The organism is Stieleria bergensis, from assembly GCA_007745635.1.
Taxonomy (GTDB): domain Bacteria; phylum Planctomycetota; class Planctomycetia; order Pirellulales; family Pirellulaceae; genus Stieleria; species Stieleria bergensis.
This window is the reverse complement of sequence record CP036272.1, coordinates 6,971,594-7,086,936: the sequence shown is the minus strand read 5'-3', so window position 1 is coordinate 7,086,936 and position 115,343 is coordinate 6,971,594. Positions and strand designations below refer to the sequence as shown.

Below are 115,343 nucleotides of genomic sequence, written 5' to 3'. Positions count from 1 at the left end.
GGTCTGGGTGACTGTAGGAAAGTCCAGATCAAGCCCCGCCAGGCGATTGTGGCGATCAGGTTTGGCATCATGCACACTCCGATATAAACCCTTGTACTGCGGCGACGTGCCACAGAGAGTCAAGAAGGCCTGTCCCTGGCGAGCATTAATCCAGCCTGTGCGAATGCACGCGACCGAGGCTGCAGCCGGGGCGCGATGCCGCCCATGATGGCAGTGCACATAAAAGGGGCCTGACAATTGAACCAATGCAGCGGCGAGTTCCGTGGAGCGAGACTCGTCAATCCCATCGTAGCCAATGGGAAGATGAACGTACCGAAGCCCAGCTCGTTTGGCTTGTTCGATTTCCGGTGCCGCTCCATCGACACTGATGATCACGCGGATCCCTTGTTTGGCTAGTTGATCAAAGGCCAGTTGGTTCTTCGGTTGATCACCCACCCAGACTTGGTCACAGAGGCGTTTAGCGTTGGGCAGTCCCGGCATGGTGACTTGCAAACGCTCGGAGGATTCTGACGATGAAACACCGCTGGACTGCACGACGGACACTGAGTCGTCCGCGAGAGAGTGGATTGCATGACAAAACAACGCAAACACGATGGCCCAAACCATGCGGTGTTGGGCAAACAGAGCGATCAATCGACGCGGCGGACGGAGGTGGTGCAACGCTGAGTTACCCGAGCAATGGATGAGACTGAACCGATCAGTGCATCGTAACTGAAGCGAGCCAGGGCCTCAATCATTGCCCAGGGTCACCATTGCGAATTCCAGTCTTTTGGCCAAGCCGCCTTTGCGTGTCAAATTGAGGAACTGACAGCGGTCGCATCGTCCGGGGGCAATTCCTGCAGCAATCGAAGACAACTGTCGCGCAATTGCGTCACGGTCTGAAATCGCTTTTCAGGTGTTTTGTCGAGTGCGGTTTTGACAATCCGCTGCAGTTCAACCGACTGGTGTTTCAGTGGGCTGAGATCAGGTTGTTCGAACAGCTGATCGGAAAGTGTTTGGCTGATCGAGGCACTGTAGAACAGCGGCTTTGAAGTCAAGCAGTGGTACATCACGCAACCGAACGCATAGATGTCACTGCGACCGTCAAGTGTCTCACCACGGATTTGCTCCGGCGACATGTAGGACGGCGTGCCACCGACATTGTTCTTTGGATCACTGGAGCTTTTGGTGTCAGTGACTAAACCGAAATCCAGCAACTTGACGACATCGGATTGTCCGCCGATCTCGGCCAGAAAAATGTTCGCCGGTTTGACATCGCGATGGACCAGGCCTTGAGAATGAGCTTCTTGCAAGCCGTTGCAAAGCTGGATGACAATTTCCAGCAACTTATGGGTTCCGATGCGGCGATCTGGTTGTGCTGAGAGTCGTTGATTAAGTGTTTCGCCATGGAGGTACTCCATCACGTAATACAGATCGCCTTCTTCGGTGATCCCATAGTCGTAAATCTGGACGGTATTCCAGTGCGACAAGGCGGCTGATGCTTGAACTTCTTTTTCAAAGTGTTTGATCGCGTTCCGGCTGCCAGCGACGTCTCCTAAAATCAGCTTGATCGCTGCGGGGCGCTTTAGAAACTGATGCTTCGCCAGGTAAACAATGCCCATTGCTCCGCGACCAATTTCGCGAATCAAACGATACTGACCGTAGTATTTCGCGGTTTCCACATCGCGACGCACGTTGTGAACGATGCGCGAAAAGACAGTGGTCATGCCAATCACAATCAAACTGCACGTCAATGCACTGTAGAAGATAAAGCCATCGCCATGGTCGTAGCCATGAATCCTGCGATGCACGCCTAGAACCGTCATGGGGACAAACAGCACTACAGCGCTGTTGATCGCGGTTTGTATCCACGTCGATGGAATGAATCCGTTGTAAATCACAACCAGCATCGACGCGACCAATACCGTTAGGACTCGCAGCGCTTCGATCTCGGGCAGTGAATCCGTTTTGATGTATTGGTTCAGCATGAACCATTCCGTGTAGCAAACACTGATCACTGGAGTCAGCAAGACCAAGGCGTCAATGCATCGCAGTAAGGACAATCTAGGTTCGCGCGTGCGATGCAGCAGGTAGGCCAAGCTTCCTAGCAGCACCATGCTGATACCACGAAGCAGTAGTTCAGTGGAATGAAAGTTGCCTGTCAGTACGCCGACCATTGTCCCCAGTGGACTGAGGATGGCGAACAAAGTGGCGACCACGATTAAACGCCGTCGTAGCAGCAAATTGGTACAGCGTTCAAAGTGAGCTTCGACATTTTCATCGCTGCTTGGCAACGACAATCGATCCCGTGGCGTTAGATCGGGATCGTGAACAAGGCTCTCTTGAGGCAGCTCGTTCAGATTGGCAATCGTCTGATTCGGCAGCAGTGTGTCGGTGACACTGGAGTCGTTCCGATCCAGTGTTGGCTGATTGACCTCTGGCAACAAGGTTTGCTGATCGTGATACTGCAGCAGTGACAGGACTTCGCGGCGCACGACCTCGCTTAGAGCAGCTTGTTCTAGAAAGGATTGTCGCTGATCATGCGGTAGCTCGACAGCTTGTAGGAGAATTTGATGAGCGAGTTCATGCTCTTGCGGAGTCATGTTGCGGCGGTCCCCGAGAGCTCGCGTCGTAGCCAGGCGCGAACCGTTGTCCAATCCGCTTCGACGGTGCGTTTGGACACTGCCAACACCTCAGCAACTTCCGCAACAGACAAGCCGCCGAAGAAACGCAGTTCGACCATTTTGGCTTGCCGAGCATTGACCTTCATCAGTTTATCAATGGCTTCATCGATCGCCAGCACGTCCTCATCGCTGCGATTGGACACGGACATGTCGTCATGCAGTTGAATCCTGTCTCGGTTGCCGCCACGCTTTTCGCGTTTCTTTCCGCGAGCATGGTCCACCAAAATTCGCCGCATCATGCGAGCACCAATCGCGAAGAAATGCGTCTTCCCCTGCCAATCGATCCGCGTCTGATCAAGCAGTCGAATGTATGCCTCATTGACAAGCGCTGTTGGTTGCAGCGTGTGTCCAGGCGATTCCCGCCGTAGCAATGAACTCGCCAGCGCATACAATTCGTCGTAAACCTCCTGGACAAGTAGATCAGCCGCTTGGTGCTTGCCGGAAACGTAATCGACCAGCAATTGTGTGGTGTCCGTTGTGCCCACTGCGCAAAACCCTAAACGAGGCGTCTTCGAAGGTATCTATTGATTCTATCTTAAGAGGATAGACTGTACAAATCATGAACGTCGTTAGATTCGCCAGCATTGTGTGATGCCTTGGCAATTAGAAGGTCGCCACACCGGCGAGGCTGCCCAAGGCGACATGGCGTGGAGCGTCATTTGTTGGATCGGCGGTGCCATCGCCGGGTGCTGATTCCTGCGCCTCTGTGAACAGTTCTCTGTCTCCGTGGCCGGTGATTTTGATTGTTCGCAGTCGATCAAGAAGATAGAATGCCCCTCACCCTGACGGCCAAAGTGATGAAGATCTGCAATGGCTCTGAATGATGTCCCTTGTAGGGCTGGCAAGTTGATTCTATCGCTTGGCCCGTAAGATACGATACAGATGATCATTTGCAGATGCTCACGCGGCGAAACCGATTGAGTGACTGAAATGCCCACACAGTCAGGGTGCAGCGACAGAACAACAGGTTGACCCGATATTATTGACCGGAGACAAGAGTGATAAATCCAATCTCAAGGCTGATCCTAGCCGTCCTGTGTGCAGGCGTCATGCTGGGAACCGCCGATGCCAGGCTGTGGTCCGACAAAACAGGAAAGCTCGTTTTCGAAGCCGAGCTGTTCGCGTTCAATGACGAGCAAGTCGTTTTGCGGCGAAAAGATGGTCAGCTTGGGATGTATGAAATCAAAGATCTGTCCGAGGTCGATCAGCGGTTTCTCAAGAGCCAAGAGGCATTGAAGCAGTCGCAACAAACCCTACAAGGCAAACAAGTCTGGAAAACAAAATCCGGGTTTGAGGTTGTCGGTCGAGCGGTCGATTACGACCAACGCGATATTCAGCTGAGTGTCCGACGCGGAAAACTGTTCGTCAATGATCGGCTGTACGACAACATGCCTGATGCTTACAAAGTGATCTTGCAGCGGACCATGGCTGCTCAGGGGCAACTGGACCAGCCAACAGACATGGATCTGCAGGGCTGGATTGAACGACAAGGAGCCAAGCCGTTGGTGATGCGAGTTCAAGGTGTCTTGTTGGAGCAATCCGACGGCGAGGAATATCTGGTGCCGTTTTCGTTGTTCGCCGATCAAGATGCCAAGCTATTGAAAGCTGGCTGGGAGGAATGGGTTGGCGCACCCCAAGATGATTCGCTCCGCAGCGACGAAGCGTTTCGCTTGCAGTCCACCGCCGCGGCGCTGCAAAGCCAGCAGCAGATGGCCAACGAGATCGCACGCGCAAACATGGCCTTCAATGCCGTCAACGCCGGGCTATTTAGCTACTGGGAAGTCACCATGTATCCGCAAGCGGGCAATCCCTCGGCTCCCGGCTGGGTCATCATGCCAGGGCGAAACAGCGAAGATGCAAAACGCAGCGCGATGAGGCAGTACCCCGGATTCGTCCCCGGTGCGGTTCGCAAAGTCAGCCGTTAAAGCAGATCGTCCCTCGATCTTGTTCCGCAAATCGCTCCGTCAATTCACCATTGAACACGACCGATCGCTATCGTTCAGCATAGAATCAGTCATCAAAAGGAGAACGCAATGGAAACGCTGCAAACCATGACAACGGCGCTGGGCTGGTGCTGCATGATCAATATCGCCTTTCTGTTGTACGCGACGGTGATGTTGATCAACTTTCGGCTCTGGGTGCAGAAGATTCATCGCCGCTGGTTCAACCTTGATGAAACGGACTTGGATCGAGAATACTTTCGTTACCTAGCGATGTTCAAGCTTCTGACCCTGGTGTTCAATATCGCACCCTACATCGCATTACGGCTCGCTTTACCTTAACCTCTTCGGAAGCGGTTGTTCGCCAGGCAAGCTGTTTGCCTGGAAGAATGATCGCTTGGTCGCAACCTTCGCCGGCATCCGTTCAGTCTGGCAACCTAATCGACTCGCAATTTAGCCTCTCGGAAATAGAGAAAGAATGGACATCCATCAGAGATCGCGATTCACTCGCAATCGGCAATCAACGAAGACCGAAGCAGCTCAGCAGTCGTTTTGGCGATCCAAGACGAGTCTGGTTAGCCTATTGTGTGGCCTACTGCTGGTTGCTGCTGGTTGCGACAAGCGAGAGGACAATGCCTATGTTGCCCCGCCGCCGCCGAAGGTCAAAGTTGGTCTTCCTGTCACCCAAGACGTCACATTATTCATCGAGGAAACCGGTAGTACCGAACCGACGGAAGACGCAGAGGTCAGGGCTCGCGTGCAGGGCTTTGTGCAGCAGATCCTCTTTCAGCCCGGCCAGCAAATCTCGATGGATGGTGGCGAGGACGGAAAAGGTGACATTCTGTACAACATCGAGCCCGACTTTTATCTCGCCACCGAAGCAGCGGCCGAGGCCACCCTGGCTGCCGCGCGAGCTTCATTGGAAGTCGCCCGAGCTGCACTCGATACGGCCAAAGCAGATCAGACCAACGCGGATCGAACGTTTGGTCGAGAAAAGCGATTGCTGGAATCGGGAGCGGGATCACAGTCTGTTTATGACGAAGCCGTCGCAGCTTTGGAGTCAGCCAACGCAAAGGTTGGCGCCGAGAAAGCAGGCATCGAACAGGCGAGCGCGCAAATTCAACAAGCCGAAGCGGATCTTGAACGAGCCAAGCTTGATGTTCGCTACACCAAAGTTCGTGCACCGATCAGTGGCGTTGTAACCAAAACAACGGTCAAGCTTGGCAACCTCGTCAAGGAAGGTGATTCGCTGGCCACCGTGGTCAACTCCAGCAAGATGTTCGTAAATTTCAGCATTAGCGACAGCATGTTGTTACGCCTGATGCGGGCACGGTCACCCGGTGAAGTCAAAAAGATGACCCCGGAGATGTTGGCAAACATCCCGGTTTATATTCGTCGAGACAAAGAGGAGAATTGGATCATGGGTCGGCTGGAATACGCCGCACCGACCGGCGTCGAGATCGACACCGGTACGTTGCCACTGCGAGCGCTGTTCGATAACGAAGGCGCCGACCTGGTTAGCGGTATGTTCGTGCTGATTCGAGTTCCCTTGACTCGTCAGCGCGATGTGATTCTGATTCCCGAACGGGCGATCTTGAGAAGCCAGCTGGGCACGGCAGTGCTGGCCCTAAACAAAGAAGACGTGGTGCAGCGGAAACAGGTTGAAATCAGCCATCTGATTGACGGCTGGGCAATCGTCAGCGAAGGGTTGAGCAAAGACGAACGGATTGTCACCGATGGTCTGCAAAAGGCTCGCCCCGGTCAGCCAGTGACCCCCGAAACAATTGTGCTGTCGACAGACTCCGCGCCCATGCTGAATGTCGATTTAAGAGTGCGATATGACGAGGACCAGAAGGAAAACGGTGACGCGGACAAGGGCCAGCAAGCTGATGCAGTGATCAGCCCCCCAACACCATCGACCCCTGACCGAACCGACGAGCAATCCGATGCTAAACCCGCAGAGGCAGAGAAGTCATAGAGATTCGTTGATTGTCGTTTCTTTCACTGCCATTTCTATAAATCTCCATCCTTTCGCGGTCCAGTCAGACAATGTCTGTATTTTTCATTAAACGACCCATTTTTGCGACCGTGATCTCCATTGTGATCATCGTTGCAGGACTCGTCTCTTTCGGCGCTTTGCCCGTCGAAAAGTTCCCACCCATCACTCCGCCAACGGTACAGGTCTCAGCGATCTATCCCGGTGCTGCTGCCTCGACGGTTGCGGAAACCGTGGCGACACCCATCGAGCAAGCCGTTAACGGCGTCGAAGGCATGCTGTACATGTCGTCGACCAGCGGCAATGACGGGTCATACACATTAACGATCACGTTTGACTTGGCGATGGACATTGATATCGCCACGGTGATGGTGCAGAACCTGGTTGCAAAGGCAGAACCAAGGCTGCCGCAGGAAGTTCGCGCCCAAGGCGTGACAACGGCCAAGCGATCGACGCAGACCTTGCAGTTCATCACGCTCAATTCGCCCGATGGTCAGTTCAATAGCCTGTTCTTAAGCAACTATGGTTTGGAGCTGAAGGACGAAATAGCGCGTTTGGCCGGTGTTGGTGACGTAACTGTTTTTGGTGCCGGTGACTACAGCATGCGGATTTGGCTCGATCCGCGCAAGTTGGACCAACGCGGAGTGACCACCGACGATGTGGTCAATGCAATCGCAGTCCAGAACATCCAGCTGGCCGGGGGAACCTTGGGCGGTGAACCGGCTCCCAAAGGAACCGCTTTCGAACTGACCATTAACGCTCAAGGCCGTTTCCGCGAGGCATCGCAGTTCGAAGACATCATCATTCGCAGTGATGGTCCCGGCCAAGAACTGACCCTTGGCGATATCGCCAGGATTGAACTTGGGGCACAGGTTTACACCAACAACAGTACCTATAAAGGCGGTGAAGCGGCGGTCATCGCGATTTATCAGCTGCCGGGTGCCAACGCGTTGGAGACCGCCGATTTGGTCTCCAACAAGCTCAGTGAGCTCCAAGCTCAAGCAACTTGGCCAAAGGGCGTCGAGTACCGCGTCCAGTATGACGCCACCAAGTTCGTCACCGCATCGATCAACGAAGTCTATGTCACTCTGATTACCGCCATTGTTCTGGTCGTCGCGGTGATTTATTTGTTCTTGCAAGATTGGCGTGCGGCATTGATTCCCGTGATTGCCATTCCTGTCTCGCTGATCGGTACCCTTGCCATCATGCAGGGCATTGGGTTCTCGCTGAACATGCTGTCATTGTTTGGAATTGTTCTCGCGATTGGCATCGTGGTCGATGACGCGATCGTTGTGGTGGAGAACTGTTCGCGGCACTTGGCAGACGGACTTGCGCCCAAAGAAGCGGCGATCAAGGCGATGGGTGAAATTACCGGACCGGTCATTGCGACCACGTTGGTCTTGTTGGCGGTTTTTGTCCCTTGTGCCTTTATGGGCGGCATCACCGGGGAACTGTTTCGGCAGTTTGCATTGACCATTTCTGGGTCGGTACTCATCAGTACCATCAACGCTTTGACACTCAGTCCCGCACTGTGCGGTGTCTTGCTGCGTCCACCGAAGGAAGTCACGTTCGGACCATTTGTTTGGTTCAACACGCTGCTGGACAAGTTCACCAACCTTTACGGATCGATAGTCGCCCGATTGGTACGCCTGTTGACCGTAGTCGTTGTCGTGACTGTGGGTCTGATGACCGTGACCGCTTGGATGTACTCCGGTCTGCCCACAGGTTTTGTGCCTGACGAGGATCAGGGGGTTGTCTTTGTAAACGTTCAGTTGCCCAATGCAGCGAGCTCACAGCGGACACGAGAAGTCTTTGCCAAGCTAGATCCGATCTTTGAAGAGATTCCAGATATCGATAGTTGGTTGTCCGTTGCTGGCTATTCATTGCTGGGTGGTAACAACGGTTCCAATGTGGGTTTCTCCGTGTTGGTCCTTAAGCCCTGGGAAGAGCGCAAAGATCCCAGTCAGAGTGTTGCTGCGATCCGGCAACGTTTGGAACAAGCGTTTGCCGACGTTCCGGATGCAATTTTGTTCTCGTTCACTCCGCCTCCAATCGATGGTTTGGGCAACGCGGGTGGTTTCCAAATGGAACTTCAAGAACGTGGGACTGGCAGCTTAGAAGAATTGCAGTTTGCGGCCGAAGACTTGGTTGCGTCGGCTTCAGATCAATCGCGGTTGTCGACCGTTACAAGCGCATTCCGAGCCAACGTGCCTCAGTTGTACGTTGACGTGGATCGAACGAAGGCATTGGCGTTGGGCGTGCCGCTATCGGCAATCTTTTCGACGCTGCAAGCTTCGATGGGATCCGCTTATGTTAACGACTTTACTTATAACAACCGCTCGTATCAGGTTCGGATACAAGCTGAAGCAGAGTTCCGAACTTCAAGAGAAGACATCCTTTCGCTCTATGTTCGTGATCAACAGGGAGAGATGGTTCCGCTGGGAGCAATGGTTTCCGTGCGTGAAGACTTCGGGCCGGACGTTGTCCGCCGTTACAATATGTATCGAAGTGCCTCGATCAACGGCTCCGCGGCGCCCGGTGTTAGCTCAGGTGATGCGTTGTCGCTGATGGAGCAACTTGCAGCCAGCCGATTACCTGACACCTATTCCTTTGAATGGACAGGGATGTCTTATCAGGAAAAACTCGCCAGCGGTGGTCAACTGCTGATCTTTGGTTTGGCGTTTCTGTTTGTGTTCCTGGTGCTCTCTGCTCAATACGAAAGTTGGACCAGTCCCGCGGCGGTGATGTCTGTTGTGCCGCTGGCAACGTTTGGCGTGGTTGTCGCGGTGATCATCGGTGGTGGCGATAACAACACTTACACGCAGATTGGGATCGTGCTCTTGATTGCCTTGGCAAGTAAGAATGCTATTCTGATTGTTGAATTCGCCAGCAGCTTGGCTGAACAGGGTTTGAGCAAACAGGAAGCGGCTGAGAAGGCGGGACGGTTGCGTTTCCGAGCGATCATGATGACGGCCCTGTCCTCGATTCTCGGTTTCTTGCCGCTGCTGGTCGCCTCCGGTGCTGGTGCGGCAAGCCGAGTTGCAGTGGGGATGGCCGTTGTTGGAGGGATGTCTGCAGCGACGGTCTTCGCGCTGTTGCTGGTTCCCTCCTACTTCGTGATTTTCCGTTCGCTGTCGGAACTGGGACAGCGATTGGGAGGCAAAAAGTCCGATCGCTAAGCCAGATCAGCCTTCCTTTGAACCCAATTTCAAGGTTGGCAGCCTGGCCAATAGAAGGGCGTTTTGCGGACGCCTGACACGCTGTTGAGCGCAAACGCAGGTTTCAAGCGGTTTTTCGAGGCTGATTTGTTGCGTTGTCAGGGCTTCTGGGTATAACCGTGTGTCAGCGACGAGTTCGCTGGCTTCTGATGGATCGCGGAGCTGAACCAGAATTGTCGCGAAAGCATTGCGTAAGGCAATCTTCCACATCTGGAAACCCGGTGCAAATCACCCTTTGGGGGTCACTCTGGTTCCGTGCGAGTGAGAGGTGTGAAACACCCTTGCAGACGTGAAATGGGGGTGGATGATTGCTAAATCGGATCAGTGGCGCTGACTGTACGACGCGTCGCGCTGCCGTTTGGCCGGAATTTGGCCGGAATTTGCTTGTCTGATTCGACGTGCACCTTAACACCGTATAGACTTAGCAACAGCTGATATTTATCGTCCCTCACGTCAGCTAGTTTTCAGAGAGCCTCATTGCCGTGCTACTATCAAGTTTCACTCGACGTCAATCCAAGTCTAGACCTCAGTTCGATCCCAATCGGATTGTGGACATGGGTTCTGGCGAGAACTGCGTCTTATTCCTCCATGGTTTGTTTGGCACGCCCGAGCACTGGCGTTGCGTCATGGAACGTCTGTCCGACGATTACCGTGTGGTTGCACCGCAGTTGCCAATCGATCCCATGCCGGGTCGTCGAGAAAGCGGGATCAACGAGATCCGTGATCTAAGCGAATATGTTGCCGAGCTCATCGAGCATCTCGGTTTGGGCCCCCTTGTTCTTTGCGGCAATTCTCTTGGCGGTTTGATCTCTATCGATCTGTGTGCGCAGCATCCTAGTCTCGCCAAAGGTTTGATTTTGGCTGGTAGCGCGGGTCTGTTCGAACGCAGCCCCATCGGTGGTTCTCGGCCTCGTCCGTCGCGTAAATTCATTCGCGATACCGTCAGCGGAATCGTTCACCGCCAGGAACTTGTCACCGACGAACTCGTTGACGATTGGTACACCTCAGTGATGGACCGTGACTACGTTCGCTTCATCTTGCGAATGTCACGAGCGACTCGAGATCGTACCGTTGAAAAAGAGCTGGAACATCTCGACTTGCCCACCATGATCGTCTGGGGAAGCGAAGACCAAATCACTCCAGTCTCCACCGCTTACGATTTCCGTGAACGGATTCGTGGCTCTCGCTTAGAGTTCATCGACGAATGTGGACATGCTCCCAACTGGGAATGCCCCGAACAGTTTGCTGAGCTGACCGCTGGCTTTCTGCCAGAGTGTTTTGCTGATTCAAAAAAGTAGCCTCGCCATCGCCTGGTTGAATGTCTTTCAGCGTGGAATCAACACGCTGCTCTGTTGGTCAATCGCATTGCCTGCATTTGGCCTCAACTATCATCGGCCGTCGTGTTAGTTTGCTAGGTCAGGTTCTGCCTTTGAAGGCTTAGCGACGAAGGTAACTTGATTGGTCGTTCCATCGGGTTGTTCTGTTTCGTCAGTGCAGCAAATGTGCTGGGCAGTAATGTGATGGGCAGTAATGTTTTCAGCGTGATTCTCAGTGGATGCCTTGGCCAGATCATGGGCATCAAGACAGCGACTGGAATTCTCCGTCTAGACGCAGTTCCTGAGTTGTGAAAGCCAGCATCGTGGGCAATCAAAGATTCATTGTGCTTTTGGATAAGGTAGTCATTTTGCGACATCGTTTTTTCGTAGGGCCCCTGATGTCATGAATCCAGCCGATTCAGAACATCGTGGTGTCACACGCCGCTCTCAAATCATCATTCTGATCGCGTTATTGCTTGCGCCGGTCTTCTTGTATGGTGCGCGTGGAGCCGTGAAGACGACCTCCAATGATCCCCGGCAATGGCTGCCCAAAAACTTTGCCGCGACGGATACCTATGATTGGTTCCAGGAGCAGTTTGGTACTGACGAAATCGCTGTGATTAGCTGGCCGAACTGTACGATCAAAGATCCCAAAACGCGACAACTGGGACAGTTGGCTGTGGAAAGTGGGTACTTCGATCGGTCACGCACCGGCGTTGACGTCATGCGTCAACTGATCACGAAATCAGATGTTTCGGTCAATGGTGCCATCAACCGACTCGAAAGGGTGTTGATTGGTCCCGATCGGCGCACCACCTGTGTCGTCTTGACGACGTCAGCGAAAGGGATGGCCGACCGCAGTGCCGCGGTCGCCGAACTGACGCGAATCGCTGAACAGGAGTTTCAGCTCGATCCCGCTGAATTAAAGCTTGCCGGTCCCACGGTGGACGCTGCCATGATCGACTCAGAAAGTCGTCGCTTGCTGTTTCAGCTAGCGGGACTCTCGGCACTGTTGACGTTGCTGGTTGCCGGCTTGCGACTACGCAGCTTGCGACTTGCGCTGTCTGTGTTGTTTGCTGCCGGCTACTGCACCATCGTTGGCCTGTCGGTGTTGTACTTCAGCGGCGGCCGAATGAATTTGTTGATGACGATGTTGCCGCCGTTGATCTATATCCTGTCGATTTCGTCGGCGGTGCACTTAGTCAACTACTTTCGTGATGCTCAAGCGGAACCCCGTTCCCCGTTACCAGCTTCGATGCGAGCCGTCAAAATGGGATTGTTTCCCTGTGTGATCGCGGCGCTGACCACTGCGATTGGATTGGCTTCTTTGGTGCAAAGCAAGATCGATCCCATCCAAGAGTTTGGTTTGTACTCGGCACTGGGCGTCGCGTGCGGTGTGGTTGTGTTGTTCTTGCTCTTGCCAGCCTTGATGCAAGTGTTTCCACCCAAGCCTATTGTTAGCCAGTCGAGTGTTAGCAAGGATCAAAGTGACAGCTCTCAGTGGCTCTCACGTCGCATCGTTGATGCCATCATCCGTCATCATTGGTTGTGCTCGGTGGCTTGTTTGGGGCTGATGTTCACCTGTGCGGCACAGTTGCCCTCGATCACGTCCACCGTCAAGCTGCAGGATCGCTTCCTGCCTTCAAGTGATGCGATTGCCGACTATCGCTGGTTGGAAAAGAACATTGGCCCGATGGTGCCGCTGGAAATCGTCTTAAAGATCGATAATCAAGTGATTCCAGATCGGGTCGATCAAATCGGTGTTGTCACGGCTGTCCAAGCCAAGATTGAATCGCTTGATGATTCGCTGGCGATCTTTTCTGCTGCCAATCTGGCTCCTGAGTTACCCAAAAGCCACAGCATCGCAGACATTGCCAAGCGGACCTTTATTAACGGCCATCGGATCGCAGCGCAATTCCGAGAGGCCAAGATGATGGTCGATGATGGCGATCACACCCTGTGGCGCGTGTCAGTGCGCGCCGAAGCGATTGGCGATTTGGATTATGGGGTGTTTTCCAATCAAATCCAGAAAGCCCTGGATCCACTGCTGGCCGATGTTGGCGCCGAAGGAATCTACACCGGAGTGATTCCCTTGATCTACAAAGCGCAACGAGAGCTGTTGAATGATTTGTATCGCAGTTTCTTGGTAGCCTTTGCTGTCATCGCACTCGTGTTGCTGTTCGTCTTGCGAAGTGTGACCGCAACCGCGATGACCATGATTCCGAACCTGTTCCCTGCAATTCTGGTCTTTGGCGGAATCGCCTGGATGGGTATCCCCGCACAGATCGGGTCCGTGATGACCGCCAGTGCCGCGCTTGGCATCGCCGTGGATGACACGGTGCACGTGCTCACGTGGTTCCGGCGAGGGATCGCTCGCGGATTGACTCGCTATGATGCGATTCGAGAAGCGTTTGCGCATTGCGCTGGTGCGATGGTTCACACCTCTTTGATTTGCGCCTGTGGGTTGATGGTCTTCGCCCTCAGTACCTTTGTCCCAATTTTGCACTTCGCTTGGTTGATGTTCTTTCTGTTGATGGCAGCACTGCTTGGTGACTTGGTCCTGTTACCGGCGATCCTCGCTGGACCGCTGGGGGTCTTTTTCGTTCAACGCAAAAAGAAGTCGCCCGAAGTCGCTGATGGCAACGAACCCGAGCCAGTCTAAAGCCTCCGGCCAGGCGGCCGAGATTGCTTAACTGCTCGCAACAGGCGGCCCAAGAATTCCGCCGCCTCACCAAGATCATTGATTGACAGGATCGAACACGATCGATCGCTTCCCTAGGCTGCCACAATCTGTGATGTGGACCCCTCAAGGGCATCAATGCACTTTTTGCAAGCCTGCCGGACGGCGCGCTCGCGGGGATCATCAAAGATGCGAAAGCTCATCTTGCCCGTTAGATAGGCAAAGCTAAATTGTCGTGTTGGATCCGCCATCCCAAAGGAACCGCCGGCGCCAGGGCAACCAAAGGCTTGGTGATCGCTGCCAAAGGGAAAGCCGTTGCTCGGCCGTGAGAAGCCAAATCCGTAATGAGTGGCAATCTTGAGAACCTGATCATGGTTGCCACCCACGGGGCGCTCAGGGTCCGCCAGTAACTCTCGTCGCGTCGCTGCATGAATCTTCAGTGGTGAGCGTGGATCGATCAGGGCCGCATAGACCTTGGCCACTGCCCTTGCCTGCCCTATCCCATTCGCAGAAGGGATCTCGACGCGACGCATTTCTGCGTTGCCCAGCGTGGCTGGGTTGCTGACACTCAGAAAGTTGATACTTTTGGCCACCGGTGACCATGGGAGGATTCCAGACATCACCATCTTCCACGGCAGCTGGTCAAGATTGCCAAGCACCTTGAAGCGGTTGAAGCCACGTACATTGGTCAGACGTTCGGGTGCGATGTCGTCAGGTAGTCCAATATAGAACTCAATACCCAATGGTTGGGCGATCTCGTCTTGGAAGAACTGCCCTAGACTGCGTCCCTGTGGATCGACGCGCCGGATCAGTTCGTTCTGGTACCAGCCCAACGTCAGCGTGTGGTATCCATGCTGCTTGCCCGGTTGCCAAACCGGTTTCTGCTTCGCAAGAATCGTTGCCAATTGATCATGGTCGGCCAGAATCTCCGCGTTCAAACGCTGGTTAATTCCGACCAATCCAGCTTGGTGTGTTAGTAACTGGCGAACGGTGATCGCTTCTTTGCCGCCGTGAGCAAACTCTGGCCAGTAGTCGCAAACCGGCGCGTCAAGCTCGAAAAGGCCTTCGTTGTATGCCACCACGGTCGCCGCCGCAGCCATGCCCTTGGTGACGGAAAACGACAGCGAGAGTGTGTCTTGGTTCCACGCCATCTGGTTGTCCTGGCAGCGATGCCCGCCCCATACATCAACAACCTTCTGCCCCTGATAATAAACGGTGCATGCCGCGCCACGTTCACCGCGCTCAGTGAAGTTGTCTTTCATCGCCTGGGCGACAGCTTCAAATCCATCGGCAACCGTCCCTTCGATGAGAGATGGTTTGGGAAAAGGAAGGATGACGGCGGTGCTGTCAGACATATTTGGTTTCCTTACCGGTGGTGGTTGCTGGCCCACTTGCCATTAACTCTGGTGTCGCCGTGCATCCGATGGCAGGCCCGCTAGAGATCAATTCAGTTGATCCAAAGCCTCGAATCCGCTGTTCGCCAGCTGCTTGATTCAACGTGAACAGATGATTCATGATTCATAGGCCAGCGAAACTAGAGAACTTATGAGTCCGCGGCAACGTCAATCTTGATTTGCTAGCAAATCGAATCCTTAAAAAGATCTCTAGAAATCTGCGAGGGATTTCGCTACAGGTCGATACAAGTAGGGACAGGATGGGTCAGATGTGCTGATTTGTCACGCGTGAGTTTGAAAGCGGACGCCCACCGCCATGCATTCGATTCCGGAAGCAACGCTTTGATTGAAGTAGGACATTCCCGGAGTCAGCAGCATGGTTCACCCTATCGATTCTCTTTTCTTTTCTCCTTATCTGGTGTGACGACCATGCGACGACAACTACTTCACCACACGACATCAGGTCTGCGTCAAGCCTTTGGCATGCTTGCCATGACGGTTTCCATGTTTGCCACGATGGACTGTCAAGCCGAGGACACGCTGGTGACAGCGGCAGCGCCAGAGGCGTTGATCGCGGCCAACAACGTGTCTTTAGGCAGACCACTGACGGCAGAGCACCCGATTGACTCGGCCTTGCAGATCGCGGTCAATAGTTTGAATCATGTGCGTTCGAACGTGAACGATTACACCGCAGTGTTTGTTAAACGCTGCCGAGTGGACGGTGAGCTGCCTCCATTGCAGTTTGCCAAACTGAAAATCAAGAATCGTCGTACCGAGGGCCAAGACATTGTTCAGCCATTAAGCGTGTACTTGGACTTCATCCAGCCCAAGGCGGTGAAAGGACGTGAAGTGATTTGGGTCGAGAACAAGAACGACGGCAAGTTGTTGGTGCACCAGGGTGGCTTGGCCAGCTTTTTGACTGTCAAAGTTGATCCCGATGGTCCATTAGCCATGCGTGGACAACGCTACTCGGTTCGCCAGATTGGCATCGAAAACTTATTGCGACAAATCATTCAAACCGGCCTGAACGATCGCAAGTATGGTGATTGCCAAGTCGCCATTCGCAAGAACGTCAAGTTCGGCGATTCGATGTGCACGGTGATCGAGATCGAGCATGCAGAGAAAGCAGACCACTTCCGCTTTCATCGTGCTCAGGTTTTCTTTGATGATCAGTTGCAGATGCCAGTGCGATACAAAGCCTGGACTTGGCCGACGTCAGCCGATGGTGAGCCAGTGCTTGACGAAGAGTACAACTACATGCGTTTGCAAGTGAACGTCGGCTTGGAAGAAGAAGACTTCGACCAAAGCAATCCAAGCTATCGCTTCCACTAAGCGGAATGGCAATCACCTCGCCTTTATAGGGTGCCGTGCTTGCACGCACCAACCTGCTCGTCCGCGGACCTAACTCTTGTCCGCTTCCGGTTTAGCTGCTTCATCTTTCGCAGCTGGCTCAGGTTTCGGCTCAGCCTTTTCCTGTTCTTTCGGCTGATCCCATTCGTGCATCGCGGCAGCAGCACGTTGTTTGCCGGTGGCGAAGACGGGGAATTTGTGATGGAGCACTCCACGATCAATCACCCAGATGTTGCGAAAGCGAACCGGGTCACCGTGATCCTGCAACAGGGTTGGTAGCAGGTTTGGTTCTTCTTGTTTCCCGGCACCGGTTTTGTTTTTCAAGGCGACGTTATCTTGCACTTTTACTCCATTGATCCAGCTGGTGATGTGCATGTCACGAATCTTGGTGCCGTCGGACTTCCAGCGTGGAGCTGTGAAGTGAATGTCGTAGGTTTGCCAACGCAGCGGTGGAAAGGCCATGTTGATGTCGGCTTTCTTGGTTCGATACAGGGCACCGAGTCCATCGATTTTGGTTTCAGTGCCAAAGGAGTCCAGAACTTGGCACTCGTAGCGGCTTTGCAGATACAGACCACTGTTACCACGTTGCTGCCCTTCGGCTTGTGGCATGTAGGGAATTCGGAATTCCAAGTGCAGGCAGAAGTCTTGGAACATGGGGCTGATTGTTGAGCCTTCTTGCAGCAAACCTGTTTCGGTCATTTTGCCATTGATCAGGTTGTCCAGCGAAGTGCCGTCAAAGACCACAGCGGCACCTTCAGGTGGCTGAGCGCCCAAAGTCGGGCTGACGCGCAGCATCCGCTTGAGACGACCAACGCGATTCCCTTTGGCATCCAAGAGTGAACAACCATTGGGATCCACAAAGATCGCCCAGGGAGCACCGGAGAGAACCAGTGATTCACCGGATCGCAATCCGATCAGCGACATCGCTTCGCTTTGGTGGCTGGCTTCGCCGGGTAAGCCACCATGAAATGCTCGGGCTTCAAATCGGTCACCAGCGACGGCTCGGATTTGCAGTGCAAAGCGTTGGTTCTCTTTCTTGCCTTCTGCGTCACGGACTTCAATGCTGCCAGCGAACTCGCCCATCAGTGCGTAGTTTGGATCATTTTCCGGCGGGCTCACGTAAGCCGGTCCTTTGCCTGATTTGTTGCTGTATTGAGCAAACGCAAGGTTACCGAAGATCGCAGGCGCGATCGTGAATGCGGCCAAGGCCATGCAGTAGCGCCGGAGCGAGGCGAAGCGATGAACAGACATTTCGTTGAGCGAATCCAGGTGAGGTGAATGAGGTGGGAAGTCAACTGTTGCGGCCGGACGCCGCCCAGAAGTCAGGGCAAGAGACACAATCCATTTCTATTTTAAGTCTTGCCGACAAGTTTAGTTGCCACCCGGCAGACGTGGCTGTGATTGATCCCGAAATCCACGGCAGTCCGCTAAAATCCGAAAAAATGGCCTCAGCCTCCAGTCTGGGTCGCTTGAGAGCCATCGTTTGCCAGAGAAAACGGCCGTGATTTGTGCTTCGTCGCGGCAACGATTAGGCTTTTAACAGCCGGATTGGCGTTCAGTGACTCGGTCAGTCGCGGCGCCACTAGGTCTCTCCTTTTCCCCACAGCCCCACGACATCACCCACAATGACTCGTTTTCCATTCGCGTCTCGACTGACTTTACTAGCATTTTCGGTGGCACTTGCCTCCCTTTGCTTGCCGAAATCGATGCTCCGATCGGCGGCAGCTGATCAGGGTCAGCAACCCAATATCGTCTTCATCTTTACCGATGATCATTGCACGCAAGCCTTGAGTGCTTACGATCCGACTCGGATCACCACGCCCAATATGGATCGCATCGCCCGCGAGGGAATGCGATTCGACCGCTGTTATGTCACCAATGGCATTTGTGGTCCAAGTCGAGCGGTGATTCAAACCGGAAAGTACAGCCACTTGAATGGCTTCATTCGCAATGGCAATCGCTTCAACGGAGATCAGCAGACTTTTCCCAAGTTGCTTCAGAAAGCAGGCTACCAGACGGCGGTCATTGGAAAGTGGCACCTTGCCACCACACCTCAGGGATACGATTACTTTGATGTCTTAAAGGGACAGGGTCCGTACTACAATCCACCGATGATCACGGCGGGTGCGGATGGCAAGCCTGTCACTCGACCTCACACCGGGTACACCACCCGGATCATCACCGAGAAAACACTTGATTGGTTGAAGAACGATCGTGATCCAAAGCGTCCGTTCATGGTGATGTACCAGCACAAAGCGCCTCACCGTAACTGGCGTCCCGAGCCCAAGTACCTGAACTGGCTTGATGACGTGAATATCCCCGAGCCGGAAACCTTGTGGGACGATTATCAGGGACGCACACAAGCTGCCGCGGCCCAGCAAATGACCGTCCGCGATCACTTGAACGCCAATGACCTCAAGCTGACGGGCTATGGCAACATGAATGCCGAGCAAAAGAAGGTCTGGGATGCCGCTTACGGCCCCAAGAATGAAGCTTACCTCGCCGCCAAGGATTCAATGACCGAAGAGGAAGTCATCAAATGGAAGTACCAGCGCTACGTGAAAGATTATTTGCGATGCGTGAAAAGCGTTGACGATGGGATTGGTGAAGTCCTGGATTATTTGGATGAAAGTGGGTTGGCCGAAAATACCATCGTGATCTATTCCTCAGATCAAGGTTGGTACTTGGGTGAACATGGCTGGTACGACAAGCGATGGATGTACGAAGAGTCGTTGCGAACGCCATTGCTGGTTCGCTGGCCTGGCGTTGTTGCCCCAGGTTCGATCAACAAAGACATCGTTTCTAATCTGGACTTTGCCGAGACATTCTTGGACCTCGCCAGCGTCGAAGTGCCGGCCGATATGCAGGGGCGATCTTTGGTTTCCTTGTTTAAAGGCAAAACACCCGCTGATTGGCGCAGCGTGTTCTATTACCACTACTACGAAAACCCAGGGGCTCATAACGTCGCGCGTCACTATGGCGTGACAGATGGCAAGCACAAGCTCATTCGCTACTATGCCTTGCAAGGAAAGAAGCTCGACGACTGGGAACTGTTCGACCTGGATAAAGATCCCAACGAACTGCAAAGCGTCTATGGCAGCTCGGACTACAAGCAGGTGCAGGCCAAGTTGGCCAAACAATTGGTTGACGCCCAGAAGCAGTTTGGCGTGCCCGAGGATACGGACATCGCTCCCAAACCTCGCAACCGCAAGCGACCAGCTGCTAAACCCGCTGCTAAACCCGCTGCTAAATCCGCAGCCAAGTAAAGACTGATCTCAATGTCTGGCCAGTCTCTGGTCAGCGCCCTGCAAGCGGCCTGAGTGCCGCTGATGATTCTGCTAAGCCGCGATGCTCTCGCGGCTTTGCTTTTTCATGCCTACCATCTCAAGCAGTCTAGAGGCGGTGGTCAGAATCATGTTCGCCTTTTGACGCGTTTGTTCGGAGGACTCCGAGGTGGTTTCGGCGGCGTTGGTGACGCTGGAGACACTGGCGAAGATGTCGTCTGCGCCGCAGGAGACCTCACGGATGTCCCGTGAAATGCCCTCTGTCATGCGGGTCTGTTCTTCAATCGCAGCCGCAATCGCATCCTGGCTTTCATTAATCTCGCTGATCACCTCTTGGACGACGGCGATGTCGTTGACCGCATCGTCAGTATCGCAGCGAATGCGTTCAATCTGTTCGACAATGTCTTCGGTCGCTTTCGTCGTTTGCTTCGCCAGTTCTTTCACTTCGTTGGCCACAACGGCAAATCCCTTGCCTGCTTCACCGGCCCGTGCGGCTTCAATGGTCGCATTGAGTGCCAGCAGGTTGGTTTGTTCGGCAACGCTGTTAATTGCTTTGACAACCTCAGAGATTGACGTGCTGTTATCGCTTAAGCGACGAATCGTTGCATCGGTAGTTTGAGTCTTCACGTTGGCTTCGCGGGCAATGTTGACCGCTTTAGAAACGTTCTCGGAGATCTCTCGGATACTGATTTCAAACTGGGACAATGCTTCTGTCAAGCTTGCCACGTTGCCACGAACTTGGCCAGCCGCGGTCGCCGCGGCAGCCGCTTGGCTGTTGGTTGATGAAGCGGATTCGCGAAGTTGTTCGCTGACCATGTTCAATTCAACAGCGGCCAAGTGTTCCAGGCCAAGCGCGACGCGTCCCACTCGCTTGGTAAGCGATCGACTGGCGAGGATCGCCCACAGCCCACCGATCAGTCCAATGCAGATCGCCAACCCAACCGCAATCTGTAGGCCTTTCTGAGTGTCTTGTTTAGAGAGGTCCGCCAGCGTGTTCACGACGTGGTGCGCCGCTTGATGAGTTTCGGCTACCTTGGGTCGCATTTTGGCAAGAATTGCCTGTGCAGCTTCTGGGTCAGCTTTGCTCGCCGCCAAGTAGCTGTCGCTCAGCCCAATGATCTCATCGAGTTTCTGATCAAAGTCCTGCAGTGCCTGTGTATACATTGGCCGTGATTCATGCACGATGTAACCAAAGGGATGGTCGCCGCCCTCATGAAGCGCAACAGACGAATCCAGCAACAGTTGCCGGGTTTTTTGGATGTCAGCCTTGGCCCCCGATGCGCTCAGAATCGTTTCCTTCATGTGTCGCTGGTTCAGCATCCGCTGGCGGCCGGCCAGATTGATTGCCGCGGCAGTGCGCTGCTGAGTCGATGATAACCAGTACATCACGCCAACAAGGGTCAGGCAACCGAGCAGAAAGAGCACCGGGACCGTCGCCAGTCGATGACTGTCAGTGACGTTGGTAAACCACTCGCGTTTAAACGGATTCATAGATGCGTCTTCAGGTTAGATTCCAGCGGACTTCGACGCACAATTTTAGGTTCTAAGTTGCGACAAGTTCTGGCCGCTCGCAGACATGAGGGGAAGTACTCAGTGTTGCGGTGTGAGAGGCTGGTAAACACTCCGTTTGGATCAAGCTGACTTGGTTCTATCATGCGGTCCTGGGGCCTGTTATGATGGGGGCTTCGTTGACAACTCGCTTTTTTATCTAGCGGCTTCCCTTCGATTCCCCCTGCCCTCCCCAAAATCCTGCCATGCTTCATCGCCGCCAATTCTTGGCTTCCACCGCCGCCGTTGCGCCGTTATCGCTCTGCCATCATCCACTCTGGGCGGCCCAAACGCAGTCCGCCAAGCCTCGCGCCAAAGTCGAGCGATTGGGGGTTGGTTCGATCGGCATGCGTTATCAGGGTTCCGTGATCACAGAAAAAGCGAGGCAATACGGGGACATTGTTGCCATCGCCGATGTCGATCGACATGTGCGCGAACAGGCTCGCGCCAGTTTTGGCAGCACGCCAAAGATTTTCGAGGACTACCAAGATCTACTGCAACGCCCCGATGTGGACGTCATTCTGATTGGTAGCCCAGACCACTGGCACGCCAAAATGTTGATCGACGCCATTCGTGCTGGCAAAGATGTTTATGTCGAGAAACCACTGACATTGACCGTTGACGAAGGCAAGCTTATTCGCAAAATTGCCGCTCAACATGATCGAGTGGTACAGGTTGGGACTTGGCAGCGTAACGACCAGCGGTTCCGATTAGCCGTTGAATTGGTCCGCGCTGGACGGATTGGCAAGCTGAAACGAGTCACCTGTGCAACCGATAAAAATCCTACGGGCGGACCCTTTGTTTCAACGCCTGTCCCCGAACACCTGAATTGGGATCTTTGGCAGGGTCAGGCGGTCGACCAGCCCTATCTCGCACAGCGCTGTCATTACACCTTTCGTTGGTGGTGGGACTATGCGGGCGGCAAAATGACCGATTGGGGAGCCCATCACATTGATATCGCTCAATGGGCCATCGATAGTTTGCCAGTTCACATTGCCGGAAAGGGGAAACTGCCCAACGTCAAAGACGGCTATTCTGTGGCCACCGATTTTGCAGCCGATATCGCCTATGAAAACGGAGTTCAGTTGCTGGTTCGTGATACTGGCCGGCGAGGGATTCTGTTCGAAGGCGACAAGGGGCGCTTCTTTGTCAACCGTGGCGTGATTGATGGAACGCCTGTCAAGCAGTTGCAACAAAACCCGTTACCAAGAGAACAGTTTTCCGCCTATGGCTTTGATAACCTGGACCGTCCAGGCCGCGCTGGCAAGCTTGATGCAATCATCAATCACATGGGCAATTTCTTTGACTGCATTCATACTCGAAAGACACCGATCTCTGACATCGAAAGCCAGCATCGCAGTGCTACGACCTGTCATCTGGCAAACATTTCGATCCGTCTAGGACGGGAGCTCAAATGGGATCCCAAAACGGAGACGGTGATTGATGATCGCGAAGCCAACGAAATGCTAAGCCGTGATCAGCGCGCAGGCTTTGAAGTGGTTTGATGCCTGGTCGACTAAGTCTGCTAACTCTGTTTCTTGATTTCTTCTTTACGCTGAAAGTGATATGGCTGAACGTCCCAAAGTCTTGATTGTTGTTGGGGATGCAACTGAAACCCTGGATACGATGTATCCCTATTATCGTTTGATTGAAGCTGGTTTTCAGCCAGTCGTTGCAGCGCCCGAAAAACGCAAGTATCAAATGGTCATGCATGAAGTCAAACCAGGCTGGACCATCACCAAAGAGTGGGAAGGTTACACCATCGATGCGGACGTCAGTTTCGCCGAAATTGACCCTGATCATTACATTGGCATCATGTACTCGGGCGGTCGAGCTCCGGAGTATATCCGCTATGACGAGGACCTTGTCCGTGTGACAAAGGCATTCTTTGCCGCGGGTAAACCGATCGCCAGTGTCTGTCACGGAGTCGAGATTCCAGCCTACGCCGACTGCGTCAAAGGTCGCCGTATGGCCACCGTCGAGAAATGCCGGTTCGACCTAGAAGTTTGTGGCGGCATCTTCGTCAATGAGCCCTGTGTGATTGATGGCAATCTGGTCAGTGGCCGAACGTTTCATGACAACGGCCACTATGTCGGTCCTTGGATTGAACTGCTTGAGCAATCGATTGCCTAAGCCCGTCCCCTGGCCGGCTTCAGCTTCGTACTTCCGTCGGCGCGGCTGATCGAACGGGTCTCGGTTGATTGACTTCCTTGTTGGGTTTGTATCATGAGTAGGGTTTCTTGTGCGACGTCTCTGTGTGCATGGGTGGCGCTGGTCCTGCTAGCGAGCCCAGTGTTTGCCCAGTCCATTGCCCAGCGCCCCAATGTGATTTTGATCATGACCGATGATCAAGGGTATTGGGACACAGGAGCAACGGGGAATCCGCACATCAAGACTCCCCACATGGATGCGATTGCCAAGCAAGGTGCGACGCTCAGTCGGTATTACGCTGCGCCGGTTTGTGCACCAACTCGTGCTGGCACCATGACCGGCCGCTATTATTTGCGGACTGGACTGTACAACACTCGGTTCGGTGGAGATACCTTGGGCAAGGATGAAGTCACCGTCGCCGAATTGCTGCGGCGTGCCGGGTATCGAACGAGTTTGTTTGGCAAGTGGCACTTGGGCAAGTACCCCGGCTATCAACCCCAGCAGCGTGGCTTTGATCAGTTCATGGGACATTACCATGGGCACATTGAAAGGTATCAGTTCGCTGATCAGTTGTATCATAATGGTCAACCGGTGCGGTCACGCGGCTATGTGAGCGATCTGTTTACCGATGCAGCGATCGACTTCATTCGGCAGTCAGACACGGCCTCGGATCAGCCGTTCTTTTGTGCGCTGATGTACAACGCCCCTCATTCGCCCTTTCTATTGGACACATCACACTACGATCAGCCTCAAGGCGATGCGTTCATTAAGCGCTACCTGGATGCGGGACTGCCGATTCGCGAGGCTAGAATCTATGCGATGATCGAACGCATCGATCAAAACATTGGCCGCCTAAAACAAACACTCAAGGAGTTAGGTCAATGGCAAAACACAGTGCTGATTTTTACCAGCGACAATGGCGGCGTTAGCACTTATTACAACGGAGGCATGCATGGCCGCAAAGCGAGTGTTTACGAAGGCGGAGTCCGGGCGCCTTGTTTTGTTCAATGGCCAGGCAGGATTCCTGCTGGAATGATCATCAATGCCCAAACGTCACATATTGATTGGTTGCCAACCTTCTGTGAACTTGCCGGCGCGAAGTTGCCCGAAGATCGCCAACTTGATGGCAGGTCGTTAGCGAGTCTGCTGTGTAACGATTCTGATGCACCGCACCATCGCTATGTGTACCACACTTGGGATCGATACACGCCCAATCCTCATCAACGCTGGGCGATTAGCGGCGATCGTTGGAAGTTAATGTGTCAGGTGGCAGCAACGGTGACGGATTCATCTCAGCAGCGCAAGCAGTGGCGGCTTTATGACTTGCAAGCGGATCCCGATGAGACCAAAAACTTAATTGGCCAGCATCCTGAAATCGCTAACCAATTGCGCAAGGAGTTTTTGGCCTGGTTCGAAGATGTCACCGAGGGGCAAACGTATCAGCCTGTCGCGATTCCAGTGGGGCATCCGGATGAGGCCGTCGTTGAACTGTCGCCAAGCTGGGCCAAACTGAAAGGTGATCATGTTCAGTACGTTTTCGAGGGCTACGACTGGGACACCATCGAAGGTTGGCGAAACGCAGGCGAATCTGCAACTTGGCAATTGGACGTGCAGGCTGCGGGCGATTACCTTGTCAAGGCGTCCTATGGTTCGGCAGCGGTCGATTCCGGGGGCTGTTTGCAGCTGAAATTTCTGTCAGAGTCAAAGCCCCAGCAAATTGAACACACCGTTCAAGCCACCGCGACCGCGAATCAGTTTAAGACGGTTGTGGTAGGAACGGTTCGTTTGCCCAAGGGCAAGCAATCGATGACCGCTTGTGTTGCAGATCAATGCGATGCGGAACTGATGCGGCTGAACTCTTTGCAATTGATTCGTCAGTGAATGGGTTGTCGATAACTTTCTTTTCTCCAGACAAACGACTTGTTACTGATGATCTCACGCCTTGGATTGTTGTTTGCCCTGCTCGCTTCGTTCTTCGCAAGTCCAGGAGCGGCACAGTCGTTTCCTGAAGCCGCTCCAGACCGGCATCAACCTGGAACGCGAAAGAACGTCCTGTTTATTATTTCCGACGACCTGCATGCCAAACTCGGTTGTTATGGAGACCCACTGGTCAAGACTCCGAACATTGATCGCTTGGCAGCCAGAGGTGCGCGATTTTCAAACGCCTACTGTCAGTTCCCATTGTGTGGTCCCAGTCGCAACTCGTTGCTGACAGGCATGTATCCCAACAGCACCGGAATTGTGCGCAATGCACAGATCTTTCGACACAGCGTGCCAGAAGCCATCAGCCTGCCACAGGCTTTTCGGCTCGATGGTTACTTCGCTGCCAAAGTCGGCAAGCTGTATCACTATAACGTGCCCAAAAGCGTTGGCACCGCCGGTCACGGTGATCCCACTTCATGGGAACTGCAAAGCAATCCAGCCGGCGTCGATCGCGTTGTTGAAGAAGATGAAACCACCTCGCTGGTACCCGGGTCCTTTGGTGGAACGCTCTCTTGGTTCGCCTCGCCGCGAGCTGATGAGCTGCATACCGATGGCATGATTGCGGAAGATGCCAATTGGATTCTCAAACGTTGCGCGGAGCGAAACGATCGCCCCTTCTTTCTGGCTGTTGGTTTTTATCGTCCCCATACGCCGTACACCTCACCCCAGGAATACTTCAAACCTTATCCGTTGGGCAAAATGCCTGTGGTGCAAGGCTGGCAGGAAGACCAACAAGATGTGCCGCCGATGGCACTCACCATGAAACGGAAAATTCAAGATGACATGACCGAGCAGCAACGCAAGGAAGTGCGGCAAGCTTACTATGCCAGCATTAGCTTCATGGATGCCCAGCTGGGTAAGGTGTTGAAGAAGTTGGACGAAACCGGTTTGGCCGATTCAACCTACATCGTGTTTACTTCTGATCACGGGTACGCGATGGGTGAACATGGGATGTGGCAGAAGTTGACTCTGTTCGAAGACAGCGCTCAGGTGCCGTTGATCATCGCAGGGCCGGGAATCAATCCCGGTACCGTCGTGGGTGAACCCGTTGGCTTGATTGATGTTTTTCCAACCCTGATGGATCTGACCGATGTTCCGTCCCCGAAAACTTTGCAGGGGCAATCACTGCGCAAGTTAATGGATGATCCGACCAGCCAAGGTCGCGGTTATGCGCTGACTCAGTTGTATCGTCCCGGTAACGCCAAGAAGCTGGTCGATGGCTATTCCATTCGCACGCCCCAGTACCGCTATAACTTGTGGAACGATGGTGAGGCGGGTCATGAGCTGTATGATCATCAGGCGGATCCGGGCGAGATCACCAATCTGGCCGATCGCGGGGAGATGAAAGAAGTCGTCGCCGAACTGCGCAGTCAGTTGCGTGCCGCCGTCAAGGCCACGTATCCCGCCAACGGGCAGCGTCCGGCGGTTGAGGCAATGAATTATTCGCCTAACATGACCGAGAAAGCCAAGCAGCAGTACCCGAGCCGATAGCCGGTTGGGCACAGCCGCCACGCCGACAAGTGAGTGAAGACCGACTTGCCGGCGGAAAGAACGTCGGACAGTGACGGCCTTTGCCACCCAGGCATGCTCTGGCCAGGGTTTTCCGCGTGTCTTTGACGGCGGGCCTCGGGGAAGCGTGGGCGAATGCCCCTCGGCTGGTTGGTGGGCCCCACGTCGGCACTTCCCGGCTCTGCCCTCGTGCGTCATACTGCCTGATTCATCATCGGCTCGGCCTTTCACGAATCGGAATCAGCATGTTTGAAGACAAAATCAGCTACACAGGGGTGACCTTTGACGACGTTCTGCTGGAGCCAAGCTACAGCGAGGTCGTCCCCAGCGAAGTCGACGTCAGCAGCCGGCTGACTCAACGGATCCGGGTTCAGATTCCACTGCTGTCTTCTCCCATGGACACCGTCACCGAGGCCGAAATGGCGATCGGCCTGGCCAAAGAAGGCGGATTGGGGATCATCCACAAAAACCTGACCGTCGAAGCTCAGACCGAGGAAGTCTTGAAGGTCAAGCGGTCGGCAAACGGCATCATCGTCGACCCGGTCACCTTGCCCCCGACCGAGCAGGTGGGTCGGGCTGCGGAATTAATGGACCAAGCCAATGTGTCCGGTATTCCCATCGTCCAAGCTGATGGAACCCTGGCTGGGATCCTGACACGCCGCGATTTGCGCTTCCTAGAAGACCCAGACATCCCAGTTTCTGAGGTCATGACCCGTGAGAACCTAGTGACGGGGACGGGGAATGTAACGCTTGAGGAAGCTGAGCGAATTTTAACGGCAAAAAGAGTCGAGAAACTTCTTCTGATTGACGAAGATAGAAAACTAACGGGTCTTATTACGATTCGTGACATCGACATGATGAAGCGATTCCCTCGCGCTTGCAAAGACAGCCAGGGCAGATTGCGAGTCGGTGCAGCGATCGGAGTGGGAGACCTGGAGCGGGCGCAGAGCCTGATCAATAAGGGTGTGGATCTGTTGGTAGTGGATTCAGCACACGGCCATAGTCGCAATGTGTTGGAGACGGTCCGAGAGATCAAAGCCCAATCGGCATGGGATATCGATGTTGTCGCCGGAAACGTGGCCACGGCAGAAGGTGCCCAAGCACTGATTGATGCGGGTGCCGATGCGATCAAGATTGGCATCGGACCTGGTTCGATTTGCACCACTCGAGTGATCAGTGGTGTGGGTGTGCCTCAGGTTTCTGCGATCCTACGAGCGGCTTCGGTCGCCAACAAATACGATATACCTGTCATTGCGGACGGCGGCATTCGCTTCAGCGGTGACATTACCAAAGCAATCGTTGCTGGGGCCAGCACGGTGATGATCGGCAGCCTGTTTGCCGGCTTGAGTGAAAGTCCCGGCAAGATGATCCTGTACCAAGGGCGGACGTTTAAAACGTATCGCGGCATGGGATCGATGGGAGCGATGGTCAAAGGCAGTAGCGACCGATACCGGCAAAAAGGTGTCCAGGAAGGAAAACTGGTCCCCGAAGGCGTCGAAGGTCGTGTGCCATATAAAGGCCCGCTTAGCGATTACGTTTACCAATTGGTCGGCGGGTTGCGAGCTGGCATGGGATACCTGGGAACAAAAACGATCGAAGATTTGAAACGCGATGGAAAATTCATTCGCGTTTCCGCCGCGACGGTTAGGGAGAACCATCCGCATGACATTGCGATCACGCAAGAAGCGCCAAATTACAGCCCAGACGTTCAGTCTAGCGACGCAACCTAAAGCCTCGCCAGGAAAACGTGACGGAGCATTCGCGCGACGACTGAACCAAGTCAAACGTCGCGCCATGGCGATCCTGATTTCTTCAGCGCTCCTTGGTCCCTCGCTGGTTGGCTGGGACGCGCCCGTGCACGCTCAGCAGCCTGCACTCTCTAATGTTTCAACCACCAGCAACCCCGGTTGGAACCTGCGCTGGCGACGCAGCCCGAACGTGCAAGCACCGCCAGCAGGCGCTTCACAGCCCGCGATCGCAGCGCCGGCCCAGCCCGCGATCGCTTCATCGCGGCGGCTAGCAAGCACTGCAGTCCCCACCGCAACAGTTCCCGTCACGACGAATGCAGCAACCTCCAACACGTTGCAGTTTCGCCGGCCAGCCTTCGCCGCTCCTCAGGCAACAGGCCAAATCGCGCTGGCGTCTGATCAAAGACCGGTTCATGCCAACGCAGTGGCCCAGCAAGGCCAGTGGGTTGGCGATAGCTCCATGGTTGCAACGGCCGAGTTCGTGCAGCCAACTCACTTGGAAGCTCCAGTGAACCCGATTCGACAGGTTCAGGACCAGCAAGTTGCGACTGGGAACTACCGACTGCCAGCCAATCAAGGTGGACCAGTGGCAGCGGATCAGCAAGCCAAGTCAGCTGACCTGTTTAACAACCCCTTCGTGCGTGATCAGGGCAAGAGCCCCACGATCGCCGTGCCCGTGCGTTCGGCGCAGGCCGAGTCCGTTCTACAGGGCAGCGCACCGGCAGCAATGGTCGGCCAATTGCCGCAAGAAAACATTGCACTCCCGTCCCAGTTGCCGCCAGCCAGCGAGACGTTGCCAACGCCTCCGCAAAGCAATCAACTGCGGCAGCCAGCGAACCCGCCCTCAATCCCGAACTCATTGCAATTACCTGGTGATGCAGCACCTAGTGATGCAGCATCTGGATTCGCGGCACCACAACCACCGGCTATGCCAGCGCCAACTATTCCAGCGCCAGCCACTGACAAGCCAGCGGCCACTCCACCCGCAGGCGGTGGACTGAGAGAGCAGCTCACACCGAATCCATTCAATCAGCTTGATCCAGCCAAGCGACCGATGCCGCAAGAGGAGACAGCGCCGGAAAATGCCGCACCGCGAGTCGAGTTCGGTCAACCTCGTTTGGAAACTCAACCAAGACCTTTGACGCCCAAGCGAGATCAGTTCTCTTGCGAAGATTTTCGCAAGCGAATCGCCGAGCAGACCCTCGATAAGATCTCGCTGGATCCCAGCCCGCCATTCCGCCCTGAAGCGACCGATGAGCGCCGCTTTCGGAAAGCCGTGGAGCGGTTCAGTGCGGGTCAGCAAGTTCGCGACTGGACGGGAATCGATGGTGAAGTTCTGGGCACCGGTCGCTTCATTGATCTCAGTTACGAACAAGTCGTCATTGAAACTTCAGACGGCAATCAGCAGCGGATAGCGTTGTCCAGCTTGAACGAAGGTGATTTGGGCTATGTGACTGAGAATTGGGGTCTGCCCAAAGAGTGCTTGTTAGAGCAAGTCGCCTACAATCAACGTCAATGGACTCCAATGACGATGACTTGGAATGCGTCCAACATCTGCAGCAACACACGTTACTTCGAACAAGTGAACCTCGAGCGCTACGGTCACAGTGCCGGCCCGATTTTGCAACCGATTGCTTCTTCGGCTCACTTCTTTGGTAACGTGTTCGCCCTGCCTTATAAGATGGGGATTCACCCGCCAAACGAATGTCACTATCCATTGGGCTACTATCGTCCGGGCAACTGTGCACCATGGATTTGCCAACCGATTCCACTTAGCTGGCGTGGTGCGGCAACCGCGGGTGCTTTCTGGGGTGGTGCGATCGCATTGGTGCCGTAACGTCAATGTTTTTATCCTCGGGTGCGTGCCAGGACCACTGCTTTGAACCTGTTCTCATTCTGGTTGATGTTGCGTTTCCCCGGGGTTTCTCTGGGCAATCGCGATTTCATCGAACCGGGGCTCGGTTGGTAGGGTGCCGTGCTTGCACGCACCAATAAAATGGCAGCGCACCGTTGGGCCGCAATCACGTGGATTTTTCGCATCCGCACCACCGGAATCGAAGATCTTCAAAGCAGTGACGACAGGGACATTGGTGCGTGCAAGCACGGCACCCCACTTCGCTAATCCGAAGATCTTCAAAACTTATGAACGAACTGACGATTGATGCCGTTGATCTGCCTCGGTTGACGGGCTTGGCCGAAGCGTTGGTTCAGACCATGCCACGTCAATTGGTGATCGGGATGGTTGGCACTTTGGGTGCTGGTAAGACCACGATGACCCAACAGATCGCCGCGGCATTGGGGCTTGATCCAGCCGAAGTGACCAGTCCAACTTTCAATCTGCTTTCCAGTTATCGCGGTGCACAGCGTGGGCAGTCCATCGAATTGCATCACTTAGATGCCTATCGGCTGGCTGACGAAGATGAATTCCTGGAGCTTGGCGTCGAAGAATTATTCGAGGCTGAAAACAGCTGGGTGATCATTGAGTGGGCTGATCGCGTGGCTGCTGTGATGCCACCGGCAACTCTGTGGATTGAGCTTGATCTGCACAGCGGTGCGATGGGTGACGGATCGACAGAGCCAGACGCGCCAGCTCGTCTGGTCACGATGCGAACCGATGATTTTGATCTTGGTCAAGCGCTGGATGAACTTCAGGCTTAGCACAATGACCCGTTGTCACCTTTGCCCGTCCAGCGGTTGCTAAACAGCAAGCATCCTCGCCAGCAGAAAGGTGTTGCCGTGATGATTCCGAGCGCCATCGAGCAAGCTTTTGGCCGGCCTTATGAGCTAAGCGACTATCGCTTGCTGGCTGGTGGGCTGAGCGGTGCGCGTGTTTATCACGCTTGTGGTCCAGGGTCGTCGACGCAGGGGTCCAGGGTACAGCAGACAGACGGTTACGTGCTGCGCTGTTGGCCAAGTCAAGTCACACAGCGCCGCGTAGATCACATTCATCAAGTGATCGGATCAGCGGCGGAGCACTGTGCGTTCTTGCTCAAGCCGTTGCCAGTCGGCGCCGCTTGCAGTGACCATCGGTCGGTTTTCGGACACCAGCTGACGTCGATGAGAGACGACAACGGGCGAATTTGGGAGCTCAATCGCTGTTTGCCCGGTCGGCCGCTGGCGTTGGATGCGGATGTTGAACAGATTTGTCAGGGTGTGAGCGCGTTGGCCGATGTCCATCAGTCGCTCCGCCGTCAGGGGAATTCTCAGGCGTTTGCTGAGTCGATCACCGAGAGGACACGGCGGATCGCACAGCTCACCACGCAATTGCCCTCGATTTGGGGGCTACCGCTGCAGGGTAGGATTAGTCCGAGGGTTGTCGATCAACTGGTCCGGGTACAGACGCTTTTGCGGGCAAAATGGGGCGGATTTGCGGGCGAAATGTCGATACAATTGGGCAAGCTTGCTGCCCGGCGGTTGCCTGTGCATTTTGTGTTGCGGGACACACGGCGCCAGCATGCGTTGTTCGATCAAGGTAAAGTTTCAGGGATCATCGATTACGATGCCTTGCGAGTGGACTTCCCGGCGGTCGACCTGGCCCGGTGGGTTTCCGGATTTGCGCTTTACCAGTCCCAACGGCAAGAAATCCTGAAAGCCGTTGTGGCGGAATATAATGAAAAAACGACATTCCCGAGTGTCTATCCTGTAGAGGAATTGACGCGAGCCATCGAGCTCATTGCGGAGTCATCCCAGATGATTTCGTTGGCCAACTGGCTCGTCTGGTTGGCCGCTGAGCGACGACAATTCGAGGATTGGTCAGCGGTCTCCGCGCGACTGAATGAATTGCTGAGCCTTGTTGATTAACACAGCGCCTGTTCGCAGGCGATCGCCGAATCACTCTCCCGAGAGTTCGTCGGGCCTTGGGCCCGATCCAAAACGAGAAACAAATGATGTCACACTTCAATAAGACTGACCGAGCCCTTGCGGTATCGTTGCGCACGATGCTCGTCGGTTTTGCTTTATTGGCCGGGCTGTTCACTTCGGGGACAGCTTCCGCCCAAGTGGACTTTGAATTCGGTGATCCTTTGGCACTGCCTGGATTGGATCCTGTCGGGCAGGCGGAGCCTTATGCTCTTAGCGCAACGTACACCAATAACGGTGGCAATGGCACGTTGTCAGTCACCGCGACCTTGGGCGGTCAGTGGCACATTTATTCGATCACCCAAGGCAAGGGGGGGCCATTGCCGACGAAGATCAATGTGACCGCGCCGAAAGGGGTTGAAGTGGCAGGCGCATTCAAGCCAGATCGTCCGCCACAGAAAAGCTTTAAAGATGAGTTCCCTGGCGTTGAGATCGAGGACTATTCCAAGTCAGTAACATGGACGGCGCCGATTCGCGTGCCCACCGGATTTGGTGGTGAGTTAGAAGTGAGCGTCACTGGCTTGGTTTGCCAAGCCCAGCAATGCCAGCCGGTTCGCGAAACGATCATGGCCGTTGCGGTTGACTCGGGTAGTCCATCGCCTGTCGTCAACTCACCATCGCCTGCGATGGATGCCTTGTTGAGTGTCAAGCAGCAGCCATCGATGAAAACCGGTGATCCGTTTGCCGGCGCGACACCGTTTCAAGACAAAGACTATCCCGTCAAGTGGCATGCGGGTGTGACGTCGATCCTGGCACCAGGTGACACTGGATACTTGGTCTTTCAAGCGATCCCAGAATCGCCAATGCACGTTTATAAAGAGGCGATTGACGACAGCAAAAGCGCAACCAACTTTGTTGTGATCAAGAAACAGGGCGTCAAAATTGGTGCTCCTGTTGCTGACGGAAATCTACAGAAATCCGATACGTTGGGAACAAACTATTACGAAGGCAAAGTCACCTGGAAGCTGCCGATTCGGGTTCCTGAAGATGCGATCGATCAGCAGTACACTATCGAAGGCATGATCGTGTACCAGGCTTGCACGAATTCATCTTGCCTGCGTCCCATGGCCATGTACTTTTCGACCACGGTCCAAGCGGGTTCAACAACGCAAACGCAGTTCAAAGCAGTCCACATGGAACATGGCTTCCGTGCTGATGCGATGGACAACGCTGCCAAGATCAAATGGGTCGACAAGCTGGCGTCAACCACCGGCGTGGGCAACCCGAATGTTGACACGGCACCCGACTCTGCGGTGAGCCAGATACCTGGCGCTGCGGCTCCAACCGACGATGCCAAAAATGAGGGCGCTGTTGAAGACAACCCTTTCGTCGAGGACGATGACTCAGAAGCCGCTCCCGTTAGCGAGGGAAGCGATCCGGCAAAGTCAGGATTCGCTTGGTTGTTGTTCTTGGCCGTCGGCGGTGGCGTGATTCTGAACTTGATGCCCTGTGTTTTGCCTGTGATTGGCTTGAAAGTCATGAGCTTCGTGAAGCAAGCTGGTGAAGCACGCAGCCGAGTCATCCTATTGAACCTCGCCTACGTGGCAGGGATCCTGGCTGCCTTTGCCGTGTTTGCCGTGCTGGTAGGTGGTGTTGGTTTGGTGTGGGGCGATCACATGACGCTGATGCCCGTCCGGTTTGCGTTGACGATTTTGGTCTTCGCGATGGCGCTCTCTTCGCTCGGTGTTTGGGAACTGCCCACGCCAAAGTTTGCGTCGTCTCAAGCGTCACAAGAGCTGCAAGACCAACAAGGGCTGGTCGGGGCGTTCTTCACTGGTATTTTCGCGACCATCCTAGCGACGCCATGCACAGGTCCGTTTATGGGGACGGCACTGGCGGCCACCGTTGATCTGCCGGTTGTCCAATCGGTGACTTTGGTGATGGCCGTGGGTGTTGGCATGGCTTTGCCGTACATCTTGTTGGCGGCCTTCCCCAGTTTGATGAATTATGTGCCTAAGCCTGGTAAGTGGATGGAGACGCTGAAGGAGTTCATGGCGTTTCTGTTCTTGGGAACTGTCGCCTTTTTCTTCATCAGCTTTAATGAAACAGAACAAGTCTGGGTGTTCATCAGTTTGATCGGTGTTTGGTTTGGTCTGTGGGTGGTTGGTAAGACGCCACCTTATATGTCCTTTGGCAAACAGTTGCGAGCGTGGACGATCGGCGTCACCTCAGCCGTTGTTATCAGTGGGATGACCTTTTTCGTGCTGCATCGAGAGCCCGTCAAGTGGGAGGCCTATAGCGAAGCACGATTGCAGGAGTTGCAAGCCCAAGGAACGACCGTCATGCTGGATTTCACCGCCGACTGGTGTGCGTCTTGTAAAGTGAATAGCCTGATCGCTGTCGACACCAACGCGACCGGGGCAAAGCTTCGTGAACTTGGGGGCGTGGCGATGCTGGCTGACTACACCGATTTTGATCCAGAGATCACCAACAAGCTGGATGAACTCAGGAAGAAAGGCATTCCCTTGCTGGCGATCTACCCTGGTGGCAGTCCCAATCAACCGATTGTTTTGCCAGAGACGCTCACCCAAGGGCAGGTGCTTGACGCATTGGAGCAAGCGGGACCAAGTCTTTCCAAGGCCAGTCGTTCGTCAGCGAAGTCGTTGACATCGGCATTGCCAGCGACGCCAGCCATGCAGCGCTAACGGTCCCTATGCCGCTTTCCAATGTCCTTGATGTTGACGATACCATCGTCGCGATCGGTACGCCTTCCTCGCCTGCTGTGCGTGGAGCGGTGCGCATCAGTGGCCCGCAATCCATGCACGTCGCGCGGGTCTTGGGGGTGCAGCCGACCAACGAGCGCCTCGCTCATCAGGTTGATGCTGAAATTGATCTCGGTGCGCCATTAGGATCGCTGCCCGTTCAGGCTCTGCTTTGGCCGACGGGGCGAAGTTACACCGGGCAACCCTCGATGGAAATCCATACCATCGGTTCGTTGCCCATTCTGCAGGCTGTTGTTCAACAAGCAACTCGAAAAGGTTGTCGCGCCGCGCGGCCGGGCGAGTTCACGTTGCGGGCCTTTTTGGCCGGTCGACTTGACTTGACGCAGGCCGAAGCGGTGTTGGGTGTGATTGATGCTGAAGGGCGACAATCGTTGGATCATGCGTTGCGGCAATTAGCTGGTAACTTGTCTCAGCCCATTGAATCGCTGCGGAGTGAGCTCTTGGATTTGATGGCGGACGTCGAAGCGGGATTGGACTTCGTTGATGAGGACATTCAGTTCATCAGCGATCACGATCTTGTGAGTCGCCTGCTGGTGGTGAAGGATGCCGTGCAGTCAACTCAGCAGCAGCTCACCTCGCGGGGGCGGGCGGTGGCCAGCTGGACGGTCGCCTTGCGAGGGCTTCCCAATGCCGGCAAGAGCCGTTTGATCAACGCCTTGGCCGACCAGGAAGTCGCCATCGTGGCCGACGTTGCTGGGACGACACGCGATGTGGTGGCCGTGTCGACGACGGTGGGCCCTTATGACGTCACGTTGGTCGATACCGCTGGGATCGAATCGGTGGAAGGCGAATCCGCTGAACAGCAAATCGCTCAGCAAGCACAGCGACATGCCGCCCGCGCCGGTAGTGATGCCCAGATTCGGTTGTGGTGTGTTGACTGGCAGGATCCAGATCGACAAGCGATTGTTGATCGCCTGACGGAACTGGCTGCCGAGAAACGCCGTTCGTCGATTGATTTATGGGTCGCGACTAAAGGTGACTTGCTGAGCGCCACCGAGCTCTACTCGCTTGAACAGGATCAACACTGGACGGTGACCAGTTCACAGTCTGGGCTTGGTGTCGATCACTTACGAGGCTTGATTCAGCAAGCGATTGAGAAACTGGACGCGAGTTCTGGCAACGCTGTGGCTTCCACCGCGGCTCGTTGTGGGGATTCGTTGGCCGCGGCTCAAGTCGCGATCGACACGGCGATCCATTTGGTTCGGGGCCAGGATGGTCACGAATATGTGTGCAGCGAACTGCGGCTCGCGGCCGCCGCATTAGGCGAAGTCACGGGCGCTGTTTACAACGACGATATTCTTGATCGTGTCTTCAGCCGATTCTGCATCGGCAAGTAAGCCTTCTCTGATTGCCGCTTTGAAAGCTTAGCAATCAACGCTGTGATTCGCCGCAGTCGCTCTCCGCTGTCGGATGAACTATACTGCCGGGCTCTGTCGCTGACTCGTCTCTGGGATTGCTCTGTATGATGTCACTGCTGCCGTTAATGTCAATGTACTTTACACGCTTGGTCGCTTGTCTGCTGGTTGTGTGTGTGATTGGTTTGAACAAAGCCACCGTCAACGCCGCGCCTCCCAACGTGCTCTTGATCATGACCGATGATCAAGGTTGGGGAGATCTAGGCTGTCATCAAAATCCTTTGATTGAGACTCCTGTGCTTGATCAGCTGGCCAGCCAAAGTGTTTGTCTGGATCGCTTTTATGTCTCACCGGTTTGCGCACCCACGCGGGCTGCACTGTTAACTGGACGATACCCTGAACGCGGTGGGGTTTCTGGCGTCACCCGTCGCCGCGAAGTGTTGCGGGCGGAAGAACAAACCATCGCGGAACTGTTCGCTGCCGCTGGCTACCGCACGGGCTGTTTTGGCAAATGGCATAACGGGGCCCAAATGCCGATGCATCCCAATGGGCAAGGATTTGAAGAGTTCTTTGGTTTCTGTGGCGGCCACTTCAACTTGTATGACGATCCACTGCTGGAACGAAATGGAAAATCGGTCGCTACCAAAGGTTATATCACTGATGTAATCACCGATGCTGCGATTGAATTTATCCAGCAATCAGCGGATCGACCTTTCCTGTGTTATGTCCCGTTTAATGCTCCTCACGGTCCATTTCAAGTTCCACAGCCGCTGTTTGAAAAGTATCACCAGGCCGGCAAGCTTCCTGAAAAGACTGCCGCGGTTTATGCCATGGTTGACAACATTGACACCAATGTCGGGCGCTTGTTAGCGACGCTGGATCAACAAGGCCTGGCAAAGAATACCATCGTCCTGTTTCTGACCGACAATGGACCCAATGGCAAGCGTTACAACGGCGGCATGCGAGGTGCGAAAGGCAGTGTTCACGAAGGTGGCTGTCGTGTGCCCTGTTACATTCGCTGGCCGCAACGGATTGAACCCAGCAAGATTCAGCAAATCACAGCGCATATCGATTTGCTGCCAACCTTGGCCGGTTGGTGTGATGTCGATCTGCCTGGTTCGCTTGAGCTTGACGGTCAAGACTTATCGCACCTGATTGCCGAGGGCCATGATGGTTCGCTGCAGGATCGCTGTTTGTTGACCATTCGCCATCAATCCGACGCGGGCATGCAGTTTCATCGCGCAGCGGCACGTGACAATCAGTTTCGATTGACAATCGAGAACGGCAAGCCGGCTCTCTTTGATCTGCTGGCCGATCCCGGACAGAAGGTTGACTTGGCCAAGCAAATGCCGGAACGCGTCGCGCAAATGCGAACCCCGATTGACCGCTACTGGTCCGAGGTTGCAGCCTCGATTCAACAGCCTTCAGCGGTACCGGTGATGAGCCAGCGACCCACCTACATTCCTTCGGTTGAAGCCGTGTTGCATGGAAAACCGGGCTTTGCGTACGGCATTAGTTGGGCGCATGGTTGGGTAGACAACTGGACAGAGGCCGATGATCGCCTGGTTTGGCGCATCGCGGTCCAAGACCCCGGACGTTATGAAGTTTGGCTGCACTCGGTTTGCGACAGCGATGATGTCAACGTGACGGCAACGATCGGTCATCAATCAGTGTCCAGCCAGGTGCCACGTTGTTCCAACAAGTTAGTGAAGCGTCCCGATTTGGATTCCACGTCAACGCCCCGCTGGATGTTGGACTTCAAGACTCATTCGCTGGGGACGGTTGAACTCACTGCAGGATCAGTGGAGTTAAGTTTGAAGCGGCAGCAAGCGGGCCCGATGATTCAGTGCGGCGGCGTGACGTTGAAGCCCGTAGCTCCCTAACGAAGCGGATCGTTTTTAGGGGGCTTCTTGCCGTTGCTTTGGTTGCAAGAGAGATTCAATCTGCTTGACAGTTTTTGTCAGGTCGTGATTCTTGGCCAGGATCGCCATCGCGGCCATCACGTGTTGATCGGCCTGATGAGGTTGATTGGCAAACTCTAGTATCGCTCGACTGAGTGACGTTGGATTCTTGGGGTTGGCCCAAAACGCAGTCGGCTGATCACCTTGCAGTTCCAGTGTTCCGCCGGCTCGAGTGGCGATCAATGGAGTTCCCAGAGCAAACGATTCCAACGCGACGTTTGGCATGCCTTCGAAGCGACTTGGCAGAATCACGGCATCGGCGGCCGCGATGATTGGGGCTGCACTGGCGACACTGCCAGGCATTTGCACCGCGCCTGAAAGCTGCTGTTGGTCCAGGTGCCGTTGAATCGTTCCATACAATTCACCATCACCGATGAAATGGAACATCGGTTCTGGCAGCGTCTCAGGCCATTGCTTGATCACATCGGGAATCGCAGCCAGCAAGTCCATGTGCCCCTTCTCTTCTGACATGCGTCCGACGCAGACCAAATGTGTGTGGTTGGGGCGATCAAATTCAAAGCCTACTTCAGCATCTCGCTGAATCTGTGCTCGGTCGACGGGATTGCGAATCACCTGAACCAAATCCGGCGGCAGTTTATAGAAGCCCGCTGCGGATGCGGCAGCTTGTTGGCTGACCGCAACGACCGATTGAGCCAGTCGATATGCCTGCGCCAGGCGACGTCGCTTGAGCCACAGGTAGCGCGGCTCTAACATCGGCACAGCGAGGTGTGGCAGGCTGACAATCGTTGCCACTCGGTGCAGTTTCGCTGCCAAAGCGGAATTCACTTTGGGCAACGTCCCGGCCAGCATCGACATATGAAACGTCCGATCGTACAGCACCTGGATCTGTTGCGCCGCTACCACCGAGGCCAGAAAACTGGCTTGGCGGCGTAAGGCCTGCCCTGGAATCCGTTCAAAGAAGATCCGTTTCTGCGGCTGTTGATCGAAGGCGTGAATCGGTACATCATCAGGGACTTGATCCAGGAACTTCCCTGATCGATTCGAAAGATACAAGTGTGGTTCAAAGCGACTGCGGTCAAGATGCTTTGCCAATAGCAACACCTGCCGCTCACTGCCGCCACCTTCCATCGAACCGGCCATCAAGAGCACACGAGTCGGTGGTGAGGAAGTCGAAGCGATGTCGGCAGTTGAATCAGAGGTTGGCATCAACAAGCTGTCTCAAGGAACGTTTTGAGCCTAAAGATGGGGTGGCGATGATCAGTGAACCTGTCATCATAAGCCCCAATACGCGTTGCTGCACCCCGACTGAGTCCATCATGAGCACAGAACCGAGTCTTTATCCAGACCATCAACTCCATCGCATCCTAGGCGCCCACTTACTGTCAGACGGCCAGACGCGGTTCGTCGTTTATGCGCCCGGGGCGCAAACGGTTTCACTCATCTATGGCGCGGCGACGACGTTTGATCCCGAGGTCCAGACTGCAACGCGTCTGGCGATGCAAGCCACCGCCGATGGGTACTTTCAAGCCTTTGTAATCGACGCTCCCGCCGGAACGCACTACCAGTATTCAGTCGATGATCGAGCGCCGCGGCCTGATCCGGCTTCACGCTCTCAACCGCTTGGCGTCCATGGCCCCAGCGAAGTCGTTGACCCGGCTTTTCAGTGGACGGATCAGAGCTGGCAAGGCGTGTCTCGCGAGGACTTAATCATCTACGAATTGCATCTCGGTGCGTTCACCGAACAGGGCACATTCCTGGCGGCGATCAAGCGATTGCCGGAGCTTGTCGAGCTGGGCGTGACAGCGATTGAGTTGATGCCCGTGGCGGCTTCCGCTGGGCGTTGGAACTGGGGCTACGATGGGGTCGACTTGTTCGCTCCCATGGCAGCCTATGGAACGCCCGCCGATTTCCGACGCTTGGTCGACGCCGCTCATCAAGCCGGCTTGGCGGTGATCCTTGACGTGGTTTACAACCATTTGGGACCGGAAGGCAATTACTTGAACGAGTTCGGCCCGTATCTGTCATCTAAGCATCAAACCGTTTGGGGCGATGCACCGAACTTTGATGATCCAGAACTCGGACGCCAGGTCGGTCGGTTCTTTATCGCCAACGCCGTGCACTGGTTGGAAGAGTATCACCTCGATGGATTGCGAGTCGATGCGATTCACTGCATGATTGACGAGAGCCCAACCCATGTGGCGCTCAAGATGTCAGACGCCATTCATGCTTGGAAGCACGAAACCAAACGCCCAGTGTTGATGATCGCGGAATCAAACGTCTATGACCCCGAGATGCTGGTTCCCCGCAGCGAAGGCGGTGTGGGTTTTGACGCCATGTGGGCCGACGATTTTCTGCACAGTGTTTTTACAACCCTGCGTCCGGAACAACAACATTGTCATCGCCCTTATCACGGAGCCAGTGATTTGGTGCAAACCTTGTCGAGGGGCTATGTCTACCAAGGGACGCTGCGTAGCGAGCCTGAGCGCCAAAGCGATCAGCCAGCAGAAAACCAACCGCGCGTTCCTTCGGACGGTCTGATTTACAGCATTCAGAATCATGACTTTATCGGCAACCATCCATTGGGTGTTCGCATGCACCAATGGGCTGACGACGATGTGCAACGCGCCGCGGCGGCTTTGATGCTGCTGGGGCCAGCCATTCCAATGCTGTTCATGGGCGAGGAATTCGCATCACCGAATCCGTTTTGTTTCTTCGTTGATTTCTCTGATCCCTTCTTGCGGCAATGTGTGATCGATGGACGCAAACGCGAGTACCCGCATCACAGCTGGGACCAAGGCGTCTTGCCGACCGATCCGGCTGCGTTTCATCAAGCCAAGATCGGGCCGGTCACCGCGGGCAACTCAGAAACGTTGGCCTGGTATCGGCAACTGATTGCGGTTCGTAAGCAGTCCCAGGAAAGTGGTCTGTTCTGTGATGCAAATCTGACCGTTGCGTGTGATCCCGAGGTGGGTCTGTACCGGCTGGATTACCATCGCGAGGCATCCAGCATCAGTGTACGGGTGCGTCTCTGTGACCCTTCAATGACCGAGGATCTTCAGATGCCGTTTGAAGGCCGTGTGATCATGGATTCGCGTGGTCACTCCGTTAAGGGTGACACGCTTTGCTTGTCGCCCAATCACGCAGTTGTCCTCGCCGTTGACTGAGCTATCCGGCCAGAATGGGTTTGATCACGTGACCGTGTACATCGGTCAGTCGGCGCTGCAGTCCGTTATGCCGAAACGTCAGACGAGTGTGATCGAGCCCCATCAGGTGCAGCATGGTGGCGTGTAGATCATGCACGCTGGAGACATCCTCAACCGCTTTGAAGCCCAATTCATCGGTTTTGCCATAACTGACACCTGGCTTGACCCCTGCCCCACCCAGCCAAGCGGTGAATCCGTGTGGGTTATGGTCTCTTCCCTTGGCTCCTTTCTGGAACATTGGCATCCGGCCAAATTCGGTGCACCAAACCACCAGCGTGTCCTCTAGCAACCCACGCTGTTTGAGATCTTTGAACAAGGCTGCTGCAGGCTGGTCCATGATCTGGGCGTGCACATCATACTGTTCTTTGAGTTTCTGGTGTCCGTCCCAGTTTAGAGCTCCACCACTGGCGTAGGCCCCGTTGAATAGCTGAACGAACCGCACGCCTGATTCAATCAAGCGCCGTGCCAGGATGCAGTTTCTTGCAAAGGCGGCTTTGTTTTTGTTCGATGAATCCGCGCCGTACATCTTGAGTGTCTGTTCGGTTTCCGTTGACAGATCACTGATTTCAGGGACCGACAATTGCATGCGTGCTGCCAATTCATAGCTGGCGATGCGAGCGGCCAGTTCGCTATCGTTGGGATGGCTGGCCAAGTGTTGTTCGTTAAGCAACTGCAAGAGCTCTCGGGCGGAGTGATCTTGATCCGACGAGATCCCGCTCGGGGGCTTCAAGTTGCCAATCGGCTGTGTGCTACTAAACGGCGTGCCCTGAAAAACAGCAGGCAAGAATCCAGGCCCCCAATTGTTGACGCTCGCCTGAGGCACGCCTCTTGGGTCTGGGATCGCGACAAAGGCTGGCAGATTCTCCCGCTCGGTTCCCAGCGCGTATGACGCCCAGGCTCCCATGCTGGGGAACCCATCGAGGATAAATCCTGTGGAAAGAAAGTTTTCAGCCGGACCATGCGTGTTCGACTTATTGGTCAGCGTGTGAATGAATGAGATGTCATCCACGATCTCGCCAAGATGTGGAATCATGTCCGAGACCATCTTGCCGGTCTGGCCTCTGGGACGAAACGGATACTGCGGCCGAGCGAGGTTACCCGATGGACCTTGGAACGTCACCGCCGGCCCATCGGTAAAGGGCTTGCCGTCATGCTTGATCAACTCAGGCTTGTAGTCGTAGGTCTCCAGCTGGCTGCATGCCCCGGCACAGAAGATCACCAGCACGTTCTTGGCAGCGGCTTCAAAGTGACCTGGCCGAGCAGCATGCGGCCGACGAGGATCAAACGTAGGACTTTCAGCCAGCGACTCGTCTTGGTCCAGCAATGAGGTTAACGCCAACGAAGACAATCCCGAAATCGTTTGGCCAAGGAAGTTGCGTCGATCAAGCAGCGATTTGCTTGGCAGATGATTTGCCATTCTTGCGGTGCGGTCGTTGCTGTTCATCATTGACGGTTGCCACGGAAGGCCTAGGGAAGAAACAGAAACTCGTTGCTGTTCAACAGCACGCGAGCCAAGTTTGACAGATTGGATTGATCCACGAGTCGCTGCGCCGCACCGCGTTCCATCTTGCTTGGGTCGCGGCCAAGCATCAGGCGAAAGGTTTCGATCACGTGCTGAGATGGGTCAGCTTGTTTGGCTTTGACTCGCTGAGCAACTGCCCGGGCGCGCTCAAAGACGAACGAACTGTTGAAGAGATTCAATGCCTGGATTGCCGTGGTCGAGCTAGACCGTTTCGGCATCGGTTGGCCGGCATCAGGACAATCAAAGGCTCCAAAAATGGGTACCGACTCCATGCGGATTTTATGGGCATAAATCATCCGCCTCAGTTCGTTGGCTCCAAACGACTCCACAGGTGGAAAGCCAGAGAGTCCCCCGCGGGATTTGAAAAAGTCAAACCCCGGACCGCCCATCTGCAAATTCAATTCGCCGCTGGTCGCAAGCATGCTGTCGCGAATGGCTTCGGCTTCCAGACGCCGCGATGGGAAACGCCAAAGCAGTTTGCAATCGGCGTCAATTGCCTGGTTGTCGGGGTCGATGTGGGACGATTGCTGATAGGTTTGCGAGGTTAGCAGCAAGCGATGCATGGCTTTGATCGACCAACCGCTTGTTATCAATTGATTGGCCAGCCAATCCAGAAGTTCTGGATGAGTCGGCTGGGCCCCATTCATGCCGAAGTCACTGGGCGTTTCCACGAGCCCGCGTCCAAAGTGGAACTGCCAAATGCGATTGGCCATCACTCGCGCGGTGAGTGGATGATCAGGTGATGCGATCCAATCGGCAAGCCCCAGACGGCGCTGGGCGTCGGTGGTTTCTGATGCGAAGGCGGTGTCACCCAGAATGCTTGGAACCACTGGAGACAAGAGATCAAGCGGTTGTTCGGGATCGCCACGATTGAGCAGATGAGTTTCATCGGGCTGGCGAAATTTGCCAGCATACACAAGTTTCGGTTTCCGCAGCGTCGCCACTTGGCCCTGCAGTTGGTCCATGGTTTTGATTGTTTCTAGTAAGCTGGCGCGGCGGGTTGGCGAAGCGTTGCGAGCCAGCGTTGTGGATCGTTGATGCGGTGTGCCAAAGGCAAGGCGTTGCTGCGAGCTTGCAACGGGGTGCCATTGCTTGCCATCGCGAGAGACCTCAATCGTGTACCGCACCGGGAGACGATCTTGATACTTGCCGTTGCGATCGCGTCCCCAAACAATTTGATTGATCGATGTGATTTCAGGCAACTCAATCTGTACCCAGCCTTGTCCCTTTTGGTGCGAGATCCAACTGTGATCGTTCCCGTATCGCCCGTCGTTGATGTGCTTTAATTGGTGCCGACCGGTGTTGGAGTAGTTCCCAGAGGATGTGGCGATCGCGCCGCCGGAGGCCAAGGCGACGTTCTTGGTTTCGGAGTCGCTGGAGAAGACTTCCAATTCGTCGATGCAGGGTTCGTAACGATCATGATTGGTCGTCTGTTGTGACGTAAAGCGTACGAATTTGGCGTCGATAGCGGCAAAGGTTTCGCGATTGACGTCAAACTGCACAGGAACCATCAATCGAGGCAACGATGGGGTGGACGGTGCTGTCGGATCCTCCTCTTGCAGAACCATCACGTCGGCCGTAATGCCAGAACCGGTTTCGCCACCGCGTAGGATCAGTTTGGACTTCTCGGTCAGTTCATGCACGCCGGCATCTTGCAATCCGCTCCACCGAGGCGTCTTCTCTGAGTCGCCGTCTTGTTGCCCTGCATAGTAGAACTGATCAGCCTGGGCAATTTTGTGTTGATCGTCTTTCGTGGCCAGGTCTCCATCGCGATCCAGGACATAATGGGCGTCGCGCGTGTGCACGCCACTACCGTGGGCGCCCCAGGAAATCCAGATTCGAAAACGTCCAGCGGTTTTGGGATTCCAAGTGAAGACGTCTTCTCCGGGGTGGTTGTCCCACCAGGTGTATCGCCCGTTGCTGAGATTCGGCATTCGATCGCTGTTGCCGGGATCAGCTTTGTAACCACGTTTTGTGCCAGCGGGGTTGATACCGTGACCATTTTTCTCTTTGAGGATCGTCACTCGATCCAGGTCTTCGTCGTCGATGACGAGTGATCTGCCGGTCAGTGGCTTGGGCTTCAGCGCGAGCAGTTGTGCCTCGAGATCATTGATTCGTTGTCCCAGTTCGTCGGCTTGAGCTCGCTTTGCCTGGAAGTCGGCATCCTTGATCGCACGATCTCCGTAATCGACGCCGGCAAAGAAAGCCTGCATGGCGTAGTAATCGCGTTGGCTAATGGGATCAAACTTGTGATCATGACAGCGGGCACAACCAACGGTCAGGCCTAGAAACGTTGCGCTGGTTCCCACGACCATTTCATCCAACGAATCTTGCCTGGCCAATCGCTTGGACGCGTCATCTTTACCGATCTGGCCAGGTAACAGCACTGCCGCCGCGACAAGAAAACCCGTGGCTGCGTCCTGATTGAGTTGATCGCCGGCGAGCTGTTGGCGGATGAACTGATCATAGGGCGTGTCGTCGTTAAAGGACCGAATCACATAGTCGCGATAGGGCCACGCATGTGGTCTTGGCGTGTTGACTTCAAAGCCATGTGTGTCGGCATAGCGAACCAAGTCAAGCCACGACTGGGCGAAACGTTCCCCATAGCGTGGGCTCGCTAGCAGATGATCGATCAAGCTGTCGATCGCGGAGGATTGTTCGATGACTGACGTCCAATGCCGAAGCTCAGGAGCCGTCGGGGGAAGCCCGTGCAGATCAAAGAACAGACGCCGAACCAGCGTTCGAGTGTCCGCTCGGTTGGCGGGCTGCAGCTGAGCCTGTTTGAGTTTTTTCCGAATGAAGCGATCGATTGGGTGCCCTTGGCCGCTCGGTGGCTGAACCTCGGACACAGGCTGGAATGCCCAGTGCTGACGGGGATCAGCTTGTGGCGCTTCGTTGTCCGGCGCTGGCGCGCCTTGCTCGATCCACTGCCGGAGGATCGCAAGTTCGGCATCACTCAGCGGTTCGCCCTCGGGCGGCATACGGGAATCTTCGTCCTCGGTTTGCACCCTTTGCCAGAGCAGGTTGTCGTCCACTTCATTCGACTCGATGGCTGGACCGCTGTCGCCACCTGATTGGATCCGTTGTGCGGTATCCAATCGAAGCGACGCTTCTTGCTTCAACGCGCCGTGACAGGAATAACACTTTCGTGCCAAAATCGGCTTTAAGTCATGCTCGTAATCCATCGTCTGCTGAGCGTTCGACCAATGGCCAGCGAAGATCACCAAGATCAACGCGGCAAACCGGCAAACCGAGCGGTGATGGACAGTGAGGCTGGCAGCGGCACACATGGTTGAATAAATGGGTGCAAGCGGAGGCGGGAGCGAATCGCAATCGGTGGGAGCGAACCATTGTAGCCGCTGGCAAGGTTCTGTGCCGGGATCGTTTAGAGCCGACGATGGCGGGCTGGAATTGATCTGCTGATCATGAGTGCTGTGCTCGCGTGAAGCGAACGGTTTTCCACTGCAACAGTGTTCGCTGGCGGTTAACACGCGCCTAGCTGATCCAGTGCCGAACGCGTGATTTGATCGCTGTAGCGATTCAGCTTCCAGTGCCCCGGAGACCAGCCAGAGAGGAAGCGACAAAAATCCGCCCAGGCCAGGGGATACAACGCTCGCCATTCCTGTTCCAACGCGGCAAAATCGACGTTGATCCGGCGGCTTGAAATTGCTTTGCTCAAATGCTGGAAGTAATACCCCAGCAAAGATTCCTGTTGCATTGCTGCTTGCTGTTCATTCAGACAACTACTGATAAAGTAGGCAACGTCCTTCATTCCACAGCCGCGACCCACATATTGGAAATCCACCGCAGCGACATCCGCGCCGACTTGTTCAGAGAAACAAAAGTTGGCCAGCTTGGCATCCCCATGCACCAGCGTTTGAAAGCAGGCGGCGTTTAGTTTGGTGTCAATTAACTTTGCTGATCGCTTGAGCGTTCCCTCTGGCATTGCTGCAAGTTCATCAGGGCGTGTTGCCAGATGCCAGTAAGTGCCAATCGGCCAAAGTCCCGCTGCAGTGCTCTGCAGGAAAGTAGCATGAAAGTTGGCGAGCCAGCGCAAGCAGGCGAGGATGTCAGCTTGATCGACCTTGCTTTTGCGTTGTGCGAAACCTTGGTCGTCCAGGTCCTCCAGCACGATCAGCCAGCCACTCTCATTGGGCATCGCTTCGAGCCCGATTAAAATTGGGACGCGGCACGATGAGTCGCACTGGTTCGCATGCGACTGGTAAAAATTCGATTCAACTTGATAGGAACGAACCTTTCGCTCGTGCGAGACATCTCCGCCCCAGCCTCGTCGATTAGCGCGCGTTTGCGACAGATCAATGTGCTTGACAATGACATGCCTGGGCTCCGCACCCACGAGCGTCGCCCGCTGAATCACACCATAGCCACTCCACAGGCTTTGGAGGACATCGCCAAGTTCAATTGAGGTCGCGCCCGTGATTCGGCCAATGGGATGGGAGATCGGGTTCATTCCATTTCACGTCGGCAAAAAGGGGCATTTCTAGACGTTGTGGGTTTACCAAAACCGAAAACTTAATCGCTAGCGTTTTCACGGTCGATCGCAAAATCTCGCTTGGCCCCAGCGAATGGGGCCAGCGAATGGGGCCAGCGAATGGCCCCCGTTTTCGAAGCCTCTCGGATGCAATGCCCTGTGGTGGGACATCAGCGCAACGATCGGCCGCGAGGTTTAGTCCTCTTCTTCGCCGGAATCGAGCTCGATTTCGACGCGAGGAATTTGCGCGACGTCGATGGCGGTTTCCAGTGACTCGAAATCACGATCAAGCAATTTCTTGAGCTTTGGTTCCAGCTTGCTGAACAGCTGCTTACCGATCTTGAATTGCTCCAACGCGGTCTTTGTCGGCCCGGAGGTCCCAGATGCTGCGCTTGAGATCGCGCTGCTGATGCGTTGATTGATGCCGGGTTTGGTCATCGCCCAGCGTTCATCTTTCAGCTCGTCGCCATTTAGTATGCGATCGTAAGACTGCAGCTGCAGTCGCAGGCGTTGTGCCTGATTGAGCAACTTGGCTGTCCCGCGCGGATGTGCTTTGATGCGACTGATCAGGCTATTGACGTCGCTTAGTCGTTCGGACAGCTTGCGATTAAGTGTCTGGACTTTGTTCGCGACCAGTCCCATCTGGTTGACTTGCTTGATCACGTCGTTCCGATCTGGAATTGGCATCGTCGGAGAGATGATGCTTTCGAGTTCAAGCTCAATCTTGTTACCGATCGCGACCGTGGAATCCCCTTCGCTGCGAAAAGCTTGTGCTGAATAAGTTCCTGGTGGAACCAGCGGGCTTGAACCGCGAGAGAACAGGCCTTGGTACCGCATGTTCCAAACCACTTTGTGCATTCCTTTGCCGATGGAAAGGTCGAGTCGTGCGACGACGTTGCCACGAGCATCGGAGAGATCCAAGTAGTGTCGCGGTGCGACTTCATCTTGCTCAGCTTGCAGATCGGCGAAGCTGGCGGTGGGCACATCGCCGCCTGCGCTGTTGATCTTGGCTTCTTTTTCTTTTCGCTTGGCGGCTTTGCTTTTCCAGCCAGTTTTGACATGGTAATGAATCACGGCGCCGTAGTCGGGATTGTCAGCGTTATACAGGCTGTCGCCTTGATAGCCTTTCCGGCCACCGAGCTTGTTTTCCTGCACGTACCAGAAAGTTCGCCGAACGGGATACAAGTGCAAATCGTCTTTGAGAGATTTCTGGGTTACGTTGCGCAGCAGGCTGTAGTCATCCAGGACATAGAAGCTGCGGCCAAAGGATGCTGCGACCAAGTCGTTTTCGCGACGCTGGATTTCTAAATCTCGGAACGAGATCGTTGGCAGTCCACCACCTAGCTTGTGCCAGTGCTCACCGGCGTCAAGCGTCGTGAAGATGCCAAACTCAGTGGCTAAAAAGAGCAGTTGGGGATCGACGTGATCTTGAATGATTCGCCAGCAAAGATGCTTCTCGGGAAGATCGCCAGTCATCAACGACCAGGTGCGGCCGCGGTCGGTGCTTTTGACCACAATCGGTCGATAGTCACCGGTCTTGTGATCGTCCAGGCATGCGTACACCGTGTCGGCGTCATGCAAGTCGGCCTTGATGTCATTGACAAAGAAAGAATCTGGCACATCAAAAATCCGTTCCGTCTTTCGCCACGTCTTGCCACCATCTTCACTGACATGGATCAGGCTGTCGTCGGTGCCAACGTACAGCAAGCCTTCGACCAAGGGCGATTCATCGATTGAGGTGATGTTGCCGTACTGGCTCATGGCGTACAAGTCATACGCACCATCAATGCTGTGAACACGTCCCATCGTGGGCAATTCATAGCGGTTTTGGTTCCGCGAAAGATCCGGGGAGACTTTTTTCCAGCTATCGCCACGGTCGTCGCTGCGATGCAAGAACTGAGACCCAAAGTACAGCCGCTTGTTGTCGTGCGGACTGATCAGGATTGGAGAGTCCCAGTTGAATCGGAAAGACTCTTCGTCGGGACCTGGCTGGGGTTGGATGCGAATGCTTTCGCCGGTGCGGCGGTCAAAGCGTCGCAAGTAGCCTTGCTGAGATTCAGCATAGATGATGTTGGGATCTTTGGGGTCGATCGCCGTGTCGTGACCATCACCGCCAATGGTGATTTGCCAGTCGCTGTTGCGAATGCCTTGGACGTTCCTGGTGCGTGAGGGGCCGTACTGTGAATTGTTATCCTGAGTCCCGCCGGCGATATTGTAAAAGGGATAGTCGTAATCGACGGCGACTTTGTAAAACTGGGTCAGAGGTAAGTTGGGGCAAAACAGCCAAGTCTTGCAGTAGTCATACGACCGGTAGACGCCGCCATCACAGCCGACCAATAGAAAGTCTTTGTCGGTTGGGTGAAAGGCAACCGCGTGGTTGTCGACGTGCTTGTAGCGACCCTCGATGTTATCCCACGTCTTGCCGTTGTCTTCACTTCGCATGAAGGAGTTGTTTGCTTGGTACAGCACGCCAAAGCGGTGCGGGTCAGCCCACAGTTCTTGGTAATAGTGCGGTCCGGTTCCTCCCGACACAAAGTCGTTGGTCTTGGTCCAGCTGGCACCGGAGTTGTTGCTGCGCCAGAAACCGCCTTTGCGTCCTGGTAATTCGATCGTGGCATACACATAGTTGTTTTTCTGTGGAGACACTTGCAGCGAAATCTTGCCCATGTCGCCCCCAGGAAGGCCGTTGCCAAGTCGATCCCAGGACTCGCCGCCGTCAGTGGATTTGAAGATCCCCGTTTCGGGGCCGCAGTTGATGATTGCCCAGACGTTGCGGTGTCGTTGGTGCGTTGCTGCATACATGACGTCTGGATTGGTGGGATCGAAGATGACGTCAGTGACTCCGGTGTAGGATTTGTCATTGATCGCCGCTCGCTCGTCGTCGCTCAGTTTTTTGTCGGCGCTGCTCAACAGGCCGGGCCCGAGCACTAGGTTCCATGTATTGCCGCCGTCGGTAGACTTGAACAAGCCGCGCTGACCACCGGGTGACCAGAGTGGACCCTGCGAGGCCGCGAAGATGACGTCGCTGTCGCGTGGGTCGACAAGGACTTTGCTGATGTGCTCGGACTGCTTGAGCCCCTTGTGCTTCCAGGACTTGCCAGCATCGTGGCTGACGTAGACTCCGTCTCCGAAACCGATGTGCCGTCCGCCATTGTTTTCGCCCGTCCCCAGCCAGACCGTGCTATGAGCCGATGGGTCAATGGAGACGCAGCCCATGCTGTAGGACGGTTTGTTGTCAAAGATTGGCTGAAACGTTGTTCCTGCGTTGGTGGTTTTCCAGAGACCGCCAGAGGCAACGGCGACGTACCATGTGTTGGGTTCCACCGGATCAATCGCGACATCGCCGATTCGGCCCGACATGAAGGCTGGCCCAACACTGCGAAACGTTAGGGCACCAGCAATTAGCTTGGCTCGCTGGCTAGAATCCGTCTCGCTACTTGTCTGGGCAGACAGCGTGACGGGGAAGTAGAGTGTAGTGGCAAGCAGGACCGGAATCATCAGGCCGGCGGCCAAGCGACGAATGAGCATGATGGAATCTCGTGGGCGTAGGATCAGGATCGACGATCAGCTTGACTGTGGCGGATCCGATCGACAACGAAAATTGTACGGAAAAGTCAAAACTTAGCCGTCCCCTGAGCGATCAATCTGTAAAAAATCGGTTTCAACGAACAGGGCTGGCGTTGGCTCCTGCCAGCTGACTTCATTCGACGTTCCTTTACCAGTACAACAAACCGGTCGCCTGAGACAGAATGTCCCCATGAAAGCATCTCGTTTGAACCGCCTTGTTCACCGCTGGGGATCCATTTTGATCGCCATCCCAGCGTTGTGTGTGTTGTTGACCGGCGTGGTTCTGCAGCTCAAGAAGCAATCGGCTTGGATTCAGCCCGGCACGCAAAAGGGCGCCCAGCGAGAACCAAAGCTCTCTTTCACCAGGGTCTTGGAAATTGTTCAGAACGTGCCAGAAGCCGAGGTCCAGTCCTGGGACGATATCGATCGATTGGATGTGCGACCGAGCAAAGGCATGCTGAAGGTTCGTGCCAAGAATCGCTGGGAAGTCCAATTGGACACCGCGACCGGTGATGTGTTGCAAGTCGCGTTCCGGCGATCGGACTTGATCGAGAGCCTCCACGATGGCAGCTTCTTCAGCGACACGGTCAAGCTGGGGATCTTTCTGCCGACAGCGGTCGTGCTAGTGATTTTATGGGGGACGGGAGTCTATCTGTTCTTTCTGCCACAGCTTGCAAAGCGTAAAAAACGGTTGCAGAAAAGCAAGTCCGTTGAGTAGTCCGCGTTGCTGTTCATTGCTTGAGGTTCGATCGTTATGATTTTGGTCTGTCGCGTCCTGTTGCTGTTTTCCTTTGCCCTGTTCTGGGGCGGGCTAACGTTCTACACCGGATTTGTTGTTCGCATTTCACATGACGTCCTGAGCGATCCAATGGATGGAGGCTTGATCACTCAGCGGGTGACGGTCTTGTTGCAAGACTTGGGTGTGGTCACAGTGGGTTTCATGGGCCTCAACAGCTGGCAAGTCCGACAACAGGCATCAAGGTTTGGAAATGTCTTGCTGATCGTCACCGCGATCTTGGCCCTGTCGCTACTAGGTCTGTTCCTCGTTCACGCTCAGTTGGACGCAGTCATCGATGTTGCCAACAATGACATCATTGACCCAGATCAATTTGATACCGGTCATCGGCGTTACAATCAGTTAACCACGGTCGAATGGATTGCCTCGTTGGTCTACCTGGTCGTGACGGTGATCGCATGGCGAACGGTCGATCGTCAGCCAATCCCTGACCAAGAGTCCCCCGCCGGCTAGGGCATCCCAGACATGGCGAGAACGAGGGCGGATGCGTCCTTCGCTGCACTGCTTTGAACAGGGTTGCCTTTGGGCAGAGCCCGCATTTCCCCCCGGACCGTGTTTAGGTTCGTAGGTTGCCGTGCTTGCACGCACCAATGTCCCGGAAATCACCCTATCGAACCCAGCCCTGGTTCGATGAAGTCGCGATTGCCCAGAGAAGCAATCGAGCTAGGGGGCGACGGCGATCCGGGTGGTCGCTCGAAAATCGGCCCGAATTCGTGATGTCGGTCGTGGCAACAGGTCGCGTCCCGTTTTTCGACCCGCAGGAATGATTTCGGCGTTAACCAACCATTGCTGTCCAGTCAAAGCGGCGGCCGGAAAGGCTTGTCGTTCGATAGCGATTTCAGTGGTGACCAGGCCGTTGCTAACATCGCTGGCAAAGTACCAGGTTGGATTCCAGTGAGGAGACCCGTCCAAAGAGTCATTCGATTTTCCGCTGCGTGTCATGGCTAGTTCAAAGGCCGTCAATAAGTCACCATCGCAATCAATGCTGATTTGCAAGCGATCAGAACCGACCAGCTGATCATCACGAAGGAAGCCTTGGGGAGAATCGTTTGGTGGCGACTGCGAGTCGCTGCGAAACTGTGACGCGGGGACGCGTGCGGCAAGGTAAACAAAATGACTGTCCCAGCTCAGATCCAATTCAATGGGCGTTGCGCCCTTGGTGGTCGCCGCGACGGCATCAAAATGTTGCCACATGGATTCATGAAGCTTGCCGTCCAAATGAGGTGGAGTCCGGGTGTAGTCGGCAGTCGTCCATTGTTTGGAAGCCACGGGAGTCTGTGCAGCGACAGCGGGTTTCGTTGACAGCAGCTGAGACCACGGGCCGGAAGCTTTGGCGATTTGTTGATACTCGCCAGAACGATACCTCGCAAGCGAATTGCCTGCGTTGACAGCGTTGCGGGCTTTGCTTTTCAGCGACCGTTCAATCGCGTCTTGGACCAATAATCGGACCGGATGGGTTTGCCAGTAGAGATCCAGTTCGGCTCGCGTGTTGAGTTCAGGCATCTGCGGCTGATTCACCGGTCTCGGTTGCACGAGGGGAGCGTTTGCGATGTTGCTTGTTTTCGCTTGTTTTACGGACTCGGCGGATGCTTGAACGACACCTTGTCCGACACGATGCACTCTTCCTGTGGGTGCTCCGTTCAGACCTGAGGGAACTTGTCGGCCGATGGCGTGCTGGGACTGCTGAAAGGGTGACAGAGAAAACGTGTGTCCCTGAGCAGAAGGGGTAAGTTCTTGAAACTCTTGAGCACTGGCTTGCTGAATGGGCAACCCGGTGTCGCCGTTCGCGGCGATTCTCGAACTTGGCGTGGCGTTTGCTGCGTTGCTGTCAGTGGAGGCTTTGACATCATGCTCAAAGGCAGTCGCTTGCCATTCGACGCTGGTCTGACGAACCGCCACATGCAATTGAGACGCGCGTCCAGCGGATGATTCGGGGAAGCGGCGAGCGATCTCTTTTAGGATGGCGAGATGACTCGGCTGGCCTAAGGACGCACTGGCGAGCTGGTAAATGATCCGGAAGCGGTCGTCGCGATCGGTTTGGTCCAGCATCAGTCGCAGCTGTTTTTCTTGTTCCACCGTGACATCCGCGTTGGCGGTGGACTGAAGCCAATGAGTGAACAGCGGGAGCTGCTTCAGCCTCGCTTGTAACACCTGTAACCGGCGACCGCTGGCAGCGTGCAGCCGATCCGGTAACCGCTGCCCTCGCCTCAGCCGGACTCCGTTGGCCAGGGAATCACTTTGGAGGGTTGCATCACTGACGCTGTGGCGAAGTTGCAGCGAAAGGCCGTTGGCTTGCGGATCGTGAGGACTGCTCTTGGTCAGCGGTTCGGTCAGCATTCGGCAGTCAGCGGCAAAGTCGCCGGCCAATAATCCGCTTGATGGCAACATCGTCATTTGATGCAGCAATGCACCGCGTCGCTGGCCACTTGAAAAGACGACCACTTTTTGACAGCTCCGTCGTTGGGCGGCTAACTGATTGATCTGACGTTGGACGGTGGATGTGAGGTTTCCATCGACGGCAAGGATCGCCGGTTGCATGAGCTCGAGCCAGCGAAAAAGCGATTGCTCGTGCTGATCGGAATGATTGAGAAAGGTTTGAACGCTCGTCACGCCCATCTGCATCGCGGCTTGTTCCAGCCCGTCCGGTAAGGCAGCGCTCCCCAGCGCTGTTGTTCCCAGCGTTGTTGTTGCATTGGTCGCTTGGGGTTTGGGAACACCGACAAGCAGAGTGACGCGAATGCGAGCTTCAAGGGCTTCGCGACCCAACAACATCCAGGGAATCGAATGAGCGTTCGCCGCAATGACCACAATCCCGGTGGACGTGTCTGGTTGACGCACGCATTGAAGGGGTTCAGCTGAGTGACTGGCGCGCCAGACTTGACCGTGATCGCCCACGCAAATCAATGTTCCTTCGGCGCTTTGGCAAGAAGCTCGGATGATAGGCTTTGGCGACGTCGTTGAGGCTCGTCCCGCAGCGGACATTTCAGTGTGGCTTGATTGCGTCACCCAACGCTGAATGCTGGTCGGTGTCATCGCAGGGCGCACAAAACGGGGCAAGGCGCCGTGTTGCATGGGCAACGATTGTTCCGTGACGGGTTGCCATTGACCCAGTGTGCTTAATGGGCCTGCGGTTCCCGAGCACTGAAACAAGGGCGTGCCACTGAGTGGGTCTTGTTCCGCGGGGCTGCAGGCAGCCAGCAAGGTTCCCGACGCGCCCGGCTGACGATCACCAGCGAAAGCATCAGGTGAATCAACCCACGCCAGGGTGTCCAGCGGCGGAGTCATGGCATTGCCAACGAGGGACCAGTTTTGGCCACCGTCGCGACTGCCCAGAGTGACGCCCCGTCCCATTTGAGTGAGGGATTCATAGCCGCCACCAACCACCAGGATCGTTCTGCGATTGAGCCAAATGGCATCGTTCAGTCGGCAATCAACCGGGCTGTCTGCGAGGTCCCAGTGCCGGCCGCCATCATAAGACATCAAGATCGTGCCATGATCGCCGACCGCAATCCAGGTCGCCTCGTCTAAACAGCGCACCGAGCGGAGGGTTGCCGACTGTCGGAGCGTTTCGCTGTCGCAGTAAGCCGGCGTGGTTAGAAATGACGGTGCGGTGTTCGATGCCAGGCCCCGAGTGATCGTCATCGGGATGCTTCGCCGCAGCCCTGGGACCGTGGAGCGCTGCAGTGGCGAGAGCGTTGGGCTGAAGGGATCGTTGCCCTGCGAGAAGACCGGTTGTTGCCAGCTGGTCAGTAAGGCGGCCAAGAGGATCAGCAACAACTGTGCGACCGCCGGTGCAGCGGAGTGATGCGCAGGGGAGCTTTTGAGGCGCGAATTTCGCACTCGGTGGATCAGCTCTTGGCTGCTCGGTTTCCGACAGCACTGTTTTGCACCGTCCGGTCGATCACAGCGACGGTCGGTCGGCGCGGCCAGGCGATGAGAGGCGTTTGCAGTCCGTTGCAAGGAAATCATCCAGATCATTTTTTCATTGGGTCCAGCCTTTCACCGTTTCTGCTGCGACGAACAGCACAATCCAACCAATCACTAAATTGGCTAATAAGTACAGTGCGTTGCCCCCCCAGCGGCCCTCGTTGGCCAGCCCGACAGATTCAGCGGTGAAGGTGGAAAAAGTAGTCAGTGAGCCTAGAAATCCAACTCGGATCGCCAGCATTAAACGCTCTGAAGCCGCCGTTTCACCTGGGTTTAGGGCGGAGACAACGCCTAAGAGGATGCATCCGAGCAAGTTTGCGATCGTGGTTCCCCAGAGCGACGAACCGCCAGGAACCATCGAGGCTGCTACGGTAATACCGTACCGGCTGAGCGCACCGATAGCCCCACCCATTGCAATTGCCAGCAGATTCAACCAAGTAGTCACGTTTGGATGCCGATTTTCGCATTGCCTAAGTACCGTCCCCCACTTACGTTAGCAGTAGGTTCTGAAAGTTTGGCTGCTGCGTAAATGGCAGTTTTTTTCCGACCATCGTTTGAGGGCGTTCCGCTAATTGCGGCAGGCCCCAAAAACGGCCCTAGGTTGATGCGGTTCCGTCGTCTTTTTGACGCGATTTTCAGCGTGTAGGTTGCCCTGTTCGACTCGCTTGAGCGAACTTCCCCGGCCATCAATGCGTCGCTACAGATTCCCAGCTTTGCTGGGGACGGATTGTCACTCAGTGGTGACGAAAACTGATTAGCCAGGTGCGCCATTTCCTCCATCTTACCCGTTTTGTTCACCGATGAGTACTGCTGAAGCTGCAAAAACTGACCACCGCATGATGACCGGAGCCGACATTGTTGTCCAATCTTTGGTAGATCACGGTGTCGATGTCTTGTTTGCCTATCCTGGTGGTTGCAGTATGCCAATGCACCAAGCGTTGACTCGATACGGTGACTCGATTCGAACGATTTTACCTCGTCACGAGCAGGGCGGTGCGTTTGCAGCACAGGGCTACTCTCGCGCGACCGGCCGCGTCGGCGTCGTGATGGCGACCAGTGGTCCCGGCGCCACCAACTTGGTGACCGCGATTGCCGATGCCAAACTCGACAGCGTCCCCATGGTAGCGATCACCGCGCAGGTTCCGACTCGTGCGATCGGATCCGACGCGTTCCAAGAAACACCGATGGTGGAAGTTTGTCGTGGCATCACCAAGCACCATTACTTGGTGACAAAGATTGAAGACCTGCCACGTGTCTTGAAAGAAGCTTTCCACATCGCCAGCAGTGGTCGTCCTGGCCCTGTTTTGGTTGACTTGCCAAAAGACGTGCAGCTGAGTGACGTTGCCGAAGTTCCCTTGGATCCACCGATGGACTTGCCCGGCTATGAAGCAGCTCCACCGGCTGTACCCGCCGAGACCATTCGTCAGATCACCGCTGCCATCAAGCTGGCCCGTCGCCCTGTGATTTACGCTGGTGGCGGGATCGTTCTTGGCAACGCCAGCGAAGAGCTTCGCGAGTTCATCAGTAACACCGGTATTCCCACCGTGACAACGCTGATGGGTATCGGTGCAGTGCCACCCGAAAACGAGTTCTCGTTGGATTGGTTGGGCATGCACGGTGCAGCGTATGCCAACTATGCCGTTCGCGATTGCGATTTGTTGATCGGTTTGGGCGTCCGTTTCGATGACCGCGTCACAGGCAAGGTGGAAGCCTTCGCCAAAGATGCCAAGATCATCCACGTGGACATTGATGCATCGGAGCTGAACAAGAACAAGGAAGCTCACATCCCGGTTCGCGGCGACGTCAAGCAGGTCTTATCGGAACTGAACAAGACCGTGACTAAGACTGGCATCGATCCGTGGCGGAAGCACTGTGCGGAATTGAAAACAAAGTATCCATTGACTTACGACAATGGGTTTGATGGCATCCTGCAGCAACACGCGATTAAGACGCTTAGCGACATCACTGCTGAAATGGATCCACAAATCACCGTTGGCGTTGGCCAGCACCAGATGTGGACGGCCCAGTTCTTCAAGTTCCGTCGTCCACGGACTTGGCACTCCAGCAGTGGCTTGGGCACGATGGGCTTTGGTTTGCCAGCAGCGATGGGGATCCAAGCTGCTTTGCCAGGTGCGTTGGTCATCGACATCGACGGTGACGGAAGCTTCCAGATGAATGTGCAGGAGCTCGCGACCTGTTTCTGCGAAGAGTTGCCCGTGAAGGTATTCCTGTTGAACAACCAGCACCTTGGGATGGTGGTTCAGTGGGAAGATCGTTTCATGGATCGCAATCGCGCCCACACGTACCTGGGGCCAATCAGCCACAACGAAGCCAAGGGCAACAGTCAGGCCGAGCGTTTTGCGTACGCGGATGATCGCTACCCTAACTTTGTGCAGATCGCCAAGGGTTATGGTTGCGGTGCATCAACGGTTCGCAAGAAGGGTGACCTAGAAGGTGCCATCCGTGAAATGATTGAGCACAAAGGTCCTTATGTGTTGGATGTTGAAGTGCCTTATCAAGAGCACGTCTTGCCGATGATCCCGGGTGGTCATACGGTTGATGACATGATTTTGGAATAAGATCAATGCCGTTGGAGCCACTGAATGTCGCCGTCCTACGAGACGCTCAACAGCGTCTGGCGCGCGAGTTCCAGGATTTTGCGCGTCAGTGGCAAGGCACCAAGCAGCATTGGCAAGACGATCGGAGCCGTCAGTTCGAGACGGCTCATCTCTCAGGCGTCGCTCCCAGCCTTAGTCGTCTCGCCGCCAATCTCAATCACTTTGCCACTGAGATCGCCAAGGCTCAGCGGGAATTGTCAGATGAAGAGACGAGCCGCCGACAAATCTTTTGATTGCTGATCACCCTGCTCGTTATTAGTTATACTAGCTGCGGTGGCCGTCGGCAGCACGATGACGCATTGCTGCTGCGCCGAGGGTTGCTCTTTTTCATCCTTTTCGGTTCGCTTCTCTTCTGCTGATCCTGAGTGGGTTTGAGCTCCCAGTGTGTGGTTCCATGGGTTGTCCGGAGCCAGCGCGCAGCATCACAGCAATGTTTAATGAGTACCATCATGAAAGACTCCAGTGTTGCACCTGTTGGGTTGCATTCGCCACAGCGCCAACGCTGGCTGATGGAGTCTCTTGCGGCGCGGTTTCAGCGTTGCCAGCAGCAGCGGATGGACATGGTCTCCGGCCACATCGTTCAAAAGCAGCTCGAAGAAAAAACGCAGCAAGAGCATCGACGACAAGTCACCGAGCAGTGTCGCCAGCAGCGCCGTGGCACCCTGGGCCAATGGGATCAGGCCGAGGAAAAGATCTTCTGGGAATATGAAGAGACAATGCTACAGGTGCGCGAAGACATTCGCCGCCTGGCTGCGAAGTACCGCAAGCGTTTGGCCGATGGCACTGCCGAGATCGAACAGCAATATCGCGTTCGCTGTGCAACGGCCAACCAGAAACATGAGTCCGTCAAGCATCAACCAGCGCGGACGCGCGAGCAAGAGTTTGGCAAAATCAAAGCCGCGATGGCTCCGATTGGCGAAGACATCCAACAGGCCCGTGAGATCTCATTGCGGCGTCTGGACCAGTTGCCGGTCGTCGAACCGATTGAGACATCGAAGACCGAGTTTGGGGGGCCCGTTCCGAAAACAATCGACGATGGCTTGAAACGCTTGCGAGAGCTCGCGGATCGCTGCCAGGATCTGTTATCGCATTTGCGATCGGACTCGATGGCGGGCATTGTCGATTCCTTCTGGCTGCCGCTGATTTTTGTGATCCTGTCGACCACCGTTGCCGCTGGCGTTTGGCTCCTGCAACCGCCGTCGGTTTGGATGGTGATGGTGATCAGTGTTGTGGTTGTCGCCGTGCTGGGCTTCGTCAGCTATGTGTGCATGCTGATTCCATTGCGCCGTCAAACCAAAAAACTGTATGCCGAGTTCGAGTGTTTAGGCAACGCCGCCAAAGAAGTCACCGAAGCGACGCAAAAGATTGCCACTGAAAAAGCCAAGAGTGACGCGGCGACCCTGCTTCGTGAACGAGATCAAGAACTGGCCGAGGCCGAGAAATCCAAGATCCATGAGATTGCTTCGTTGGAAAAAAGTTTGGCTGATCAGGAGTCACGCGAGTATGAATCGCTGAGCATCAAACGCGATGGTTTGGATGAGGCTTTTCAAGAGAGTTATCAAGCCAATAACGGCATCATGCTCAAACTCGCTGAAGCGGTCGCTAATGAGATCACGTCCACGCTCTCAGCAACCGATGTTGAGTTGCGCGATCAAGCACGTGATGCAGAGGCGTGTCGTCGTACCGAACTTGCTCGTGTGACCAAGCGATTGCGAGTGGGCGTGGAAAATGGCTTTCAGCGGATTGAGCGTGCTCGAAAGCAAACTCAGTTGCGTTTCCCTGATTGGGAGGATGTGGTCCAAAAAGGGGCTCAGGGCTCCAAGCAGCTCGACTATTTGCCGCTTGGAACGCTACAGATCGACAAGTATCTCAATCGACTGGTCTCCCCTGCCCTGCTAAATGCGTCTTCCGAATCTGAGGGGGATGATGACCAAGTCGCCGATGCCCAGCGGCAGTCGAGCACCGTTCCCGGAATGTTCCAAGACGATGAGATGCCGCATTCATTGCCCATTGCAATGCATCGTCGCCTGCATAGTGGAATGGTCGTTACTGCTGCTCCACAGCAATGGGATGCGGCACTTGCGATGGTGCATCAGATGCTTTGGCGTTCCTTGAGCGGTGCTGCTGGTGGTCGAACGAATTTGACATTGATTGACCCCATCGGCCGAGGCCAGCACTTCACCTCGTTCATGGCCTTGGCCGATCATGACGCTGCTCTGGTTGGTCATCGCGTCTGGACAACCGAAAGTCAGATCGAATCGCGACTGGGAGAAATCGCGCAGCACGCTGAGGACGTCTTGCAGTCTAGTTTGAGAGAACGTTTTCAACGCGTCGAAGACTACAACATCCTGGCCGGTTCGATGGCGGAGCCCTACCAAGTGATCGCTGCGGTGGGCATGCCTGAAGGGCTGACTCGCGGCGGTTACAAGCATCTGAAGGCCTTGATTGAAAGTGGACAACGCTGCGGCGTTTTTGTGGTGCTGCTGTGCAAGGACAATGAACCCTGGGTGTCAGAGATGCCTTTGCCGGTCGATGATCGATTGTTGCAGTTCAATGTCAATGCCGATGGTGATTGGACGCTGCAGGTTGATGGGCTGGAAGATCTGCCGTTTGATCCAGCGCCCAATGTTCCGCTAGCGTTACGTGACCAACTGGTCCAGCAAATTGGTGATGCGGCCAACGCTGCCGCTCGCGTGGAGGTTCCGCTGCACTCGCTGCTTCAACAGCCAGGTGGTGATGGCAGTACGGATCACGGCATCCAGGTCGTGATCGGTAGCCAAGGTGGACAGCGAAAGTTGGCGATGCAGTTAGGCGAAGGCGTCAAACAGCATGTGCTGATCGCAGGGAAAACGGGGTCAGGGAAAAGCACGCTGCTGCACTCGGTGATTTCCTCCGCTGCTCACGATTACACTCCTGACCAACTGCAGTTCTACCTGTTGGACTTCAAGAAAGGGGTGGAGTTCAAGGTCTACGCCGACGGTCAACTGCCACATGCACGCGTGATTGGGATCGAAAGCGTCCGCGAGTTTGGACGCAGCGTCTTGCAGCGTTTAGATGCCGAATTACAGCATCGCGGCGAGTTGTTCCGCCAGTATTCCACGCAGGAACTGGCTCACTATCGAAAGGTCAGTGGTCATTCGTTGCCGCGAATCATGTTGGTGATTGATGAATTCCAAGAACTGTTCATTCGCGATGATCGTGTGGCTGCTGACTGTGCGATGTTGCTGGACCGCTTGGTTCGTCAAGGGCGATCGTTTGGCGTTCACGTTGTCCTGAGCACTCAGTCCTTGGCCGGGGCATTTTCATTGCCGCGAGCAACGCTGGGCCAGATGGCAGTGCGTGTTGCCTTGCAGTGTGGTGAATCCGATGCCGCGTTGATCTTGTCCGATGACAACACCGCTGCACGGTTGTTGTCTCGTCCCGGCGAAGCGATCTACAATGATGCCAGTGGCTTGATTGAGGGCAATCAACCGTTCCAGGTTGCTTGGCTGGATCATGATGATCACGTTGCCATGCTGCAATCCATCGCCGATCGCGATCAAGAGTTTGCCAAAGACCTGCCGCCACCGGTTGTGTTTCAAGGCAATCGACCATGCAACTGGTCCGCAGAGCTCGCTCAGGCCGTGGTGGATGCACCGAACGAGGAAGCCGATTCGCTGAGCGGTTTGCTGGGCGAAGCGGTGGAGATTGGGCCTCCGGTGTCCGTCACCTTCACTCGGAACGCGGGGCGAAACGCCATTCTGATCGCGCCCCCCCAGGCTCGCGCCGGAGTCTTATCAGCCACGCTTGCTGGCATGATGAAAGAAAACCCAGCGACTGAGTTGTATTATTTTGACGGTAACCGTAGCAGCGATCAGTTGTCGATGGAGTCTTGGTTTGAAGAGGCTGGAATCAAAGCTCAGGTTGTCAAGCCACGTGACGCGGTTCAGCAAATGGGTGAATTGGTTCAAATCGTTAAGGAGCGTGGTGACGAAGCCGAGAACGTGGATCCGATCGTGGTCGTGGTGGACCCGTTGGATCGTTTTCGAGACCTTCGTAACGAGGACTCGTTCGAGTTCTCGCTGGACGCTCCGGCCGGACTAAGCGGCGGACAGGCACTGCGCGAACTGCTGAAAGATGGCCCGCCAGCGCATGTTTATTGCCTGCTCGTTTGTGGTGGGTTGGAAACCATGTCTCGATGGCTTTCCAGGCAGTCGCAACATGACTGTGAACTGCGAATCGTCGGTCGCATGAACGCTTCGGATTCTTCCCTGCTATTGGATTCGCCTGTGGCAACCGAACTGTCAGACGCCACCATGTTGTTATACGATGAACCCGCAGGCACGGTGAACAAGTTTCGGCAAACCAACCTTCCCGAGGCAAGTCTGGTTCGAAACTGGTTGAAGAAGTCAACGAAGTAACCGACTCACTGCCGAGTCGGATGGTGATTGCACTGGCTTGTAGGTTGGCGCAACTGGCCCGCTTGCCTAGCTTGTCCGCTTGCTTAGCTTGTCTGCTTGCCTAGCTTGTCCGTGTAGGCGATCGCCTGATCGCAATCGCAAGATCTTTTAGCCAGCTAGAGAACGTTTTACGGTGACCGTTGCTATGTCGTCCATTTTTAAGAAGATCATCGATCGCGAAATCCCAGCAGACATCGTGTTTGAAGACGATGTGTGTTTAGCGTTTCGAGACATCGCCCCCCAAGCTCCTGTGCACGTGCTGGTGATCCCGAAAAAGGAGATTCCATCGCTGGCCGATTTAACCGACGACGATGCGTTGATTGTCGGGCACTGCATGGTGGCGTTAGCCAAGATTGCTGCCGCGGAAGGTTTGGATGACGGTTACAACGTCGTCATCAACTGTGGCGAAGCCGGTGGTCAAGAGGTTCCGCATTTGCACTATCACTTGATGGGCGGCAAGAAATCGTCGCACGTTTGATCAGGCGATGATCTCTTGAACCACATGGGGTTCGTTGACTCCGGTCAATCGCTCGTTCAATCCACTGCGTGGGAAGAACAGGTTATGATGGTGTAATCCCAACAGATGCAAAATCGTGGCGTGGAAGTCATGCACGCTGACGGGCTTTTCGACAACTTTGTGTCCGAAAGGATCGGTTTCTCCGTAGGTCAGTCCACCTTTGGTGCCTCCGCCTGCCATCCAGCTGGTGAAGGCTTGCATGTTGTGGTCGCGGCCGGTGAACCGAGTCCCTGTTTTCTGCGCGGTAGGCGTCCGTCCGAACTCTCCGCCCCAGATCACCAAAGTGTTGTCCAGCAGTCCCATGCGTTTTAGGTCCTTTAACAGAGCAGCAACGGGACGGTCGGTGCGCTGACAAACGGAGCGGTGATTGTCTTTTAGGTCAACGTGACTGTCCCAAGGCTGTTCTTCAAGAAAGACCTGCACGTAACGCACGCCTCGTTCAACCAATCGTCTGGCCAGTAAGCAGCGCCGAGCAAAGCTGTCGGTGGGGTTTTTCCCAACGCCATACAAATCCAGTGTCGCTTGGGATTCGTTGTTTAAGTCCAACGTATCGCTAGCGGTCAACTGCATTCGGGCAGCAAGTTCATACGATTCAATTCTGGCGCCAAGTTCAGCTTGGTGCGGGCGCGAGCTGACATGATGTTGGTCTAGTTGACGCAACAGTTCTCTGGCGCTTTGATTGATCGCATCGGATTGCTGGTACTGTGGTTTTAGGTTCAGGACCGGTGCGCCGGTTGGCCGAAACACGGTGCCCTGATAAACCGGCGGCAAAAAGCCAGCGGTCCAGTTTCTGGCACCATTTTTAGGCCAGCCCAGCGGATCGGTCAGAACCACATAGGCTGGCATGTCCAAGTTTTCGCTGCCCAGGCCATAGGCGACCCAGGAGCCAAGGGTTGGATAGCCCATGAACAAGCGTCCGCTATGGATCTTGTAAAGCGCGTTGTCGTGGTTTGGATGATCCGTCCACATCGAGCGAATCATACAAAGCTCGTCCGCCATGGAGGCTGTTTCGGGCAGCACGTCAGCCATCCACATCCCCGACTGCCCATGCTGTTGAAACTTGTATTGGCTTCCCATCACCACCCCGACGCCCGCTGAACCAAAGTTGCCGATCTCTTCGGGGCTGCCGGGGAACGGTTTGCCGTTGAAGCGATCCAGTTGCGGCTTGGGATCAAACAGATCCATTTGGCTGGGCCCACCATTCATAAACAGATGAATGATCGACGTGGCCGCCGGCGCGTGGTGGGGTTTCTTGGGGCGGTTATCGTAGGTCCGCCGTGCTTGCTGCTGGCGAGGTTCTTCACCCAGCAAGTCTTGGCTAAGCAGACTTGCCAGCGCGACTCCGAATACACCGTCACGGGTGTTGGAGAAAAAGTCGCGTCGATTGGGTGTTGGCGCTGGCATGTTTAGTCAACAAAAAGAAAGGCGGCTGAATTAATCAAAGTGTGACAGTAGGCCTGCCAAGCTTTGGGCAAATCCCCATCGCTGTCCGCGATGAAGGCTTCGATGGCCTGTTTGCCCAGTTGTAGTTCCGTCTGGTCTGGTTGCCGACTAAGAGCCAGCGCATACGTCCGTCGAATCAGTGGTTCTATCGGACCGTGAACGTTGTTCGATTCGAGGATCCGCTGGGCAAAGTGATCGGTCAGTTCGCGGACACGTGCATTATTCATCAGCAGCAGTGCTTGAGGCGACACCGTCGAGACATTGCGTGTGAGGCAGTTCGGTCCCATTGCGGGGTAGTCAAACGTGTCCATCATGGATGGGATTTCAGTGCGCCGATACTGCAGGTAAATGCTGCGCCGCCAACGTCCGGCAGCATTGGGTTTCGCAGTGACCTGACCATCGCGATCAATGGAGACTGGGTCCGGCAGTCCACCTGTCGTGACATCGAGTCGATTGGCAAGCTGCAGCAGCGAATCACGCAGGGCTTCGGCATCCATCCGTCGCAAATTCATTCGACTGTAGAGCAGGTTTTGCGGATCTCGTTCGGCAGTCTGCTTACTGATGGCGCTCGATTGCTGGTAGGTCTTTGACGTCATGATCAGACGGTGCATCGCTTTCACGCTCCAGCCTGATTTGACAAAGGAATCCGCCAGGAAGTCCAGCAGTTCTGGATGAGTCGGTGGCGATCCCTGCACTCCAAAATTGTCGATCGTTGGAACCAATCCGGTGCCAAAGTGGTGACTCCAGATTCGATTCACCATGACACGTGCCGTCAGTGGATGCTGGGGAGTGACCAACCACTTTGCGAAGGCCAAGCGGCGACCCGATTTCGGCGTCCCTTCTGGAAAGGGGGCGCGGGCATCGAATGGAGTCTCGCCATCTGTCAACACGGCGGGGACTCCCGGCGAAACAGGCGCTCCGGGCTTATCATGTTCGCCCCGTAACAGCATGTAGGTTGGTGAGGGGCGGCCTTGATCCCACAACGCACGGATTTGCGTCGAGGGGACGAGTTGACGCTCCAACGTCTCGATGGCTGTGATCGTTTCTTCGATCTGTGTTTCAATCGCGGTGATCGCAGCCGATTGCTTGTCCGGTGGCATCAGCTGTGCAGTGACCAATCGTTCAAACAGTCGTTTCTGTTTCAGTGAGCGGTTGTTGTCGGCAACGCGCAACGCTGCCAGTGTTTCTTGATGATCCCGCTCGCTTTGTTCAGGGTAGTGATCGCGCAGCAGTTGCAGTGTGAGCTGTTGATTGAGTTGCTTGTCTTTGTTTCGCAGGGACCTCAGTTGTTTTTCAAGAGGCGGATTGATTTGCTTGATGCGTTCGCGCTGTGACTTGGTGGCAAGGGATAGCTTGCGATTCTTGAACGTTCGCCAATCGTGTTCATCCAATGCACCTTGGAACACTGCTTTCAAGCGGTAGTAATCACGCTGTGGCAATGGATCGTATTTGTGCGTATGGCAGCGAGCACATTCCATTGTCAATCCCATCAAGCCTTTGCTGACAATGGCCAAGGCGTCATCGATGACTTTGAGCCGTTCGGGGACAAAGTTCATCGTTCTTGAGCCGGTCTCATCAATGCTCATCCGTAGAAAGCCAGTGGCGACCAAGTTGTTCACCATCTCTGCGGTCACTTTATCCGCTTGGTCAACGTCGATCAGTTCATCGCCCGCAAGTTGCTCGATTAAGAAGCGATCGTAGGGCAGGTCTCGGTTGAATGCATCGATCACATAGTCGCGATATTTCCAAGCCAATGGCCGCAGTGGATCCGCCGAGATGCCGCCCTCGGAATCAGCGTAGCCGGCTAAGTCCAGCCAGTACCTTCCCCAGCGTTCACCGTAACGCGGTGAATCCAGAAGGTGATCAATCATTTGCGCATCCCAGTCGTCCGCTTGATGGTGATGCCAGCGCTGGTACTCTTGCCAGCTCGGTGGCAGTCCGGTCAGGTCCAGATAGGCTCGGCGGATCAAGGTGTCTCGACCGGCTGCGGGGCTCCGTTTTAGGCCTGCGTCGATCAGCTTGTCAGCGATCAGGCTGTCGATCGAGGTGGCGTGAGTGGGAGGCTGGATCGGCTGAAATGCCCAGTGTTGGCGATCCTGGTCGGTGACCAGCAGATCGGGAGTGATTCCCTGTCGATCCGTTTCTTGCGTGGAGAGCTTGGCTCCAGAGTCAATCCATTGGCGGAGCGTTTTGATTTCGGTTTCGCTGGGACGGCGCACAAAGAACTTTAAAAGTGACTCGCTCGGTGGGCATTGTTGCGATTCAATCCGCTTGATCATTAGGCTTGAATCAGCCTGCCCAACCACCATCGCCGGGCCACTGTCACCGCCGGTCAACATGGATTCTCGCGAGCGTAAATCCAATCCACCATCGGTCCGCTGGGGGCCGTGGCAGGTGTTGCAACGCAGCAAGAGAATGGGAGTCACATCATGATGGTCGAGGGTGACTTTGGTTGTCTGGTTCTGGTTGCTTGACTGGCCGCCGACCTGAATCCAGTTCTTGATCTGTTCGATTTCTGGATCGGTCAGTGGCGGTTGGTCATCCGGCGGCATTTCACCGTTATCGATCACCGTCCACAGGTAACTGTCGTCCAGCGTGTCAGCGATTAGGTCTTCACCGGTTTCGCCGCCTGTGCGAATGCCTTCCATCTTGGCTAAGTTCAGTGCCCCTTTGCGAACGGTTTCACTATGGCACTTGCCACAGCGATTGGCCAGGATCGACTGCACGCTTGTTCCTGAGGCGGAGGATTCAAACAGGAGTGCGTTGGGCGGTTCAGCAGCGCTAGGCTCGTCTGCACCGGTCCTGCCCAAACAGCCTGCGGCAACGCCCAACGCGATGATTGCAGTGTGCCAGAGACGACAACCGGCACCAAAGTGCGAGCGGAACATAAGCGTTGGGGGGAAGAAGAGGCGGGCAGCCGAATGGCTGTATCGATGCACGACCCTCCTATTATCGGTGAACCAAACCACCAAGGCAACAGAAAAAGCCGCGGGCGACTAGAACGCTGAAAACAGCAGAAAGATCAACGCAATCACGATGACAATCACGATGGGCAGGACCACTGTTTTCATCAGCGATCGCGGGGCTTTGCCAATCACTAATTTGGCGTCCTGTCCGCAGATGACGACGCGATAAAGCTGTTCCTTGTAGCGATAAGCGATCACATAAGCTGGTAAGGCGTAGCGCTGCGTGTGCAGTCCGCGAAGGACCAGCGACACCGCGACGTTGCGAAACTTGCGACCGGGGATCTCCGTGCGTTGGACAGATTCTGCGGACAGCCGCTCGATCGCGGCAATCACTTCTCGGCGAGCCTGTGAGCGTTGGACATCAAATTGTTCGATGATGGCGTCCGCTCTGGCTCCTCCAGGGCCACTCTGCGCGGTCTGTAGGTTCATGCCGGGAGTGATCGCGTTGGCTTCTTGGTTTGTCAGGCCGCGCGAGGCAGAGACCAGCACTCGATTGAATTGCAGAGTGGTTTGACCACTGTGCGGGGCCCAGCTCGATCGGCGTGAACCCGCATCAGAGTCCGCGGCCCAGCTGACTTGGGCTTCGGCGTGAAACACCCAGCCAACCCACCACAGTGGCTTGAGGCCGGCAAACGTTGCCGTGCTGGCAAGATCGCTGGGACGCGACCAACCTTGATTGGCGAGCCACTGTTTTAGCGCTCGCTGTGCTTGCTGCTCTGTCACCGTAAACGGCAGGAACATCTCTGTCTGTTCCATGGGGTCCGAAACCGATTCCTCCTCAACCACGCCGCCGCAGAATGAACAGGCTGGCGCTTGATGCTTGATGTCATAGCCAATCGCCGCTCCGCAGCCCGTGCAGCGCAGGATCTTTGTCACGACGGTCGTCAGCGTCGCGCGCTCTTTTGCCGGAGCGACTTCACCGCAGATCGCACAGCGCAGGTCACCCTGCTCTAGCGGTGAATGGCATCGAGCGCAGAGCGAGCCGTCTTCGCTGTTGGCTTCGGGAGTGACTTGCAAGTTATCCATAGAACTAGATGGGTTCGACGAGGTATCTCAAAGGCGTTGACAGGCAGTGGCTAATTGGCCAACCCAGCCGCTCCACCGAACAGCAGGAACAAAATCAGAACGACCAGCAACACTGCAGCAACCGCTAAAGCAATCTTGCCATAGGAGATCGGCACCTCTCCGTTGACGCGTCCTGTCTGGCCATTGACCAAAATCTTCAGTGGTGGCTGGTCGTCCGCATAACGCAACGCAAAGGACCAGATGGGCAAGAGGATCAGGTGAACCATTTCGTCGTGCAGGTTGGTGCGGTGCCGCAAGTTGCGATGAGAATCACCGGGCATGAAACCTTGCAATTTGCGCTGGATGATTTGCATCGCTTCGTCATGGCTTAAACGCATGCATTCGTCCACGGTCCGCGAGGGCTCCTCTGCGATCCAGCCAGCGATCATGCCCGCTTCATAGCGTCGCATGGCTCGTAAATCAAATGGCTCGATGGCTCCTAATGCATCGTTGGCTACACCGCGTGAAGCACTGACCACGATGTCAATCAAGTAGCCTTCGTGGCGGCCTTGCAACGATCGGTATTCTGTCTTGGTGACCGTCCGCGTTTTGGTGACTGACTTGCCATTGGAATCGGTGGTCGTGTAAGTCTCTGTCTCGGTATAGTTTTCGCCGATTTCAGCGCTGTATTGGCTGTCCGAGATCGCGCTATATAGGTAGGCCGGAAGATAGACACCGCGGGTCAATTCGGGTGATGCTCGTTTAAAGTCCGAACGGACAAACATGTGCCGACTGGTAATCCATTCCTTGACCGCATTGGTTGCTTGCTGGTGATCGCGGACGAAACCGACGACGAAGGTTGGGTCCGGGCGATTGGGCGTCGGTGGCCGCTCGACAATCGATGGTGAGGCGCAATACGGACAAACGGTGGAACGAATGTTGCTGGCAACCACCAGCTCTGCGCCGCAAGACTGACAGGCAATTGATAGCGCATCCTCTTCTCCGAGCTCTCTTTGTGGTCCTCCCGGCGGTTGCCGGCCCTGGTTTAGATTGGCTTGGTCAGAGGTGCTCATAGGTGTCAATGCAGAAGAAAGATTGTCAGTCGAGGCAAATGCAAAGCTGTTGAGTGCAGATCGCTAGCCGAATTGCCTGGCCCTGCTTATGATGCCAGAAAAACGTTGCTTTGGGGCGCTGCATTCGCCTCAGAAGCGGCATCTTGCTGCATTTCTGGGTAAAACACCTCTCAGGCAGTGGCTGGCGCTAGCGCGAATCCAACCGCCTCCCCCCTTTGCGGACTGATCACACCGGTGGTAGCCGGCCGACCGGGATGGTGTTGGCAATGCGCCCAGGCGGGATTTCTGGCTTTCTAACGAGTGAAATGGGACGGAGGTTGGAGAGGCTCATGGCGGGCTATGTCGAACTGCACTGTAAAAGCAACTTTTCCTTCCTGCGCGGCGCTTCTCATCCCGATGAGCTGGTGCAGCAAGCCGCGCGGTTGGGCTACACGGGTTTAGCGCTGACCGATATTGACACGCTTGCCGGTGTGGTTCGTGGCTATGGGGCTGCGAAGCACTTGGCGGAGGAAGATGATGCCCTTGCCGCAGATCAGCCACTTCAATACATCGTTGGGGCTGAGATCCATCCGAGCGATGCGCCGCCATTGGTGGTTTGGCCGTCGGATCGAGAAGCCTATGGTCGATTGTGTCAGCTGATTTCTCGTGGCCGTTTGCGTGCCCAGAAAGGCCAATGCCTGCTGCATTGGGCCGACGTCTGTGAATTCTCCCAGGGCCTGTTGGCCGGTGCTTTTCAGTCAGCTTCTTGGGCCAACGATGGTGCTCAACGCCAGGCTTCCGATGATGGCGATCAGTCGATTGAATTGACAGCTGAGTTCCTTGGCGGACCGTTTCGAGACTGCTTTGCTGATCGAGGCTATTTGTTGGGCTCGCTGCACTATGGGCCGGATGATCGACGCGTGCTGCAACAGTTGCAGATGTGGTCGCAGCAGTCAGCTGTGCCGTTGGTGGCCAGTGGCAACGTCCACTACCACCATCCTGAGCGGATGCTGATGCACGACTGTGTGACTGCGATTCGAAATGGGACCACCATCGATCAGGTGCATTCGCAGCGTTTGGCAAATAGCCAGTTCCACCTCAAGCCTCTGGCTGAAATCCAGCAGCTGTACGCCGCAGCGCCTGGATCCATGGAGCGAACCCTGGAGATTGCATCGCGTTGTCAGTTTTGCCTTTCGCAGTTGCGGTACGAGTATCCGTCGGACCTGGCCCCGAAAGGCATGACGGCCATCGAGCATTTGAAGCGTTTGACCTGGGAAGGCGCCAAGCAGCGCTGGCCGGAACACGTTCCAGAAAGTGTGCTGGAGTTGTTGCGGCACGAAATCCGCTTGATTGAAGACTTGAGCTATGAAGCCTACTTTCTGACCGTTTGGGACATCGTTCGATTTGCTCGCAGCCAAGACATCCTTTGCCAAGGTCGTGGGAGTGCAGCCAACTCCGTGGTCTGTTACTGCCTGGGAATCACCAGTGTTGATCCCACCCAGAACGATTTGTTGTTCGAGCGGTTCATTAGTCGCGAACGCAATGAAGCACCGGATATCGATGTCGATTTTGAACACCAGCGTCGCGAGGAGGTGTTGCAGTATCTGTACCAAAAGTACGGTCGTGATCGGGCTGGGATGACGGCAACCGTGACGACGTATCGCAGCAAGAGCGCCATGCGTGAAGTCGGCAAATCGCTGGGGCTTTCCAACGACATGCTCGATTCCTTTTCAAAGCTTGTCGGGCATGTGAGCCGTAGCCAGCCCGATGAGGATGGATTTACCGATCGGCTGGATCAGTGTGGACTGGACATTCAATCAGACATCGGGCAGCGTTTTGTTTACCTCGTCCGATCCTTAATGGGATTTCCTCGGCATCTGTCTCAACACGTCGGTGGGATGGTGATGTCCGCCGGACAGCTCTCGGCGCTGTGCCCGCTGGAGAATGCAGCGATGGAGGGTCGCACGGTGATCCAGTGGGACAAAGACGACTTGGATGAACTGGGGATTTTGAAAGTCGATGTGCTGTCTTTGGGGATGTTGTCCGCTCTTCATCGTTGTTTCGATTTAGTCGCCAAGCATCATCAGGTTTCGCTATCGCTGTCCAATCTTCCGCCAGATGACCGGCCGACGTATGACATGATTTGCCGAGCGGACACCGTCGGAGTCTTTCAGATTGAAAGCCGCGCGCAAATGAGCATGCTGCCCCGCTTGCGGCCTCGTTGTTTCTACGACCTTGTCATCGAAGTGGCGATTGTGCGTCCTGGCCCAATTCAAGGTGACATGGTTCACCCGTTTTTAACCGCACGCCAAAATCCCGATGCGGTGGTGTATCCAAGTGATGCCATTCGAAAGGTTTTAGAAAAGACGCTCGGTGTGCCGTTGTTCCAGGAACAGGCCATGCGTCTTGCGGTGGTCGCGGCCGGTTTCACGCCCGGTGAGGCTGACCAGTTGCGGCGGGCGATGGCGGCTTGGAGGCGCCCCGGCGTGATTGACAAGTTTCGCGAAAAGCTGATGAAGGGCATGCAGGCCAATGGTTTAACAGGCAAGTTTGCCGAGCAAGTCTTTCACCAAATCCGGGCCTTTGGTGAATATGGTTTTCCAGAGTCGCATGCGGCCAGCTTTGCGCTTTTGGTGTACGCCTCCTGTTATCTCAAGTGTCACTACCCAGCCGCGTTCTGCTGTGCACTGTTAAACAGTCAGCCGCTGGGTTTTTATGCTCCCGCCCAGCTGGTCGCCGACGCCAAGAAGAATGGTGTTTACATTTGGCCGGTGAATATTAATTCCAGTGATCTGGAAAGCACGTTGGAGGCCGATCCTAATCGTCGTCAACCAGGCCTGCGGCTTGGATTCCAGATGGTGCGTGGGCTGCCAGTTGAATCCGCAGAGACGATTGTGGCCGAGCGGAAGCGCGGCGGCGCGTATCGAAGTGTGAATGATCTGGTGCAGCGCTGCCAGCTTCGCCCGGCCGTGTTGTCGCTATTGGCTGATGCCGACGTTCTGTCTGATCTGGTCGGTGATCGGCGAGCAGCGATCTGGATGGCGCTGGGTCAAGATGATGATCCAGCGAGCTCGCCACTGTTTTCCAGTATCGAAGACGATGAGGAGATTCCTGATCAGCTGATTGCAATGTCGCCCAGTGAGGAAACTCATGCAGACTATCAGACGGTCGGTCTAAGCTTGAAAGCGCATCCCATTTCATTCCTTCGCGACGATCTTCAAGACCAGCATGTCACCGCAGCTGCTGAATTGATGCAGTTGCGCGATGGTCGCCGCGTGCGAGTCGCTGGATTGGTGCTGTTGCGTCAGCGCCCATCGACTGCCAAAGGGATTTACTTTGTGACCTTGGAAGACGAAACCGGGACAGTGAATCTGGTGATCTTTCCAGATACCTGGGATCGCTTTTTGCGGATCGCCAAGACAAGCCAGGCTTGGTTAGTGGGCGGAAAGCTAGAAAACCGCCAAGGCGTGATCCATGTGATCGTCGACCATCTGACTGACCTGTCCGATCAAGTGGGACAGTGGCGACAGCGATCGAGGGATTTCCATTAAACAACGCCGCTGGCCACAGCAACGGCCCGTTGAGTGTCTTCGCTGGCGGCCTGTCGTGATTGATCGCTGGAACGATTACAGAATCGATTCGGCAACCAAAGCCTTTTGGTCTTCACTGATCGCATCAACGCGCCATTCAATACCGCCGTCTTCCCGGTTAAAGGAATACTCTAAGGTCATTTTGATCTTCAAAGCGTTCGGGCCGGTGCCATTGGCAAAGTAAACGTCGGCCATCAGCCGCCCGTAGTGCGTGTGCAACAGAATCGGTGCGTAGCGATGCCATTGCATGTCTTCAGGGTACTTCATCAAGTTGGCTGAGACTGTCTCGCTGAAATCGTCGTAGTCATTGGCTCCACCACGTTCCGCCGCCAACCGCGCCGCTTCTGCTGCTTCGGCTGCATAACGTGCGTCCAAGTCCATGTTGGTCCCGTAGCGCTGTTGGTGCTCTTTTTGAAGTTCTCGCAGGTAGTTCTTTTCGCCTAGAGCGGCAAGCCGGATGTACTCGCGACCAAAATGCTCCGCCTGTCCGCCGATGGTCTCTTGTTTCATGTATTGCATCATGCCGCCCCAGAAGCTGAATAACAGCGCGATGCTAATGCCAAGTTTGGCTGCCAGCGTTCCGACGGGAGGTTCACCGGCGCGTGTCTTCCGCAGGGCGATCGCACCGAAGATCAGGCTCAAGGCCCCGATTCCAATCAGTCGCCATTCGATCAGCGCAAGTACGCTGAACAGTGAGAGCACCAAGCAGATGATGCCCGTCACTCGGATCGGAGAAGTGGTGGTCAGTTCTTCATCGCCACCTTCGCCAGACATCACAGCGCCAAGCGAGTAACGATTAAACGGATCGTTGTTGTCTTGTTCAGTCATCAAACGGGCCAAGCGGATTCAGTGCACGGATGTTTCGGAATTCGGCTGATTTCTGGCTGCAACTCTGGCAGCGAATCGAATCAAGTGTAGAACGTCGCCGCCGATCAGGAGCCTGCTAGGACCCCAACCGAGACGCAATTCAACCTTGAACCTACGTAATCAACAGGCCGATGGTTTGCCCGAACGGCGGGGGATGGGCAAAAAACAAGTTTTTCGCCGGACCAGAGGGTGAACAGGCCAACGGAACGCTGCATCAGGATGCGACCAGAGTGATTCCCAGGCCAGTGGAGCGGATGGGCCGGGTAGGAGACGCTGTTGGCGGCACGATTAGGCCGTCAGAGCTTGCTGAATCGCCTGAGCGGTCCGTCACGCGGCCCGCTGAGTTTCGGGCTGGTCATTGCGGGGGAGATGGCTGTCAATCGCTTGGGCGGCCCTGCTGGTCGCTCCCGGCTCCGCATAACGCTGGCCAAGTTGCGTGAGTTGGCGCTGTTTCTTGGCAAAGTAGTCTGCGTCTGACAGCATCCGGTTGATGGTCTCGGTCAAAAATTCAACCGCAGGCGCTGAGTTGCCTACTGAGACGATTTCCGGAAACACTCGATCTGCCGGCGGAGGTAGCTCAGTGTCTTGTGAGTGCTCGAGTGACGTTTCCTCTAACGGCATCATGTTCGGCAGCGTCATGCTTTTGGCTCGTACAACCAGTTTGGCAAACAGGTTCAGGAAACGCCCAATCCGGTACAGGACGACCGCCGGTGTTTGTCGAGCCATCAATTCAAGGCTGACCGAACCACTGACCATCATCGCGCATTTGGAATGCTCAATGATTTCACTGGTGCAACCGAGATAGAAATCGATCGGCAGTTGGCTCGCTTCGGGGTGTGACCTGCAAAACTCCAGATGCTTTTCCCGATAAGCAGCCACGGCGAAGCGGGCGTCCGGATGCTTTTCTGATAGCCGTTTAATGGCCTGCACCATGATCGGCCAGTTGCGATGAACCTCATGTGTTCTGGATCCAGGGAGCACCGCCACGGTGGATTCGCTTTCGCTGGCGCGGCAAAGTTGTTGCAGCCGATCAGCGTCCAGAGTGGATTCCGCCACGGCATCGAAAAAGGGGTGGCCCACCAATTCGGTGCTCATGCCATGCCGGCTAAAGAACGCTTGCTCGACCGGTAGCACGCAGAGGACGTGATCAACCGTTCGCTTCATCTTTTTAATTCGCCAAGCAGCCCAAGCCCATAATTGCGGCGGGCAGTAGTAGAACACGGGAATCCCATAGCGTTTAGCACGCTTTGCGATGTGCCAATTGAACCCCGGGAAGTCGACGAGCACCACCGCATCGACCTCGCCCGCAGCGAACAGGGCCTCGGCTTGATCGGCAAAACCAAAGAACTGCTTGATCTTCGGCAAAACTTCCAAAATTCCAACCACCGCATGTTCTGTCAGGTCCAGGTCGATCTGGCAGCCAGCCTGCTGCATATGCTTGCCGCCAAAGCCGCGCAGGTTCCACTCGCGATTTTGTGCTAGCAATTCACGAACCAGGCGCGCGGCATGCTGGTCGCCGCTGGGTTCACCGACTGAAAAAAAGATGGTCTTGCTCATGTCTCTTGGTTACCCAAATCGCCGATTCCCGTCAACAGAAGTCTGTGGTGGGAGAGCTGTGGGATAGGGCTTTCAGGCAGAAGTTGCGTTTGCCGGTGCCATTCCCGCCGGGCTCTCAGGAGTCGCCTGCCTGGGTTCGTTTGCTCTCTGGCGGCTGCGATGCAGGCGCAGACCGGACTTTAGCCAGCCGGATCGCAAGAGCGTTTGGGCAGCGTGGGAGCGGTCACTTTTCATGAAGCGGGTTTATCGAACGTCAATTTGCAGCGGCCATCCGGGGACCGTTTCGTTACTCGGTTTGCGATCGGCGTTCATGGTGTGCAATTGCAGGGTGACCTGACGGTTCGTTTTGTCAAATAAGATGATCCCGTAACCGTTGTATCCATTGGCTAGGCCGCGAACGGTTAACTTATTGCCAAACCGATCGTGATGATTTCCTGAACCTGTCACACCAGGGAACTCGCGGCCTTGTGCGGGCACACTGGGTTGCCATTTGCGGTTGGGGTTGGATGCGAAAGCTGGCAGCGAATAGCTCCAGGGGCCATCGCCCCAGTCGTTAATCCCGTGTTGATGGAGAGTTCCAAAATGGATATCGCCGCTGATCATCACCGCTCCGGACGGCACGATGGCTTTTAGGGCTCGATTTCGTGCTGACTGAGGCCAACCATTGGAGTCCATGTCCCCGTAAGTGACGTCATAGTTACCGATGTTGACAAAGGGTGACTGTGAAAGCACCGCAGCGAGTTGACGATTTCGTTTGACGTCCAGCGCCCAGGCGCTGAGGAAGTCTTCTTGCGTTTTACCCAGCAGTTGCAAGTCAGGTCGGTCAAGTTTGGAAGCATCAAATGCAGGGTCCATGATGACTTCTGGGGTGCGATTCGGCTTGTCCGTTCTTGGGTCCGGAATCGCTTGCTTGACCACCGTGGCGGGCGGAGATTTGAACTTGCGGTCTTCCAGGATGGCAAAGCTGACGCCACCATATTCCAAGGCTGTGAAGTAGGCGTTGATCCCATCACCCCACGGGCCAGGCGAATGTGCATCGGGCAGGTTCCAGGTCTGAGTTTTTTCAGCAGCATTCACCCAATCAGGATGCATGGGATAACCGCCCGTCGTGCGGCTGCCGTTCATGCGCCGACCGCCGTCACCCCAAAGGTCGTTGGCATAAATATCATGGTCATCGGTGATCATGATTGAGGGTCGGTCACGTAGGACTTGGCGAAAAATCATTCCAAACCGCCGCCATTTGGCTAAGTAGTTCGCCATCGCCTTGGGCACCTCTTGCGTCGTGTTCGCTTCGACGATTTGTCCGCCGGCGTTGCTCTCATAAATCTGATCGCCTGCGAAAAAGATCAGGTCGGGGTCTTGCTTGACGATCTGCTCGATGGCTTCCGCATAAGGAGCATACTTGTCGTTCACGCACGCGATCGCCGCCAGCTTAAGAACGGCTCGATCGGTGGGTTCGGCACGAATGATTCCTGTCCACTGACTTTTGCCACAGATGACCCGATAGGCCTTCGGTTGAGTGCTGTCCCAGTTTTCGACGCGAAAGGTCGCCATCGCGGTCAGAGGATCGATTTGCGTTTCGGCAATCGTTTGCCAGCCGTTCTTCTCTTTCAGTTGGAGCTCGGCCATGGCGGCGATTGGATTCAGCGGGTCGGCATCGGTGTGCGCTGCAAGCTTCAGGGTGTGATCTGCCAGTCCATACTGCGTCCACAGGACACTGGGTTGGCTAGGCTCAGCCGAATCGATTCGTTCGACGGACGCAAAATAGGCTCCGTGCTTTTTGCCATCGGGCGTGGTGAGTTCCGTCCACAACTCTGTTGGGCCAGCAGGCAGATCCAGCAGGAAATCCGCGGTGGTGTCACGTTTGGGATCGTTGATGACGAGCGTTTTTTTCTGGCCGGCAATCTTGATCGCCGCCTGCGTTGAATCAATGGGCTGGTCGGTCGATGACGGCCAGCGAGAGAGCGAGATGCGATACTGGCCTTCCCTGGCAACGTTTATCCGCCACGGTCCGTTGGCAATCATTCGTCGCGTGACATGACTGCGAGCCCAGGGGGGATTTCCAGGTGAAACGGTCCATTCCTGGCTGGTTAAGTCGGTTGGGTTTTCGAACTCAGATCCAACCAGGATGCGAGTGGGCTGCATACCGGACTTTACCGAATCGAACCAAGTTTGGTGATCAGCAGTCAACTGTTTGACGATCTCTGGATGCTGCTTAGCGAGATTGTTGCGCTGCTCTGGATCAGCCTTGATATCGTAGAGTTCTTTGCCTTCGACCAGGCGCCAGCGTGTTGTCATCGCGGCGCCGATCTCCCACAGGTCACCTGGCTTGCGATACCCATTGCCGCCATGCATTTGCGTGTGCAAGGTTCTTTCTTTCCAGGCCGGGTTGGGGTCGGTGATCAATGGGGTGAGTGATCGACCGTCTAAAGGGGGCCAAGAGTCGGGGCGTGATAGGCCACACAAGTCGATCAGTGTTGGAGTGATGTCCAGGTGTGCGGTCAGCGTCTGGATGTCGCGTGGTTGTCCAAGCTTGCCGGCCGGCCAACGAACAAACAGCGGCACACGATGTCCACCATCATAGGCCGAGCTTTTTCCGCCACGCATGTTGGCGTTTTCGGCTGGGTTGACCGGCCATCCATAGATTCGCGATCCCTCTCCGAACCGTGCTCCAGCGGAGGTGCCGTTGTCGGTCAAATAGATCACAACGGTGTCTTGTCGAAGCTTTTCGTCGTCCAGGAACTTGAGCAGGCGACCCATGTTCCAGTCAAAGTTTTCGACCATTCCCCTGAAGCTCGCCTGTGGTTCCTTGATGCCCGCTTCAAGAAAACGACGTTTCCATTTGTCAGCAACAATGTAGGGCCCATGAGGGGCATTGGTGGCTAGATAAACAAAGAAAGGCTTGCTGCCACCCGCGTCGGTGACTGAGTCGCTGATGAACTTCATCGATTCGTCAAACCACACATCAGTGCAATAACCTTCGAACTTCTTCCACTGGTCGCCAACTAAATAGGTGTCATCAAAGTAATCGTTTCCCCAGTAATCAGAAATCTGTGTCAGGCCACCGCAGCGATGCCAGGTGCTGGTTTCAAACCCTTTGTCCATTGGTCGTGATGGAGCACAGTCACCTAGGTGCCATTTGCCAAACATTCCCGTGGAGTATCCATTGCGTGTGAAAAGGTCGCCCAGGGTTTTTTCACGCGCATGTAATGAGGTCAGTCCAGAGGAGGTTCGGTACGCGCCTGTTCGCGCGGGGTACCGACCGGTCATCAACGCGGCTCGCGTCGGTGTGCAAAAGGGCGAAACATGGAAGTCCGTAAATCGCACTGATTCTGAATGCAGCTGATCAAGATGCGGCGTTTTCAGCGTCGGATTACCATGGCAGTAAAGGTCGCCATATCCCTGATCATCTGTCATGATCAGAATCACATTCGGCTTCGCCGCATGCAGGTGATTTGTTGGGCTGCAAAGCAGCGCAAGAAACAGAAGTGTCAGCCAGCCGATTGGAAACTTGAGTGAAGACAACATGAACGACAATCGCCTCGAGAGAACATAAATAACTTGTAGGCGGTTAGTCTAATCGATGGCTGATTTTCTGACGCCGTATTCGCAGTCTGCTCAGATAGAAACGCATTGAATGTTTGCTTGTTGACGAGCTAAGTGGTCAGGACTTCACTGATGTCCGCGGTACTATCGGCGAAACGCGTTGTCTGCTGCCCGAGTTGATTGGCGATGGTCACGAACAGGTTGGCAAGCGGTACGTCATCTTGATAGTGGAGGTGTGCCCCATGATTGAATCCCATGTTCTTGCCACCGCTGAGGATGATGGGATAGTTGGTTGCACGGTGTGTCTTGCTGGTCGCACAGCCGTAGAAGCACAGCGTATTGTCGAGCAATGTTCCGTCGCCTTCTTGAATCGCGTCAAGTTTGCCAACGAAGTCGGCGTGGAGCTGGTTCAGAAAGCCAATGTATTTGGCAACATCGGCGTAATCTTTCTTTTCATGGGACAATCGGTGGGCGCCAGCGGGTAAACCGATCGCTCGTGGGAATCCTTCTGCCGGGCCGGCTTCCTCAGCGGCTGTTTGAAAGGTGGCGACGCGAGTGGAATCGGTTTGAAACGCCAGCACGAGTAGGTCATACATCATTGCGAGGTATTCTCGTGGCGTATTGGCGTTGACTTCCAAGTCCATGTCACGTGAATCGATCTTGGGTTTCGGTGTCTTCTGCCACTTTTTCGCTCGCTCGGTCATCTTTTCGACTTCGCGAACGGATGCCAAATAATCATCCAACTTCCGGCGGTCGTTGGCGCCAAGGCGAAGGTTTAAGCTATTCGCTTCGTCCAGTACTTCGTCGATGATACTGCCACGACTTGCCAGAGCGTTGCGTTCTGACTCTGTGACTTCACCAAATAGCCTGCGGAAGATCTCTGCTGGTCGATTCAGCGCAGGGATCGGTCGACCACTACGATCAAAGGAAAGCGTTGATGAACGGTAAGGTCGATTCACGCCGCCCATGGAGGACATTACCAATGATCGATAACGCGTATGATTGCCGATCGACTGTGCGATGGATTGGTCAATGGAAATTGATTGCTTATCGTATGTCTTTAGCAGGTTGGCGCCCGTCAAGAAAACGTCGGCACCTTTATGAGCCGACGTGGTCCGCATCGACGGGTGCGAGAGGCCGGACAGGAACGTGACTTTATCCCGCAGTGGCATAATGCATTGATGCATTTCTGGGGCTTTGTAATCCCTGCCTGTACCAACTGGGAACCAGCCGTTTTGCAGTCGGTCTTCTGCATCATCTGCTGGCATTGGCACTCCATAGGCAAAGTAGCCACCAAAGAAACGCTTCTTTCGATCGGATGTGGTTTCGTCACCCATGCATTCCATCCACGGCAAGGCCACGCTTACGCCGGCCGACTTGAGGATGGTTCGTCGCTTTAAGTGCCATGATTTCATGGTTGATTCCCTAAGCTTGAGTCTTTTATCGCGTCAAAAAGGGTTCTGACAGGACGATTTGTTCGATGATGATGTCGAATCGATCTTGATGGTCTTGCACCACTTCGCAGATTGCGTCCACCGCAGAGCGATCGGTTAGTTCGAGGTAGCGACCGAGGCCGTATGCCATGGCTTTACTGACCACGGCGCGACGGAATTGCGATCGTTTTTCTGTCAGAATGTAGTTTTTTAAATCGCCCAAGTGGTTGAGTGTCTTGCCGTTTTTTAGCTTCGTGGATGGATCGACGCTAACCACTTGAAACGGGGGTTTCACATTGGTGTCAACGTTTCCTTCACGCCATTGCCCCAGGGCGTTGTAATTTTCTAAGGCGACGCCCCACGGGTCAATCTTGCTATGGCAATCACGGCAACTGGCGACTTGTGCATGAGCTTGGAGTCGCTCTTTTAGCGAGAGCTTTGATTCGTCTTGCGGTTCAGGCTCAGGGAGATCGGGGACATTGGGCGGAGGAGGTGGTGGTGGGTCATCAAGCAGGCGTTCCAAGATCCAAACTCCGCGTCGAATTGGATGTGTTTCGGCACCAGTTGAGTTGCCAAAGAGCATGCTTGCTTGAGTTAATAAGCCACCGCGGTGATGTTTGCGATCGAGGTTGTGGACGTCAAAGCCTCCGCTAATCCCGGGGATCCGATAGTGTCTGGCAAGATCAGGATTCAATATTGCAAAGTCCGAATCAATGAACTCGCTGATGCTAAGTTGATTCCTCAGTACGTGGTCAACAAAGCGAATCGACTCCTGTTCAAACAGGTCTTTGGTGGTCTCGCGAAAGCTAAAGTACTCCGGGTTCACCGCCAGTCGCCGCACTCCCGCAAGGTCCAGCCACTGACTGGTGAAGTGTTGGGAGAAGGCTTTTGATTTAGGGTCACCAAGCATGCGCCGAGTTTGCGCCAGCAAGGTTGTTGGATCATGGAGTTTTTCTTGCTTCGCCAATTCAAAGAGCTCATCGTCCGGCATGGAGCTCCAAAGGAAATAAGACAAACGTGACGCGAGTTCGAAGTCCGTCAGCCTACGTTTTTCTAGCGAGCCTGGGTCGGAAAGCGTTGCGGTTTCAGGTTCGCTGATCAAGAGAAAGTGAGGGGAGCACAGTACCGCGGTCAAGGTTGAAATCGTTGTGGCTTCGAACGAGTTTTCTTGTTTTCTCAGTCGCTCAAACAAGTCTACTTTGCGTTCAATCTCTTGTTCGCTTACTGGGCGGCGAAACGCGCGCGGCATGAAAGACGTTAGCATCTGACGCATCGCGACGGATTCATTCTCGATTGGCAGAGCGTCCGCTAGAATTGATTGTTTGGGCTTGGCTGGCCACTGCGGATAGTGATTGCAGATGATTTCGACCCAGTCGATATTGAGTTTGGGCAAGTCCTCATAGGCTAGGCTGCTTGTGCCACGTCGATAATCATTGAAGATCCGAAAGTAGGAAGGTCGCCCTGGTTTGTTGGACTGGAACGGAAAGTTGGCTCCATGGACTGAGAATTCGTATGTCCGAGGTTGTTGTGACCGCACTTCAATATTGGCGGCTTCTTTTTGATCTGAGACGCCTGCGCCACGGAAAGAGCCTAGTTCGCAGGAGAGTCTGGGGAAGGTTTGTCCTGCACCTGGGACCGCGGAGCAGTGAACACGAATCTTCACCGGTGCATCATGCGGCACGTTGTACATCTCAACGCGGAATTCGGGTTGGTGCCCCGATCGGCCGTCTCCTCCAGCGCCCCCTTGCTTTCTGGGTGCAGTATAGGGGTCAGAGGCTTTATCGCTTGGCCGATTGCCGGCCAGCAGGATTCCTCCTGGAGTGAGTTCTCCGTGGTCGAGGACAAACTTTCCAGCGTTTTTTTTACTGCTGCTTTGAGTTTGTCGATTGGTTTTGAGTGTCATGCTGACACTTGTTTTCGGCTTTGCTTTTTTCGATTGCTTTGGGTTCGTTGGTGTTGCCGGCTTGTTTGGGAACGCTTGCTCTGGCTCCACTCGGACGAAGTATTCTGGCGGTTGTTCTTCTGGCGCCAGGATAATTCTTTCCAACGCTCGTCGAGCGATGCGTTCGAAGTATTCGATATGGAGAGCGGATGTGCCTAAGACGCTGGAGTTGTTCTTGAAGCCTTCCTTTGCAGCAGCTTCTGGTGGCAAGTCTGTTGCAAAGCGTAGATCAAGATGCAGCAGGTCACGAAGCGTGTTGCTGTATTCATAGGCTGTCATGCGGCGCATCACATTGCGCCCACCGCTTGAGCGTTGCGATTCCAATGCTTGCCGCATCATGTCCGTTAGTCGGTCAGCAACGGCTTGGCGTTCAGTTGCAGTGGGTTGGAGTTTGGCGTCTTCGGGGGGCATCTCGCTGACATTGATCAGGTCAAGCACCTCCTGCCACACTTCCGCATCGTTACCGTGTAGGGGGTCGGGATCGAGTCGATCGAGGCGCAGTTGAGCCTTTTGCTGATCGGGGCCATGGCAATCGTTGCAGTATTTCACAAGAAATGGTTTGACGATAGCGTTGAAGGGCTCGGTCTGGTCAGGTTCGTCGCTCCGGGCCTTGGTAGGCAAGATCAGGAGCGTCAGCAGGCAGGCGATAGAAGCAGGAGTATTCATGCAGCTCGTGACGGCGAGAGAAGCGACAGATCATCAAAGACCATGAGATCCGCTACAGCATATTCAGGTGTGGGAGAGAGGCTAGGTTTTGCAGTATAGCTTGTGGCGATTCAATCATGATTCAGATTTAGGTTTCGAGAAGAGATTCAAGCGGGGGGATTTGGCTAGGGGCTTCATTGCGCTTTCGACTATCAATATTTCCACGTTCTGCGAAAATGGTGAGGTTGAGGCAGTTTTGCAGTATGCGTGTTGAGATTGGGGCTGAGCGATGAAGACTTCTGACGAAACTCATGTACCGCTGGAGAATTTTCAAGAGTTGCCGATTGAGACGATGCGGGAACGAGCAGTGGCGTTCCATCAGGAGTTGTCAAGGCGTCGATCCGTCCGCAGTTTTTCAGCGCGACCGGTTGGTCGGGCGATCATTGAGTCTTGCGTGGCAGCAGCGGGGACAGCACCGTCGGGGGCTAATCACCAGCCATGGTTCTTTGCCTGTATTGGTTCGGCGGATTTGAAGAGGCAGATTCGTGAAGCGGCCGAAGCCGAAGAGCGGTTGTTTTATCAGCAGCGAGCGCCGGAGGAATGGCTCGATGCGTTGGCTCCGATTGGAACGGATGCACAGAAGCCTTACATGGAAACCGCGCCTTGGTTGATTTGCATCTTTGCTCAGCGGCGCGGTGGGGTGACAGTCGGTGAGGATCGCAAGAACTATTACATCAACGAAAGTGTCGGTATTGCTACAGGGATATTGATTGCAGCGTGTCAGCAGGCCGGATTGGCGACGTTGGTGCATACGCCGAATCCGATGGGCTTTCTCAATCAGTTTTGTGGCCGGCCAGATCACGAGCGTCCCTTTTTGATTTTGGTTGCCGGATATCCAGCCGACGGTGAGATGGTGCCCAAGCACGCATTAAAGAAGAAGCGGTTGGAGGAGATCTCATGTTTCCTGTAGTTCAGGTCTTGTCATCCTGTGGCGGGGGGCTCAAGTCCTGGTCAGGGTTTCACGGCATTGGGGATTTGGTTAGGGAATGCGAGAAGTTGTGTCGTTCGTTTTCCCGCCGAGAGCAAGTTCAGTGGGTTCGTGACGAATCGAGGGATTGGGTTTCGTTATGATCATGTGATTAAACAAGTGAAGGGCTGGCTGTGTTTTGTCCGGTCGAACTTATTTTTCTGAAGTGACTTCAAGCGTATAGCGGCGAGATTGTGCATCCAACCATCAGGCAAAGATCGTTTATGTTGCGTGCCGCCGTGTGGGGCGTCATGGTGATGGCAGTGTTAGCCGTCATTGGTATGGTTTCAGAGTCGATTGGGTTCATCACTGAGTCAACCGACCAAGGTCTTAGGAGTCGAGTATTTCGTTTGGTTCTGTTGGGATTCGCGAACTTAGCTTTTCTAAGTTTTCTGGCATTGAGCGCGGGGCTGTATTTCTGGGCGCGAGTAGCTCGATCGCTTCCCGACTTGCAGGGTTGGCATTTACAGAAGCCGTCCTCTGAGTTTAGTGCGAGCGAGATATCCGAGCAGTATTCGTTGGATGATTACTTTGCGCAGGAGGAAAGGGTGTTCGACGAGTTGGAGCAACTTGCTTGTTCTGACTGGGCAGACGAGTTCACGGGGGCATACAACCGCTTTGATTCGAGCAGCGTTTGCCATCCTCTGGAGACGGCGACACGGAATTGGAATCGTTCCCATTGTTTGCAAGCGAAGCGTCCTATTGGCGGTGTGCTGCTCTTGCATGGGCTTAGTGATTCTCCCTATTCGATGCGAGCGATTGGGGAGCGTTTGCACGCAGAGGGATATACGGTGGTTTGGCTGCGGGTTCCTGGGCACGGGACTTGTCCGCGCGCTTTAGCAGAGGTTTCTTGGCAGGACTGGGCAGCGGCGGTTCAGGTAGCCGTCAAGGGGTTGCGTGATTTGGTGCCTGAGGGATTGCCACTGATTTTGGCTGGGTATTCCAACGGTGGTGCGTTGAGTTTGAACTACGTGCTTTCGGCGATTGAAGATTCGAGCTTGCCGAGCATCGAATCGGTACTGTTGTTTTCACCGATGATTGGTGTGAATCCATTGGCGAGGATGACGCACCTGTACCATGCGGTGGGGCTTTTTTCTCGCAACGAAAAAGCCAAGTGGTCGAGCGTATTTGCGGAGATTGATCCGTACAAATACAGTTCATGGCCGATGAATGCCAATGTGCAAGCTTGGCGTTTGACAAAGGTAGTGGAGCGAAAGCTCGCGGCATTGGAAAAAGCTCAGAAGTTAGATCGACTGCCAGCGGTTTTAGCCATGCAGTCGGTAGTTGATGCGACGGTGGTTGTACCAAAGTTGATCACGCTGCTGTTTGATCGCTTGTCGACAACGTCGTCCGAGCTAGTGCTATTTGACGTGAATCGCATGGAGCGATTGAGCAATTTGCTGAACCTTTCATTTGAGTCGACCGTTAAGCCGCGACTTGCCCGTGAAGGCCGGTCGTACAGGCTGTCAGTGCTACGCAATCAGTCGGGGGAATCGAATCGGGTCGCATTGTTTGTTCGGCAGCAAGGGAGTTGGCGCGAATTCGCGGTGGACGGGGTATGGCCTCATGGGGTCGTTTCGCTGTCCCATGTTGCTGTGCCATTTTCTCCCAGCGATCCTGTTTATGGAGAATCCAATTTGGAGCATCGCGACTCGTTGGGAGCGATCAGTATGCGTGCGGAGCCGAGCGCGTTGATGATCCCGAGTTCGCTGTTTGTAAGGTGTCGGCACAACCCCTTCTACGATTTCATGGAAGACCACCTCATCGAGTGGCTGCAGTCGCAAGCAAGCGACTAACTCTTCGCCTCTCTTCGAAGGGGTCTCTTCGAAGGGGCCTGACCCCGTCAGGAAGGGGTCTGGCCCTAATGAGGAATGGCAGGATGGGCTGCCTGGGAGCAGGAGGCGGGGTGGGTGGTTTTGTCGGTCGGCGGGGCTGGGATTTTATTGCTTCGTGGCCGGCCCAGAGGCATTCTGGAGCGTTCCGCAGCAGGCAGGGCGCACAACTCTAGCCCGCAAGCTCTCAGAAAGCTTGAAAAAGATGACAGGTAATCGGCGGCCACCACCGATAGGGGCTTCCGTCTAACTGCGATTCAGATCTGCAACACCACGCGAGCCTGCTTGCGGATGAAATAGGCATCTCCGCTCACATGCTTCCGCTCCTCTGACATCGAGTCCAACGAACCGGCAACACTCCCAAACAACTCGCCAAATCGGTTCGCCATCGATAACCAAGCCTTCGCCGGTAACTTGGAAAACCTGAGCGCCGCAGGAAGCTCAATCTCGCCGTCCTCATGCATCCCCAGCGTCCATTTCAATAACTCCATGTAACGCTCAAAGCTGATCGGCAAGAACCCCTTGTCGCTACAACGCTTCCCCGATCGACTCGGCGCCGAACCTACCGCATCTTGCGCCTCGTCAAGCTCCAACTTCGATAACACCCGGCAACGATCCGCACCCTTCTCTCGCAAATCAAAGCGGTGCCGACGAGCCAACGCCTCCGCCTGAGCCTGATCCGCTTCGTACTGCGCTCGCAAGACCTCTGTGATCCGGTGCCCCAACGCCCCACTGCTATGCTGGTCAAATGGCTTATCACAAGACCCGCTCGAATCCGATTCAAGTCGATGTAGACCGTGCACGCCAACAAAGCCGCATCATCGACCAACCGAGTCGATCCATAACGCCCAGCCCAAAAACTCCCACGTCGACCGTCTTCGTAATTCGCCCGCTGAGCAAGGTACTGATTGAGTTGCTTCATCAAGTGCGAACAATCACTCAACTCAGCTCGGCACTTCTCCAGCTTCTCCTTGTTGGCCATCAACATCTCGATAGCCTGCTCAGAGGGCTGCTTGAAATTCCCGTCCTTGTCCGGCTGACCTGACAACGCACTCAGCCAACGCTCGGCCACCTGGCGATCGGTCAAAGACGCAGCAATGTCGGGGCGAGTGCGAACGTTGAGGTGATAGTGATTCGACAGCACGCCATAACTGAGCAGCTCAATGCACAGATGTGCAAACAGCTGGTTCATTTTGTCCACCAGCCAGCCCTGGCGATAGGAAAAGTCCTCGCCGGTGTCTGGATTTTTGCCTAAGAGATAAAGGCCATCAATGGTCCGATTATAGAGGTGCACCGCTTCGACCTGATGAGGATCGAGCACCTCTGAACGAGGGTCACGACACATAAACGCAAGGTTCCTAAGGAAAAGCAGCAGGACCTAGCCACGCGTACCTGCCAGTACCATGCGTTTAATCAAAGGGCGGATCTTCACACCCTGAAAGGATTTCTCGTATTACCTTACTCCCGGCACCGTTTGTCAAGAGTGGATTGATCTTCGGCGGAAAAATCTGCAGGAAGTTATCGTTGAGCATGGAGCAACGTAACCCGAGCGCTAAATGGTTCGCTTGCTTCGATTTCTCAGCCCGTCAACAATGAATGAGGAGCCGTGACGCCATTGCGCTGACGTATTGACGTGACATCGCTTTTTCACTTCAGTGGCGGCGCTAGCTTTTGGTGGTTCGGCACCCCAGGAGAGGCCACCGTGATGGCAATTCGCAATTGCCGGGCCAAGGTGAACGGCGGTGCAACCTGGCACTGTGCTCGGACTCGCGAGTCCACTCCTTCAGGCCAGCGTTCGAATTGGGCTCCAAAACCCGAACATTCGCTGGCTCACATGCTATTATAACCTTCGCCTGGCCCTTCTTTATCCGCTTGCATCGGCGCTAAATCCAAAAGGAAGACCATGGTGGGAAGCATTTCGCACTCCGATTTATCAGCAAGGAAAATGAGGTAGCTCTTCATGCAATGGCGTAGTCCTGCACGCGCGATGTTATGGGCATTGATCATCGTAGCCGTCTCAGCAAAATCAGCGTTGGCCCAGTCCCCCGTCAAAGTCTTTATCCTGTCAGGCCAGTCCAATATGGTCGGCGCAGGAAAAGTAGACGGAGGCAGCAGTCGGTGGGGATCTCAGTTTTTGGAACCCACCGTGTCTGTCTACGAGGGACAGTATGACCCGGCAGTTGACTACGACTCTCTCAAGCCTCTCAAGACGCTTAAGTTAGACAAGTTCGGTGGCACCGAGCCAACTCCTTATCCTGGCGGTGGCGTGCAGGTAACGCGTGGCTCTGTTCAAGTTAACGAAACAGGAGTCTATCAATTCCGTCCCGGCTATGGCGGATCAATGGATAACGTGATGGAAGTCGACGGCAAAGAGGTGCATCGCAAGCGAGCGGGTGAAGGAGCAGTTCGAGTTGATATCAAACTAGAAGCTGGGAAGAAGGTGCCGTTCAAAATCACTTACTTTAGCAACGACGCCAATGGCCTCGGCTGGATCGCTCGCATGGATGTGCCGGGGGCTCTCTCGACGCTCGTCAAGCAACATGGTATGTATCCCTACTTGATGAATGAACAGGGACAGTGGGTGTCCCGTGATGACGTTTGGTACAAGGGTGTCGTCACGGCTGGCGGCAGTCGATGGCTGGGTGTCGATGGAGGTCGGATCGGCCCCGAGGTCGGTTTTGGACACATCGTTGGGAATGCCATCGATGAACCCGTTCTGATTCTGAAGACCTCCCAGGGCAATCGCTCGCTCTCTTGGGATTTTCTGCCGCCGGGAAGCGAACGCTTTGAGCACGATGGTAAGGTCTACGCGGGCTACAAAGAATCTCCCTTGTCATGGGAGAAAGGGGCCGATCCTGAGCCCATTAACTGGTATGCGGGCAAACAATACGACGACTGCTTTTCGGCCGCTCATGAGGTGTTGGACAACTTCGACGAACAGTTCCCTCATTGGAAAGGCCGCGGTTACGAAATTCAAGGTTTTGTCTGGTGGCAGGGGGACAAAGACCGATATGTTGAAGCGCACGCGATGCAGTATGAGAAGAATCTCGTGCACCTGATCAAAACGCTTCGCAAAGAATTTAAAGCGCCAAACGCCAAGTTTGTCCTCGGAACGTTGGGGCAAACTCAAAAAGAAAACGCTGCCGGAAACGAGAAGTTTATCCTGGAGGCTCAGCTTGCAGTTGATGGCGAATCCGGTAAATACTCGACCTTCAAAGGCAACGTGGCAACCGTTTACACAAACCCGCTTAGTCAAGGCGGCGCATCCAATAGCCATTACAACGGTAACGCGCAAACCTACATGGACGTCGGGATCGGCCTTGGCAAAGCGATGGTGAAATTGTTGAAGTTGGATAACGAGTAATGCGACAACAAACCTCTCTTCTTTCGATCTGCGTTCTTCTCGTCGGCGTCGTCGCTGGTGCACAGACGCATGCAGAAGACTCGTCCGCGTCGCGTTCACTTGCTTCGCAGTCCAAGGTGTGGCCGTTTCTTCAGTCGCATTGCGTTGACTGTCATGGCGACGATGCCAGCAAGGGCGAGCTTTCGTTGCCAGGTTTGGGGGACTTGTCACGCGGAGGAGATGTCCAGCAATGGTCGCTGATTCTTGACAAGCTGCAATCCGGGGAGATGCCACCGGAAGATGAATCGCAACCTTCCGAAAAGCATCGCAGCGAAGCGATTGATTGGATTGAATCGCAACTGCGAATACAAGTCGGCAGGGATGCTGAGCATGCGCGACCCATCACGGCACGGCGGCTCACCAATGTCGAGTACCAGAACACCATGCGTGATTTGTTGGGCATCGATCTAAAGCTGACAGAAAAGCTGCCTAACGATCCTGTGAAGCCTTACCAGTTCAACAACACGGCGGAGTTGATGCGTTTGGGCCCCGAGCAGATCAATCGCTACTTGGAGTGTGCTCGTTCAGCGATGGCCAGTGCGATTGTTGATCCACAACAGCCTGAAGTTTATAAGACGCGCCGTGAGTGGCAGCCCTATGGCCGAGAAAAACAACTCGGCCTTGATGAGATCGGTGTGTGGGGCAATCGTCGCCACAGTCCTGCTTGGGGCATGGGGTTGAAAGGTTTTCCAAAGACGGGGGAGTTTCGTATTCGCGTGCAGGCTTCAGCTATCTTTCCTCCCGGTGTGGATGAGCTGCCCTTGCGTTTGATCATGGGCTATGGAATCAACGTCAACAGTGCCACGCAGCGCGTGCAACCTGTTGGCACGGTTCGGCTCCGCAACAGTCCCGATAATCCGCGTGTGATTGAGTTTCGTGGTCGCATCGAGAATTTTCCGCCGCAGCCAGGGAAAATTAAAAACGGCGAGCGTGGCCCAGACTCGATGGCCATTACGCCCCAGAATCTTTATGACGATGGTACTCTGAACGACGGTCGACGCGATTTGGCAATGCCACGTGCGGTGATCAACTGGATGGAGTTTGAAGCTCCTGTCATAGAAAAGTGGCCCCCGCTGCATCATACCCAGATCCTCTTTGATTCTTCGTTGCGGGATGAAGATCCAGCCGAGTACGTTCGGCAAGTGATCGAGCGATTTGTGTCGCGCGCCTTTCGAAGACCTGCAACGCCTGAAGAGGTCGCTCGGTTCGTGCAAATTTATGACTTGGTGCTGCCAGAATTGGGGTCATTGGAGGCTGCCATGCGAGAGACACTCTCCTTTTCTTTGGTTTCACCTCAGTTCTTATATCACACTGACGCCGCACCGGCAGTTGCTCTAAATCGCAGCGATGAAAACACAGGCAAGAACGGTTATGAACTCGCCTCAAAACTGTCTTACTTTCTTTGGGCGAGCATGCCTGATCAGCAATTGATGGATCTAGCTGCTCAAGGAACGCTTCATGATCCCAGCGTCATTGAGCAGCAGGTGAGGCGATTGTTGGCCGATCCCCGTTCACATGATTTTGTCGAGAACTTTACCACCCAGTGGCTAAGCCTCAACAAGCAAAAGACAGTGCCGATCAATAGTGAGCTGTTCCCTCGTTTCTTGTACTATGTTTCAGCCGGAGAGCGGCGAGGGACGGAGGTTCCTTATCGACCGACCATTCGCGACTACATGCACGATGAAACCGTCGGGTTTGTGGCGGAGCTTATTCGTCGCAACGCCAGTGTTTTGAATCTGGTTGACTCCGATTTTGTGTTCGTCAATCAGCCACTGGCAGTTCACTACGGCATTGCGGGGATTCAAGGTGACCAGTTGCGTCCTGTCCCGGTTCAGGCCAGCGATCAACTGGGTGGATTGCTGACCCATGGTTCAATCTTGATTGGCAACGGGACGGGGTCGGCGCCACATCCGATTTACCGCGCGGTCTGGCTGCGTGAGGCAATTCTGGGTGACGAAGTTGCACCACCGCCTGCGGACGTCCCTGCTCTGTCGGATTCAGCAGGTGAGTCCGCCGAATCGGCGCTCACGATTGGAGATCTGCTTCGTCAGCATCGCCAAAAGGAAAGTTGCAACGATTGTCATGCTCAGCTTGATCCCTGGGGTCTCCCCTTTGAGCAATACAATGCGATTGGCCAATACCAGCCTCTGGTGCCTCAGGAGGGAGTCCGGGTCAGTGGCTTTCAGAAAGACACTCACCGCGACCTTGCCGGTTATCAAGACTATTTGCGTTCCATCAGCACCGTTGAGGTAGCGGCGCGAGCGCGATTGCCGCACGGTCCTGAGGTTGACGGCATACGACAACTAAAGAATTATTTGTTGGAACACCGAAAACAGGACATCGCGGAGAATCTGATCCGCCGATTGCTAAGCTATGCAATCGGCCGCGAATTATCATGGCGTGACCGGTTTGCAGTGGAGGCTCTGGTAACGCACTCAAACAAGCATGGAAACAAGTTGCAAGACATGATCGTGTTGATCTGTCAGAGCGAAACGTTTCGGGGAAGCAAGGATTAATCATGACAACGAAATCTTGGCATCTGAACCGCCGCGACCTTCTACAGGGCGGTGGCCTCGGCCTCGCTCTGCCTTTGCTAAACGGAATGTGTCACGCCGAACGCTCTGCGGGTGCTGAATTACCCAAGCGTCTGTTTGTCAGCTATTTTGCCTACGGGGCCTACATGCCGGGCGGAAAGACCGGTGTTCCTGGCGGAAATCAGCCCCATCATGATTGGAGCTGGTGGCCGTGTAACGAACCAGGGCCACTGTCGTTTAATCAATCTGCTGCGCCGTTCGAACCCTTGGTTGATTCAGTGAGCTACCTGCGTGGCTTGGATCACAAGGGCGGCTGGAAGATGGGTGGTCACAGCAGCGGTGATGTCTTCGCCACCGGCGCGGACATGACTGAGCACGAAAAAACGAACAACATTTCCATCGATCAAGTTGCTGCAAATCGGCATGGTCATCAAACGCGTTATCCCTCTCTTGTTTTAGGGACAGAGGGAGGGACCGGCTCGTACGGTTCAAGTAAAACCTTGTCCCATCGAGGTCCGGGGCGAGCCATTCCATCGCTCCACAAACCGCAGGAGATCTTCAATCGCCTGTTCAAGCCTTATGCCGGCAAGGGAGTTCAGCAAGTCCGTGCAGGCTTGAAACGAGAGGCCAGTATTCTGGATTTGATGTTGGACAACAGTCACAGCTTTCAGCGGCAACTCGGTCGCGGAGACCAAGTCAAAGTCTCTGAATATCTGGAGTCGATTCGTGAACTCGAGAAACGCGTGGAGCGGACAAGCCAATGGACACACGCTCAGTTGCCTGACATTGACACGAAAGGGCTTAACATCGAAGTCTCTCACAAAGAGCCACAAGAGTACATCCGCTGTATGTACGACCTGATCTATCTTGCTTTTCAAACCGATAGCACTCGGTATGCAACGCTCATGCTAGAGAGCGAGCAGTCGCAGGGCAGTGAGCTATGGAACTATGCGACTTATGTCTTAGGTTACAAAGGAGCCACGCACGATATCGCTCACAAGCGTCCAGAAGACTACTCTGGGAAGTGGGATCGCTGGCGAGCTGAACAGCATGCCTATTTTCTGAAACGTTTGCATGAGACGCCCGAAGGCGATGGCAATCTGTTGGATCGGACCCTGGTGCTGTGGGGATCGGCTCATCCGCATGCCTCGCACAGTACCAAAAACTATCCCCTCCAATTGGCTGGCGGCAATCGACTTGGTTTTCGGCATGGCCAACTGCATGCGTTCGAAGGCGACAAAAAGGTGCCGCTGGCGAATCTGTTTGTCTCAATGCTCAATGCGATCGATGTGCCCGTCGAACGATTCGCTGACAGCACTGGAAACCTCAACCAGTTGATGGGATAGTCAATGTTGTGCCGCCTACGTCTTATTGCTTTGCTTGCTTGCTGGCTCCTGCCCACGGTGGTGGTTGCGCAGGATCAGTCGCTGCCACAGGTCTTGATCATTGGCGACAGCATTTATCAGCAGCCGTCGGCAGAGGTCTCCAAAGCGCTCAAAGGCAAAGTGAAGGTGGTTTTCGCCGCAATTCAGCCAGGTGAAGTGCGCAACACACAAACGGTGCTCAACCAGCTTGATCAGTTACTAAAGAATCAAAGCTGGGACGTCATTCATTTCAATCTCGGTCTCGGCGATTTGGTTTACCGAGCTCCGGGAATGAACTCGTTTCGGGTCATGCCGATTGATGCCGGCGGAGTCCGGGCCACAAGCCCAGCGCAATACGAGCAGAATTTGGACCAGCTCGTCAAACGCCTCCAAAGCGGTGGAGCGAAGTTGATTTGGGCCAGCACAACTCCGATTCGGCATTCGGGAACCAAACTGTTCGTGAAAGGATCGGAGATAGAGTACAACGCGATCGCTGAGAAAGTCATGCGTCGCCATGGCGTTGCGATCAATGAAATGTATGGGTTTGTCAAGGATCTGATCGACATGGACAAGCCCGCCAGTCACAACGCTGATCCCTTCTTCTTCGATCGAAAGCCCATTCATCAGCCGATCGTGGATTCGGTGTGTAACGAGCTTGGATTGTCGCTCTAGGAACTCTTGGGCCCCGTTGGCTCATTGCGAGTGATGCGTCGCAATGTCTTGGTCAAGTTCAGTAACCCCCGGGATTGAGGCGTGTTTGCGCCATTGGGTGAGTTGGTCGTGGCAAGCACCGCTCTGTCACCGATTCATGATCAGAGTCGGATCTAAAGACGCTCCTATTAGGTGACGCAGTGGAATTTGCGTTGTGATTGGTTGCCGTTATAACTGGACCCCTTCTGGATTGATTTGGGGAAACAAGTGAGATTTGGATCAAGAAGTGAAGGTTTTCATTACCAAGAAACTAGCTTTCTGATAACGAATGAACTGATTGAGCGTGCCATCACATGATTTGCCGGCAGGCACGCATTGAGTCCAGAAAGAAGTGTCCCCTGCTCTCTACACCTTAGTTTCCCACCATGTTGAGCCTTACAAAACATTGGATCGCCGCTTTGGCGACGGTCTGCCTGATGTCTTCGTCATTGTTTGCTGAAGTCGTGATTGTTGAGAACTTTGGCGGCGGAGGCGCTGCACTCAATGGAACGACCGCTGACACCTTTTCCGGCGGAATCGTCACTGCGGGTGGTTCAGCAACGTGGCAGGCTGGCAGTAGTTTTCAGGACAATGGTGCAACAACGTTCAACACACAAAGTGCGTTCTTGGACCTGGGTAGCTTCGTTAACGACTCCAAGGGTACCGCTGACGGTCTATTCGATCTTTCGGCCACTATCAGTCCGACGAGCGGAGGTTGGCTGGCCATCAGCTTCTTTAATGATGATGCCAACACTGATCGTCACTTCGCGGAAAGTATCGGTTCTGGCCAAGGGTCGTTGCTCTACCGAGACACTGGCGAGTTAGATGGTTTTGGTGGCCCTGGTGCTGACAACAATATCGATGGGCCGAACGGATTAACCGGTGACCAGCAGTTAACCGTCGTGCTTGACTTGCGAACACATGATAACACGACCGATTTCGGTAACATTAGCTTTTACCAGGGTGATTCAGAGACCGGTGCTTTGCTAGGCACTCATTCCTATACCAGTGACGGGGATTTCCAGTACGTCGGGATCTCTAACAATCGAAACACACTTGGTTCATTTTCAAACTTCCGGCTCGAGCAAGTCTCTGCGGTTCCCGAGCCCGGTTCCTTAGCGGTCCTGGCATTCGCTGGCATCATTCCAGTGCTGACTCGCCGTAAACGCCGCGCTGCCAGCTGAGTTTCAAGCCCATCGATGCAGCACACTCTGAAACGCTCCGTCGATCCTTCAAGAATGATGAGCCGGTTCGGTCCGAGTCGGCCTCTGCGAGCGTTTGACTTTGCTGTCGACGGCGAAGGCCCTGCCCTAAGTGACAGCATCGTTTTGGGGAGCTGTGAAGACGGTTTGCTACGAAATCTTGTGCGAGACCTGTGCCAGCAAAGATCTCTGCACGTCTTTTTGAAGCACGAGAACTGGAGAAAACAGGGCTGAAACCGGCTGGAATCGTGTCCTTTTGGCCGGGCAGGAAACTTTTGAAGATTCTTTTTCGATTTGAGGTCCCCTGGTGTGATCGGCTTCCGCATGGCTGATCAGAGGCGAGGCAAACCGCTCGCACGGCACCAAAAACCTTAAAAACGAACACGAGAAGAACGATGAAGACTTTCCTGCAAAACACTTTGAAGACTTTGGCCCTGATCGCTGCAGTTTACCTGGCTCCATTGGCTTCGGCTCAGAAACCTTACTGCGGCAATCCTGGATTTGGCCCCATCCTGCCTCCACCAGCGGTTTCAGACGGTTACTTTCTAGGTGTGACGGTTTCGACCGTCGAAATCGACGTGGTCGGTGGTGGCATCGACATCGGTGAACCAGATAGCGGCCCAGTTGTTGCTGTTGCTCCTGGATACGGCGAAGCGGTTTACGGGCAGCGGATCAACACGATCGTACCCAACTCCCCAGCCTTTCACGCCGGCTTGGAGCCTGGTGACATCCTGATCGATGCCAATGGGTTTCCAATGGACTCGCTGGCGGACCTGCAGCACTCCATCAATACTTCCGAGGGCATTTTGGAAATGAAGGTCCTCGATAGCCGCAGCGGCAACATGGTGTGGGTGGTCGCAGAGACCGACCCGACGAACACCAGCCCCCTGTTCGCGGCCCAAGTTCAGGCCACGCAACAATCGGTGCAACGAAAGAACCGTTCGCTGGGTGTCAACAATGGAAGCAATGCTGCACGCCAACCACGGACTTTCCAAACCGCTCGTACCGACAACATGCGTCAGTCAGTTCGAAACGCAGCTGTCAACGCTGTCCAATCTGAACTCAAGCGACGCTTGCCAATCCGCCGCGGCGGCCGCAACTAAGTGGCTGGGCTGGAATGAAGGCACCAAAAATCAACTCAAAGCCGATTGCTCACTAAGAGTCATCGGCTTTTTTCGTTACTTGTATTGTCACTTGCAGCGACTGCTCCTCACTCGCTGCGAAAACTCCTGTCGGTTACGCGACGTTCTTCAAGAAGCTATTTCAGTCATCAATCGGTTGGATGCTATTGACTTGAAGGCACCCGCGTTGGCAACCGTTGCAGGTTCCATCCACGACTTCGGAACCACCCCTCACCCCCAAGATCCAATGTCTACACCTCTTCGATTGACCGCCGTCGCCCTCCTAGCGTTTGGTGGTTTGCACGTTTCAGCCGACGATGATTTTGAAACAATCCAAGCAAGACCAACGATCGGTTTCGCACCTCCAACGGTGGGCAAGCCCGTCGGGAAACCAAAGCAGGAAACCAAAACTGACGTGGAAATTTCTATTGCTGTCACAGAGCCCGTGAAGATTGATCCGAAAGCAGCCCAGCAGTTGAAAGCTCACAAAGAGTTTCTTGACGCGAACGCTGACTGGGAAGCAAACGCTGACAAGCTCATGCAGCAATTGAATGATCAGAAATCAGGCACGGCACAAGAGCGGCTGAAAAGTCATCGCGGGTATCGCAACCTGACTCAGTATCCTGAAGCGGTTACCAGCAAGCTCCCCAAACGGCCTGAATACGCGGCGCCTCCTGAAGGCAGTGACATCAAGTGGCAGCTTACGTTCAAGAATACTGGCGACAAACCCGCCACGGTCAACGAGTCACTCGGCTGTGACTTCGCGTGGCTGAAGATTAAAGTGACTCCTTCAAAAGCAAACCCCGCGGGTGCGTTTCAGGTGAAGTATGGCCCGCGAATCACGACAATGGAGATTCGCGCTGGTAAGCAAGTCGAATTGGCAGCCGGTGAGTCGAAGACGATCCAGGTCAGCGGATTTGGATACGGCGCACGCTTTCTGGGTGGCACTTGGGCGATCGTTCATCCTGGCGACTACACGTTGACAGCGACTTATTGCAGTCGTGGCACAGGCATGAACGGCATCAGCGGCGACGCCAAGTTCAAGGCGGTTGAGTGATCACGTGCTCACTCGTCCACATGCTCTGGTAATTGTTCCATTGCAATCACGACCCAACCGGTTTCGCGTTCGGGGTGTTTTCGGCCTCGAATCATGACCGGTTCGATGGATGACAACCGTTCCTGTTTGGTGACAGGATCGTAGAAGTTTCGTGTCAGTCCGGGGTTGTTTAAGTCTGACTCCGTCAATCGCCGAGCAACATCTAAGGTTGCTTGATCAAGATACGGGAGCTCTTCCCCCTCATGACGCTTGCCTAGGTCGGGGTGATGTAGCACCAAGCCGGCAGCACCGTTGAGTTGATCTTTTCGCGTGTCGGCTAGCATCGCATTCTTGCCAACGCCGAAGTCTCCCAGTTCAACCGGTGCCGCCAGAATTCCAATGCGATGCCGTCCCACTTCCTCCGGTGGTCCGCTCCAGATCGGAACCGAGAACGTCACCATCAGCGTTTTGGTGTTCACGCTTTCGAACACGGCTGAGACATAAACGTCTTTTTCAGCCAGTGGCAGAACATCGTTGCGCGAATGGAGTTCGGCGTTTGTGAAGTCGCGGCCTTCGCCATGAAAGTAATCGCGGTGTCGATAGTTGTTGCCCAGGCTAGAGGCACGCTTGCCGTTGACAATCTCGGGCACGCGTGCGACCTGTGTGCCATCAATTCCATTGATCGCCCAGCAGGTTGAGCGGAAGGCATTGCTATTGGCAATCCAGCGTTTCTCGACCCAGCGTTGCAGTTCGGTGGTGTCCGCCGCGGCCTTTCCAGCAGCCAGGTTGATTTGATTGATCTCCGTCATTAGCTGGCGAAGAGAGGGTGAAGCAGCTTCCGCTTCCAGGATTCGCCAGCGCAGGTCGACCTCATGTGAAAGCGACTTTGCCAAGAACATCGACGAGGCGCCCAGGTTCTGACGCCTGGCAAGTTCAGCATTCTTTGTAGCCGCTTCGGCTTTCCCGCGGGCCTGGCTTTCTTCTCGTGCCGAGCTCGCCAACCAAACGGAGGCTAACCCGGCGATAAACAGACAACCCGTTAAGCCAATGAATGCGACGAAGGCAGCCAAGCGATGTCGACGAATGCTGCGCCCCAAGGTCTGAGAAGCCGATTCACGATAAACTTCGATCGGTTCATCGGCCAGGTGCCGCTCGACATCACGAGCCAGATCGATCGCTGTGGTGTAGCGATCATTGGGGTTCAATGACATTGCCTTGCGACAGATGGCTTCCAACGCACCTGGAACACCACGCCGCAAATCGGTGGGCCGTGGCAGGCGGCCTTCGATCACGTTGGTTTTGATTTCTTGTAGCGACTCTCCGCTGACCGGTGGCCGGCCGGTGAGTACCTTAAAGAGCGTTGCGCCGAGGCTATAGATATCGCTGGCTGGAGTCGGCGCGAGTTCCGAAGCTTGTTCAGGACTCATGTAGGCAGGCGTTCCGGCACCGCGCGATGAGTTGCTGGGACTGCTGCCACTGCGAGGCAGCAAGGTCTGTTCTCCACTGATCCGGAAGCGTTCATCGCGAATCACGGGAACTGCCAAGCCCCAATCGACGACGATGGTCTCTCCATAGCGGCCAAGCAAAACGTTGTCTGGTTTGATGTCCCGGTGCACGATGCCGCGATTGTGTGCATAGGCAATGGTCTCACAGATTGACACAAAGCATTGCAGCAGGCGACGGAACTCGATGCTTTGCCACTGCTCGCGCCGTGAGCTATCGCCGTAGAATCGGCGAATCGCTTCGTCCAGCGTATGCCCATCAATAAACCGCATGGCATAAAACGGTCGGCCATCCTCTGATTTGCCGACGCCGTACATTGGGATCACGCCCGGATGTTCGAGACGTCCGGTGACTTCAGCTTCCAGTTGGAATCGGTCACAGCTCTCTTTGTCGCTGGCCAGAGCACGGTGAATGAACTTGACCGCGACACGACGATTTAGCTGACGATCACCACCAACATAAACTGCACCCAAGCCACCTTTGGCATGAAACACCAGATCATCGACATCGGTTTCAAAGGCCAGCATTGGCGGTTCCGTTGCAGACCGACCGGTTGCGACTGAAAACAGATTGCCGCCAAGCCCATCCAACGGTCGATCGGCGGGATCCTGGATGTGTTGATCCATCGCCTGCAGAGCGCTAATTCGTCGCGAGACCTCGGCTTTCAAGTCCGTCTGATCATGGCACAGGTCATCGACCGAGAGCGTCTCCCCACGCTCAATTGCAGATTCCCATTGATCTAGCAAGTCATCAATTGCTGATTCATCGGACATCAAGGCTGCAACCATCTAAAGCGAAATCGAGCCGAACGTTTGGTTCAGGCATCGAGCTGGGAATTGAAACGGCAATCATGGTGCTGGAGGTTTTTAAGCAGTGGTGTTTTAATCGGGAACTTCTCCATGCAAGCGATCATGTAAAGACAGTTTTGCTGTTCTCCAGAGACGCTTGATTTGTCGCGTCGAAACGTTCAGCAGTTCAGCGACTTGATCCTGGGGCAGTTCATGATACCAAAGCAGTTCAAAGACCTCGCGTTCACGTTGCGGCAGTTCTTCAACCGCTTGATGGAATTCAGACCATTGTTGCATCTTGCCAGGATCGCTGGTGACCTCTGCCGCGTCATAGGCTGGCGGCATGGCAGAACTGGATTCTTGATCGGCGCTGCCCATCTGTGTGTGATGGTTGGCCCCCATGCCCTGAGGTCCGTGATAGTGCCTGGCCAAGTCGATCAGCTCGCGACGGATCTGTACTGCGGCAAGTCGAAAGAAGTGTCGGGCATCAATGATGTCAACTTGCTCTAAGGCTGCACACAAACGCAGCGAAGCATTCTGAAAGATGTCGTCGGTTTGCTCCCAGCGACCCACGCGATCGAAGTCGCGTTTCATTTTGCGAGTCATTCGCTGCAAACGCTCGTAGGCGACTTGGATGAGTTCAGCCTTCGCTTCGCTATCGCCACGGGTGATGCGGTCGATACAGCTTTGTACGGCAATCGTGTTTTCTGACATGACAGGCTTCCCTGTTCTGTTCTGGCCATGGGTTTAGTTTCCAGGGGGCAAACGATTGCCAGCACGTCAACTTAGGCCCCTGCGTACAGCTTTCCAAAATATTCTCCCTGATGATGCATAAATGTCCAGCGGCTAATTTCCCCTTCAGTCTGTTCTATCGGGTTTTATTGTTTTAATCATGTCCCCTGACAGGCTTGGCTTCCGCATGGATTGACAGAGTGCAAACCGCTCCCGCAAACCACCCAACCCATGGAAATCCAATGTCAGTTCGCAGAATCCTTCTATCGCTCAGTGGCGCCGTCTGTTTTGCAATTCCTGCTTATTGCGTCGATCGAGCTGGAGCCGGTCGGTTCCCTCCGCAACGCGGCGGGGTCTTGATTGATGAAGGCCAAAACGAAGTCCGCCGTTTTCGCAAGAACGATCCGCCGTCCCGCCTCGCGCAGAGCAGTCACCGACCAACAGGCGGCCCCACAAGGACGCGAGCGACCGGTGCCACGCGGACCGGTAATCCTCAATCGTTGCGACGCACGCCCTCAAGTCCACATCGCTCGAAAGCACCGGGCAAGAGTCTTTTGAAGCCCACGACGCCCAACCGGTCTCCCGGCGTCACTCGCACTCCCAATCGGATGGGGACGCGGCGTTTGGCCACCTCCGGTAGTCGTCCCAGTGCGGCCAGTCCAGTCGGTCGCAAGCCAGGAAGTCGCGTCGTCGCAAAGACGCCGAATTCAGTTTCGCCACGAACACGCGGTCCAAGTTCTGCTCCAAAGAAATCCAAGTCCCCGTACAAAGGACTCGGAGTTGCATCCGGAGCATTGGCTGTCGGTGGTGCCGCAGCAGGCATGGCGGGACAGATGAAGGAGGACAAGGAAGATCTGCGCACCGGCAAGATCACGCAAGCTCAGTACAAACAACGACAGGAAAAACGTGCCATCGATGGAGTCGCGACGCTGGCGTCCATCAAGAAGCTCAATCCAGCCGGAATGGTCATGAACGATATGATTGGGACGGACCCATTCAGCCTGGGAGCAGACGTCGTTGGTGATTTGATTCACGGCACCAAAAACACCAAGAAAACGTTTCAAAATATTGACGATGCCTTTGATCGTTCACTCGTCAAACAAACCGTTACCGACCCCAAGGGTGCTGCCAAACGAGTCGGCACGGGCGTCAAGAAGACCGGTGAAAAGGTTGGCAAAGGCATCAAGAAGACCGGCGAGAAAATTGGCGAAGGATTCAAGAAAGTCGGTGACTTGTTCAAGAAGAAAAAGTAGCAAGCTCGGTGAAGGTCTCGCCTACTGCAGAGAACAGGCATGGGAAGTTTCGACATCCCATGCCTGCTTTTCGTTTGTTAGTCAGTATGAAGGGGGGCGCATGAGTACAATGGCGTCCGGCAAGACAGTGGCTGGTCGTGTTGGCATTGGCTTCTTCGTACACAGGAAACACAGTGATGGCGGGCTCTTCTTCTAATCTGCGAACGTATGGTGTGCAGCGTCGTGAATTTTTGCGTTACCTTGCCGCGGTCTCCGCGATTCCTACACTTGCGACGGTTGCACAAGGACAGGTTGTCGAGAACCTTACGTTTGCCGACGATCCCTTTCAGTTGGGCGTCGCCTCTGGAGATCCGACTCCCGATGGCGTGGTCCTTTGGACTCGCTTGGCACCTCGGCCTCTGGAAGACGGCGGCATGCCCAATGCAACGGTGAAGGTGCAGTGGGAAGTGGCAACGGATGAAAAGTTCGCCCATGTGGTTCAGAAAGGCGATGCCTTGGCGACGCCACAGTTGGGGCATTCGGTGCATGTCGAGGTAAGTGGCCTGAAGCCATTTCGCTGGTACTTCTATCGTTTCCATGTGGGCGATGGAGTCAGTCCTGTGGGGCGAACGCGAACAGCGCCGGCCAAGGATGAGATGCCGGAACAATTGCGTTTTGCTTTTACCTCCTGCCAGCACTTCGAGTCCGGATACTTCAATGGCTATCCGCATATGCAGCAAGAGGATCTAGATCTCGTCGTGCATTTGGGCGACTACATCTATGAATACAAAGGAGTCGATCACCGAGTCCGCAAGCACTTGGGCAATGAGATCGTCAGCCTTGATGACTACCGGCGACGTTACTCTCAGTATCGATTGGATCAGAGCCTGCAGGACACGCATCGTTTATTCCCCTGGCTCGTTACTTGGGATGATCATGAGTTCGATAACAACTATGCCAACTTGGTATCGGAACAGGACGGTGTTTCTCCCGAAGCGTTTCTGGCGCGTCGAATGAACGCCTACCAGGCCTATTATGAATTCATGCCTTTGCGGCGACGATCGTTCCCCCAAGGTCCGCACATGAAGCTGTATCGGTCGTGTCGCTACGGTCAGTTGGCAGACTTTAGTGTGCTTGATACTCGCCAGTATCGCACCGATCAGCCCAATGGCGATGGGCAGAAACCCATGGTTGATAAAGTGTTTGATCCGCAAGCAACCATGCTCGGAGACCAGCAGGAGCACTGGCTGATGTCCAAGTTGTTGCAATCAAAGTCCACTTGGAATGTCTTGGCTCAGCAGGTCATGATGGCTCCGCTGAATCGCGGTCAAGGCGATGATCAACGCTTTAGTATGGATCAATGGCCTGGATACGAAGTCAGTCGGCGGCGGCTATTGAACTTCTTTCATGAACGTGAAATTCCCAACCCCGTCGTGCTTACTGGCGACATTCACGTCAACTGGGTCAACGATTTACAGCTCGGTTTTCAAGAAGCGAACTCGCCAGTGGTGGCCACTGAATTCGTTGGCACCGCGATGTCGTCCGGCGGCAACGGTGGGAATGTGATCGCGGAGTATGTGCGTGCCGCAGAACAGAACGATTTTGTCAAATGGTACAACTCCAATCGCGGATATGTCAGTTGCCTCGTCACCCCCGAAACCTGGACATCGTTCTTCCGCTGCACACCGTTTGTCGATAAACCAGGGTCTCCGATAGAAACCAAAGCAACGTTTGTCGTTGAAGCCGGCACGCCGGGAGCTCACTCCGCCTGATGCCACGGCAGCGCCAATGCTTGACTGCGTTGGCGCTCGCTGGTGGGAAGCTCACTTCAGGGGCCACCGATAAATCAGTTCATCGGTTTGGTCTTTAAGTTCAATGGACTCGATTCGGATGGTGCCAGGACCACGACTAGGATCCAATCGGATCGCGGTCAGGTCGGCCTGGGTTTCCATCAGAATCGTGTACTGATGTGGTTTTCCATCGTTCTTGATGGGAAACGTTTTGCTACGCTCGCGAAAGAACGGTCGGTCAGCGCCACGTTCGCCCCAGAACAATTGAGCATCTCCACGAGCATTGGAAGTCAGCGTCAGATTGAGTTTGAATGAACCTGTCTCCAATGGCTTGGGGAAGTTGAAGCTTAGGTAAGGGTCGTTGCCTGTCGAGGTAACCACAAGCTGGCCGCTCTTTTTGGCGAGCGAACAGTCCTTGCTGGGCAGCCATCCGGCGGTTCGCTGGGCTGTTTGCTTGGCAGGTTTCGCTTGGCGGTTGAACGCGATTCCTTCTCGTTCGGGGTGATGCTTTGTGGGGTCGAAGTTTGGATTTGCCAGTGGACGCACGGCTTGAGTCTGGACAAGGTGCGATTCGATCAACGCGTCTAGCTCTTGAACCAAAGCGGGATGTTTTGCCGCCAGATTCTGCGTTTCGCCAATGTCGCTTTTTAGGTTGAACAGCTTCCAGCGATGCTGGTCGGTTTTGCCTCCGTGAAAGATTCGAATCAGTTTCCAGTCGCCACGATGAACACTGACAGATGGTGGTAGCCAGTCTGGAACCGCGGGATTGTGTGGGAAGTAAGTGAAGATCGCATCACGCTCAAGTCGGCCGCCCTGCAATGCAGGCACGATGCTCACGCCATCGAATGGGATCTGCTGCGGTAACGTTAGTTTGCTGATCTCAACCAGTGTTGGATAGAAGTCGCTGCTCTGAATGATTTCGTCACTTCGGCTATCCGATTTGACTTGACCCGGCCAGATGACGCAGCATGGTCCACGGACACCGCCTTCGTACATCGTGGCTTTCCCACCACGCAGTGGCGCGTTGCTCGTCGGTGTTTCACCCTCGACACGGTTGTACATGTTGCCGCCATTGTCGGACGCAAACACGATGATGGTGTTGTCGCTTAGCTTCAGGCGATCAAGGGTGTCGATCAAGGTGCCCACTGCGTCATCCATGCTTTCGATCATCGCCGCATAGGTTGGGCAGCGCTGTGGGTTATCGGGGTCAACCTGCGAGCGATACTTTTCGATCAGTGCCTGCTTGGCATCAAATGGTGCGTGAACACTGAACATCCAGTAGTTCAAAAAGAACGGTTTGTCCTGGTGTTGTTCCAAGAACGCCACGGCCTCGGTTGCCATCCGATCTTCAAGATGCTGGTCTGGTACGTCTGGGTCGTGGTCAAAGTCTTTGAATTTCCAAGGCGCTACATAGCTACCTGCCGGTCCGGGGCCATGCCAGTGTGGCACATCAATGTCAAAACCATGTTGCAACGGTGAATAGGGTTCGGGGCCCAGGTGCCATTTACCAAAATGGCCTGTCGCGTACCCTGCATCGTGAAACGCTTCACCCAATGTGTAGTAATCCGTCTTCAGCCTGGACACTGAATCAGGAATCGTGGACTTGTTCTGTGGCGCTGCTGTTTTGGTGGCCGTCGCTGCTAAGATGACTTGAGGCAGATGACAGCGCGGAGTGGTGATTCCATGCCTCGCTGGGCTCAGTCCCGTTAAGATGCTGGCGCGGGTCGGCGAACAAAGCGGACTGGACGAATAGGCTCGCGTGAAGGTCATGCCGCGTTTGGCGAGCCGTTTAATATGGGGCGTTCGATACAATGATGTCGTTCCATACAAAGTTGTATCGCTCCAACCCAGATCATCGGCCAGTATGAAGACGACGTTGGGCGGCCGCTGGGCTGCCACCGTCCATGGCACGGAAGCGCAGGCCATCAACAACAGACAAAAACGCAACATGAATCGCTCTCAAGGCAGGGTGCAGGGATTTGTCATTTCCCGGGAATCATTTGATGCCGTCCATCATAGTCATCGACGGTGCTTCTGTAGAGCCAGCCCCTTCCCGAGCCAGCGCCTCCTGGCGATCGTGACGTAACCAATCAAGTCGTCCCTTGCCGTCAGGAAAGGAGACCGATTTTCACGATTGGGCGGCCATTTTATGGGCAAATCAACCAATCAGCCGCAGAATCGACAATGCTGCCGACAGTCTCGGTTATGATTGTAGGTCGGTCGGCTTGTGCGACGGTCGATCTTCCCTCCTCCTTCCCTCCCTCCCGATCATCCCTGTTCACCGTCCCGTGAAGACAACGTTTGTTTATCAGATCGTCTTGCTTGTCATCGGTTCGTTCAGCTTGTGTGCTGTGAGGCAAGTCACTGCTCAAGAGCAAACAGCGAAGGTGGATTTCTTTGAAGCCAAGATTCGTCCTGTTCTTGTCAAACATTGCTACCCCTGTCACTCCAGCGAGTTGGGGAAGTCTAAAGGCGGATTGGTCCTGGACTCGCGATCAGGTTGGCAAGTGGGCGGTGACTCCGGAGCGGCCATTGTTCCGGGCAAGTCTGGCGACAGTTTATTGCTTGACGCGCTGAAGTATGAATCCTTCGAGATGCCGCCCAAAGGAAAGCTGCCTGAACAAACGATCGCAGACTTTCAGCAATGGATAGAACACGGCGCCGTTGATCCTCGCACCACGGCAGCGGAGCTTCCCAGGGAAACCAAAGTCGATATTGAAAAAGGACGCCAGTTTTGGTCGTTCCAGCCGCTCCGTACGTTTTCCGATGATCAGTCCATTGATCGTTTCATTCAACCAGAGACTTCGGTCGCTGAACCGGATAAGTTGGTGCGGCGTCTGTATCTGGATTTGATTGGCTTGCCACCCTCACTCCAGGAAAGAGAGTCCTTTCTCAGTCTCTACCATCAGCAGTCACCTCAAGTGGCTGTTGAGACCGTTGCTGATCGGCTGTTGGCACGCAGAGAGTTTGGTGAAAAATGGGCCAGGCACTGGCTGGACGTTGCTCGCTATGCGGATTCGAATGGGGGTGACTTTAACCTGACGTTTTTTGAATCCTGGCGGTATCGCAACTATGTGATCGATGCGTTCAATCAAGACATGCCATACGACCAGTTTTTGCGAGAGCAAATTGCTGGTGACCTATTGCCTTTTGATTCCGCTGAACAACGTAATCGCCAATTGATCGCGACGGGATTTTTGATGGTCTCGGCCAAAATGTTGACTGAGCGTGATAAGCCCAAGATGCATTTGGACATCGCTGATGAGCAACTGGACACGATTGGTCGCGCAGCGATGGGGCTGACCTTGGGCTGTGCACGCTGCCATGATCACAAATTCGATCCAATCTCTGCCGCCGATTACTATGCGATGGCTGGCATCTTGCACAGCACACGGACAGCCGATCGCGTGCTAATGAACAACGTGAACGTCACTGGTTGGACAAACACGGATTTGGCTGTCGATGACGCATCCAAGGCAGCGATGAAGAAGCATCGATCCGATGTCGATCGAGTGATACAGCAGATCAAAAAGCTGGAAGCTGTTCAGCAAGCCTCGCCGCAAGGTATCGTGGTCGATGACACCGCAGCGGAGAAAACAGGGCCTTGGCGGAAGTCAACTTATCGAACCAATCATGTCGGTCAACACTACTTGGCGAACAATGGTGGTGATGGGCCACACACCATTACGTGGAAGGCAAGTTTGCCAAAGCCCGGGAAGTACGACTTGCGGGTCAGCTTTTGCGGCGGCGGATCGTTGGCCAAGACGGCTGCCTATACGATTCGGCACGCAGACGGCGAAACCAAATTGGTGATCGATCAAACGGTGACGCCGGACATTGATGGTCTTTGGTTTCGTTTGGGCCAGTTTCGTTTTGACCAGCAACAGAGCACCGGAAACGTTGTCGCTGAAGTTTTCTTGACTGATGAGAACGCTGGCGGATTTTTACTGGCGGACGCCGTTCAGCTTGTTTCCGTCGATGAACTGAAGGCGGCGGACAAATCGGAGGGCGAATCTCCCGGGTTGCAGCTCAAGGAGCTTCGTCGGCAGTTAACCAAGTTGCAATCCAGTCAGCCCAAAGTGCCCCAAGCGATGGCGGCAATGGACGCTAAAGGCGATCGGCTAGGTGACTTAAATATTCGCATCCGAGGCGAAACCAAGAATCTTGGTCCCCGCGTCCCGCGAGGCTTTTTGCAAGTTGCCAGTCAGCCAGGAGCAAAGCCGCCCGCGATTCCAGCCGGGCAATCCGGACGTGTTGAACTTGCGGCCTGGTTGACCCGAGCCGATCATCCGCTGACTGCCCGCGTGATGGCCAATCGCGTCTGGCAGCAATTATTCGGTCGTGGCATCGTCGCAACCAGTGATAACTTCGGAGCACGCGGTGCACTGCCTTCGCATCCCGAATTGTTGGACTATCTCGCCCAAGAGTATGTGAGTGAACATTGGTCGACGAAATCACTGATTCGCAAGATTGTCACGTCCAAAACCTACCAGCAGGCAGCGCGTGTTGCCGTCAGCGAAGATCCCGATAATCAGCGTTTCAAGCATCAGAACCGTCGACCGCTGGTCGCTGAATCCATTCGTGATTCGATGCTGGTCATCGCGGGGCAACTTGATGCCAAGCCGCGCGAGTCTGTGGTGGCTCATCTAGGGACCTATGCGATCCAGACAAGCGGGCAGCGGCATGCTTCGCTGGCTCAGACCGACGAACTGCGCCAGCGCAGCATCTATCTGCCCATCGTTCGCGGTGCTGTGCCACCTTCATTGGCTGTGTTCGACTTGCCCAATCCGGACTTGGTTGCTGGAGTACGCTCGGTGACCACTGTTCCGGCGCAAGCGTTGTTTATGATGAATTCGAGCTTTGCGATCGAGATGGCGAAATCCACCAGTGAGCAGTTCAGCGATCCATCGCTTTCCGTCGACCAGATCATCGCTCAGCTATTTTTGCGCATTCTCAGTCGCCAGGCTGACCAGCAAGAGTTGGCGATGGGGCGAGCGTACGTCGCTGAGTTAACCGCCGACGGCAAGACTCGCACGCAGGCAGTCGCCTCATTGATCCAAGTGATGTTCAGTTCCGCAGAATTCCGATTGGTCGAATGATGACAGGGAACCTCGCCATGAAACAGTGTCACCGATTTTCAGATAACCTTAGCCGCCGCCAGATGCTGACGGCTTCAGGTTGCGGATTCGGCGCCGTCGCCTTCCAAGCCTTTGCACAGCAAATTGCTGCCGCCGCCGGGAATGCTGACAGCGTGCACCATCCAGCCAAGGCCAAACGTGTGATCTTTCTGTTCATGCATGGCGGTGTCTCTCAAGTTGATTCCTTTGACCCCAAGCCAAAACTGAGCGAATTCGACGGTCAGGATCTGCCGTTTAAGGGGCTTGATAACTTGGATGTCGCTTTGAAGCATCGAGCTGGCAACGGGAAAGTTTTGGATACCACCTGGAAGTTTAAGCAGCACGGCGAAAGCGGTGCTTGGATCAGCGAGTTATGGCCGCACTTGGCTAAGCACGCTGACGATCTGTGTTTCATCAAGTCAATGCATACCCGCGGCACTTCGCACGGCCAAGCGGTGGCCATGATTCATACCGGCAATGACAATTTGTTGCGGCCTTCAGTGGGCGCTTGGGTTAGCTATGGTCTGGGCACGGAAAACGAAAACTTGCCGGCCTTTGTGAGCATCACGCCACCAGCAGGTCATGGTGGAACCAGAAATTTTGGATCGGCTTTCTTGCCGGCACAGCATCAAGCTACCACGCTTGGGCATTCGGCAAGCAAGGCCGACGATGCAACGATCGAATACTTGCAAAACCATGGTGTTGACAAGTCCGATCAGCAGCGGCAACTGGCGCTGTTGCAACAGATGAATCAAAGACACTATTCCCAAACCAAGGACGCTCAAGTTGATGGTGTGATTCAAAGCTATGAAATGGCTTTTCGCATGCAGGGAGTTGCTCCGGAACTGATTGACATCTCAGGTGAGTCCAAAGCGACGCGAGAGCAGTACGGGGTCGATCAGAAGGAAACCGCAGAGTTTGCTCATCGCTGTTTGTTGGCTCGCCGCTTTAGCGAAGCCGGTGTCCGATTTGTCCAAGTCAGTACGCGTTATGTTTGGGATCAGCATAGCAATCTGGTGGCTGGACATACCAAAAATGCACTCTCCGTTGATCAGCCCATTGCGGCCTTGCTTGCCGATTTGAAGCAACGTGGGTTGATGGACGACACCCTCGTCGTTTGGGGGACCGAATTCGGTCGCACACCGGTGGTTCAGGGTAAGAACGGTCGTGATCACAATCCGGCGGGTTTCACCGTGTGGCTCAGCGGTGCCGGCGTCAAGCCGGGTTACAGTCACGGAGCCACGGACGACTTTGGCTATTATGCGGTAGAAAATAAAGTTCACATGCATGACCTGCACGCCACGATCTTGCATCTCTTAGGCATAGATCACGAGCGACTCACCTATCGTTATGCCGGCCGAGATTTTCGGTTGACCGATGTCTACGGCGAAGTCGTCAATGAGATCTTGAGTTAGCCCTGTAATTAGCAGAGGTGTGGTGGACGCCCCATCCATGGCTATCCGTCACAAGGTTTGGACTTACACCAATCGGCAGCAATCGATGCCGTCCAGGATGGAGCGTGTTGGTAGAGAAGTCGCGTGTGTGTTCGCCGCGGTGAAGTCACCCGCCTCTGTAGCTCGCCAGACTTCACAGCCACCGCCGGGTAAGTCATCGAGGCTCATGGGGACGGTCTGATGGAACAGTCATCGAGTCTCGCAATTTGATGGTCTACTTGCCTAGAAGAACATAGGCGTGACCATTAGCTTGCAAGTTCACCAGGGACGTCAAGGCCGATACCGCAACCTTTACGTTTGCTTCGACCTCGTCTGGATGTTGGCCTTTCCCCACAAGTGACTGGCCGCAGACAAAGAGCTCGACTCCCGCCCGGCGTAGCTTCTTGATGCACTCCGCGTTCGGGTTCTCGTCGCACTTGAATCGCTCGGTATAGACGTCAGGCTTCAAGCAGATAAGGGTCGCGTCTCCATGCAGCACGACGGCGATGTCAACCTCCGCCGGTCTGGCGCCAGCGCCAGCGTAGATGTTGACAAAACGTGCCACTTTCTCAATTCCTGGATTCAGCTTCGACGGGTCACCGCCCTTGATTAAGTCCACGACGATTTTGCTACGCGGTCTTGGTTGTTGCTGCGCTGCTGGCAGTCGCACGACTTTGCCAAGCTCATCAATTTTTGGATAGCTGTACGTGAGCGGACTGTGTTGCAGGGTCTGAGCGAAGGCAGCCGGCGTTAGCAGCAACAGGCTGAGGAGAGATAGGAAGGTTTTCATCGGAGAACCGGGGGATGATGGTGGGGATTGACGATGGGGCACAACAAGGAGTGGCGGTTGACGTGATCATAGGTTGCATGCTGTGCTGCAAACAGGTTCGCTGCTGGTGACGACTGGCAAACCCTGCCGCGTCCAGGCTGAGTAACCTCCTGTCATGTTGGTGACCAGCAGTCCGGCCGCTTGTAGCAGGCTGGCAGCAATTGCAGATCGTGCACCGCTCTGGCACTGAATGAGAATTCGTTGATCGTTGGGCAACTGATTCATTGTGTCAGGGAGTTTACCAAGAAACCGATGTTGGGCCTGGGGGATGTGACCTTGGTTCCATTCGGTGATGTTTCGCACGTCAATGAGGAGCGCTTGCTGATTCTCAATGTCCTTGGCAAGTTCTTGCGGACTCGCATTTGGATAAGATTGCGTCGCCCTGCCAGCGCTGATCAATGCCGAGCGATCGATGAAGCCGGCAACTCGGTCGATGCCAATTTTCTGAAGGACACGCGTCGCTTCTTGAGCATCATCGAGTCCGTCCGAGATCAGGTAGACCGGTCGGGAATAGTCCACTAGCCAACCCGCCCAGGCCGCGAGCATCTTGCTGGGAATGTTGAGTGTTCCCCCGACATGTTGTTTTCCGAATTGGGCGGAGCCCGTCAGGTCAATCACCGTGCCGTTGGCGACCGCGTCATCGATCTCTGTCACCGGTAGCGTAGGTGTGTTGCCTTGCTTGCCAAGAATGGCCGGCCCTTCTTTGTTGATTTGCTTCATTAGCCCAAAGTACTTCGGGGCCTCGGGTTGATCAGTCAAAATGTAATTCACAAAATCAGTTTCGTTGGTGTACTGCAGTGCTGGGTTGACCCGTTTTTCATAACCAACGGTCGACGATGGAATCGCACCCAGTCCTTTGCCGCATGCACTGCCAGCTCCATGGGCGGGCCAAACCTGCAGATGATCTGGAAGCTGGCGGAAGCGTTGGATCGATTGATACAAATCACGGGCGCCAGGTTCAGCTGTGTTGTCAATGCCTGCAGCTTCCTCTAGTAAGTCCGGGCGACCTATGGAACCAACAAACACAAAGTCACCCGTGAAGATGCCCATTGGGTGCTCGGCTCCACCACCTTGGTCTGTCAATAAAAACGAAATGCTTTCCGGAGTGTGGCCGGGGGTGTGCATCACTTCTAGCTTGATGCCACCAACCATAAACTGATCACCATCGTGCAGCTTCTGGTGGTCGTATTGGTCCAAGTAAAGAGACTTCCATTCCGTCGGTCCCTCATCGGAGACGTGCAGTTTGGCTCCGACTCGGTCAGCAAGTTCTCTAGCACCAGAGACATAGTCGGCATGGATGTGAGTCTCAGCAACCGCAGTGATTTCAAAGCCTTCGCTGGCCGCGGCTTCCAGATAGGGAGCGATGTCGCGGCCCGGGTCAACAATCAGGGCCGCTTTTGCCCGTTGGCAGCCGACCATGTAGGAGGCGTGTGCAAGTTTCTGATCGTAGAAGTATTTTAAGAACATTGGTTCAGTCCCCGTTTGTTAGATTTAATGAAGTGGAAAGAATGGTTTTGGAGAACACAAACGCAGCCGTAAAGACAACTCCGCCCGCGAACACTTTCTGAAGCGTTGGACCCTTGAAATGAGTCGATAAGCGACCGCCCACCCAAATTCCAAAGAAACCTCCCAGCAGAAACAACGCCGCGATCTTCCATGGCAACGAGTGGCCTGCCGCGACGTATGATGTCACCCCGCTTATGCTGACCAGTACAATCACCAACAGTGAAGTGGCGATGGCTTGATGAATCTTCATTCCGCTGAAAAGTACCAGAGCCGGAACAATCACAAATCCGCCGCCGACGCCGAACATGCCTGATAACACTCCGGTCAAGAAGCCAACGGCGGCCAGCATGACGGCACATTTGGAGGTCAGCTTTAACTCACCGGCTTCATCCCGCTGGCAGGTCGGTTGTTTGCACTGCGGCAATGTGTTTTCTGAATCACTGGACTCTTTGCTAGTCCCTTTAACGCCCAGATCCGTGTTGCCTGCACCCTGCTTGTCTCCCGTAGCGTTGCGCGTTTTCGCCCACATCCGCCAAGCAACGACGAACATCAATAAACCAAAGAGCATCAACAGCAACGTTTCGGAAATCATGCCAGAAATTGAGGTTCCCAGCGGAGCACCCAGCATGCCAGCGACCGCGAACAGAACGCCTGTTCTCAATTCCACTTCACCACGAATCAATCTTGGAGCCACGCCCAGCAGTGCCGTCCCGCCCACTGCAGCAAGTGAGACACCTACCGCCTCACGAGGTGCAAAGGACATGCCATAAACTAGCAATGGCACAGCGAAAACACCGCCGCCGCCACCGGTTAGTCCCAACGCAAAACCGATAATGGCTCCGAAGATGATTGCTAGGCTGAACATGATTCATCTCGGCATTGGTTCCAGGGCATCTTGGCGAGCATCATTCCCATGCCACAGGTGTCGGTGATCCCAGCGAAGGTCAGCCCGGCACCAATGAAGGCAGGAATCGCTGCCAGGTAAACGTTGCCCGTGATGATTGCAGCAACGGAGCCGCTGAGCGTGATCAGGCCTGCGCAGATTCGAACCTGTCGCTCCAGCGAAATCGCTTTCTTGCCACGCTCGACGGGCAGGCCTGCTTGTTCCCAGGCGGTGGTTCCTCCGTCAACGTTGACGATATTCTCAAAGCCAGCGTCAATAAACTTTTGGCACGCTTTGGTGGATCGACTGCCGCTTCGGCAAATCACATACAGAGGTTCGTGAGCACTGCCGTTTCGTTGCGCCATGACGTTTTTCGCGTCGAGCGAATCAAGCGGAACATTGCGCGCCATGGACGCGTGGATCTCGCGAAACTCAACGGGTGTTCGGACATCGATGACCTCCGTCTTGCCAGTCTGGTTGCGTTCGGCAAGCTGCTGGACGGAAATGGTAAGAAAGGAACTCATGGGAATCTCCTTCGATTCTAATAGTCGACATGTCGTGAGCCGACGAGGTGTTTGTCCAAAAAAAGGGTTACGGTTTTGCCGAGTCCAGGAATCGGCTCTCAATACAGTTCATGAGGTTCGCTAAGTGTGCCTCAGCGATCTGGTAGTACACTCGCCGGCCATCTCGAGCACTGGTGAAGAATCCGCAGCGCTGCATCAGGCGTAGATGCTCTGATGCCACGTTGTCTGGGATCCCGCAGTCTTCAGCAATCTCGCCCACGGTGTATCGGCCATGTAGCAGTAATTGCACGATCCGCAGCCGTACCGGATGAGCCAGCGTCTTGAGGCATTCCGCCGCTTCTGCGAATGCTTCGGGGCTGCCGGCTGGCTTGGATGTCGCTGCCGTCTGTGTCTTGGTGGTTTTCTTTGCCATTTGTAAACTCTCTGTTATCAATATATCGCTATCTCACGAGATGTCAATGAGTGTTTCTTGTGTTTTCTTCGTCATTCCCCGTGGGGCCAAGCATTGCTTGGCCGGAAACAGTGCCGGGTCTCTTGCCCGATGGCGGCTCAACCTCATGCCCGCCCTGGGAATCAACCAGGCGGCGCAATCCAATGGCGTACAGTTTTTTGCTTCAACGTGTTGAGTTGCAGCAAGTACAGTTTATATCCATTGACTCACAGGATTTTAGCTATGGTTCTCCTTCGCCTCTTAGGGATTACCGCCGTTGTTTTAGTGCCGCTGGCCTCCCTGAGTTTGGCTGAAAAGCCGAACATCGTTGTCTTGATTTCTGACGACACAGGATACGGAGACTTCGGTTGCTATGGTGGCGGGGTCGGCCGAGGGATGCCCACGCCTAACTTTGATCGGATGGCTCGTGAAGGCATGAAGTTCTGGTCCTTCTATGGTCAGCCTAGTTGTACGCCCGGCCGGGCGGCGATGCTCACTGGCCGAATCCCCAACCGAAGTGGCATGACAACCGTGGCCTTTCAGGGACAAGGCGGTGGCTTGCCAGCTGCGGAATGGACCTATGCCTCGGTGTTGAAGCAAGC

General features: G+C 54.8%; 75 protein-coding genes (2 of these 75 running past the window's edge). 41 read left to right on the top strand and 34 right to left on the bottom strand.

All coding sequences use genetic code 11. The features are described 5' to 3' along the window. From SV7mr_RS24885 to SV7mr_RS24875, 3 genes are all read right to left on the bottom strand, one after another. Positions 1 to 660 carry the 5' portion of a hypothetical protein gene (locus tag SV7mr_RS24885; protein ID WP_145277786.1) on the bottom strand. The gene continues 330 nt to the left of window position 1, outside the view, so 660 of the gene's 990 nt are visible here — the first part of the coding sequence; the start codon lies at positions 658 to 660; its stop codon lies off the left edge, out of view. A 131-nt stretch (positions 661 to 791) separates the two neighbouring features. Then, the gene (locus tag SV7mr_RS24880; protein ID WP_145277784.1) at positions 792 to 2,582 is read right to left on the bottom strand and encodes a serine/threonine protein kinase; all 1,791 of its coding nucleotides are present in this window, start codon (positions 2,580 to 2,582) and stop codon (positions 792 to 794) included. Beyond that, on the bottom strand, positions 2,579 to 3,148 hold the full coding sequence (locus SV7mr_RS24875; RefSeq protein ID WP_419187901.1) for a sigma-70 family RNA polymerase sigma factor: 570 nt from the start codon (positions 3,146 to 3,148) through the stop codon (positions 2,579 to 2,581). Before SV7mr_RS24875 ends, SV7mr_RS24880 begins: the two co-directional genes overlap by 4 nt. Before the next feature lie 513 nt (positions 3,149 to 3,661). Here SV7mr_RS24875 and SV7mr_RS24870 point away from each other — a divergent pair. The 6 genes from SV7mr_RS24870 (at position 3,662) to SV7mr_RS24845 (ending at position 13,795) form a co-directional block, all read left to right on the top strand. Next, on the top strand, positions 3,662 to 4,588 hold the full coding sequence (locus SV7mr_RS24870) for an SHD1 domain-containing protein (RefSeq protein ID WP_145277781.1): 927 nt from the start codon (positions 3,662 to 3,664) through the stop codon (positions 4,586 to 4,588). A gap of 108 nt (positions 4,589 to 4,696) precedes the next feature. Then, positions 4,697 to 4,945 (top strand): DUF6868 family protein, encoded by a 249-nt coding sequence (locus SV7mr_RS24865; RefSeq protein WP_145277779.1) that lies wholly within the window; start codon positions 4,697 to 4,699, stop codon positions 4,943 to 4,945. 136 nt (positions 4,946 to 5,081) lie between these two features. Then, the gene (locus SV7mr_RS24860; protein ID WP_145277777.1) at positions 5,082 to 6,581 is read left to right on the top strand and encodes an efflux RND transporter periplasmic adaptor subunit; all 1,500 of its coding nucleotides are present in this window, start codon (positions 5,082 to 5,084) and stop codon (positions 6,579 to 6,581) included. A 71-nt stretch (positions 6,582 to 6,652) separates the two neighbouring features. After that, a complete protein-coding gene (locus SV7mr_RS24855; protein WP_145277775.1) occupies positions 6,653 to 9,778 on the top strand; it encodes an efflux RND transporter permease subunit in 3,126 nt (1,041 codons plus the stop codon). 521 nt (positions 9,779 to 10,299) lie between these two features. Continuing rightward, positions 10,300 to 11,115: an alpha/beta fold hydrolase gene (locus SV7mr_RS24850; RefSeq protein WP_145277773.1), complete on the top strand. Its 816-nt coding sequence runs from the start codon at positions 10,300 to 10,302 to the stop codon at positions 11,113 to 11,115. 421 nt (positions 11,116 to 11,536) lie between these two features. Next, positions 11,537 to 13,795, top strand: coding sequence for an efflux RND transporter permease subunit (locus SV7mr_RS24845; RefSeq protein WP_145277771.1), 2,259 nt, complete (start codon positions 11,537 to 11,539; stop codon positions 13,793 to 13,795). Positions 13,796 to 13,908: 113 nt separating this feature from the next. On the opposite strand, the gene SV7mr_RS24840 is transcribed toward SV7mr_RS24845, so the two are convergent. After that, on the bottom strand, positions 13,909 to 15,168 hold the full coding sequence (locus SV7mr_RS24840; protein ID WP_145277769.1) for a serine hydrolase domain-containing protein: 1,260 nt from the start codon (positions 15,166 to 15,168) through the stop codon (positions 13,909 to 13,911). Further along, a complete protein-coding gene (locus SV7mr_RS25870; protein ID WP_419187900.1) occupies positions 15,161 to 15,328 on the bottom strand; it encodes a hypothetical protein in 168 nt (55 codons plus the stop codon). Before SV7mr_RS25870 ends, SV7mr_RS24840 begins: the two co-directional genes overlap by 8 nt. 308 nt (positions 15,329 to 15,636) lie before the next feature. On the opposite strand from SV7mr_RS25870, the gene SV7mr_RS24835 reads away from it, so the two are divergent. Next, complete coding sequence (locus SV7mr_RS24835) at positions 15,637 to 16,539, top strand: DUF1571 domain-containing protein (RefSeq protein WP_145277768.1); 903 nt, start codon at positions 15,637 to 15,639, stop codon at positions 16,537 to 16,539. 69 nt (positions 16,540 to 16,608) lie between these two features. On the opposite strand, the gene SV7mr_RS24830 is transcribed toward SV7mr_RS24835, so the two are convergent. Continuing rightward, positions 16,609 to 17,808: a 3-keto-disaccharide hydrolase gene (locus SV7mr_RS24830; protein WP_145277766.1), complete on the bottom strand. Its 1,200-nt coding sequence runs from the start codon at positions 17,806 to 17,808 to the stop codon at positions 16,609 to 16,611. Positions 17,809 to 18,230: 422 nt separating this feature from the next. On the opposite strand from SV7mr_RS24830, the gene SV7mr_RS24825 reads away from it, so the two are divergent. Continuing rightward, positions 18,231 to 19,823 carry a sulfatase family protein gene (locus SV7mr_RS24825; protein ID WP_473163664.1) on the top strand — a complete coding sequence of 531 codons (1,593 nt, stop codon included), beginning with the start codon at positions 18,231 to 18,233 and terminating at the stop codon, positions 19,821 to 19,823. A 72-nt stretch (positions 19,824 to 19,895) separates the two neighbouring features. Here the strand turns inward: SV7mr_RS24825 and SV7mr_RS24820 are convergent, their stop codons facing one another. Beyond that, positions 19,896 to 21,332 carry a methyl-accepting chemotaxis protein gene (locus tag SV7mr_RS24820; RefSeq protein WP_145277762.1) on the bottom strand — a complete coding sequence of 479 codons (1,437 nt, stop codon included), beginning with the start codon at positions 21,330 to 21,332 and terminating at the stop codon, positions 19,896 to 19,898. A gap of 263 nt (positions 21,333 to 21,595) precedes the next feature. On the opposite strand from SV7mr_RS24820, the gene SV7mr_RS24815 reads away from it, so the two are divergent. The 11 genes from SV7mr_RS24815 to SV7mr_RS24765 all read left to right on the top strand — a co-directional run bounded on the left by SV7mr_RS24815 (position 21,596) and on the right by SV7mr_RS24765 (position 38,599). Beyond that, positions 21,596 to 22,894, top strand: a complete 1,299-nt coding sequence (locus SV7mr_RS24815; RefSeq protein ID WP_145277760.1) for a Gfo/Idh/MocA family protein — start codon at positions 21,596 to 21,598, stop codon at positions 22,892 to 22,894. A gap of 61 nt (positions 22,895 to 22,955) precedes the next feature. Further along, the gene (locus SV7mr_RS24810) at positions 22,956 to 23,522 is read left to right on the top strand and encodes a DJ-1/PfpI family protein (RefSeq protein WP_145277758.1); all 567 of its coding nucleotides are present in this window, start codon (positions 22,956 to 22,958) and stop codon (positions 23,520 to 23,522) included. A 93-nt stretch (positions 23,523 to 23,615) separates the two neighbouring features. After that, positions 23,616 to 25,421, top strand: coding sequence for a sulfatase-like hydrolase/transferase (locus SV7mr_RS24805; RefSeq protein ID WP_145277756.1), 1,806 nt, complete (start codon positions 23,616 to 23,618; stop codon positions 25,419 to 25,421). 48 nt (positions 25,422 to 25,469) lie between these two features. Continuing rightward, complete coding sequence (locus SV7mr_RS24800; RefSeq protein WP_145277754.1) at positions 25,470 to 27,014, top strand: sulfatase; 1,545 nt, start codon at positions 25,470 to 25,472, stop codon at positions 27,012 to 27,014. 263 nt (positions 27,015 to 27,277) lie between these two features. Beyond that, positions 27,278 to 28,762, top strand: coding sequence for an IMP dehydrogenase (gene guaB, locus SV7mr_RS24795; RefSeq protein WP_145277752.1), 1,485 nt, complete (start codon positions 27,278 to 27,280; stop codon positions 28,760 to 28,762). Then, positions 28,695 to 30,617 (top strand): hypothetical protein, encoded by a 1,923-nt coding sequence (locus SV7mr_RS24790; RefSeq protein WP_419187899.1) that lies wholly within the window; start codon positions 28,695 to 28,697, stop codon positions 30,615 to 30,617. The genes guaB and SV7mr_RS24790 overlap by 68 nt, the downstream gene beginning before the upstream one ends. Positions 30,618 to 30,922: 305 nt before the next feature. Continuing rightward, positions 30,923 to 31,438: a tRNA (adenosine(37)-N6)-threonylcarbamoyltransferase complex ATPase subunit type 1 TsaE gene (gene tsaE, locus SV7mr_RS24785; RefSeq protein WP_145277748.1), complete on the top strand. Its 516-nt coding sequence runs from the start codon at positions 30,923 to 30,925 to the stop codon at positions 31,436 to 31,438. A gap of 12 nt (positions 31,439 to 31,450) precedes the next feature. Beyond that, positions 31,451 to 32,581, top strand: a complete 1,131-nt coding sequence (locus SV7mr_RS24780) for a phosphotransferase (RefSeq protein ID WP_145277746.1) — start codon at positions 31,451 to 31,453, stop codon at positions 32,579 to 32,581. A gap of 83 nt (positions 32,582 to 32,664) precedes the next feature. Then, positions 32,665 to 35,283 carry a protein-disulfide reductase DsbD family protein gene (locus SV7mr_RS24775; RefSeq protein WP_145277744.1) on the top strand — a complete coding sequence of 873 codons (2,619 nt, stop codon included), beginning with the start codon at positions 32,665 to 32,667 and terminating at the stop codon, positions 35,281 to 35,283. A gap of 8 nt (positions 35,284 to 35,291) precedes the next feature. Further along, positions 35,292 to 36,698 (top strand): tRNA modification GTPase, encoded by a 1,407-nt coding sequence (locus tag SV7mr_RS24770; protein WP_145277742.1) that lies wholly within the window; start codon positions 35,292 to 35,294, stop codon positions 36,696 to 36,698. Between the two features lie 125 nt (positions 36,699 to 36,823). After that, positions 36,824 to 38,599 (top strand): arylsulfatase, encoded by a 1,776-nt coding sequence (locus tag SV7mr_RS24765; RefSeq protein WP_145277740.1) that lies wholly within the window; start codon positions 36,824 to 36,826, stop codon positions 38,597 to 38,599. A 15-nt stretch (positions 38,600 to 38,614) separates the two neighbouring features. Here SV7mr_RS24765 and SV7mr_RS24760 read toward each other — a convergent pair whose 3' ends face one another. After that, on the bottom strand, positions 38,615 to 39,844 hold the full coding sequence (locus SV7mr_RS24760) for a glycosyltransferase (protein ID WP_145277738.1): 1,230 nt from the start codon (positions 39,842 to 39,844) through the stop codon (positions 38,615 to 38,617). A gap of 110 nt (positions 39,845 to 39,954) precedes the next feature. On the opposite strand from SV7mr_RS24760, the gene treZ reads away from it, so the two are divergent. After that, on the top strand, positions 39,955 to 41,802 hold the full coding sequence (gene treZ, locus SV7mr_RS24755; RefSeq protein ID WP_419187897.1) for a malto-oligosyltrehalose trehalohydrolase: 1,848 nt from the start codon (positions 39,955 to 39,957) through the stop codon (positions 41,800 to 41,802). A 1-nt stretch (position 41,803) separates the two neighbouring features. Here treZ and SV7mr_RS24750 read toward each other — a convergent pair whose 3' ends face one another. From SV7mr_RS24750 to SV7mr_RS24735, 4 genes are all read right to left on the bottom strand, one after another. Then, positions 41,804 to 43,258, bottom strand: coding sequence for a DUF1501 domain-containing protein (locus SV7mr_RS24750; protein ID WP_145278952.1), 1,455 nt, complete (start codon positions 43,256 to 43,258; stop codon positions 41,804 to 41,806). Between the two features lie 50 nt (positions 43,259 to 43,308). Then, positions 43,309 to 46,653 carry a DUF1553 domain-containing protein gene (locus SV7mr_RS24745; protein ID WP_145277734.1) on the bottom strand — a complete coding sequence of 1,115 codons (3,345 nt, stop codon included), beginning with the start codon at positions 46,651 to 46,653 and terminating at the stop codon, positions 43,309 to 43,311. Positions 46,654 to 46,847: 194 nt separating this feature from the next. Further along, positions 46,848 to 47,834 (bottom strand): oxidoreductase family protein, encoded by a 987-nt coding sequence (locus SV7mr_RS24740; protein WP_145277732.1) that lies wholly within the window; start codon positions 47,832 to 47,834, stop codon positions 46,848 to 46,850. Between the two features lie 216 nt (positions 47,835 to 48,050). Further along, positions 48,051 to 51,383 (bottom strand): WD40/YVTN/BNR-like repeat-containing protein, encoded by a 3,333-nt coding sequence (locus SV7mr_RS24735; protein WP_145277730.1) that lies wholly within the window; start codon positions 51,381 to 51,383, stop codon positions 48,051 to 48,053. Positions 51,384 to 51,612: 229 nt separating this feature from the next. Between SV7mr_RS24735 and SV7mr_RS24730 the strand changes: the two genes are divergently transcribed. Both SV7mr_RS24730 and SV7mr_RS24725 read left to right on the top strand, forming a co-directional pair. Beyond that, positions 51,613 to 52,140 carry a PepSY domain-containing protein gene (locus SV7mr_RS24730; RefSeq protein ID WP_145277728.1) on the top strand — a complete coding sequence of 176 codons (528 nt, stop codon included), beginning with the start codon at positions 51,613 to 51,615 and terminating at the stop codon, positions 52,138 to 52,140. Positions 52,141 to 52,176: 36 nt separating this feature from the next. Beyond that, on the top strand, positions 52,177 to 52,671 hold the full coding sequence (locus SV7mr_RS24725) for a hypothetical protein (RefSeq protein ID WP_145277726.1): 495 nt from the start codon (positions 52,177 to 52,179) through the stop codon (positions 52,669 to 52,671). 210 nt (positions 52,672 to 52,881) lie between these two features. On the opposite strand, the gene SV7mr_RS24720 is transcribed toward SV7mr_RS24725, so the two are convergent. Next, the gene (locus tag SV7mr_RS24720) at positions 52,882 to 56,058 is read right to left on the bottom strand and encodes a hypothetical protein (RefSeq protein ID WP_145277724.1); all 3,177 of its coding nucleotides are present in this window, start codon (positions 56,056 to 56,058) and stop codon (positions 52,882 to 52,884) included. A gap of 142 nt (positions 56,059 to 56,200) precedes the next feature. Further along, positions 56,201 to 56,578, bottom strand: a complete 378-nt coding sequence (locus SV7mr_RS24715) for a fluoride efflux transporter FluC (protein WP_145277722.1) — start codon at positions 56,576 to 56,578, stop codon at positions 56,201 to 56,203. 367 nt (positions 56,579 to 56,945) lie between these two features. On the opposite strand from SV7mr_RS24715, the gene ilvB reads away from it, so the two are divergent. From ilvB to SV7mr_RS24695, 4 genes are all read left to right on the top strand, one after another. Then, entirely contained in the window at positions 56,946 to 58,724 is a 1,779-nt protein-coding gene (ilvB, locus tag SV7mr_RS24710) for a biosynthetic-type acetolactate synthase large subunit (RefSeq protein ID WP_419187896.1), read from the top strand. A 5-nt stretch (positions 58,725 to 58,729) separates the two neighbouring features. Then, positions 58,730 to 58,996: a hypothetical protein gene (locus tag SV7mr_RS24705; RefSeq protein ID WP_145277720.1), complete on the top strand. Its 267-nt coding sequence runs from the start codon at positions 58,730 to 58,732 to the stop codon at positions 58,994 to 58,996. Positions 58,997 to 59,212: 216 nt separating this feature from the next. Next, a complete protein-coding gene (locus SV7mr_RS24700) occupies positions 59,213 to 63,163 on the top strand; it encodes an FtsK/SpoIIIE domain-containing protein (protein ID WP_419187895.1) in 3,951 nt (1,316 codons plus the stop codon). A gap of 184 nt (positions 63,164 to 63,347) precedes the next feature. Further along, positions 63,348 to 63,680, top strand: a complete 333-nt coding sequence (locus SV7mr_RS24695; RefSeq protein WP_145277715.1) for a histidine triad nucleotide-binding protein — start codon at positions 63,348 to 63,350, stop codon at positions 63,678 to 63,680. Here the strand turns inward: SV7mr_RS24695 and SV7mr_RS24690 are convergent, their stop codons facing one another. From SV7mr_RS24690 to SV7mr_RS24675, 4 genes are all read right to left on the bottom strand, one after another. Next, complete coding sequence (locus SV7mr_RS24690) at positions 63,681 to 65,123, bottom strand: DUF1501 domain-containing protein (protein ID WP_145277713.1); 1,443 nt, start codon at positions 65,121 to 65,123, stop codon at positions 63,681 to 63,683. It lies immediately after the preceding gene. A gap of 2 nt (positions 65,124 to 65,125) precedes the next feature. Then, positions 65,126 to 68,050: a DUF1553 domain-containing protein gene (locus SV7mr_RS24685; protein ID WP_145277711.1), complete on the bottom strand. Its 2,925-nt coding sequence runs from the start codon at positions 68,048 to 68,050 to the stop codon at positions 65,126 to 65,128. Positions 68,051 to 68,158: 108 nt separating this feature from the next. Further along, a complete protein-coding gene (locus tag SV7mr_RS24680; RefSeq protein ID WP_145277709.1) occupies positions 68,159 to 69,154 on the bottom strand; it encodes a hypothetical protein in 996 nt (331 codons plus the stop codon). A gap of 50 nt (positions 69,155 to 69,204) precedes the next feature. Then, the gene (locus tag SV7mr_RS24675) at positions 69,205 to 70,206 is read right to left on the bottom strand and encodes a TFIIB-type zinc ribbon-containing protein (RefSeq protein ID WP_419187894.1); all 1,002 of its coding nucleotides are present in this window, start codon (positions 70,204 to 70,206) and stop codon (positions 69,205 to 69,207) included. A gap of 305 nt (positions 70,207 to 70,511) precedes the next feature. Here SV7mr_RS24675 and SV7mr_RS24670 point away from each other — a divergent pair, with 305 nt between their 5' ends. Beyond that, positions 70,512 to 73,736, top strand: a complete 3,225-nt coding sequence (locus SV7mr_RS24670) for an error-prone DNA polymerase (protein WP_145277706.1) — start codon at positions 70,512 to 70,514, stop codon at positions 73,734 to 73,736. Positions 73,737 to 73,811: 75 nt separating this feature from the next. On the opposite strand, the gene SV7mr_RS24665 is transcribed toward SV7mr_RS24670, so the two are convergent. The 5 genes from SV7mr_RS24665 to SV7mr_RS24645 all read right to left on the bottom strand — a co-directional run bounded on the left by SV7mr_RS24665 (position 73,812) and on the right by SV7mr_RS24645 (position 83,786). Beyond that, positions 73,812 to 74,603, bottom strand: coding sequence for a hypothetical protein (locus SV7mr_RS24665; RefSeq protein ID WP_145277704.1), 792 nt, complete (start codon positions 74,601 to 74,603; stop codon positions 73,812 to 73,814). 366 nt (positions 74,604 to 74,969) lie between these two features. Then, the gene (gene lpxB / locus SV7mr_RS24660; protein WP_145277702.1) at positions 74,970 to 76,199 is read right to left on the bottom strand and encodes a lipid-A-disaccharide synthase; all 1,230 of its coding nucleotides are present in this window, start codon (positions 76,197 to 76,199) and stop codon (positions 74,970 to 74,972) included. A 243-nt stretch (positions 76,200 to 76,442) separates the two neighbouring features. Beyond that, positions 76,443 to 79,727: a sulfatase-like hydrolase/transferase gene (locus tag SV7mr_RS24655; protein ID WP_145277700.1), complete on the bottom strand. Its 3,285-nt coding sequence runs from the start codon at positions 79,725 to 79,727 to the stop codon at positions 76,443 to 76,445. A 128-nt stretch (positions 79,728 to 79,855) separates the two neighbouring features. After that, positions 79,856 to 81,160, bottom strand: coding sequence for a DUF1552 domain-containing protein (locus tag SV7mr_RS24650; protein ID WP_145277698.1), 1,305 nt, complete (start codon positions 81,158 to 81,160; stop codon positions 79,856 to 79,858). A 25-nt stretch (positions 81,161 to 81,185) separates the two neighbouring features. After that, on the bottom strand, positions 81,186 to 83,786 hold the full coding sequence (locus SV7mr_RS24645) for a DUF1592 domain-containing protein (protein WP_145277696.1): 2,601 nt from the start codon (positions 83,784 to 83,786) through the stop codon (positions 81,186 to 81,188). 268 nt (positions 83,787 to 84,054) lie between these two features. Here SV7mr_RS24645 and SV7mr_RS24640 point away from each other — a divergent pair, with 268 nt between their 5' ends. Together SV7mr_RS24640 and SV7mr_RS24635 are read left to right on the top strand one after the other, a co-directional pair. Next, entirely contained in the window at positions 84,055 to 84,735 is a 681-nt protein-coding gene (locus tag SV7mr_RS24640; RefSeq protein WP_145277694.1) for a nitroreductase family protein, read from the top strand. 281 nt (positions 84,736 to 85,016) lie between these two features. Next, a complete protein-coding gene (locus SV7mr_RS24635; RefSeq protein ID WP_145277692.1) occupies positions 85,017 to 86,588 on the top strand; it encodes an alpha/beta hydrolase in 1,572 nt (523 codons plus the stop codon). Between the two features lie 293 nt (positions 86,589 to 86,881). On the opposite strand, the gene SV7mr_RS24630 is transcribed toward SV7mr_RS24635, so the two are convergent. Together SV7mr_RS24630 and SV7mr_RS24625 are read right to left on the bottom strand one after the other, a co-directional pair. Next, a complete protein-coding gene (locus tag SV7mr_RS24630) occupies positions 86,882 to 87,115 on the bottom strand; it encodes a hypothetical protein (RefSeq protein ID WP_145277690.1) in 234 nt (77 codons plus the stop codon). 71 nt (positions 87,116 to 87,186) lie between these two features. After that, complete coding sequence (locus SV7mr_RS24625) at positions 87,187 to 87,969, bottom strand: hypothetical protein (protein WP_145277688.1); 783 nt, start codon at positions 87,967 to 87,969, stop codon at positions 87,187 to 87,189. A gap of 615 nt (positions 87,970 to 88,584) precedes the next feature. Here SV7mr_RS24625 and SV7mr_RS24620 point away from each other — a divergent pair. From SV7mr_RS24620 to SV7mr_RS24590, 7 genes are all read left to right on the top strand, one after another. Further along, positions 88,585 to 89,988, top strand: a complete 1,404-nt coding sequence (locus tag SV7mr_RS24620) for a sialate O-acetylesterase (protein WP_145277686.1) — start codon at positions 88,585 to 88,587, stop codon at positions 89,986 to 89,988. Then, a complete protein-coding gene (locus SV7mr_RS24615) occupies positions 89,988 to 92,543 on the top strand; it encodes a DUF1592 domain-containing protein (RefSeq protein WP_145277684.1) in 2,556 nt (851 codons plus the stop codon). The genes SV7mr_RS24620 and SV7mr_RS24615 overlap by 1 nt, the downstream gene beginning before the upstream one ends. A 2-nt stretch (positions 92,544 to 92,545) precedes the next feature. Further along, entirely contained in the window at positions 92,546 to 93,907 is a 1,362-nt protein-coding gene (locus tag SV7mr_RS24610; protein ID WP_145277682.1) for a DUF1552 domain-containing protein, read from the top strand. Positions 93,908 to 93,910: 3 nt separating this feature from the next. Continuing rightward, complete coding sequence (locus SV7mr_RS24605; RefSeq protein WP_145277681.1) at positions 93,911 to 94,597, top strand: SGNH/GDSL hydrolase family protein; 687 nt, start codon at positions 93,911 to 93,913, stop codon at positions 94,595 to 94,597. Between the two features lie 404 nt (positions 94,598 to 95,001). Beyond that, entirely contained in the window at positions 95,002 to 95,799 is a 798-nt protein-coding gene (locus SV7mr_RS24600) for a hypothetical protein (RefSeq protein WP_145277679.1), read from the top strand. A 413-nt stretch (positions 95,800 to 96,212) separates the two neighbouring features. Further along, positions 96,213 to 96,920: a PDZ domain-containing protein gene (locus SV7mr_RS24595; protein WP_145277677.1), complete on the top strand. Its 708-nt coding sequence runs from the start codon at positions 96,213 to 96,215 to the stop codon at positions 96,918 to 96,920. A gap of 265 nt (positions 96,921 to 97,185) precedes the next feature. After that, on the top strand, positions 97,186 to 97,995 hold the full coding sequence (locus SV7mr_RS24590) for a hypothetical protein (RefSeq protein ID WP_145277675.1): 810 nt from the start codon (positions 97,186 to 97,188) through the stop codon (positions 97,993 to 97,995). Positions 97,996 to 98,003: 8 nt separating this feature from the next. Here the strand turns inward: SV7mr_RS24590 and SV7mr_RS24585 are convergent, their stop codons facing one another. Both SV7mr_RS24585 and SV7mr_RS24580 read right to left on the bottom strand, forming a co-directional pair. Next, positions 98,004 to 100,250, bottom strand: a complete 2,247-nt coding sequence (locus SV7mr_RS24585) for a serine/threonine-protein kinase (RefSeq protein WP_419187892.1) — start codon at positions 100,248 to 100,250, stop codon at positions 98,004 to 98,006. Positions 100,251 to 100,358: 108 nt separating this feature from the next. Then, positions 100,359 to 100,979: a sigma-70 family RNA polymerase sigma factor gene (locus tag SV7mr_RS24580; protein WP_145277671.1), complete on the bottom strand. Its 621-nt coding sequence runs from the start codon at positions 100,977 to 100,979 to the stop codon at positions 100,359 to 100,361. 260 nt (positions 100,980 to 101,239) lie between these two features. On the opposite strand from SV7mr_RS24580, the gene SV7mr_RS24575 reads away from it, so the two are divergent. After that, positions 101,240 to 102,250: a hypothetical protein gene (locus tag SV7mr_RS24575; RefSeq protein WP_145277670.1), complete on the top strand. Its 1,011-nt coding sequence runs from the start codon at positions 101,240 to 101,242 to the stop codon at positions 102,248 to 102,250. A gap of 176 nt (positions 102,251 to 102,426) precedes the next feature. Further along, on the top strand, positions 102,427 to 104,001 hold the full coding sequence (locus SV7mr_RS24570) for an alkaline phosphatase D family protein (protein WP_145277668.1): 1,575 nt from the start codon (positions 102,427 to 102,429) through the stop codon (positions 103,999 to 104,001). 51 nt (positions 104,002 to 104,052) lie between these two features. Here SV7mr_RS24570 and SV7mr_RS24565 read toward each other — a convergent pair whose 3' ends face one another. After that, positions 104,053 to 105,969: a sulfatase gene (locus SV7mr_RS24565; RefSeq protein ID WP_145277666.1), complete on the bottom strand. Its 1,917-nt coding sequence runs from the start codon at positions 105,967 to 105,969 to the stop codon at positions 104,053 to 104,055. A 338-nt stretch (positions 105,970 to 106,307) separates the two neighbouring features. On the opposite strand from SV7mr_RS24565, the gene SV7mr_RS24560 reads away from it, so the two are divergent. Both SV7mr_RS24560 and SV7mr_RS24555 read left to right on the top strand, forming a co-directional pair. After that, positions 106,308 to 109,118: a DUF1553 domain-containing protein gene (locus SV7mr_RS24560; RefSeq protein ID WP_419187890.1), complete on the top strand. Its 2,811-nt coding sequence runs from the start codon at positions 106,308 to 106,310 to the stop codon at positions 109,116 to 109,118. Positions 109,119 to 109,135: 17 nt separating this feature from the next. Next, entirely contained in the window at positions 109,136 to 110,551 is a 1,416-nt protein-coding gene (locus tag SV7mr_RS24555; protein WP_145277663.1) for a DUF1501 domain-containing protein, read from the top strand. A 63-nt stretch (positions 110,552 to 110,614) separates the two neighbouring features. On the opposite strand, the gene SV7mr_RS25865 is transcribed toward SV7mr_RS24555, so the two are convergent. The 6 genes from SV7mr_RS25865 to SV7mr_RS24530 all read right to left on the bottom strand — a co-directional run bounded on the left by SV7mr_RS25865 (position 110,615) and on the right by SV7mr_RS24530 (position 114,723). Then, positions 110,615 to 110,758 carry a hypothetical protein gene (locus SV7mr_RS25865; protein ID WP_419187889.1) on the bottom strand — a complete coding sequence of 48 codons (144 nt, stop codon included), beginning with the start codon at positions 110,756 to 110,758 and terminating at the stop codon, positions 110,615 to 110,617. 46 nt (positions 110,759 to 110,804) lie between these two features. After that, positions 110,805 to 111,359 (bottom strand): DsrE family protein, encoded by a 555-nt coding sequence (locus tag SV7mr_RS24550; RefSeq protein WP_145277661.1) that lies wholly within the window; start codon positions 111,357 to 111,359, stop codon positions 110,805 to 110,807. A gap of 66 nt (positions 111,360 to 111,425) precedes the next feature. Next, positions 111,426 to 112,865, bottom strand: a complete 1,440-nt coding sequence (locus SV7mr_RS24545; protein ID WP_145277659.1) for an MBL fold metallo-hydrolase — start codon at positions 112,863 to 112,865, stop codon at positions 111,426 to 111,428. Between the two features lie 4 nt (positions 112,866 to 112,869). Further along, a complete protein-coding gene (locus SV7mr_RS24540; protein WP_145277656.1) occupies positions 112,870 to 113,769 on the bottom strand; it encodes a sulfite exporter TauE/SafE family protein in 900 nt (299 codons plus the stop codon). Further along, on the bottom strand, positions 113,757 to 114,311 hold the full coding sequence (locus tag SV7mr_RS24535) for a rhodanese-like domain-containing protein (RefSeq protein WP_145277653.1): 555 nt from the start codon (positions 114,309 to 114,311) through the stop codon (positions 113,757 to 113,759). The genes SV7mr_RS24540 and SV7mr_RS24535 overlap by 13 nt, the downstream gene beginning before the upstream one ends. A 67-nt stretch (positions 114,312 to 114,378) precedes the next feature. After that, positions 114,379 to 114,723, bottom strand: a complete 345-nt coding sequence (locus tag SV7mr_RS24530; protein ID WP_145277651.1) for an ArsR/SmtB family transcription factor — start codon at positions 114,721 to 114,723, stop codon at positions 114,379 to 114,381. 261 nt (positions 114,724 to 114,984) lie between these two features. Here SV7mr_RS24530 and SV7mr_RS24525 point away from each other — a divergent pair, with 261 nt between their 5' ends. Continuing rightward, a protein-coding gene (locus SV7mr_RS24525; RefSeq protein WP_145277649.1) for an arylsulfatase crosses the window boundary here: on the top strand, positions 114,985 to 115,343 show its start. 1,237 nt of this gene lie beyond the right edge of the window; 359 of the gene's 1,596 nt are visible here — the first part of the coding sequence; the start codon lies at positions 114,985 to 114,987; its stop codon lies off the right edge, out of view.

Excerpts from the sequence above, each read along its gene's own strand:
- SV7mr_RS24700 (WP_419187895.1), top strand. The coding sequence starts at position 59,213 with ATGAAAGACTCCAGTGTTGCACCTGTTGGGTTGCATTCGCCACAGCGC.
- SV7mr_RS24615 (WP_145277684.1), top strand. The coding sequence starts at position 89,988 with ATGCGACAACAAACCTCTCTTCTTTCGATCTGCGTTCTTCTCGTCGGC.
- SV7mr_RS24815 (WP_145277760.1), top strand. The coding sequence starts at position 21,596 with ATGCTTCATCGCCGCCAATTCTTGGCTTCCACCGCCGCCGTTGCGCCG.
- SV7mr_RS24830 (WP_145277766.1), bottom strand. The coding sequence starts at position 17,808 with ATGTCTGTTCATCGCTTCGCCTCGCTCCGGCGCTACTGCATGGCCTTG.
- SV7mr_RS24665 (WP_145277704.1), bottom strand. The coding sequence starts at position 74,603 with ATGACTGAACAAGACAACAACGATCCGTTTAATCGTTACTCGCTTGGC.
- SV7mr_RS24750 (WP_145278952.1), bottom strand. The coding sequence starts at position 43,258 with ATGGCAAATCATCTGCCAAGCAAATCGCTGCTTGATCGACGCAACTTC.
- SV7mr_RS24655 (WP_145277700.1), bottom strand. The coding sequence starts at position 79,727 with ATGTTGTCTTCACTCAAGTTTCCAATCGGCTGGCTGACACTTCTGTTT.
- SV7mr_RS24760 (WP_145277738.1), bottom strand. The coding sequence starts at position 39,844 with ATGCCAACCTCTGATTCAACTGCCGACATCGCTTCGACTTCCTCACCA.
- SV7mr_RS24585 (WP_419187892.1), bottom strand. The coding sequence starts at position 100,250 with ATGTCCGATGAATCAGCAATTGATGACTTGCTAGATCAATGGGAATCT.
- SV7mr_RS24535 (WP_145277653.1), bottom strand. The coding sequence starts at position 114,311 with ATGAGTTCCTTTCTTACCATTTCCGTCCAGCAGCTTGCCGAACGCAAC.
- SV7mr_RS24770 (WP_145277742.1), top strand. The coding sequence starts at position 35,292 with ATGCCGCTTTCCAATGTCCTTGATGTTGACGATACCATCGTCGCGATC.
- SV7mr_RS24590 (WP_145277675.1), top strand. The coding sequence starts at position 97,186 with ATGTCTACACCTCTTCGATTGACCGCCGTCGCCCTCCTAGCGTTTGGT.
- treZ (WP_419187897.1), top strand. The coding sequence starts at position 39,955 with ATGAGCACAGAACCGAGTCTTTATCCAGACCATCAACTCCATCGCATC.
- SV7mr_RS24545 (WP_145277659.1), bottom strand. The coding sequence starts at position 112,865 with ATGTTCTTAAAATACTTCTACGATCAGAAACTTGCACACGCCTCCTAC.
- SV7mr_RS24735 (WP_145277730.1), bottom strand. The coding sequence starts at position 51,383 with ATGCTCATTCGTCGCTTGGCCGCCGGCCTGATGATTCCGGTCCTGCTT.
- ilvB (WP_419187896.1), top strand. The coding sequence starts at position 56,946 with ATGAGTACTGCTGAAGCTGCAAAAACTGACCACCGCATGATGACCGGA.
- tsaE (WP_145277748.1), top strand. The coding sequence starts at position 30,923 with ATGAACGAACTGACGATTGATGCCGTTGATCTGCCTCGGTTGACGGGC.
- SV7mr_RS24625 (WP_145277688.1), bottom strand. The coding sequence starts at position 87,969 with ATGTGTCGTGACCCTCGTTCAGAGGTGCTCGATCCTCATCAGGTCGAA.
- SV7mr_RS24540 (WP_145277656.1), bottom strand. The coding sequence starts at position 113,769 with ATGTTCAGCCTAGCAATCATCTTCGGAGCCATTATCGGTTTTGCGTTG.
- SV7mr_RS24605 (WP_145277681.1), top strand. The coding sequence starts at position 93,911 with ATGTTGTGCCGCCTACGTCTTATTGCTTTGCTTGCTTGCTGGCTCCTG.
- SV7mr_RS24730 (WP_145277728.1), top strand. The coding sequence starts at position 51,613 with ATGAAAGCATCTCGTTTGAACCGCCTTGTTCACCGCTGGGGATCCATT.
- SV7mr_RS24600 (WP_145277679.1), top strand. The coding sequence starts at position 95,002 with ATGTTGAGCCTTACAAAACATTGGATCGCCGCTTTGGCGACGGTCTGC.
- SV7mr_RS24725 (WP_145277726.1), top strand. The coding sequence starts at position 52,177 with ATGATTTTGGTCTGTCGCGTCCTGTTGCTGTTTTCCTTTGCCCTGTTC.
- SV7mr_RS24765 (WP_145277740.1), top strand. The coding sequence starts at position 36,824 with ATGATGTCACTGCTGCCGTTAATGTCAATGTACTTTACACGCTTGGTC.
- SV7mr_RS24620 (WP_145277686.1), top strand. The coding sequence starts at position 88,585 with ATGCAATGGCGTAGTCCTGCACGCGCGATGTTATGGGCATTGATCATC.
- SV7mr_RS24835 (WP_145277768.1), top strand. The coding sequence starts at position 15,637 with ATGCGACGACAACTACTTCACCACACGACATCAGGTCTGCGTCAAGCC.
- SV7mr_RS24690 (WP_145277713.1), bottom strand. The coding sequence starts at position 65,123 with ATGCCAGCGCCAACACCCAATCGACGCGACTTTTTCTCCAACACCCGT.
- SV7mr_RS24865 (WP_145277779.1), top strand. The coding sequence starts at position 4,697 with ATGGAAACGCTGCAAACCATGACAACGGCGCTGGGCTGGTGCTGCATG.
- SV7mr_RS24840 (WP_145277769.1), bottom strand. The coding sequence starts at position 15,168 with ATGTCTGACAGCACCGCCGTCATCCTTCCTTTTCCCAAACCATCTCTC.
- SV7mr_RS24640 (WP_145277694.1), top strand. The coding sequence starts at position 84,055 with ATGAAGACTTCTGACGAAACTCATGTACCGCTGGAGAATTTTCAAGAG.
- SV7mr_RS24570 (WP_145277668.1), top strand. The coding sequence starts at position 102,427 with ATGGCGGGCTCTTCTTCTAATCTGCGAACGTATGGTGTGCAGCGTCGT.
- SV7mr_RS24595 (WP_145277677.1), top strand. The coding sequence starts at position 96,213 with ATGAAGACTTTCCTGCAAAACACTTTGAAGACTTTGGCCCTGATCGCT.
- SV7mr_RS24610 (WP_145277682.1), top strand. The coding sequence starts at position 92,546 with ATGACAACGAAATCTTGGCATCTGAACCGCCGCGACCTTCTACAGGGC.
- SV7mr_RS24635 (WP_145277692.1), top strand. The coding sequence starts at position 85,017 with ATGTTGCGTGCCGCCGTGTGGGGCGTCATGGTGATGGCAGTGTTAGCC.
- SV7mr_RS24800 (WP_145277754.1), top strand. The coding sequence starts at position 25,470 with ATGATCTCACGCCTTGGATTGTTGTTTGCCCTGCTCGCTTCGTTCTTC.
- lpxB (WP_145277702.1), bottom strand. The coding sequence starts at position 76,199 with ATGAGCAAGACCATCTTTTTTTCAGTCGGTGAACCCAGCGGCGACCAG.
- SV7mr_RS24880 (WP_145277784.1), bottom strand. The coding sequence starts at position 2,582 with ATGACTCCGCAAGAGCATGAACTCGCTCATCAAATTCTCCTACAAGCT.
- SV7mr_RS24845 (WP_145277771.1), top strand. The coding sequence starts at position 11,537 with ATGAATCCAGCCGATTCAGAACATCGTGGTGTCACACGCCGCTCTCAA.
- SV7mr_RS24555 (WP_145277663.1), top strand. The coding sequence starts at position 109,136 with ATGAAACAGTGTCACCGATTTTCAGATAACCTTAGCCGCCGCCAGATG.
- guaB (WP_145277752.1), top strand. The coding sequence starts at position 27,278 with ATGTTTGAAGACAAAATCAGCTACACAGGGGTGACCTTTGACGACGTT.
- SV7mr_RS24790 (WP_419187899.1), top strand. The coding sequence starts at position 28,695 with ATGACATTGCGATCACGCAAGAAGCGCCAAATTACAGCCCAGACGTTC.
- SV7mr_RS24550 (WP_145277661.1), bottom strand. The coding sequence starts at position 111,359 with ATGAAAACCTTCCTATCTCTCCTCAGCCTGTTGCTGCTAACGCCGGCT.
- SV7mr_RS24775 (WP_145277744.1), top strand. The coding sequence starts at position 32,665 with ATGATGTCACACTTCAATAAGACTGACCGAGCCCTTGCGGTATCGTTG.
- SV7mr_RS24645 (WP_145277696.1), bottom strand. The coding sequence starts at position 83,786 with ATGAATACTCCTGCTTCTATCGCCTGCCTGCTGACGCTCCTGATCTTG.
- SV7mr_RS24695 (WP_145277715.1), top strand. The coding sequence starts at position 63,348 with ATGTCGTCCATTTTTAAGAAGATCATCGATCGCGAAATCCCAGCAGAC.
- SV7mr_RS24740 (WP_145277732.1), bottom strand. The coding sequence starts at position 47,834 with ATGAACCCGATCTCCCATCCCATTGGCCGAATCACGGGCGCGACCTCA.
- SV7mr_RS24805 (WP_145277756.1), top strand. The coding sequence starts at position 23,616 with ATGAGTAGGGTTTCTTGTGCGACGTCTCTGTGTGCATGGGTGGCGCTG.
- SV7mr_RS24530 (WP_145277651.1), bottom strand. The coding sequence starts at position 114,723 with ATGGCAAAGAAAACCACCAAGACACAGACGGCAGCGACATCCAAGCCA.
- SV7mr_RS24650 (WP_145277698.1), bottom strand. The coding sequence starts at position 81,160 with ATGAAATCATGGCACTTAAAGCGACGAACCATCCTCAAGTCGGCCGGC.
- SV7mr_RS24745 (WP_145277734.1), bottom strand. The coding sequence starts at position 46,653 with ATGTGTGCCGCTGCCAGCCTCACTGTCCATCACCGCTCGGTTTGCCGG.
- SV7mr_RS24670 (WP_145277706.1), top strand. The coding sequence starts at position 70,512 with ATGGGACGGAGGTTGGAGAGGCTCATGGCGGGCTATGTCGAACTGCAC.
- SV7mr_RS25870 (WP_419187900.1), bottom strand. The coding sequence starts at position 15,328 with ATGAATCATCTGTTCACGTTGAATCAAGCAGCTGGCGAACAGCGGATT.
- SV7mr_RS24565 (WP_145277666.1), bottom strand. The coding sequence starts at position 105,969 with ATGTTGCGTTTTTGTCTGTTGTTGATGGCCTGCGCTTCCGTGCCATGG.
- SV7mr_RS24680 (WP_145277709.1), bottom strand. The coding sequence starts at position 69,154 with ATGGATAACTTGCAAGTCACTCCCGAAGCCAACAGCGAAGACGGCTCG.
- SV7mr_RS25865 (WP_419187889.1), bottom strand. The coding sequence starts at position 110,758 with ATGAGCCTCGATGACTTACCCGGCGGTGGCTGTGAAGTCTGGCGAGCT.
- SV7mr_RS24820 (WP_145277762.1), bottom strand. The coding sequence starts at position 21,332 with ATGAATCCGTTTAAACGCGAGTGGTTTACCAACGTCACTGACAGTCAT.
- SV7mr_RS24575 (WP_145277670.1), top strand. The coding sequence starts at position 101,240 with ATGTCAGTTCGCAGAATCCTTCTATCGCTCAGTGGCGCCGTCTGTTTT.
- SV7mr_RS24705 (WP_145277720.1), top strand. The coding sequence starts at position 58,730 with ATGCCGTTGGAGCCACTGAATGTCGCCGTCCTACGAGACGCTCAACAG.
- SV7mr_RS24855 (WP_145277775.1), top strand. The coding sequence starts at position 6,653 with ATGTCTGTATTTTTCATTAAACGACCCATTTTTGCGACCGTGATCTCC.
- SV7mr_RS24810 (WP_145277758.1), top strand. The coding sequence starts at position 22,956 with ATGGCTGAACGTCCCAAAGTCTTGATTGTTGTTGGGGATGCAACTGAA.
- SV7mr_RS24685 (WP_145277711.1), bottom strand. The coding sequence starts at position 68,050 with ATGTTCCGCTCGCACTTTGGTGCCGGTTGTCGTCTCTGGCACACTGCA.
- SV7mr_RS24580 (WP_145277671.1), bottom strand. The coding sequence starts at position 100,979 with ATGTCAGAAAACACGATTGCCGTACAAAGCTGTATCGACCGCATCACC.
- SV7mr_RS24675 (WP_419187894.1), bottom strand. The coding sequence starts at position 70,206 with ATGAGCACCTCTGACCAAGCCAATCTAAACCAGGGCCGGCAACCGCCG.
- SV7mr_RS24630 (WP_145277690.1), bottom strand. The coding sequence starts at position 87,115 with ATGGAGTTATTGAAATGGACGCTGGGGATGCATGAGGACGGCGAGATT.
- SV7mr_RS24860 (WP_145277777.1), top strand. The coding sequence starts at position 5,082 with ATGGACATCCATCAGAGATCGCGATTCACTCGCAATCGGCAATCAACG.